General features: G+C 37.8%; 102 protein-coding genes and 1 pseudogene (1 of these 103 running past the window's edge). 59 read left to right on the forward strand and 44 right to left on the reverse strand.

From position 1 onward, the window contains the following. Positions 1–262: 262 nt before the first annotated feature. On the reverse strand, positions 263–1,408 hold the full coding sequence (locus E4T88_RS15165) for an acyltransferase family protein (RefSeq protein WP_135106913.1): 1,146 nt from the start codon (positions 1,406–1,408) through the stop codon (positions 263–265). Between the two features lie 209 nt (positions 1,409–1,617). On the opposite strand from E4T88_RS15165, the gene E4T88_RS15170 reads away from it, so the two are divergent. Both E4T88_RS15170 and E4T88_RS15175 read left to right on the forward strand, forming a co-directional pair. Continuing rightward, positions 1,618–3,675: an acetate--CoA ligase family protein gene (locus tag E4T88_RS15170; protein WP_135106915.1), complete on the forward strand. Its 2,058-nt coding sequence runs from the start codon at positions 1,618–1,620 to the stop codon at positions 3,673–3,675. A 245-nt stretch (positions 3,676–3,920) separates the two neighbouring features. Further along, positions 3,921–5,231 (forward strand): solute carrier family 23 protein, encoded by a 1,311-nt coding sequence (locus E4T88_RS15175; RefSeq protein ID WP_135106917.1) that lies wholly within the window; start codon positions 3,921–3,923, stop codon positions 5,229–5,231. Between the two features lie 73 nt (positions 5,232–5,304). Here the strand turns inward: E4T88_RS15175 and E4T88_RS15180 are convergent, their stop codons facing one another. The 10 genes from E4T88_RS15180 to fbp all read right to left on the reverse strand — a co-directional run bounded on the left by E4T88_RS15180 (position 5,305) and on the right by fbp (position 17,618). After that, on the reverse strand, positions 5,305–7,776 hold the full coding sequence (locus E4T88_RS15180) for a bifunctional UDP-N-acetylmuramoyl-tripeptide:D-alanyl-D-alanine ligase/alanine racemase (RefSeq protein ID WP_135106919.1): 2,472 nt from the start codon (positions 7,774–7,776) through the stop codon (positions 5,305–5,307). Positions 7,777–7,789: 13 nt separating this feature from the next. Then, positions 7,790–8,770, reverse strand: coding sequence for a GSCFA domain-containing protein (locus E4T88_RS15185; RefSeq protein ID WP_135106921.1), 981 nt, complete (start codon positions 8,768–8,770; stop codon positions 7,790–7,792). Between the two features lie 204 nt (positions 8,771–8,974). Continuing rightward, entirely contained in the window at positions 8,975–10,525 is a 1,551-nt protein-coding gene (gene ahpF / locus E4T88_RS15190; RefSeq protein WP_135106922.1) for an alkyl hydroperoxide reductase subunit F, read from the reverse strand. A gap of 66 nt (positions 10,526–10,591) precedes the next feature. Next, positions 10,592–11,158, reverse strand: a complete 567-nt coding sequence (ahpC, locus tag E4T88_RS15195; RefSeq protein WP_135106925.1) for an alkyl hydroperoxide reductase subunit C — start codon at positions 11,156–11,158, stop codon at positions 10,592–10,594. A gap of 547 nt (positions 11,159–11,705) precedes the next feature. Beyond that, the gene (locus tag E4T88_RS15200) at positions 11,706–12,143 is read right to left on the reverse strand and encodes a hypothetical protein (RefSeq protein ID WP_135106927.1); all 438 of its coding nucleotides are present in this window, start codon (positions 12,141–12,143) and stop codon (positions 11,706–11,708) included. 396 nt (positions 12,144–12,539) lie between these two features. After that, positions 12,540–13,739, reverse strand: a complete 1,200-nt coding sequence (locus E4T88_RS15205; RefSeq protein WP_135106929.1) for an acetate kinase — start codon at positions 13,737–13,739, stop codon at positions 12,540–12,542. 4 nt (positions 13,740–13,743) lie between these two features. Then, complete coding sequence (locus tag E4T88_RS15210) at positions 13,744–14,709, reverse strand: 3-hydroxyacyl-CoA dehydrogenase family protein (RefSeq protein WP_135106931.1); 966 nt, start codon at positions 14,707–14,709, stop codon at positions 13,744–13,746. A 109-nt stretch (positions 14,710–14,818) separates the two neighbouring features. Then, a complete protein-coding gene (gene pta / locus E4T88_RS15215; RefSeq protein ID WP_135106932.1) occupies positions 14,819–15,829 on the reverse strand; it encodes a phosphate acetyltransferase in 1,011 nt (336 codons plus the stop codon). Positions 15,830–15,973: 144 nt separating this feature from the next. Further along, positions 15,974–16,522: a YcxB family protein gene (locus E4T88_RS15220; protein ID WP_135106934.1), complete on the reverse strand. Its 549-nt coding sequence runs from the start codon at positions 16,520–16,522 to the stop codon at positions 15,974–15,976. A gap of 64 nt (positions 16,523–16,586) precedes the next feature. Then, a complete protein-coding gene (gene fbp / locus E4T88_RS15230) occupies positions 16,587–17,618 on the reverse strand; it encodes a class 1 fructose-bisphosphatase (RefSeq protein WP_135106936.1) in 1,032 nt (343 codons plus the stop codon). Positions 17,619–17,732: 114 nt separating this feature from the next. Between fbp and E4T88_RS15235 the strand changes: the two genes are divergently transcribed. From E4T88_RS15235 to E4T88_RS15245, 3 genes are all read left to right on the forward strand, one after another. Then, on the forward strand, positions 17,733–18,107 hold the full coding sequence (locus E4T88_RS15235; RefSeq protein WP_135106938.1) for a DMT family protein: 375 nt from the start codon (positions 17,733–17,735) through the stop codon (positions 18,105–18,107). A gap of 244 nt (positions 18,108–18,351) precedes the next feature. Continuing rightward, complete coding sequence (ndk, locus tag E4T88_RS15240) at positions 18,352–18,813, forward strand: nucleoside-diphosphate kinase (protein ID WP_135106940.1); 462 nt, start codon at positions 18,352–18,354, stop codon at positions 18,811–18,813. Positions 18,814–18,822: 9 nt separating this feature from the next. Then, positions 18,823–19,851, forward strand: coding sequence for a peptidoglycan DD-metalloendopeptidase family protein (locus E4T88_RS15245; protein ID WP_135106942.1), 1,029 nt, complete (start codon positions 18,823–18,825; stop codon positions 19,849–19,851). Positions 19,852–19,942: 91 nt separating this feature from the next. Here the strand turns inward: E4T88_RS15245 and ung are convergent, their stop codons facing one another. Beyond that, on the reverse strand, positions 19,943–20,605 hold the full coding sequence (ung, locus tag E4T88_RS15250) for a uracil-DNA glycosylase (protein ID WP_135106944.1): 663 nt from the start codon (positions 20,603–20,605) through the stop codon (positions 19,943–19,945). Between the two features lie 371 nt (positions 20,606–20,976). On the opposite strand from ung, the gene E4T88_RS15255 reads away from it, so the two are divergent. Together E4T88_RS15255 and E4T88_RS15260 are read left to right on the forward strand one after the other, a co-directional pair. Continuing rightward, a complete protein-coding gene (locus tag E4T88_RS15255; protein WP_135106946.1) occupies positions 20,977–22,272 on the forward strand; it encodes an MATE family efflux transporter in 1,296 nt (431 codons plus the stop codon). Between the two features lie 33 nt (positions 22,273–22,305). After that, on the forward strand, positions 22,306–22,800 hold the full coding sequence (locus E4T88_RS15260; protein ID WP_006842069.1) for a flavodoxin: 495 nt from the start codon (positions 22,306–22,308) through the stop codon (positions 22,798–22,800). Between the two features lie 69 nt (positions 22,801–22,869). Here the strand turns inward: E4T88_RS15260 and E4T88_RS15265 are convergent, their stop codons facing one another. Beyond that, the gene (locus E4T88_RS15265) at positions 22,870–23,568 is read right to left on the reverse strand and encodes a YjjG family noncanonical pyrimidine nucleotidase (RefSeq protein ID WP_135106948.1); all 699 of its coding nucleotides are present in this window, start codon (positions 23,566–23,568) and stop codon (positions 22,870–22,872) included. A gap of 99 nt (positions 23,569–23,667) precedes the next feature. Here E4T88_RS15265 and E4T88_RS15270 point away from each other — a divergent pair, with 99 nt between their 5' ends. The 3 genes from E4T88_RS15270 to proS all read left to right on the forward strand — a co-directional run bounded on the left by E4T88_RS15270 (position 23,668) and on the right by proS (position 26,266). After that, on the forward strand, positions 23,668–24,240 hold the full coding sequence (locus E4T88_RS15270; RefSeq protein WP_135106950.1) for a Crp/Fnr family transcriptional regulator: 573 nt from the start codon (positions 23,668–23,670) through the stop codon (positions 24,238–24,240). A 76-nt stretch (positions 24,241–24,316) separates the two neighbouring features. After that, positions 24,317–24,706, forward strand: a complete 390-nt coding sequence (locus E4T88_RS15275) for a pyridoxamine 5'-phosphate oxidase family protein (RefSeq protein ID WP_135106952.1) — start codon at positions 24,317–24,319, stop codon at positions 24,704–24,706. A gap of 78 nt (positions 24,707–24,784) precedes the next feature. After that, positions 24,785–26,266, forward strand: a complete 1,482-nt coding sequence (gene proS, locus E4T88_RS15280; RefSeq protein WP_135106954.1) for a proline--tRNA ligase — start codon at positions 24,785–24,787, stop codon at positions 26,264–26,266. 75 nt (positions 26,267–26,341) lie between these two features. On the opposite strand, the gene E4T88_RS15285 is transcribed toward proS, so the two are convergent. Continuing rightward, a complete protein-coding gene (locus E4T88_RS15285) occupies positions 26,342–26,830 on the reverse strand; it encodes a DinB family protein (RefSeq protein WP_135106956.1) in 489 nt (162 codons plus the stop codon). A gap of 349 nt (positions 26,831–27,179) precedes the next feature. On the opposite strand from E4T88_RS15285, the gene E4T88_RS15290 reads away from it, so the two are divergent. Both E4T88_RS15290 and E4T88_RS15295 read left to right on the forward strand, forming a co-directional pair. Beyond that, positions 27,180–27,629: a DUF3836 domain-containing protein gene (locus tag E4T88_RS15290; RefSeq protein WP_135106958.1), complete on the forward strand. Its 450-nt coding sequence runs from the start codon at positions 27,180–27,182 to the stop codon at positions 27,627–27,629. A gap of 113 nt (positions 27,630–27,742) precedes the next feature. Then, entirely contained in the window at positions 27,743–28,585 is an 843-nt protein-coding gene (locus E4T88_RS15295; RefSeq protein WP_135106960.1) for a patatin-like phospholipase family protein, read from the forward strand. Here E4T88_RS15295 and pepE read toward each other — a convergent pair whose 3' ends face one another. The 3 genes from pepE to eno form a co-directional block, all read right to left on the reverse strand. Beyond that, a complete protein-coding gene (gene pepE / locus E4T88_RS15300) occupies positions 28,586–29,296 on the reverse strand; it encodes a dipeptidase PepE (protein ID WP_135106962.1) in 711 nt (236 codons plus the stop codon). A 136-nt stretch (positions 29,297–29,432) separates the two neighbouring features. Next, positions 29,433–30,464, reverse strand: a complete 1,032-nt coding sequence (locus E4T88_RS15305) for an N-acetylmuramoyl-L-alanine amidase family protein (protein WP_135106964.1) — start codon at positions 30,462–30,464, stop codon at positions 29,433–29,435. A 212-nt stretch (positions 30,465–30,676) separates the two neighbouring features. Beyond that, on the reverse strand, positions 30,677–31,966 hold the full coding sequence (eno, locus tag E4T88_RS15310; protein WP_006842055.1) for a phosphopyruvate hydratase: 1,290 nt from the start codon (positions 31,964–31,966) through the stop codon (positions 30,677–30,679). Between the two features lie 341 nt (positions 31,967–32,307). Here eno and E4T88_RS15315 point away from each other — a divergent pair, with 341 nt between their 5' ends. From E4T88_RS15315 to E4T88_RS15325, 3 genes are all read left to right on the forward strand, one after another. Beyond that, positions 32,308–35,133 (forward strand): FAD-binding and (Fe-S)-binding domain-containing protein, encoded by a 2,826-nt coding sequence (locus E4T88_RS15315; protein WP_135106966.1) that lies wholly within the window; start codon positions 32,308–32,310, stop codon positions 35,131–35,133. A gap of 95 nt (positions 35,134–35,228) precedes the next feature. Then, the gene (locus tag E4T88_RS15320; protein WP_135106968.1) at positions 35,229–35,696 is read left to right on the forward strand and encodes a hypothetical protein; all 468 of its coding nucleotides are present in this window, start codon (positions 35,229–35,231) and stop codon (positions 35,694–35,696) included. A gap of 90 nt (positions 35,697–35,786) precedes the next feature. Further along, positions 35,787–37,997, forward strand: coding sequence for a TonB-dependent receptor (locus E4T88_RS15325; protein WP_135106970.1), 2,211 nt, complete (start codon positions 35,787–35,789; stop codon positions 37,995–37,997). Between the two features lie 47 nt (positions 37,998–38,044). Here the strand turns inward: E4T88_RS15325 and E4T88_RS15330 are convergent, their stop codons facing one another. From E4T88_RS15330 to E4T88_RS15350, 5 genes are all read right to left on the reverse strand, one after another. After that, positions 38,045–38,350, reverse strand: a complete 306-nt coding sequence (locus E4T88_RS15330; RefSeq protein WP_135106972.1) for a hypothetical protein — start codon at positions 38,348–38,350, stop codon at positions 38,045–38,047. Between the two features lie 5 nt (positions 38,351–38,355). Continuing rightward, entirely contained in the window at positions 38,356–39,021 is a 666-nt protein-coding gene (locus E4T88_RS15335; RefSeq protein ID WP_135106974.1) for a DNA alkylation repair protein, read from the reverse strand. Next, positions 39,022–39,321 carry a Dabb family protein gene (locus E4T88_RS15340; protein ID WP_135106976.1) on the reverse strand — a complete coding sequence of 100 codons (300 nt, stop codon included), beginning with the start codon at positions 39,319–39,321 and terminating at the stop codon, positions 39,022–39,024. It abuts the gene before it with no gap. A gap of 117 nt (positions 39,322–39,438) precedes the next feature. Beyond that, positions 39,439–39,897 carry a hypothetical protein gene (locus E4T88_RS15345; protein WP_135106978.1) on the reverse strand — a complete coding sequence of 153 codons (459 nt, stop codon included), beginning with the start codon at positions 39,895–39,897 and terminating at the stop codon, positions 39,439–39,441. 147 nt (positions 39,898–40,044) lie between these two features. Continuing rightward, positions 40,045–41,328 (reverse strand): Nramp family divalent metal transporter, encoded by a 1,284-nt coding sequence (locus E4T88_RS15350; RefSeq protein WP_135106980.1) that lies wholly within the window; start codon positions 41,326–41,328, stop codon positions 40,045–40,047. Positions 41,329–41,465: 137 nt separating this feature from the next. Between E4T88_RS15350 and E4T88_RS15355 the strand changes: the two genes are divergently transcribed. Genes E4T88_RS15355 through E4T88_RS15365 form a run of 3 tightly spaced genes read left to right on the forward strand, consistent with a single transcriptional unit; the run spans position 41,466 to position 44,983 of the window. Further along, the gene (locus E4T88_RS15355) at positions 41,466–43,127 is read left to right on the forward strand and encodes a DUF4836 family protein (RefSeq protein WP_135106982.1); all 1,662 of its coding nucleotides are present in this window, start codon (positions 41,466–41,468) and stop codon (positions 43,125–43,127) included. 39 nt (positions 43,128–43,166) lie between these two features. Further along, positions 43,167–43,811 carry an ATP-binding cassette domain-containing protein gene (locus tag E4T88_RS15360; protein WP_135106984.1) on the forward strand — a complete coding sequence of 215 codons (645 nt, stop codon included), beginning with the start codon at positions 43,167–43,169 and terminating at the stop codon, positions 43,809–43,811. After that, on the forward strand, positions 43,808–44,983 hold the full coding sequence (locus E4T88_RS15365; protein ID WP_135106985.1) for a transporter: 1,176 nt from the start codon (positions 43,808–43,810) through the stop codon (positions 44,981–44,983). Before E4T88_RS15360 ends, E4T88_RS15365 begins: the two co-directional genes overlap by 4 nt. Before the next feature lie 4 nt (positions 44,984–44,987). On the opposite strand, the gene E4T88_RS15370 is transcribed toward E4T88_RS15365, so the two are convergent. Together E4T88_RS15370 and E4T88_RS15375 are read right to left on the reverse strand one after the other, a co-directional pair. Continuing rightward, positions 44,988–46,376 carry an MFS transporter gene (locus E4T88_RS15370; RefSeq protein WP_135106987.1) on the reverse strand — a complete coding sequence of 463 codons (1,389 nt, stop codon included), beginning with the start codon at positions 46,374–46,376 and terminating at the stop codon, positions 44,988–44,990. Continuing rightward, the gene (locus E4T88_RS15375) at positions 46,373–47,071 is read right to left on the reverse strand and encodes a type 1 glutamine amidotransferase (protein ID WP_135106989.1); all 699 of its coding nucleotides are present in this window, start codon (positions 47,069–47,071) and stop codon (positions 46,373–46,375) included. The genes E4T88_RS15370 and E4T88_RS15375 overlap by 4 nt, the downstream gene beginning before the upstream one ends. Positions 47,072–47,200: 129 nt before the next feature. On the opposite strand from E4T88_RS15375, the gene zupT reads away from it, so the two are divergent. Then, positions 47,201–47,998 carry a zinc transporter ZupT gene (gene zupT / locus E4T88_RS15380; protein ID WP_135106991.1) on the forward strand — a complete coding sequence of 266 codons (798 nt, stop codon included), beginning with the start codon at positions 47,201–47,203 and terminating at the stop codon, positions 47,996–47,998. 58 nt (positions 47,999–48,056) lie between these two features. On the opposite strand, the gene E4T88_RS15385 is transcribed toward zupT, so the two are convergent. Beyond that, positions 48,057–48,503: a DUF3836 domain-containing protein gene (locus E4T88_RS15385; RefSeq protein WP_260393717.1), complete on the reverse strand. Its 447-nt coding sequence runs from the start codon at positions 48,501–48,503 to the stop codon at positions 48,057–48,059. Positions 48,504–48,743: 240 nt separating this feature from the next. Here E4T88_RS15385 and E4T88_RS15390 point away from each other — a divergent pair, with 240 nt between their 5' ends. The 3 genes from E4T88_RS15390 to E4T88_RS15400 all read left to right on the forward strand — a co-directional run bounded on the left by E4T88_RS15390 (position 48,744) and on the right by E4T88_RS15400 (position 56,131). Next, complete coding sequence (locus tag E4T88_RS15390) at positions 48,744–54,311, forward strand: alpha-2-macroglobulin family protein (protein WP_135106995.1); 5,568 nt, start codon at positions 48,744–48,746, stop codon at positions 54,309–54,311. 90 nt (positions 54,312–54,401) lie between these two features. Further along, positions 54,402–55,250: a hypothetical protein gene (locus tag E4T88_RS15395; protein ID WP_135106997.1), complete on the forward strand. Its 849-nt coding sequence runs from the start codon at positions 54,402–54,404 to the stop codon at positions 55,248–55,250. Between the two features lie 14 nt (positions 55,251–55,264). After that, positions 55,265–56,131 (forward strand): hypothetical protein, encoded by an 867-nt coding sequence (locus tag E4T88_RS15400; protein WP_135106999.1) that lies wholly within the window; start codon positions 55,265–55,267, stop codon positions 56,129–56,131. Positions 56,132–56,391: 260 nt separating this feature from the next. Here the strand turns inward: E4T88_RS15400 and E4T88_RS15405 are convergent. From E4T88_RS15405 to E4T88_RS15435, 7 genes and pseudogenes are all read right to left on the reverse strand, one after another. Beyond that, positions 56,392–58,251 (reverse strand): annotated as a pseudogene (locus E4T88_RS15405) (S9 family peptidase). A 198-nt stretch (positions 58,252–58,449) separates the two neighbouring features. Then, positions 58,450–61,041, reverse strand: coding sequence for an ATP-dependent chaperone ClpB (gene clpB / locus E4T88_RS15410; RefSeq protein WP_135107001.1), 2,592 nt, complete (start codon positions 61,039–61,041; stop codon positions 58,450–58,452). A 188-nt stretch (positions 61,042–61,229) separates the two neighbouring features. Then, the gene (locus E4T88_RS15415; RefSeq protein ID WP_135107003.1) at positions 61,230–61,877 is read right to left on the reverse strand and encodes a DUF1349 domain-containing protein; all 648 of its coding nucleotides are present in this window, start codon (positions 61,875–61,877) and stop codon (positions 61,230–61,232) included. Between the two features lie 4 nt (positions 61,878–61,881). Continuing rightward, positions 61,882–62,661 carry an IclR family transcriptional regulator gene (locus E4T88_RS15420; RefSeq protein WP_135107005.1) on the reverse strand — a complete coding sequence of 260 codons (780 nt, stop codon included), beginning with the start codon at positions 62,659–62,661 and terminating at the stop codon, positions 61,882–61,884. 165 nt (positions 62,662–62,826) lie between these two features. Further along, positions 62,827–63,636: a glucosamine-6-phosphate deaminase gene (gene nagB / locus E4T88_RS15425; protein ID WP_135107007.1), complete on the reverse strand. Its 810-nt coding sequence runs from the start codon at positions 63,634–63,636 to the stop codon at positions 62,827–62,829. Positions 63,637–63,724: 88 nt separating this feature from the next. Beyond that, positions 63,725–65,707: a glucosamine-6-phosphate deaminase gene (locus tag E4T88_RS15430; protein WP_135107009.1), complete on the reverse strand. Its 1,983-nt coding sequence runs from the start codon at positions 65,705–65,707 to the stop codon at positions 63,725–63,727. Between the two features lie 47 nt (positions 65,708–65,754). Next, positions 65,755–66,579, reverse strand: a complete 825-nt coding sequence (locus tag E4T88_RS15435; RefSeq protein ID WP_135107011.1) for an ROK family protein — start codon at positions 66,577–66,579, stop codon at positions 65,755–65,757. A gap of 444 nt (positions 66,580–67,023) precedes the next feature. Between E4T88_RS15435 and recG the strand changes: the two genes are divergently transcribed. Then, on the forward strand, positions 67,024–69,120 hold the full coding sequence (recG, locus tag E4T88_RS15440; protein ID WP_135107013.1) for an ATP-dependent DNA helicase RecG: 2,097 nt from the start codon (positions 67,024–67,026) through the stop codon (positions 69,118–69,120). Here recG and E4T88_RS15445 read toward each other — a convergent pair. The 5 genes from E4T88_RS15445 to tsaB form a co-directional block, all read right to left on the reverse strand. Next, complete coding sequence (locus E4T88_RS15445) at positions 69,117–70,415, reverse strand: tetratricopeptide repeat protein (RefSeq protein WP_135107015.1); 1,299 nt, start codon at positions 70,413–70,415, stop codon at positions 69,117–69,119. The two genes, recG and E4T88_RS15445, sit on opposite strands and share 4 nt — an antisense overlap. An 81-nt stretch (positions 70,416–70,496) precedes the next feature. Continuing rightward, positions 70,497–72,071 (reverse strand): M56 family metallopeptidase, encoded by a 1,575-nt coding sequence (locus tag E4T88_RS15450; protein WP_228093966.1) that lies wholly within the window; start codon positions 72,069–72,071, stop codon positions 70,497–70,499. Between the two features lie 179 nt (positions 72,072–72,250). Next, positions 72,251–72,613 carry a BlaI/MecI/CopY family transcriptional regulator gene (locus tag E4T88_RS15455; protein WP_135107019.1) on the reverse strand — a complete coding sequence of 121 codons (363 nt, stop codon included), beginning with the start codon at positions 72,611–72,613 and terminating at the stop codon, positions 72,251–72,253. 148 nt (positions 72,614–72,761) lie between these two features. Beyond that, positions 72,762–73,187: a hypothetical protein gene (locus E4T88_RS15460; protein WP_135107021.1), complete on the reverse strand. Its 426-nt coding sequence runs from the start codon at positions 73,185–73,187 to the stop codon at positions 72,762–72,764. A gap of 132 nt (positions 73,188–73,319) precedes the next feature. Further along, positions 73,320–74,021: a tRNA (adenosine(37)-N6)-threonylcarbamoyltransferase complex dimerization subunit type 1 TsaB gene (gene tsaB / locus E4T88_RS15465; protein WP_135107023.1), complete on the reverse strand. Its 702-nt coding sequence runs from the start codon at positions 74,019–74,021 to the stop codon at positions 73,320–73,322. A gap of 185 nt (positions 74,022–74,206) precedes the next feature. Here tsaB and rnr point away from each other — a divergent pair, with 185 nt between their 5' ends. The 11 genes from rnr to E4T88_RS15520 all read left to right on the forward strand — a co-directional run bounded on the left by rnr (position 74,207) and on the right by E4T88_RS15520 (position 85,149). Continuing rightward, on the forward strand, positions 74,207–76,363 hold the full coding sequence (gene rnr / locus E4T88_RS15470; protein ID WP_135107025.1) for a ribonuclease R: 2,157 nt from the start codon (positions 74,207–74,209) through the stop codon (positions 76,361–76,363). A gap of 220 nt (positions 76,364–76,583) precedes the next feature. After that, on the forward strand, positions 76,584–77,276 hold the full coding sequence (locus tag E4T88_RS15475; RefSeq protein WP_135107027.1) for an AIM24 family protein: 693 nt from the start codon (positions 76,584–76,586) through the stop codon (positions 77,274–77,276). Positions 77,277–77,442: 166 nt separating this feature from the next. Then, the gene (gene hpt / locus E4T88_RS15480) at positions 77,443–77,982 is read left to right on the forward strand and encodes a hypoxanthine phosphoribosyltransferase (RefSeq protein WP_006842019.1); all 540 of its coding nucleotides are present in this window, start codon (positions 77,443–77,445) and stop codon (positions 77,980–77,982) included. 67 nt (positions 77,983–78,049) lie between these two features. After that, a complete protein-coding gene (locus tag E4T88_RS15485) occupies positions 78,050–78,622 on the forward strand; it encodes an adenylate kinase (protein WP_006842018.1) in 573 nt (190 codons plus the stop codon). 85 nt (positions 78,623–78,707) lie between these two features. Then, the gene (gene obgE, locus E4T88_RS15490) at positions 78,708–79,886 is read left to right on the forward strand and encodes a GTPase ObgE (protein ID WP_135107029.1); all 1,179 of its coding nucleotides are present in this window, start codon (positions 78,708–78,710) and stop codon (positions 79,884–79,886) included. Positions 79,887–79,942: 56 nt separating this feature from the next. Beyond that, a complete protein-coding gene (gene pgeF, locus E4T88_RS15495) occupies positions 79,943–80,752 on the forward strand; it encodes a peptidoglycan editing factor PgeF (protein WP_135107031.1) in 810 nt (269 codons plus the stop codon). A gap of 49 nt (positions 80,753–80,801) precedes the next feature. Then, positions 80,802–81,836, forward strand: a complete 1,035-nt coding sequence (locus E4T88_RS15500; protein ID WP_135107033.1) for an agmatine deiminase family protein — start codon at positions 80,802–80,804, stop codon at positions 81,834–81,836. 13 nt (positions 81,837–81,849) lie between these two features. Next, entirely contained in the window at positions 81,850–82,074 is a 225-nt protein-coding gene (locus E4T88_RS15505; protein ID WP_006842014.1) for a hypothetical protein, read from the forward strand. Positions 82,075–82,080: 6 nt separating this feature from the next. Further along, entirely contained in the window at positions 82,081–82,956 is an 876-nt protein-coding gene (locus E4T88_RS15510; protein ID WP_135107035.1) for a carbon-nitrogen hydrolase, read from the forward strand. 502 nt (positions 82,957–83,458) lie between these two features. Then, positions 83,459–84,652 carry an MFS transporter gene (locus E4T88_RS15515; protein WP_135107037.1) on the forward strand — a complete coding sequence of 398 codons (1,194 nt, stop codon included), beginning with the start codon at positions 83,459–83,461 and terminating at the stop codon, positions 84,650–84,652. A gap of 32 nt (positions 84,653–84,684) precedes the next feature. Next, positions 84,685–85,149 carry a DUF3788 family protein gene (locus E4T88_RS15520; protein WP_167755471.1) on the forward strand — a complete coding sequence of 155 codons (465 nt, stop codon included), beginning with the start codon at positions 84,685–84,687 and terminating at the stop codon, positions 85,147–85,149. A gap of 60 nt (positions 85,150–85,209) precedes the next feature. Here the strand turns inward: E4T88_RS15520 and E4T88_RS18020 are convergent, their stop codons facing one another. Then, entirely contained in the window at positions 85,210–85,368 is a 159-nt protein-coding gene (locus tag E4T88_RS18020; RefSeq protein WP_006842008.1) for a hypothetical protein, read from the reverse strand. Positions 85,369–85,482: 114 nt separating this feature from the next. Beyond that, positions 85,483–86,709, reverse strand: a complete 1,227-nt coding sequence (locus E4T88_RS15525; RefSeq protein WP_135107041.1) for a peptidase associated/transthyretin-like domain-containing protein — start codon at positions 86,707–86,709, stop codon at positions 85,483–85,485. A 249-nt stretch (positions 86,710–86,958) separates the two neighbouring features. Here E4T88_RS15525 and ybeY point away from each other — a divergent pair, with 249 nt between their 5' ends. From ybeY to E4T88_RS15570, 9 genes are all read left to right on the forward strand, one after another. Then, a complete protein-coding gene (ybeY, locus tag E4T88_RS15530; protein ID WP_135107043.1) occupies positions 86,959–87,378 on the forward strand; it encodes an rRNA maturation RNase YbeY in 420 nt (139 codons plus the stop codon). Positions 87,379–87,384: 6 nt separating this feature from the next. Then, entirely contained in the window at positions 87,385–88,308 is a 924-nt protein-coding gene (locus E4T88_RS15535) for a YeiH family protein (protein WP_135107045.1), read from the forward strand. Next, positions 88,308–89,090: a sulfide/dihydroorotate dehydrogenase-like FAD/NAD-binding protein gene (locus tag E4T88_RS15540; RefSeq protein ID WP_135107047.1), complete on the forward strand. Its 783-nt coding sequence runs from the start codon at positions 88,308–88,310 to the stop codon at positions 89,088–89,090. Before E4T88_RS15535 ends, E4T88_RS15540 begins: the two co-directional genes overlap by 1 nt. 78 nt (positions 89,091–89,168) lie before the next feature. After that, positions 89,169–90,641: an NADPH-dependent glutamate synthase gene (gene gltA / locus E4T88_RS15545; RefSeq protein WP_135107049.1), complete on the forward strand. Its 1,473-nt coding sequence runs from the start codon at positions 89,169–89,171 to the stop codon at positions 90,639–90,641. A gap of 406 nt (positions 90,642–91,047) precedes the next feature. Then, complete coding sequence (locus tag E4T88_RS15550) at positions 91,048–92,829, forward strand: hydroxymethylglutaryl-CoA lyase-like TIM-barrel protein (RefSeq protein ID WP_006842002.1); 1,782 nt, start codon at positions 91,048–91,050, stop codon at positions 92,827–92,829. Between the two features lie 166 nt (positions 92,830–92,995). Continuing rightward, entirely contained in the window at positions 92,996–94,120 is a 1,125-nt protein-coding gene (rffA, locus tag E4T88_RS15555; RefSeq protein ID WP_135107051.1) for a dTDP-4-amino-4,6-dideoxygalactose transaminase, read from the forward strand. Next, on the forward strand, positions 94,117–95,229 hold the full coding sequence (locus tag E4T88_RS15560) for a TDP-N-acetylfucosamine:lipid II N-acetylfucosaminyltransferase family protein (protein WP_135107053.1): 1,113 nt from the start codon (positions 94,117–94,119) through the stop codon (positions 95,227–95,229). The genes rffA and E4T88_RS15560 overlap by 4 nt, the downstream gene beginning before the upstream one ends. An 8-nt stretch (positions 95,230–95,237) precedes the next feature. After that, positions 95,238–96,002 (forward strand): DUF5040 domain-containing protein, encoded by a 765-nt coding sequence (locus tag E4T88_RS15565; protein WP_135107055.1) that lies wholly within the window; start codon positions 95,238–95,240, stop codon positions 96,000–96,002. 4 nt (positions 96,003–96,006) lie between these two features. Next, the gene (locus E4T88_RS15570; protein WP_135107057.1) at positions 96,007–96,633 is read left to right on the forward strand and encodes a 4'-phosphopantetheinyl transferase family protein; all 627 of its coding nucleotides are present in this window, start codon (positions 96,007–96,009) and stop codon (positions 96,631–96,633) included. A 23-nt stretch (positions 96,634–96,656) separates the two neighbouring features. On the opposite strand, the gene E4T88_RS15575 is transcribed toward E4T88_RS15570, so the two are convergent. Next, positions 96,657–97,256 carry a DUF6146 family protein gene (locus E4T88_RS15575; protein WP_135107059.1) on the reverse strand — a complete coding sequence of 200 codons (600 nt, stop codon included), beginning with the start codon at positions 97,254–97,256 and terminating at the stop codon, positions 96,657–96,659. A 208-nt stretch (positions 97,257–97,464) separates the two neighbouring features. Continuing rightward, positions 97,465–99,675, reverse strand: a complete 2,211-nt coding sequence (locus tag E4T88_RS15580; RefSeq protein WP_135107061.1) for a RelA/SpoT family protein — start codon at positions 99,673–99,675, stop codon at positions 97,465–97,467. Between the two features lie 280 nt (positions 99,676–99,955). Between E4T88_RS15580 and E4T88_RS15585 the strand changes: the two genes are divergently transcribed. The 7 genes from E4T88_RS15585 to E4T88_RS15615 all read left to right on the forward strand — a co-directional run bounded on the left by E4T88_RS15585 (position 99,956) and on the right by E4T88_RS15615 (position 108,484). After that, the gene (locus tag E4T88_RS15585; RefSeq protein ID WP_135107063.1) at positions 99,956–100,570 is read left to right on the forward strand and encodes a hypothetical protein; all 615 of its coding nucleotides are present in this window, start codon (positions 99,956–99,958) and stop codon (positions 100,568–100,570) included. Between the two features lie 74 nt (positions 100,571–100,644). After that, positions 100,645–101,907, forward strand: coding sequence for a PLP-dependent transferase (locus tag E4T88_RS15590; RefSeq protein WP_135107065.1), 1,263 nt, complete (start codon positions 100,645–100,647; stop codon positions 101,905–101,907). A 105-nt stretch (positions 101,908–102,012) separates the two neighbouring features. Next, the gene (aroQ, locus tag E4T88_RS15595) at positions 102,013–102,441 is read left to right on the forward strand and encodes a type II 3-dehydroquinate dehydratase (protein ID WP_135107067.1); all 429 of its coding nucleotides are present in this window, start codon (positions 102,013–102,015) and stop codon (positions 102,439–102,441) included. A gap of 52 nt (positions 102,442–102,493) precedes the next feature. After that, on the forward strand, positions 102,494–103,960 hold the full coding sequence (gene pyk, locus E4T88_RS15600) for a pyruvate kinase (RefSeq protein ID WP_135107069.1): 1,467 nt from the start codon (positions 102,494–102,496) through the stop codon (positions 103,958–103,960). 181 nt (positions 103,961–104,141) lie between these two features. Beyond that, entirely contained in the window at positions 104,142–105,728 is a 1,587-nt protein-coding gene (locus E4T88_RS15605) for a SusR-related protein (RefSeq protein WP_135107071.1), read from the forward strand. 394 nt (positions 105,729–106,122) lie between these two features. Beyond that, a complete protein-coding gene (locus tag E4T88_RS15610; protein WP_135107072.1) occupies positions 106,123–106,869 on the forward strand; it encodes a phage tail-like protein in 747 nt (248 codons plus the stop codon). Positions 106,870–106,876: 7 nt separating this feature from the next. Then, positions 106,877–108,484 carry a hypothetical protein gene (locus tag E4T88_RS15615; RefSeq protein WP_135107074.1) on the forward strand — a complete coding sequence of 536 codons (1,608 nt, stop codon included), beginning with the start codon at positions 106,877–106,879 and terminating at the stop codon, positions 108,482–108,484. A gap of 47 nt (positions 108,485–108,531) precedes the next feature. Here E4T88_RS15615 and E4T88_RS15620 read toward each other — a convergent pair whose 3' ends face one another. Further along, entirely contained in the window at positions 108,532–108,885 is a 354-nt protein-coding gene (locus tag E4T88_RS15620; protein ID WP_006841992.1) for a cupin domain-containing protein, read from the reverse strand. Positions 108,886–109,010: 125 nt separating this feature from the next. Between E4T88_RS15620 and E4T88_RS15625 the strand changes: the two genes are divergently transcribed. From E4T88_RS15625 to E4T88_RS15640, 4 genes are all read left to right on the forward strand, one after another. Then, positions 109,011–109,211: a bacteriocin immunity protein gene (locus E4T88_RS15625; protein ID WP_135107076.1), complete on the forward strand. Its 201-nt coding sequence runs from the start codon at positions 109,011–109,013 to the stop codon at positions 109,209–109,211. Between the two features lie 3 nt (positions 109,212–109,214). Beyond that, complete coding sequence (locus E4T88_RS15630; protein WP_135107078.1) at positions 109,215–109,859, forward strand: O-methyltransferase; 645 nt, start codon at positions 109,215–109,217, stop codon at positions 109,857–109,859. Between the two features lie 117 nt (positions 109,860–109,976). Continuing rightward, positions 109,977–110,333: a 30S ribosome-binding factor RbfA gene (gene rbfA / locus E4T88_RS15635; protein WP_006841989.1), complete on the forward strand. Its 357-nt coding sequence runs from the start codon at positions 109,977–109,979 to the stop codon at positions 110,331–110,333. 2 nt (positions 110,334–110,335) lie between these two features. Beyond that, positions 110,336–111,556, forward strand: coding sequence for an FtsX-like permease family protein (locus E4T88_RS15640; protein WP_135107080.1), 1,221 nt, complete (start codon positions 110,336–110,338; stop codon positions 111,554–111,556). Here E4T88_RS15640 and E4T88_RS15645 read toward each other — a convergent pair. Continuing rightward, the gene (locus E4T88_RS15645) at positions 111,551–112,036 is read right to left on the reverse strand and encodes a GNAT family N-acetyltransferase (RefSeq protein ID WP_135107082.1); all 486 of its coding nucleotides are present in this window, start codon (positions 112,034–112,036) and stop codon (positions 111,551–111,553) included. The two genes, E4T88_RS15640 and E4T88_RS15645, sit on opposite strands and share 6 nt — an antisense overlap. Positions 112,037–112,057: 21 nt before the next feature. Next, positions 112,058–112,474, reverse strand: a complete 417-nt coding sequence (locus tag E4T88_RS15650) for a hypothetical protein (protein WP_135107084.1) — start codon at positions 112,472–112,474, stop codon at positions 112,058–112,060. Between the two features lie 125 nt (positions 112,475–112,599). Between E4T88_RS15650 and E4T88_RS15655 the strand changes: the two genes are divergently transcribed. The 5 genes from E4T88_RS15655 to E4T88_RS15675 all read left to right on the forward strand — a co-directional run. Further along, complete coding sequence (locus tag E4T88_RS15655; RefSeq protein ID WP_135107086.1) at positions 112,600–112,962, forward strand: MmcQ/YjbR family DNA-binding protein; 363 nt, start codon at positions 112,600–112,602, stop codon at positions 112,960–112,962. A 15-nt stretch (positions 112,963–112,977) separates the two neighbouring features. Continuing rightward, positions 112,978–113,583, forward strand: coding sequence for a ribosome biogenesis GTP-binding protein YihA/YsxC (yihA, locus tag E4T88_RS15660; RefSeq protein ID WP_135107088.1), 606 nt, complete (start codon positions 112,978–112,980; stop codon positions 113,581–113,583). Between the two features lie 75 nt (positions 113,584–113,658). Beyond that, on the forward strand, positions 113,659–114,300 hold the full coding sequence (locus tag E4T88_RS15665; RefSeq protein WP_135107089.1) for a carbohydrate-binding family 9-like protein: 642 nt from the start codon (positions 113,659–113,661) through the stop codon (positions 114,298–114,300). A gap of 158 nt (positions 114,301–114,458) precedes the next feature. Beyond that, complete coding sequence (locus E4T88_RS15670) at positions 114,459–115,106, forward strand: DUF47 domain-containing protein (RefSeq protein WP_135107091.1); 648 nt, start codon at positions 114,459–114,461, stop codon at positions 115,104–115,106. Positions 115,107–115,116: 10 nt separating this feature from the next. After that, positions 115,117–115,343, forward strand: partial view of an inorganic phosphate transporter gene (locus E4T88_RS15675; RefSeq protein WP_135107093.1) — the beginning only. 823 nt of this gene lie beyond the right edge of the window; only the first 227 of its 1,050 coding nucleotides appear in the window; its start codon is at positions 115,117–115,119; its stop codon lies off the right edge, out of view.

Consider the following 115,343-nt stretch of genomic DNA (forward strand, 5'->3'; position numbering starts at 1 on the left):
TTTTACCAATTAATTTTAAAATATTTTTCGGCAGAACTACAAAATTAATACCTATATCCCTTATATGCAAACTGTTGTTAAACATATTTTTTTTCAAACCTTTTTTTGAAAATTGAGGGGGTGATGACACAAGAACTCAATCTGAGTCGACCAATCAAGCAAATAGAAAAAAAGTGAAACGATCAGAAAAGTACCCGCTAAAGAAAAAACAAACTATAGAAATTCTACTTTGCAGATAGAGATAACAAGAACAAATAAAGAATTAGATATTGCTTTTTTGTTTTAGAAATCGATTTGCTAAATATTTCCGAACCGGCGTATCGTAAAACTTCAAACAGATATAAGCTAAAGTAATACTTCCGACAAGAACTCCGGCTGCACCTGGTAATGATTCCTGGAATGTGAGATTCTCATTCTTCACCCAAGCATAATATAAATATATAAAAGGGTAATGCACCATATATAAGGGATAAGAAATATCTCCTAAGAATCGGCATACGCAAATTGTGTATTTATCGGTCGTTTGCCCCGAAGCTCCTAAATAGACAAGTAGCGGAAAAAATACAACGCAACACATGGTATCATATATTCCATTCATCCATAAATGTTCGGCTCCACCAATACGTGGCACAGCTAAAAGGACAACGATAGCAAAACTACATATCCAAAAAGCACCTTTTATATTCTTGACTGGTTTAAAAATACGAGAAAGCAGCAAGCCTGCAGAGAAAGAGAATAACAACCTGAACGATCCTCCGGCAAACTCTGTTCCGGTTAATGAATATCCAACACATATATCCCCTAAAGGACCTAATATCGCAAATGCCGCCAAGCAACCCCCGGTAATAAAAACAAGTAGAGCAAGAACCTTAGTCGAAAACTTGCGAATAAATAAAACATAAAGAACATTACCTATATATTCAAAAAATAAAGACCAACTGGGCCCATTGAGAGGAAACATTTCTCCCAATCCTCGAACCTCGGTTGCTGTAGTAGCAGGAATCAATAGTGCATTAAATAATGTAGCGGTAAACAAAGCCACAACAGTCACTTTAGATACATCCCATACAGAACAGCCTTGAAAGTAAAACATGATCGCTCCAATAATAGCTCCCATCACAACCATTGGGTGCAATCGTATAATTCGGCGTTTAATAAAATCTTTTGCTTTCATTGTTTCCCAACGACCATCATAAGCGTAGCCTATAACAAATCCTGACAGTATAAAGAAAAAATCGACAGCTAAATATCCGTGATTGATACGTTGATCTAAATGACTGGTGGCAAAAGCTTCAAATATATGAAAACATACAACCATGATAGCGGCGACCCCGCGCAGCCCATCCAGTATATTGTAATGTGGTTTTGTGTCTGCAAATGCAGCCATAGAAATTTGCGTTTTCAGCATAACTTAAAATTCTTATATTTTGGTGTATTCTGGTATTTCAAAAAATAAAACTTATAAAGTAAGCACTTTTTACAGATACTTTAAAATCGACTTACTACCAGGAATAATATTTTCGGATAATAAAACATGTTTTATATTATAGAAATAGATTCCTCAGCTATCATATTATTTGATTATTTTTGTGCAAAATAACACTCAAAACCTGTTTTATGTCTTACAATCAATTAATAAACCCCAAAAGCATTGTCATAGTCGGCGCTTCTGATAACATTTTGAAACCGGGAGGGAGTGTTTTGCATAATATTATAAATGGGACATTCGAAAAAGAACTATATATTGTAAATTCGAAAGGAGGTATCATACAAGGTATTAAAGCCTATACCAAGGTTGAAGATATACCTCAAGCAGATCTTGCCATTATATCTATACCTGCCAACCAATGTATAGAGACTGTAGACTATCTGGCGAATAAAAAGGGAGTAAAAGCTTTTATTGTATTTTCTGCCGGATTTAGCGAAGAGTCTGAAGAGGGTGCTATCAGAGAAAAACAACTTGTAGAAATTGTAAATAAGGCCGGAGCAATTATGATCGGCCCTAATTGTTCTGGTTTCTTCAACACGAATCATCAAAGCATTTTCACTCGTCCTATACCCAGCCTTGATACGAATGGAGTAGATATAATTTCCAGTTCGGGAGGAACAATTACTTATATCATAGAGTCTGCTATGCGTATTGGACTGAGATTTAACTCAGCCTGGTCAATTGGAAATGCCGCTCAAATAGGAATTGAAGATATATTGGAATATTTAGATAAAGAATTTGATCCGGAAACCAGTCCGAAAATAAAACTTCTCTATTTAGAAAAAATTAGTAATCCCGACAGATTTCTTCTTCATTCATCTTCCCTCATCAATAAGGGGTGCAAAATAGCTGCCATAAAATCAGGCAGTTCCACATCCGGCAGTCGCGCAGCATCTTCTCATACGGGAGCAATAGCGAGTTCCGACTCAGCCGTTGAAGCCCTGTTCAGAAAAGCGGGAATTATACGTTGCTACTCACGCGAAGAACTTGCGAACGTTGCAGCAGTATTGACATTAAAGAAAATAAACGGACGGAACTTGGCTATAATTACCCAAGCAGGGGGGCCTGCCGTAATATTAACAGACGCTCTATCAAAAGGGAATATCGATGTTCCTGAATTGGATAAAGACTTGGCAGCCGAACTAAAGAAGCATCTTCTCCCGGGAGCCGCAGTATCTAATCCTATAGATATTATAGGAACAGGAACTGGTGAACACATGGCTACATGTATCGATTTTTGCGAAACATACTTTAAAGAAATAAATGGTATAGCCGTTATATACGGAAACCCCGGAGTAAGCAATGTAGCCGAAGCCTATAATATGCTGGATAAAAAAATAAAGACCAGCAAACTACCGATATACCCGATATTACCATCGGTGATAGCTGCGTCGGAAGAAATGGAAACCTTTGTAAAGAAAGGACATGTCAATTTTACAGATGAATATGCTTTAGCAAATGCTCTCTCTAAAGTTGTTTCCTGGACTCCTCCATCGGTAGGCAAAATAGAAGATATATCTGTTGATATACCCCGTATAAGAACGATTATCAGCAACTCTGCTGACGGATATATAGATAGTGAAACGGTTAGGCAATTGTTTGATGCCGCAGGTATTCCACAGGTGCAAGAATTGGTAACAGCCAATAGGGACGAAGCTATCGCTTTTGCCGACAAAATCGGATACCCAATTGTAGCAAAGTGTGTAGGCCCTATTCACAAATCAGATGTGGGAGGGGTTGTGTTAAATATACATTCGGCAAACCATTTATCAATCGAATTTGACCGCTTGATGAAAATAGCCGATGCCACAGCTGTCATGGTACAGCCGATGCTATCGGGGCAAGAACTATTTATCGGTGCAAAATATGAACCTACATACGGTCACATTGTTTTATGCGGGCTGGGTGGGATTTTTGTAGAAATACTGAAAGACGTAGCATCGGGACTTGCACCTTTGAGTTTTGACGAAGCTTCATCGATGGTACAATCACTAAAAGCATATAAAATAATAAAGGGTACACGTGGACAAAAAGGCTTAAACGAAAAGTTGTTTGTAGAAATCATTGTACGCTTATCGGTTATGCTCAGGTTTGCTCCGGAAATAAAAGAGATGGATATTAATCCGCTTTTGGCTAACGAAGAAAGAGTTATAGCCGTGGATGCAAGAATCAGAATAGAAAAATAGCATTGATTATATATAGCGAAGAAGCAGTATCGGCAAAAGTATATCTTGGCTGGTATTGCTTTTTTTGAAAAATCTTTTTATGAAGTACTTTATTATATTTCAGAAATATACTACCTTTATTGCCGACAAAATCTATAGGTATGAAAACGAAGAATTTTGAATAAACAGTAAATATAAAATATAAAGCCGGACATTTCGTTCTCGGCTTTTTTTATGTGCAACAGACAAATATCAAACGCTCAAAAATGAAAGAAGAAAAGAAAATTGTTTTAGGTATTTCAGAAAAGCCTAAACCCGCCCAATGGCTATTATTGAGTATTCAACATCTATTTGCCATGTTCGGAGCAACCGTACTTGTTCCTGCACTCACCGGAATGAGCCCTGCTGTGGCTCTTATCTCGAGTGGTATCGGGACATTGGTATTTATAGCCATCACAAAAGGCAAAGTCCCTTCTTATCTGGGATCATCATTTGCTTTTATCAATCCCATTATAGCTGTAAAAGCTTTGGAACTCGATCCTTCGTCGGGTGTAGGTATGGGAAGTTTCCTTGTAGGTAGTTTCCTTGTGGGGGTTACCTATTCAGTAGTTGCACTTATTATAAACAGAGCCGGAACAAAGTGGTTGATGAAGTTGCTTCCTCCGGTAGTAGTAGGACCTGTGATTATGGTTATCGGGCTTGGACTTGCCGCTACAGCCGTTAACATGGCTACTAACAATCCTGCAGGAGATTATGACCTTACGTATGTGCTCATCGGCTTAGTAACTCTTACCATAACAATTCTTACAGCCATTTTCACACGCGGATTTCTTAGTGTTATTCCTGTATTGGTAGGTATAATTGGCGGGTATGTATTTTCTATTATCTTAGGAGTTGTAGATGTGCAACACGTAGTTGAAGCGAACTGGATCGAAATACCTTCTTTCTCTATTCCATTTGTTCATTATACACCTTCTTTCACATGGAGAGTATTCTTAATGATGGTTCCTGTTGCTATCGTTCCTATCGCTGAGCATATCGGACATCAGCTTGTTTTGAGTAAAGTAGTTAGCAAAGACCTGATCAAAGACCCGGGGCTAGATCGCTCTATGCTGGGTGATGGGGTTGCCACTATGATAGCTGCTACATTGGGAGGACCACCGAATACTACTTATGGTGAAAATATCGGTGTATTAGCTATAACTCGCGCTTTCAGTATTTATTTGTTTGTGGGTGCTGCAATCTTTGCTATTATGTTTGGTTTTTGCGGTAAGATATCAGCTTTGTTATCTACTATCCCTACTCCGGTAATGGGTGGCGTTTCTATCCTCTTGTTTGGTATAATAGCCTCCAGCGGGCTACGCATGCTTGTGGAAAACAAAGTAGACTTTAGCCGTAAGCGCAATCTTATTATATCTTCTGTGATACTTGTTATTGGTATAGGGGGAGCAGCAATACATATCGGCAAAGTATTTTCTTTAGAAGGAATGGCACTGGCTTCTATAATCGGGGTTGTACTCAACCAAGTATTACCGGGCAAGCAGGTTGTAGATTTTGATGAGATGTTTAAAGATTAAATAATTACATGTATAAATAATAAAGGCTGCATTTTTGCAGCCTTTATTATTATATATATGCCTAAAACAAAACTTATTCTTTATAATAAATATGTTTTACCCTGCTAGAGATAGACGTTAGTATCTCATAAGGGATTGTATTTATTTCTTTAGCCAAATCTACGACAGATGGATTTTCTCCAAAGATGACTACGGAGTCTCCTTCTCTCACCTCTATTCCGGTAACATCGATCATTGATAAATCCATACAAATATTTCCAACAATAGGCACCATGTGTCCATTCACCAATACCTTACCAACTCCATTACCAAACTGACGACTAAGTCCGTCGGCATATCCGATACGGATAGTTGCTATTGTGGCATCTTTATCGAAATGACCTTTACGCCCATAACCAACAGTTTCTCCGGCCTTGATATATTTGATTTGTAGAATGGTGGTCTTCAAGGTACATACGTTACGAAGTCCGTTCAAACCACTTGCACTTACTCCATAAAGACTGATTCCCAGCCTCACCATATCCATTTGCTCGTTGGGGAAACGTTCTATCCCTGCCGAATTAAGGATATGTTTCATTACCTGATAATGGCAGTTCTTCTCTATTTCTTTTGTTATTTTCTTAAAGGTCTTGATCTGATCTACTGTAAAATTATCAAAGTTCCAACTCTCACTTGCCGCTAAATGAGAGAAGACAGATTGGATACGTACTCCTGTTTGCGACTTAATACGCTCCATCAATTCAGGAATATCTTCTTCTGTAAATCCCAACCGATGCATTCCTGTATCTATTTTTATATGTATCGGATAATTTGTAATTCCCTGCAATTTGGCTTCCTTTATAAAAGCATCCAATATTCTGAAATTATACACTTCGGGTTCGAGTGCATACATCGCCAACTCTTCAAATCCCCCTACTTCGGAGTTGAGAACAATGATAGGAACTTTTATCCCTTGTTTTCTCAAGAATACGCCTTCTTCTGCGACTGCAACAGCCAAATAATCGCACTTATGATACTGCAATGTTTTTGCTACCTCTGTCGCTCCTGTACCATAGCCATCGGCCTTAACCATACATACCATTTTGGTTTTAGGATTCAGCCTTGATCTATAAAAGTTATAATTGTGAACGATTGCATCTAAATCTATATCGAGCACTGTTTCGTGCGTTTTCACCTCCAGTAGTTTATTTATACTCTCGAATGAGAAACTACGTGCCCCTTTCAGCAAAATAAACATATCATGAAAATCACTCCATATATTCGAATGGATAAAATCATTGGTCGTATTGAAGAAATGCATTTCGCCATTCTTAAACAATTCCTTATATGTAGAAATTTCTTTACCGATACCGATAAGTACATCTATTTTTTTATTCAACACCAGATTCGATGCCAAATAATACAGTTCTTTAGGTAGTAACCCCGACTGTGGAATATCTGATATTATAAGCACCTTTCTCTTTTGGCTATCCGTTGCCCTTTGAGCCAGAAAGTCAAGAGCAATTCCCAAAGAGTTTATATCAGAATTATATGTATCATTTATCAGAATTGTATTATTTTTTCCTTGACGTACATCAAGACGCATTGCAACAGGCTCAAGACCGGCCATACGCTGATTTATATCGGGTAAAGACAAGTGCAAATAAATGGCAGTAGCCAATACATGGATAGCATTTTCGATAGCTGCATTATCAGCAAAAGGAATCGTAAACTGAGAGGCCATTCCCAGTATAGAATAATGAATGGTCGTACAATTTCCGAGCTTCTCAACTTTCATTATATGCAATGGGCTTTTGTTAGACCCCTTGCGAGACCATGTCAGGCGTTTGTGAGAAAGACAGGCTATCTCCATACATTCGTCTACGAGCTCATTCTCTTCTTCACAAATAATGACATCGCAGTTTATAAAAAGCTCCAGTTTCTCGAGACATTTTTGTTTCATAGATTTGAAACCTTCCTGATGAGCCTGTCCGATATTGGTAAATATACCAATAGTAGGATTTATAATCGCCTCGAGCTTTGCCATCTCCTCAGGTTGAGATACCCCTGCCTCGAATATGCCCAACTGTGTATGGCTATTCATCTGCCAAACAGAAAGAGGTACACCAATTTGAGAATTATAGCTCCGAGGAGAATGCGTAATATTAAAATCATGATGAAGTACTTGATAAAGCCACTCCTTCACCACTGTTTTACCGTTACTTCCAGTAATACCAATAACAGGCACATTAAACTGATTGCGATGATATGCAGCTAGACGTTGAAGAGCAAATAGCGTATTTACCACTACAAGAAAGTTTGCACCTTCATATTCTTCCCACTCGGGTTGTAAATCAGATACTACAAAGTTACGAACGCCCAGCTCATAAAGCTCGGAGATATACCGATGTCCATCATTATTCTTAGTCTTAAGGGCAAAGAATAATGTTTCGTCGGGAAAAAAGACTTGACGGCTGTCAGTAAGTAGAATACTAATGGCAGTTTCGTTCAGGTCGGTTGGCATAGCATCAATTATCTTAGCTACCTGATATATAGAATATTTCATTCTTCTTTTTTAATTAAGATCTGTTTTCCAAATCCACAATTTCTTGTTCGCAACAAATGTATGGATATTTCTTATTGAAGGCTTTCAACTTTAACAAAGTTTGCCTTAAAAAATGCTTATAATCATCACTTTGGTTATTTATAGCTCTATGATTCAGAGCCTGGTATATTTTCTGCCATTCTTTTATTATAGGGGGAGCTTCTTCATCAAAATATGTCTCTGACAATCGTTGCCAGATATATTTAATTGCTATCTGATTCGGATGGGTCATGTCTTCATCATAGAATCGATAATCACGCAATTCATCCAAAACAATTTCATAAGAAGGGAAATAATACAAACCTTCTACCATACTACATATTTGATCTAAAGCCAAAAGCAAAGTAGATTTGCTCAACTGGTTATCATGGGCTCCGTCTTTAAGGTGACGAACAGGACTTACAGTGAACACTATTCGCAACGATGGATTTACTTTTCTCAAATCCTTTACCAAACCTTCCCACTCTGCTATAATATCCGCGACAGAAAGACGAAAACGTTCGAATTCAGTAGCAGGCAGTTTATGGCAATTACCGACTACCATATTCTCTTTCAAAGAACGAAAGACATACACTGTTCCAAATGTAACAAAAAGGACATCAGCCTTGCGAATATCGTTTGATCCATTCTTCAACCTGTGGTTTATCCCCTGCAGACATTTATCCTTATCTACATCTGAAAAAGATCCATGATGCCAAAAACTTTGATAAAGTCCTTTGTATTCAAAAATTTCTTTTTCTGTAAATACCTTTTGATCGACAAGCAGCCTCAAAGCCTGACTAATGGATAAGGGATTGTAGAGAATCCCGAAAGGATTGAGATTTGTATTGAATTTATTTTCCAAAAACAACCGACCCATATTCTCAGCAAAACAAGAGCCAAATATCATGATATGACTCTTATGAGATATCTTAAAGTCTGACGTTGGAATTTCTATTTTTGTTCTGAAGTCCATATTTTACAAACACTACTAAACACAAGTAAAGGTAAAAAGATTGCATGGAATTATTCGAAACTTTATCTTAAAGTTTCATCGTATTTTTTAATTCATACATTTACAGACAAAAAAAATTACAAGCAACATATACCTGTAATTTTTCCTTCTTCAATCTCTCGTCATACAGACGATAAAATATGCTATTCTTATATCAGAGAACGATCAGATAACTCCCCGCATACGGTCTTCGAATGCCGAAAGGGAAGCCTTCGCTCCTTCGCCCATTGCTATTATAATTTGCTTAAATGGCACAGTTGTAACATCTCCTGCTGCATAAACGCCGGGTATACTCGTGCGGCAATGAGTATCGATGGCTATTTCTCCAAAACGATTCACGTCCACCAAGTCTCTAAAAACAGAACTATTAGGAGCCAATCCAATCTGCACAAATATGCCGTTCAGATTGACGATGCGTTCTTCACCGGTAGTACGGTCTTTGACTTTTATTCCGGTAACCTTCTCGTCACCGATTACCTCTGTTGTTTGGGTATTCAGTATGATCTCTACATTAGGGAGGCTTTTAGCTTTTTCTTGCAAAATCTTATCAGCCTTAAGTTCTTCTGCATATTCAAATAGAGTTACCTTAGTGCAAATACCCGCAAGATCTATTGCGGCCTCTACACCCGAATTTCCACCACCAACAACAGCCACTTCTTTACCTTTATAGAATGGTCCATCGCAATGAGGACAGAAAGCAACTCCTTTTCCTATATAATCCGATTCGCCGGGTACATTGAGTTTTCTCCAACTCGCCCCTGTAGCTATTATCACAGCGGGAGTAATTATCTTTTCTCCGCCTACAACGGATATTGTTTTTTTACCATCAATCAACTCCACTTTCTCTACCTTTCGATGCTCGAGTATATCCACAGGATAATCTTGCAAGTGTACTTTGAGGTTGTTCGACAGCACTTCACCTGTTGTCTTGGTAACAGAAATCAGATTTTCTATTCCTACTGTTTCCTTTACTTGTCCTCCTATGCGTTCAGCCAACAAGGCCACCTTTAAACCTTTACGAGCCGAGTAAATAGATGCTGCAACTCCTGCGGGGCCTCCACCTATTACCGCTACATCATACTCTCTGACTGTTTGATTATTATCTGCCACCTCTCTACTTCCATATCGGTCTTCCAGTTTGGATAACAATTCACCGAATTCACCACGGCCTACATGAATCAATTTACCATCAGCAAATACTGCGGGAACACCTTGCAGTTTAAGAGCATCAACCTCTTCCTGATTTATCGCCCCGTCTACCATCTCGTGATATATTTCAGCCTTGAGAGTAGCCATAACATTAAGTGCTTGAACAATATCTGGACAATTGGTACACGTCAGCGATACATAAGTAGTAAGATTTATAGGCCCCCGAAGAGCTTTAACTCTGTTTACAACAAATTCGTCAGGGATATTCTTCCCCTTGCCGTCACTGTTCAGTATAGCCAATAATAAAGAGGTAAACTCATGTCCGTTAGGTACTCCTCTGAATTTAATACGTGTATCTTCTCCATTTTTCAATAAAGAGAACTCGAGCCCTTCACCTTTATTAATCTGACAGGAAATATTATCGGAACAAGAAGCCACATCATCGAGAAGATCGACAAGTTCACGATAGGAGTCATGCTGGTCGAAAGCAGTAATATTTAATGTATACTGATTTTTCAGTTCAGAGAATATCGAGCGTATTTGTTCTTTAAAAGATGAATCTAGCATGTATTTTATTTTTAATTAGGTTGATTTAAAAACCGGCTTTATTAAGCCGGTCTGCAAATTTGAATATTAAATCTTACCAACCAGATCTATACTTGGCTTGAGTGTTTCTTCTCCTTTTTTCCATTTAGCAGGACAAACTTCACCATCGTGTGTTGCTACAAACTGAGCAGCTTCTACCTTGCGAAGCAATTCGTCTGCATTACGACCAATTCCATTGTCATGAATTTCGGCAATCTTAACTTGTCCCTCTGGATTTAGAAGGAAAGTTCCTCTATATGCCATTCCTTCCTCCTCGATCATCACGCCAAATGCACGGCTGAGTACTCCTACGGTATCAGCTAACATCGGATATTTGATCTTGCGAATACTTTCAGATGCATCATGCCACGCTTTATGCACAAAATGTGAGTCCGTACTTACAGAATAAACCTCTACTCCCATTGCTTGCAGTTGATCATATTTGTCAGCTACATCAACAAGTTCTGTTGGGCAAACAAATGTAAAATCGGCAGGATAAAAGAAGAAGATTGCCCACTTCCCTTTTACGTCTTCATGTGTTACTGTCTTAAAAGCTCCATTGTGATAAGCTTGTACTTTAAATTCCGGTAATTGTAAATTAATAATAGGCTTCATAATAAATTTTATTTATATTTAAATTATACTTATATTTTTTATCTATATATCGCAAAGATATATAGTTTTTATTTATACACAAATATATTTCAATAGAATTTATCTATAAACCTATTCCTATCCTTCCGATGATAGAATATTGGAATTGATTGTACAACAATGGATGTGGATTGAATATTTATAGTCTTAGCTTGGGTAATTAGGGAGCGAAAAAGGGTGCTTGTGGGGTAAAACAAAAAGAAAGACTGCTATAATTAAGCAGTAGAAGGGATGAAAGCCATTAAGGACAAACGTATGCTGTAAAACCAATAACAATTAAAATAAAGAATACAAAAGCAAGAATATACATAACTATTGCAAAAATCTTATATTCATTTTTCCAAGCTATATAGCCAATTATTATTAGAATAATTGCAATGGAGAATCCTGATTGCTGTAAAATCTTCATTACACTCATAAAATAAATATAATAAATCTAACGTATTAAGGAAATATCCGAATTACGAATCCGAAGAAACAAGAGTATCTTTATTTTACAAACAAGATATTATTCTTTTGACATTTCTTCTAAATAATAAGTTGAGTTAGGAATACTATCTGGAAATATGTTTTGTATATCATATTTTCCTCTTTCAGAGCCTAATTCTTTTGCTTTTAATAGATAATATAAAGCTAAACATCTAGTTTTATTCTCTAAACTGTCTATAGGTTTATTTTCTGTAAGGGTTAATGTTACAAAAACATCATAATACGCATCCGGATAATCATATTTATTAGCCATCTTTATTGCATAATAACAAAAATCCTGAAGTCTTTCTTCTGAAAAATAATGAGCTCTTACTTCACTGTATGCAAATTCATCATTTTCATTCAAGGCTTTATCTATTAAGCTGCGTAGTGTCTTGTCATCCTTAATTAAAGGTGATCGGCTATCACAATTACAAAATAGTAGGCAAAGGCAAAATATTATACTAATTTTTCTCATATCTACTTCCTTATCTCCATGTTATGAAATAAAGGTAATATAAATAATATAAGATGTATACGAAAAGAGAGAAAAATAGATTCTGTGGAGTGCCTTGCTTTAGGAAGTTTCAAGCTATTAGATTTCAAACCTATATAAAAAAGAAAAGGTTGTCGTCCCGACAACCAATCTTCATTGTTAACCTTAAATCTAATACTATGAAAAACACATTACAAAGGTAAATCCCCCTGAGGAATCTTCCAAATAATAGACTATGATTTTTCCCGTGTTTAATTTTGTTTAACTGTGAACTACAAATTGTTAATGAATTTGTTAAAGAATCTTGTGTATTATAAAGAAACGAAAAAGGGCACAATATTGTGCCGTTTTTCACATATCTAAATATACTATAGAAGCTTATTTATTAACGATCTCCATTGTATCGGAGGCGATCATATATTCTTCATCGGTAGGAACAACCATAACGATTACTTTAGAGTCGGGAGCACTAACAACAGCCTCTTCTCCTTGTATCTTGGCATTCTTCTCTACGTCAAGTTTTATTCCCATATATTCCATATCCTTACATACTTGCTCACGAACAGCAATAGCATTTTCGCCTATACCGCCCGTAAACATAAGAATATCTACACCACCCAGAACGGCTGCATAAGCACCCACATATTTCTTTATACGGTGTACAAACATATCGAAAGCCAATATCGCTCTTTCGTTACCCTCATCCATTGCGGCACGCAACTCACGCATATCAGACGATACACCCGATACACCTAACAGCCCACTGTGCTTATTTACGAGAGTAGAAATAGCTTGTGTGCCGATGTTCTCTTTCTCCATAATGAAAGATATAATACCGGCATCTACATCGCCCGAACGAGTACCCATCAACAGACCTTCAACAGGAGTCATACCCATTGATGTATCTACCGACTTTCCGCCATAGATAGCAGCCAAAGAGCCGCCATTACCTATATGAGCTGTGATAATGCGTTGTTTTTCGTACGGAACACCGAGCAAATCACACCCTTTACGTGAAACATATCTGTGACTTGTTCCGTGAAAACCATAACGTCTGATACCGTATTTCTCATATAATGAATATGGTAACCCATACATATATGATCTTGCCGGCATTGTCTGATGGTAAGCAGTATCAAAAACTCCCACCTGCGGGATATTTCCCATCAATTCTTTCACGGCATAAATACCTGCAAGATTAGGTGGATTGTGCAATGGAGCAAGCTCTATGCATTCTTCCATTTTCTTTATCACCTCATCGGTAATAAATACACTACTATTAAACTCTTCACCACCGTGAACCACACGATGACCAACAGCGTCTATCTCGTCCAAAGAGCCTAACACGCCATACTTAGAGCTTGTTAAAACACCCAATATATATTCTATCCCGGCCTGATGCTCTAGAATTTCACCTTCAAGAACTACTTTATCTCCATTAGGTAGCGGAAACTTAAGGAAAGAACCTTTCAAACCGATTTTTTCGACTCCTCCCTGTGCAATCACAGCCTTGCTTTCCATATCGAAAAGCTTATATTTTATAGAAGAACTTCCACAGTTCAATACTAATATCTTCATGTCTTTAAATTAAATCGTTTGGTCCTATTATTTTCCCTGCATCGTCGTAAATATAAAAACCTCGTTTGGTAGATACGCCAAGTTGTTTTGATCTGAACAACTTCCACAATACCGGACTAGCCTTATATTTCTTATCGCCATACTCATCGAACATATCCTCCATAAGCATTACCAGCTTTTCGATACCTAGTATGTCTGCCAGTTGGAAAATACCAAACCGTTGTCCGAATATGATTGTAAACTCTTTATCTATATCTTCTATAGAAGCTACATTCTCCATCCATATCTGACATGCTTCATTCAACATTGTTATCATCATACGAAAACTTACAAGCCCGCTACTTTCGTGCACCTGTATAGCTGTATGCTTGATCATGTGAGCAAAGTGATACACCTTGTGCACTGCTTCTTCGGACGTAAATGTTCCTCTTACGATCTCTAACAAACGAGCATCTGTATGTGAGACAGGAAAATGCAAACTGATACAACGAGCTTTATACTTCAGGTCAGCAGCCAGTTCACTGATGATAACTGTAGTTGCATTTGTAGCGATAATAGCATCCGGCGACAAAACTTGTTCCAGATTGCGGAAAACTTCTTTCCTCAAATCAGTGCTACGTCCACCATCTACATCGTAACGAATACATTCGATCACAAAATCGCAATCTTGCAGATCCTGATAATCAAGGGTTCCTTTGATACGTCCCATGGTAGAGCGTTTTTCGCCCTGAGTCAACCCCCAGTTTTCTATCTTTGTATCCAGTCCGTGCTCTATATCTTTCAAGGCCAGTTGTATCCTATCTTCCGATACTTCAACAAAAGTAACCTCAATACCCGATAGTGCTGTAAGGCTTACAATATGTCGTCCATCACGACCGCAGCCAACAACCCCGATCTTAGAGAAAAGAGACCTCTTCTTATTTTTTGAGCTTAACCCATACTCCTCAATAGGTTCTATGATTTCTGCCATAAATATTTTAATTATAAATTTAGAGTTATAAACTATGAGCAGGTCGGAAAAGCGAATCGAATGATTGTTCGTACCAACCGTCTATTTCTCAAAGCTATTTATAACTATTTTACTTTTTCTTTGCGGCAATAGCCTGATTAGCGGCAATAGCCACCATATTATATATATCACTTACCGAGCAACCTCGCGACAAATCATTTACCGGTGCAGCCATTCCTTGCAGGATAGGACCTACAGCCTCGGCATTCCCCAAACGTTGCACAAGTTTGTAAGCAATATTTCCAACTTCTAATGAAGGGAACACTAACACATTTGCTTGTCCTGCAACTGCACTTTCGGGAGCTTTTTGCTTACCTACTGCAGGCACAAGAGCTGCATCGGCTTGCAATTCGCCATCGATCTTCATTGTAGGATCTATTTTTTGAGCCAACTGTGTAGCTTCAATCACTTTATCTACTAACGGGCTTTTAGCACTTCCTTTTGTCGAAAAACTTAGAATTGCCACCTGTGGTTCTTCTCCAACCAAAGCACGTGCAGTTTGACCTGTAGCAACAGCTATTTCGGCCAACTGAGATGCTGTAGGATCGGGAGTAACGGCGCAATCTGCAAAAAGCAACAGTCCGTCTTTACCATATTGTTTCTGAGTAGTAAACATTAAAAAAGCACCTGATACCACACTGATTCCGGGTGCTGTTTTTATAATTTGCAATGCAGGGCGAAGCACATCTCCTGTTGTATTCTCGGCTCCGGCAATCTCGCCGTCGGCATCTTCGTTTTTGATCATAAGGCAACCAATATATAGCGGATTTTCAGCAAGTTTTGCTGCCTGTTCGATAGTCAAGCCTTTCGATTTTCTCAACTCAAAAAGAAGATTCGTATAAACCTCTTTCTTCTCATAATCCTTCGGATCAAGAATGGTTGCTTTATCTATATTTTTCAGATTAAGACCGGCTGCCAATTCTTTTACTTCTTTCACATTCCCTATAAGGATAATGTCGGCAACGCCATCACCAAGCAACTGATCTGCTGCTTTTATAGTCCTTTCTTCAGTTCCTTCCGGCAATACGATACGCTGTTTGTTCGCTTTTGCTCTTTCTACTATCTCTTTAATTAAATCCATAATATATAATGATTGTTTTTATCCAATACGAAGTCAGGACGAACCCTTTTTATAAAATCGAGCAAATATAATAAAATTTGCAATCTCTACTTTACACTTCAGGCAAGAAACATCTCGTCTAATGTGAAATAAGCTAAAAAATATTTACTTCCATTCCCACTCCAATTCGGCTATAAGTGGAATACCTTTAGTATTCCTATATCCTTCGAAAACTTCTGCCAGTTGTTCCTTGTTAACAATCTGATCTTTGGGAATAATGATATAAACATATTGATTCATCATCAGAAAAAAATATCGCTCCATTTCGATGATGGATTTTATATCATGCACATTAAAAAAATTATGACCTCGCTTACTGTCGACTTCTATAACATCATTCCCCAGCAAAAGTTTTATTTCGTAGAGAGATTCTCCTTTCATACTGTCTATTACCTTTCGCTTACTCATACGCTTATACATCCACGCCGACCAGCGTTGATAAAAGATAAAAAACAAAAGTGATGATGCGATAAAGACATAAGCCAAAATATCGTTCATCCCGTCAAACAACAGGATAGCACCAAACAAAAGAGATAACCCCGGCAATCGATAACGATCCCATTTCCGCTGCTTTTTATAACCGCTGTTGTGAGACAAATTATAAAGTTGCAACTCTAAATAGTCATTTGTAGACAATGTATAACTAAGCTCCATATTCGAGAGACAAAGTTAGTTAAAAACAAAGGCTCTCATAGCGTTAACCATGAGAGCTTTTATTTTATTTATCTTTTTTTTCTTTTTCTTCAGCTCTTTCTATAAAGTCTTTTAGTTTTTTTACCATATTCAAGCTTCCACAATAAAACGGTACTCGCTGGTGTAACTCCTGCGGCTGAATCTCCAATATCCGATTATGCCCATCTATAGCAGCACCGCCGGCTTGTTCTGTAATAAATGCCATCGGATTACATTCGTACAACAACCGTAGCTTGCCCTTAGGCGCTTTGTGTGTAGACGGATAGAAATAGATACCTCCGGTAATCAGGTTGCGATGGCAATCCGACACCAAGCTCCCTATATATCGGGCAGTATAAGGACGGTCTTCTTTTTCTTCCTGACAGTATTTTATATAATCTTTCACGCCTTGCGGAAAATGCACATAATTGCCTTCGTTGACAGAATATATATTCGCGTTTTTAGGACATCTCATATTCGGATGCGACAGATAAAAACTTCCGATCGCAGGATTTAGCGTAAAACCATTCACCCCTCTACCTGTCGTATAAACGATCATAGTCGATGTACCATATATAATATATCCTGCTGCCACCTGATTAACTCCCGGTTGTAAGAAATCCTCCATAGTAACGGGTGAACCTATCGGAGAAATGCGACGGTATATAGAGAAAATAGTTCCTACCGATACATTTACTTCAATATTGGACGATCCGTCAAGTGGGTCCATCAACACTACATATTTATTGTTATGCCCCTCGTCAAGCCCTTCAATTGTAATAAAGTTATCATTTTCTTCCGAAGCAATACCACATACAATTTCCCTGTTGATAAGTGTTTGTATAAAGACATCATTGGCATACACATCTAATTTTTTCTGATCCTCGCCTTGTACATTCGTAGTGCCTACTGCTCCCAAGATATCTACCAGACCGGCTTTATTTACTTTGTAACTAACGACTCTGGCGGCGAGAAGGATTGAGTTTAAGAGGCGGGAAAGCTCTCCTCTCGAATATTTGAAATCTTCTTGTCTCTCGATGATGAATTCATCAAGTGTTTTTCTTGCAATATTTTTCATAGTGCTAATTATTATTGTGTTGTTTTTTATGGATATTTCAAAGGTAAGAATTAAATCAAAACAAAAGTTCCAAAAAATAATTACTTTTGCTGCGAAATTTTTAATCTACAGAGAATGAACTTATCTGGTGTATATACAATAATATTATTGGTCTTTTCTAATATATTCATGACTTTTGCTTGGTATGGGCATCTAAAAATGAAAGAATATTCGTGGTTCGAATCACTTCCTTTATTTGGTGTTATACTTTTCAGCTGGGGTATTGCCTTTTTTGAATATTGCTTTCAAGTACCTGCAAACAGGATTGGATTTCAGGGTAATGGAGGACCTTTTACTCTGATGCAGCTAAAAATCATCCAAGAAGTTATCACCCTCACTGTCTTTGTATTGTTCAGTACACTGGCATTCAAGACCGAAACTTTCAAATGGAACCATTTATTGGCTTTTGTCTTTCTTATTGCTGCTGTATATCTGATATTTAAGAAATAGAGACAATACACCTCATTTGAGGAACACTTTACAAATTAGTTATATTTAGTTAAACGCACTACACCTCCCATAGGGCGTAACACCGCTTTTGTTTAGAGAGATTCCAAACAAAATATGTTCTTAAACATAGCGTAAATACTGTTAAAATCTACCTTTTCGCAGGTTACGGGGTTGTTACAAATTGAAATATGTTTTATATTTGGCCTCTATATCTTATAAATTCTATTTATTTTTAAGTACACACATGGAAAAAACCCTCGTTATTCTAAAGCCTTCTTGTGTTCAAAGAGCACTGATAGGAGAGGTTATCTCTCGTTTCGAAAAGAAGGGTTTACGTCTAGCAGGGATGAAAATGGTACAGTTGACTGATGCGATCCTCAGTGAGCATTATTCACACTTAAAAGACAGGCCATTTTTCCAACGTGTAAAAGATTCCATGCAGGTATGTCCGGTTATACTTCAATGTTGGGAAGGGAAGAATGCAACTAAAGTTGTACGCTCCCTGATTGGAGTAACCAATGGCAGGGAAGCTACTCCGGGAACTATTAGAGGAGATTTTTCGGTTAGTTCTCAGGAGAATATTGTGCATGCATCAGATTCGTCCGAATCTGCAAAAATTGAACTAAAACGCTTTTTTAACGACAACGAGATTTTTGATTATAAACAATCCACGCTAGCTAATTTATATGCGGGTGACGAGATTTAATTTATATTTATGACAGGAATAAGCAGTAACATTTTAACAAAAGGCTTCAAGCGAATCAGATTATTGCCTCTAGTGGCAGTATTTTTCATCCCAATGACCGGTTTCGCCCAGAAGAAAATAACAGAAGAAGCCTCACCCGACAGAGTAGAGCTAAAGTACAAGCAACGACACAGCAGACAGACCCCGAATTCCAATCTATATGCAGATGGAATTAAAATAAAAAGAGACCTTTCTATACTTAAAGAAATTCAAGAAGAGCGCATCCTTGGAGAGAATGAAATCCCAGCAGAAGATCTTTACGGAGGTATATGGAATAATCGTTATGTGAACGCATACCGTTCTATAGAGAATATTCCAGATACATTCAAAGTGAGCCTGGCCAATTTCACAATGCCGACCATGGGATATGTTACCTCTAATTTCGGCCCTCGCCGCCGCCGTATGCATTACGGAATAGACCTTAAAGTACAGGTGGGTGATACGATTTACGCAGCTTTCGACGGAAAAGTACGTGTAAAACAATACGAAAGACGTGGATATGGTTACTACTTAGCCTTGCGCCATCCAAATGGATTGGAAACAGTTTACGGACACTTGTCCAGATTCTTAGTAGAAGAAGACCAAGTTGTAAAATCGGGAGACCCGATCGCTTTAGGAGGAAACACAGGACGTTCGACAGGTTCTCACTTACATTTCGAAATCCGCTTTTTAGGCAATCCGATAAATCCTATATACATTGTTGATTTTGATAACAAGGTTTGCCACAAAGACACTTATACAGTAACACCAAACAGCTATAGAAAAAGCAGTAAAGGTGTAGATATAAGAAACCTTGCCTCATCCTCTACTACAAGATCAAGCAATGATGTAAAAAATAAATATGCGACGGGTTCTGTAAAATATCACCGAATATCAAAAGGTGACACACTCGGCAAAATCGCAAGGATGCATGGTACAACAATCAGCAAACTTTGTAAGTTGAACAATATCACATCAAGGGCTACGCTTAGAGCAGGAAAATCATTAAGAGTTTCATAAGCAAATAAATCAAGCATATATAAAAAATGGCGGCAATGTAATTATTGCCGCCATTTTTATTTGATCTTTTTATATCAATATCTGTTATACTCTACCATTCGATTGGTGCAATACCTTTTGATTGCAAATACTTATTCGCCGTGCTGAAATGACTATTGCCAAAAAATCCATTATAAGCCGAAAGAGGTGAAGGATGTACAGACCTTAGCACCAAGTGCTTGTTAGGATCTATAAATGAAGCCTTCTTTTGAGCGTATGCTCCCCAAAGGATAAAGACCAGATTCTCTCTTTTTTCGGCTAACTGATGTATGGCTGCATCGGTAAATGCTTCCCATCCTTTTTTCTGATGCGAGCCCGCCATATGCGCTTGAACAGTCAGTGTAGCGTTGAGCAGCAATACACCCTGATTTGCCCAACGGGTCAGATTACCCGATCGGGGTACAGGAATACCCAAGTCTCGGTTTATCTCCTTAAATATATTCACAAGCGAAGGCGGAGCCGGTATTCCATCTGGTACTGAAAAAGACAACCCATGAGCCTGACCATCGTTATGGTATGGATCTTGTCCCAAAATAACAACTTTTACTTTATCAAACGGAGTATGGTCAAAAGCATTAAAGATAAGTCTCGCCGGAGGAAAGATTTGTTTGGTTTTATATTCTACTCTTACAAAGTCGGTAAGCTTTACGAAATAATCTTTTTCAAACTCATTTTTCAACTGGTCTTTCCAACTTTGTTCTATTTTTACATCCATAGGTACTTAAAACGGTCTTTATAATTATAAATATTCAAGATTGGAGATGCATAAAGATACAACATTTTGAAGATACGAGATGTATTTATTTAACATTTGTACGTTCTTTATAAGAGCACTACCTTTGTACACCTTTAAAGTTCAATATGTTTTGCTCGCAGATTTATCTTATTATAGATGGTTTTGCCAGATTACCTGAAGACCATTGAATTCTCAAAAGCTAGAAAGAGTGACATGATAAAAACAGATGAAAAAGTGTCACTTTTGTCACCTTTTGCATTCTCGAAAAGATTATACAATACTATACTACAGGTAGATACATAGAAAAATAATTAAATAAAAAAAGTGACAAATATATTAGAAAAGTGACAATGAATAGAAGCATATTACAATTAGCGATACCCAACATTATTTCAAACATCACCGTTCCCTTGCTCGGATTGGTAGATATGTATATTGTGGGACATCTCGATTCGGAAGATTATATCGGAGCCATTGCTTTGGGTACAATGCTATTCAATTTTATTTATTGGAGCTTTTCATTTCTTCGCATGGGGACAAGCGGCTTCACAGCACAGGCCTATGGCGCAAAAGATTATAGAGAACAAGCCAATACTCTGCTGAGGTCTCTCTCGGTTGCGATGAGTGCTGGCATTGCAATCGTTCTGCTACAATACTTTATTGCTCTTGCCGGATTTTTTCTACTCAATGCTGACCCTACCGTTAAGGTTTTTGCTCACCAATATTTCTATATATACATCTGGGCTGCACCGGCTGTATTGGGCATGTACACATTCAATGGCTGGTTTATAGGCATGCAGGATGCCAAAACACCGATGTTTATAGCTATCACGGTAAACATTGTAAATATAGTTTTAAGCTTTGCCTTTGTATACGGATTGGGAATGAAGATAGAAGGCGTAGCCCTAGCCTCCGCATGTGCACAGTACACAGGGTTCTTATCATTTATACTCGTCTGGAATATGAAATACGGTTGGTTGAAAAAATACATCGACTTTTCTGTTCTCAAAAACTTACACGCATACGTTCCCTTCTTTAAAGTGAACAGTGATATCTTCATTCGCACAATGGCGCTGATTGCAGTAACAACATTTTTTATGTCTGCATCATCCAAATCGGGAAAAGACATCCTTGCTGTTAATGCCTTGTTGATGCAAATGTTTATCCTCTTCTCGTATATGATGGATGGTTTTGCGTATGCAGCCGAAGCCATGACGGGGAAGTATATCGGAGAAAACAATCGGTTTTTACTAAAACGCTTAGTCAAGCGTCTCTTCGTATGGGGTACTATTATAGCTTTACTGTTTACGCTCATTTATGCCACCGGCATGGATTATATATTGGCATTGATCACTGATAAAAAAAATATATTAGAGTTAAGTAAAAGCTATCAGTCTTGGGTTTTGCTGATCCCTATTGCAGGATTCTCTGCTTTTCTGTGGGATGGGGTCTTTGTTGGGGCTACAGCATCACACCAGATGAGAAATTCTATGCTGATAGCGGTAGGTGCTTTTTTCCTTATATATTTTATGTTTTCCGACGCTTCTGCGAACAATATCCTATGGCTGGCGTTTATAGTGTATCTGGGACTTAGGGGTATCATCCAAAGCTTTATGGCACCCTCTATTTTGAATGATTCCAGATAATTGATAATCAATTAATAAACATCTTAACTAGTTATGAGTAAAATTGCAATAGTTTATGGCTCGTCTACCGGAGCCACAGAAGCGGTAGCGGAAAAAATACAGGCAGCACTCGGCGATGCTACACTTTTTAATGCCGATGGTGTTAGTGTCGACGACTTGCAATCATATGATTTTTTTATTTTAGGTGCATCTACAACAGGTATTGGTGACTTACAGGATGACTGGGAAGCTTTTTTGCCGAAATTTGAGAAAATGGACTTTACAAATAAGAAAGTAGCCATCTTTGGATTAGGCGACAGCGCATCTTTCTCTACCAGCTTTGCCGGAGGTATGTATACGATGTACAAGGCTCTGAAAGGAAAAGTAGAAATCGTAGGCTTCGTTCCAACAGACGGATATACATTCGACGAGTCTGATGCTGTTGTAAACGGGCAATTCGTTGGTCTGGCTTTGGATGAAGATAATGAATACAATGAGACAGAGAAGCGTGTAGCAGACTGGCTAGAAGATTTAAAAAAGTATTTTTAATAAATATATCTTTATTTAGTGATGTATATAAAGAGCCGGTCAGTATCCCCAACCGGCTCTTTACTTTTCCTAAAGTATATTCTTTATTGCTGATAGCTTATCGACAATATAAGTGGGCTGAAAATCTCCGACAGGCTTACCTCCGGGATTATACCAAATCTGATCGATACCACTATTGTATGCGCCGCCGATATCTGTGGATAGATTATCCCCTATCATGATTGTTGTGTCTCTCTCAGCCCCTGCTTCTTTCAGAGCATAATCGAACAAATGCGGATGAGGCTTATTCACCCCTACAGCATCGGAAAGTATCACCTTGTCGAAATAGCCTGTTAGTCCGGCATTATCCATTTTGATATATTGCATCTCGGTAAAGCCATTGGATAGGATATGTATCTTGTATTTCGATTTCAGATAGTCGAGTAAATCGACAGCACCATCGATAAGGTTCTTTTTTTGCATGATCCGCTCTATATAATCATCATTAATAGCAAGAGCCTTTTCTTCCGATATATCTTCTACCAAAGAAAGAGGGGCAATAAAACGTTCTCTTTGCAAAGTGGCTTTCGATATTTTACCTTGCCCATACATCTCCCAGAGCTGACTGACATTGGCATAATATATTGTATAAAAATCATCGAAAGACGGAAAGTAGTTTCCAAAGTTATAATCATCATATAGCTCTACTAAAGTCTGCCGGGTATTCTCTATAGTATCTATAAGCGTATCATCCAAGTCGAGAAGAATATCTGTATATTTTGATTTCATAATTATCTTATATTAGTAGATGGCAAAGATACAAAATATCAATAAGGACAAACTCTGTCTTTTTTATATTACTTTAGAGCCTTTATTAAATAACAAGCGATGTATAGTAAACTGATCAGCCATATTCGCAATTATATTCATTTCGACGAATCTGATATTGAAATATTATCTCAATATATAACCCTCCTTGATCTAAAAAGCAAACAATTTGTATTGGAAGAAGGACAAGTCTGCAAAGCCTACTACTTCATTGAAACAGGCTGCATGCGCATGTTCTTCCACAACGACAAAGGAACGGAGCAAACAATTCAATTTGCGTTGGAGGGTTGGTGGATGACGGATTATATGAGCCTTTCTAACCAAAAAGCGTCCGACTATTATATACAAGCGATAGAAAATTCGAGAGTGCTGGCTATCGGTTTTCACGATTTTCAAAAAATGATTTTAGAGTTGCCCTCTTTAGAACGATATTTCAGGTTAGTCACAGAAAGAGCACTTGCTGCTTCACAGTTTAGAATGAAGCTGCTCTATGAACTTTCGAAAGAAGAAATATATAAACACTTTAAGACATCTTTCCCCGAGTTTGTTCAACGTGTTCCTCAATATATGCTTGCTTCGTTCCTAGGACTTACGCCGGAATACCTGAGTGAGATTAGGAAAAAGAACCCTTAAGGTATTTCTTAAACCAGCTTAAGATTTACCCATCCGATGAATTGTAATTTTATGCCTGAATAAAAAACAGAAAACAATGAATGAATCAAAGAAACTTACAGAGAAATTTCATAAAGTAATCGAAAATGAAGGGGTAGTATCAATCGTATCATGGGGAAAGGAAGAACCGCATATAGCAAACACATGGAACTCATATCTGGAAGTGACAGAAGATGAACGCATTCTCATCCCAGCCTATGGCTTGCGTAAAACACAAAAAAATGTAGAAGTAAACAACAAAGTAAAACTTACATTGGGCAGTAGAAATGTTTTAGGCTATAAAGATTATCAGGGAACAGGCTTTTATATAGAAGGAACGGCGAAATATATTACCTCGGGAAAAGAATATAACTACATGAAAGCAAAATACTCATTTCTGAGCAGGGTATTGGAAGTTACAGTGACTTCTATAAAACAAACCCTGTAAGAAATACAAATCAAATATCATTTAATTAAGGGCTTTTACTAACTTTGTAGCAATTTTGGAAAAACAGAATTCAATAATATGGCAAAAGAACTTAAAGAACTGACACCTCGAAGTCAAGATTACAGTCAGTGGTATCTCGATTTGGTATTAAAAGCAGATTTAGCAGAAAACTCTGCTGTACGCGGATGTATGGTGATAAAGCCATACGGCTATGCGATTTGGGAAAAAATGCAACGTCAATTAGACGATATGTTCAAAGAAACAGGACACATGAATGCTTATTTCCCGCTTTTCATCCCCAAGTCATTTTTGAGTAAAGAGGCTGACCATGTTGAAGGTTTTGCTAAAGAATGTGCTGTTGTAACTCACTACCGTCTAAAAAATGATCCCGACGGAAAAGGAGTAATAGTTGACCCTGATGCAAAATTGGAAGAAGAACTTATTGTTCGTCCAACTTCCGAAACGATTATCTGGAATACGTACCGTAATTGGATACAATCATATAGAGATCTGCCTATCTTGGTTAATCAATGGGCAAATGTTGTACGTTGGGAGATGCGTACCCGTTTATTCCTGCGTACCGCAGAATTCTTGTGGCAAGAAGGGCATACAGCTCATGCCACAAAAGAAGAAGCGGTAGAGGAAGCGGAAAAAATGTTGAACGTGTATGCTCAGTTTGCCGAGGAGTATATGGCTGTGCCTGTAATTAAAGGTGTGAAATCAGCATCTGAACGGTTTGCCGGTGCTGTAGACACATATACAATCGAAGCCATGATGCAGGATGGGAAAGCCCTTCAATCGGGAACATCTCACTTCCTTGGACAGAATTTCGCAAAAGCATTCGATGTGAAATTTGCGGATAAAGAAGGCAAGATGGATTACGTATGGGCTACTTCATGGGGAGTATCTACCCGCCTTATCGGAGCTCTGATAATGGCACACTCGGATGATAACGGACTTGTGCTTCCTCCAAAACTAGCTCCATTCCAAGTTGTTATTGTTCCTATATATAAAGGTGAAGAACAATTAGCCTTAATCAACCAAAAGGTGGATGGCATTGTAAAATCATTGAAAGCCCTTGGCATCAGTGTTAAATATGACAATGCAGACAACAAAAAACCGGGATGGAAATTCTCGGAGTATGAATTGAAAGGAGTTCCTGTACGTTTGGCTATGGGCGCGCGCGATATGGAAAATAACACAGTAGAAGTTGCTCGCCGCGACACGCTGACTAAAGAGACTGTATCATGTGACGGGCTGGATATGTATATCAAGAATCTATTGGATGATATTCAGGCTAACATCTACAAAAAAGCGTTCGATTTCAGAGCTAAGCAGACGATCACTGTAGAGACATACGAAGAGTTTAAAGAGAAGATAGAGGAAGGTGTATTTATTCTTGCTCACTGGGATGGTACGGCTGAAACTGAGGAAAAAGTGAAAGCTGAGACAAAAGCAACAATACGTTGTATCCCTCTTGAAGGAGATAAAACTCCGGGCAAATGTATGGTTACAGGAAAGCCATCTGCTCAACGAGTAATATTCGCGAGAGCTTATTAATTGAGGATAATAATAACTTATAATAGAAGAGGATTTGGGGTTTCCAAATCCTCTCTTTATTTTGAAGAGTATATCTTAAGCATTACTGGCATACAGCTCATGAATCTCATGTATATGCAAGTGCAAGTGAGGGAGATAATTTATAATCATCTCTTTTAGAGAGACTCTATCACCTAGCGCTGTAATCCATTCATTACCGAGCTTATCAGTGTCTACATGTTTGATAATATGCATTATGTGGAGGTTTGAATATTTCCACAATTGAACCAAGTCCTCCCAATTCTCTGTCTGATAATCCTGAATAGCGATCCATCTGTCATTATTTCCCAAGTTAGCATAATCAGGGAAAATCAATGGACTAGGCTGGTTTTGCAAATGAATAATACGATGTATATTATTAGATGCTGAATCTACTAAGTGTCCAAGTATCTGTTTTATATTTCTGTTCTGCTTATTTAGTTTCGTGGTTATCAGTCCTTCTGACAATGATAGTAGAAATTGCTCTTCGGTATTAACGACTTGCCTAACACCATCTATAACCTGATAAAAATCAATTTTTTCCATTTCTTTAATTCATTAAGGATAATAAATAATATTCTATATTATCTGTAAGCAGAAAACGATGTAAAGATAAGTTCTTTCACCTTACTGAAAAGTATTTTATTAATTATATCATAAAAAATATGGCTAAAAAAGAACAGTCTTTCAATCATTAACCTTAATTAACACCAGTAATAAACGACTAATTTACAAACATATATACACAAAACATACTTCTATGCATAACATAGTACTAAAAATAGACTAACTTTTTTGTAACTATTCGATAGTTGACAACGTCATATATATAGAAAGCGCTTTTAAAAACAAAATTTCGATCTATTAACAAGGTAACAATTTAAAAGATACCGACATGAAAGCAATATTTTTAACAACAGTTTTGGCAACGCTATTTTCATTCTCTAATATATATGCAGGAAATTCAAAAGACAAAGTATATAGCAATATTGAAACCACTAAATACGGTTGCACAAAAGAATATACAACAGTAGACGGAACTTCATTAGAAGCTTTGAAGAAAGCTGTATTTGTCTACGATACAAAAAACAATCTGAAGGAAAAAACATATTACAAATGGAGTTCTCAAGGATGGGTTGGAACTTATAAATATGTATATGAATACAATTCGGATGGAAGCAAAGTGGCCAATCTTATCTTCACCAAATGGGATAAAAATATGGCAACATGGTCTACCAAATCGCAGCATCTAATACACGTATATGATGATGCGAGCGGAAAACTATTAACAGTTAAGCAAGTTCAAGTAAACAATAATTCCAGTGGTCTTATTGCTAATAAATAAGCCACATACTTAGAATTACTACTTTTCGAGTTCTGTTCCTTGCGATAAAGAGCAGAACTTTTTTTATTGCAAAAATTGCTACCTTTAGCCCCCAATAAGTATAAAAAACGGAGATGATTAATACATCAGAGATAGGATTGGTACTTGAAGGAGGAGGCATGCGTGGAGTTTTCACCTGTGGAGTTTTGGATTATTTCATGAGTCGAAATATAGAATTTCCTTATGCAATTGGTGTATCTGCCGGAGCGTGTAATGGACTTTCTTTTATCTCTAAGCAACAAGGAAGAGCTAAATATAGCAATATAGACCTTCTGGCTAAGTATAAATATATAGGGCTTAAACACTATATAAAGAAACGCAATATCATGGACTTCGATTTACTGTTCCATGAGTTTCCTGAAAATATTATACCCTACGATTATCAGACTTACTTTTCCTCCCCATCACGGTTTGAAATGGTAACGTCCAATTGCCTTACAGGGCAAGCAGAGTACTTAGAAGAGAAATCGAATAAGGAAAGGGTTATAGATATTGTAAAAGCATCCAGCAGTTTACCTATTATGTGCCCTATAGCGTATGTAGATGATATCCCTATGCTTGATGGAGGCATCTGCGACTCAATCCCTGTTAACAGGGCAATAGATCAGGGTTATAAAAAAAACATAGTAATCCTTACACGCAACAAGGGATACAGAAAAGAAAGCAAGGATATAAAAATACCATCTTTCATTTACCGGAAATATCCGGCTATGCGTGAGGCTTTAAGTAACAGAAATAGTCTTTATAATTCTCAATTGGATTTGATAGAAAAGCTTGAGGAGGAAGGATCTGTATTTGTTATCAGACCACAAAAACCGATCATTGTAGATCGTATAGAAAAAGATATAAACAAACTCACAGCACTCTACGAAGAGGGCTATGAGTGTGGTATGTCTATTGAGAAGATGAACCTTTAATCACTTCTTTAGTAGAAAACTGAAATCATCACCTGTTTTCAATTCTCTTGGTTCTTCTCCATATTTGAATATACGTGCTGTCTTTTTTCCGATAAGTTTCAAGTCATCGCCTTCAAGGTTCAGCATAGAGCCTTCTCGCAGTCCGACAACATATATGTCCTGGTTTTCTGTAATAAATTCCCTGATACGATCTTCACGTGTTTCACCTCCATGATTTTCGGGATGTGTATCGAGATAATGTGGGTTTATTTGAAAAGGGACTAGGTTCGCCACATCAAATCCTTTTGGGTCGATGATCGGCATATCGTTTGTTGTTCGCAATGTAGGACAAGCCACATTTGAACCCGCACTCCACCCTATATATGGAACTCCTTGTTTTGCTCTTTTACGAATAAGCTCTATAATCTTATTATCACGCATCATGCGGACAAGCTTCCATGTATTACCGCCTCCTACTACAATAGCCTCTGCTTCTTCAACTGCCTTTACAGGATCGTCGTAGTGATGAATGCTAACAACACTATGCCCTATTTCTTTGAAACGATCGTTGACTTTCTTCTCATATTCATCGTAGGAAAAAGTAACCGCAGCATAAGGAATAAATAATGCTTTTACAGGTTTTTCACCTAAAAACTCTTTAATGTTATACTTCGGATAGTCTAAATACGCCTCTCCCGGATTTGTTGAATTGCTGATAAGTAATAATCTCATAATGCACTTTTTTGTATTTATACAAATATATTAGTTTTTATGATAACTGACAATGGAGGTTTTCTTCATCTGTTGTATCGTAGAGCTATCAATATTCAAAAGGATAAGAGCTAAAAAACATTAGAATATCTATTCTTTACTTTCCCTTTTTCCAGTTTTCATAGTCTTTGATGAAACCCCTACACATCCAATTAGCCAAAGCCTGCCTGTTATCTGATTGTAAAAAGCGACGCTGGTCGAAACTATTCTGAATATTGCCAAGCTCAGCATAAATACCCACAGGCAGAGTTTTATCAAGAACGTATAAGGTTCGTGTACTTACTGTTCCGGTAAAGCCTCTATCCGGCTGATGCTTGTCATAATGATCACTGAAAGTCTCACGCATTGTATTCGCAAGTTTTTTACCCGCAGTACTATTCTTTGAGTAATAGAAAAATACATCTAATTGCTGTTTCTGACTTCTGCTATCCAAATGGATAAAAACAGATCTTTTATATTTTGCTTTCGAACGCTTACTCAAGCTATTGATTTTATCTGTTCGTTGTTTCAACCGGGCAATCTGGTTCAAAGGGATAGTAGCCCCCATACATGTTTCACGCTTACTGTTCGATAAATAACGGTCATCCCTTATACCATCCTCTGCATCTTGAATAATCATATATACTGAAGCTCCTTCTTCCATCAAGTTGCGTGCAAGCCTAAGCGTTATATCATAAGCGTATTCATCTTCGCAAAGCTCATAACCGTCTACCTCTGCCATTGCTCCGGGGTCGGGTCCTCCGTGCCCACTGGATAAGAAGAAACAAGCACCTTTTAGCTTATCTGATTTAATCGTATATTCCGCATATTTTTCTCCAAAAAGCTTATTCTCCGTTTTTTTACCCATTTGACCAGAATCCGAAACTTCGTTCTCTGTTTTTTTCGTATTATTCTTATCCGTTTCAGGTAATAGATACGAAACATCCTTCAATAGAGAATTTTCTTTACCGAACTTTCCTTTATTCAACTCCAGAAACTTATTAAGATTATCTGTCCCTGTGCGTTTGTTTCTTCTCAGAAAAGCATGTATACCTTCACCATTACGAGGTGTATCTTTTTCACTTTGAGAATAAACGGAGACACTTGATATTATAAGTATTGAAAAGATTATAAGTCGAATATATTTCATATGTCACTAAACTTAGCCGGAACGGCAGTAAGAAATTTTGGAGTTGGTAAAGATACTAAGATTTCGCCAAAGATTCGGTCGAATGAGAATTTTGTTGTAGACGATAGTCTCTATCAAGGAGAGAAAACTAAAATATATAGATACAAAAGAAAGCAAACAAATAAAGGCTATCCCTATCGGAACAGCCTTTATAATATCAAGAAGTTTTCTTCTTATTTTTTACGTTGTACACGTTGCCATCCGTAAACAGCTTTGTCTCCAAGTTCTTCTTCGATACGAAGTAATTGGTTGTATTTAGCCATACGGTCTGAACGGCTCAATGAACCTGTTTTGATTTGTCCTGAGTTAGTTGCAACTGCAATGTCAGCAATTGTAGCATCTTCAGTTTCTCCCGAACGGTGAGAAGTTACACTAGTGTAACCTGCACGGTGAGCCATTTCGATAGCATCCAAAGTTTCAGTAAGTGAACCAATTTGGTTTACTTTGATAAGGATTGAGTTAGCACAACCTGTTTCTATACCTTTTTTCAAGAACTCAACGTTAGTTACAAACAAGTCATCACCTACCAACTGAACTTTATCTCCAAGTTTGTCTGTAAGCAATTTCCATCCGTCCCAGTCATTTTCGCCCATACCATCTTCGATAGAATCGATAGGGTATTTAGCTACTAGGCTTGCAAGGAATTCAACTTGTTCTGCTGATGTACGTTTAGCTCCGTTAGGACCTTCAAATTTAGAATAGTCATAAACACCACCTTTGAAGAATTCAGAAGCAGCACAGTCTAAAGCGATTGTAACATCTTTTCCCGGCTCATATCCTGCAGCTTTAATAGCTTTAAGGATTGATTCAAGAGCATCTTCTGTACCATTCAATGTTGGAGCAAAACCACCTTCGTCACCTACAGCTGTACTAAGACCTCTGTCGTGGAATTCTTTCTTCAAAGCGTGGAATACTTCAGCTCCACAGCGCAAACCTTCTTTGAAAGAAGGAGCACCTACCGGACGAATCATAAACTCTTGGAATGCGATAGGAGCATCAGAGTGAGATCCACCGTTGATGATGTTCATCATCGGTACAGGAAGAGTATAAGTGTTAGTACCGCCAATATAGCGATACAATGGAAGTTCAAGGTAGTTAGCAGCAGCTTTAGCTACAGCAAGCGAAACACCAAGAATAGCATTAGCTCCTAAATTAGATTTAGTCTTTGTTCCGTCAAGGGCAATCATTTTCAAATCGATACCTCTTTGATCAAGAGCAGATTCACCTAAAAGAGCCGGAGCGATAACTTTGTTTACGTTGTCAACAGCTTTCACTACACCTTTACCAAGGTAGCGTTTTTTGTCACCGTCGCGAAGTTCCAAAGCTTCGTTTTCACCAGTTGAAGCACCAGATGGTACTGCAGCACGACCAACCACGCCACATTCCAAAGTTACATCAACTTCAATTGTAGGATTACCTCTTGAATCCAAGATTTCACGTGCGAAAATTTTCTCGATTCTCATTGTTTTTATTTGTTTAAAAATGAATAATGTATTTCGTTTTTTGTTTGTTAAAATTTGAGTAGCAAAATTAGTCTTTTTTCTTGTATTTAATAAATTATAGCAGAGGAAAAATACATCAATTTATGCTTTTTAGCAACTCATATCTCCAAAACTAAAAAGAATAATAAATATACAAAATAAACCTCAGACCTCTAAATAATTCGTTGACCTTTTAGGTTTTTATCACATCTACCCACCATTGAAATAAGTCTAAAACGTACTCCTATTTCAAATATGTTTTATAAATTGCATTGGTTTTCCGAAACCGTTTACCTATACTGATCACTAAAAAGCTAAATACTATGTTACCTGATAATTATCAGCAACTGAAAAAAGAATTATCTAAAACAATTCCGTCGAAACGAATTATTACCAATCCTCTACAACTATTAGCATACGGTACTGATGCAAGTTTTTATCGTCTGATTCCTAAAATAGTAGTACAGGTACATACAGAAGAAGAGGCTGTAGAAGTAATACGTCAGACAGGAAAACTCAATATTCCGGTTACATATCGGGCAGCAGGCACAAGCCTTTCGGGGCAAGCGATAACCGACTCGGTGCTGATGGTAGCAACACACGAATGGCGAAAATATACGATTCTTGATGATGAAGCTTTAAAGATAAAACTACAGCCCGGAATAACAGGAGCAAGAGCAAATATTCACCTACAGCCATTTGGTCGTAAGATAGGTCCCGATCCGGCATCTATCAATGCCGCAATGATCGGGGGTATAGCCGCGAACAATGCGAGCGGAATGTGCTGTGGTACAGATCAGAACTCATACAAAACAATTGCAGATATCCGCATCGTCCTCTATGACGGTACTATCCTGGATACTTCGGATGAAAAAAGTAAATTGGATTTCACTGAAAAACATCCTGAAATTATCCGTGAAATAGAAAAACTTAGAGATAAAATAAAAGCTGACAATACGCTTACAGAGCGTATTAAACAAAAGTATAAAATAAAGAACACGACAGGATATAGCATAAATGCATTAGTAGATTATGAAGATCCTTTCGATATCATTAAGCACCTGATGATTGGTTCGGAGGGGACACTGGCTTTCACCTCCGATATAACCTACCATACGGTTGTTGATGAAAAACATAAAGCTTGTACTCTAATGATCTTTGAAACCATAGAGAAAGCCTGTGAAGTAGTTCCTATGCTCAAAAAGACACCTGTGTCTGCAGTAGAATTACTCGATAGAGACTCTATACGATCTATCGAAGACGATCCGGAAGCTCCTTCGTATTTTCGGACATTACCCGAAACAGCCTGTTTGCTGCTGGTAGAAATACAAGCCAACGAACAACTCGAAATGAATGAAAAAGAGGCTATCATCCGCAAGGCAATTGAACCATATCCCACAATACAACCATATAAATTTACATCTGATCGTAAAGAATATAATTTTAACTGGAAAGCTCGTAAAGGGCTTCTGTCCTCCATTGGAGGCCTACGAAAAACAGGAACAACATGTCTTATAGAAGACGTTGCGTTTCCAATAGATAGACTGGGAGATGCATGTGTGGCTTTAAAAGATTTATTCAAGCGTTTAGGATATACTGATGCCGTGTTATACGGACATGCCCTCGACGGCAACTTCCATATCGTATTCTCTCAGGACTTCAACAGTACAAGCGAGGTACAGAAGTATGCAGATATGATGGACGAACTGGCCGACATTGTTGTCAATAAGTTTGATGGTTCGTTAAAAGCTGAGCATGGGACAGGGCGTAACATGGCTCCTTTTGTAGAAAAAGAATGGGGAGAAGCGGCTTATAAGATCATGCTCAAGATTAAAGATATTTTTGATCCTCATAAACTTATAAATCCGGGTGTAATCATCAACGAGAATCCCAAGATACATCTTGAGAATCTGAAACCTCTTCCTGCAGCAAATGAGATAATAGATAAATGTATGGAATGTGGCTTTTGTGAACCAAACTGTGTTGCTGAAGGGCTAACCTTATCGCCACGCCAACGTATCGTGATTGCTCGAGAGATATCAAGACTAAAAGCATTCGGAGAAGATCCTTCACGATTGAAGCAAATGCTGAATGACGCGAAGTATTATTCAGACGAGACGTGTGCTACAGATGGATTATGTGGCTTGGTTTGTCCTGTAAAAATAGATACTGGCAAATTTATCAAGCATGTCCGACATGAAGAAGCATCGGACACTGCAAAAAAAGTAGCATCTTATATCGGCAACCGCATGGCCGGGACTACCTCGGCAGCAAGAGGAGGACTTAATTTTGTTCACTTCGTCCATTCTATATTAGGCGATACACTGATGGGTGGAATCGCTTCTACGATGAGAACCTTATCTCTAAAAACGATTCCGAAATGGAATAAGGATATGCCTAAGGGAGCGAACAAGATAAAGGATATGGTAATAAATGAAGGACAGGTAAATAAAGTTGTTTATTTCCCTTCGTGTATAAACCGTTCGATGGGCAAATCAAACGGCTATGAAAAGGGCGATGTCGAATTGACAAAAAAGACACAGGAACTTCTACAACGTGCAGGATTTACGATTATTTATCCCGAGGGTATCAATAGCCTTTGTTGTGGGATGGCGTTTAGCAGTAAAGGTCTGAAAGAAGAAGGTGCCCGCAAATCAAAAGAGCTGGAAAATGCATTATTGAAAACTTCTGAAAATGGGAAGTATCCTATTCTATTTGATATGAGTCCATGCTTCTATACTTTCCATGAGGCATACGAGAATAAAAATTTAAAGATATATGACCCAATAGAGTTTATGCTCGACTTTGTGATGCCTAAGCTGGAAATCAAACACCCTCGTAATATAGTGACTATTTTCCCTGTATGCTCAGTGAAAAAGATTGGCATGGAACAAAAGCTATTGCAATTGGCCAAGTTATGCTCCAAAGAGGTTGCCTTTGTGGATACGAATTGTTGCGGTTTTGCCGGCGACAGAGGATTCACATATCCAGAGTTGAATGCTCACGGGCAAAGACACCTCAACGAACAAATCCCTGCCGGATGTAAAGACGGCTACTCTACGAGCCGTACTTGCGAAATCGGGATGAGCGAATACAGCGATATAAACTTCAAGTCTATATTTTATCTGATTGATGAAGTAACGAAATAGAAAGAATAGAGAAAAAACTAAATAGAATCACTCTAAATTAAAAAAAACTTAAAACCTATATGTGTCTATAATTTTCTCATATCTTTGCATTTGATATGAAAAGATTTGCACAAAATTTCATTCTTATAATTGCTGCCGCAACGGTGTTTCTTACCGGTGCGGGGGTTACAATTATAAACTACTGCTGCAATTCATGTAGCGAGCAAACCCTTTTCATGACCGAGCAACATACATGTTGTTCTCTAGAACATCAGAAAGTAGAGCAGAAAGGTGATTGCTGTTCGATGCACAAAGATGTATTACACGATGAATCGTGCGGAGAGACTTCTTTCACTCAGGATATATCTTGCACCACCTCTCGTTTATCTATAGATATTGATGCCTCTTTATTCAGGCCGATAGTATCTGTGCCATTCGTTTGGATATCGGATGTTTCACCAACTATTCCATTGAGTATCCTTACAGATAATTCTTTATATACTCAGGATAATTCTATATTCGAATCTCCACCGGATATTCCACCTCGTGAATACCTGTCACTCATTCGCGTACTTATTATTTGATTTTTGTAATACACATCAGCTTATTGTGTACCGATCGGGTATGCAACAAAGTTTCTATTGTATTTTACAAATCAAATAATAAGAATCCAAATGAAAATATTTAAAATATTTATTCTACTTCTCCTCATCCCCATTTTCGCCTTTAGCAAAGACATCTTGAAAGGTTATGTATTCGACAACCAAAAACAGCCCTTAATCGGTGCATCTGTACGATGGGAGAATGCAAAGGCAGGAGTAATGACTGACGAACGCGGTTACTTTGAAATATCGGGTACGCCACACAAAGATCACATGCTCGCCATATCGTATGTCGGATTTGAAGATAAAGTTATCCACATACATGATTTTGCAGACACACAAAACGTTGTATTGGAAGAAAATGCCGAATTAGGCGAAGTCGTTGTAGAAAGGACAGTACCGGGAACAATCAAATCTCGTACAAGCCTATTGAATACGGAAAAAATAACAACCAAAGAATTGCACCGTGCGGCATGTTGCAACCTTTCCGAAAGCTTCGAAACAAATCCTTCGGTAGATGTATCTTTTAGCGATGCGGTAACAGGAGCTAAACAAATACAATTGCTCGGGCTAGCCGGAACTTACGTGCAAACATTGACAGAAAACTATCCTAACTTTAGAGGGGCAGCCTCAGTATACGGACTGGATTACATACCCGGCCCATGGATGGAAAGCATACAGATATCTAAAGGCGCAGCTTCGGTAAAGAACGGCTATGAGTCGATTACAGGACAAATGAATGTAGAATACAAAAAGCCAAATAGCGCAGATCCTCTCAGCTTGAATTTATTTTCGAGTGATGCCGGAAGATATGAAGGCAATGCCGATGCTGCATTTATCTTGAATGATAAGTTAAGCACGGGGGTATTCCTGCACTATTCGAATGAATCTGCATCACATGACGACAACGATGACAGTTTCTTAGACATGCCGAAGAAACACCAGTTTAATATGATGAACAGGTGGAATTATATGTCTGGCAGATATGCTTCACAATTCGGCGTTCGTTTCTTACAGGATTACCGTACCAGTGGGCAAACAATGCATACTTTAAATTCTGCTTCCATCAATACTGATCCATACGAAATATCTGTAAAGACAAACAGAGGGGAATTTTATACAAAGAACTCATACATTGTAGACGAAGAACGTAACGGAAATATTGCTCTGATATTCACAGGCTCATATCACGATCAGAAATCAAAGTATGCAGCAGACAAATACAATGTATATGAAAACAATCTATATGCGTCGCTGATGTATGAAACAGGGTTTGGCAAGATGCATCAACTAAGTACAGGTTTAAGTATGAACTGGGACAAATACAATCATTCAATTGATCTGACTCAGCCAATCACAAATCAGCCCAATGAAGAAACTGTGACAGGAGGATATCTTCAATATACCTTTAACAAGGATGATAAGTTCATTGCACTAGCCGGATTGCGGACAGACTACAGTACCCTTCACAAAAAAGCATTCATTACACCACGCCTGCACTTAAAGTATATGCCTGTAGAATGGCTAAACCTTAGAGCATCTGCGGGGAAAGGCTATCGTACAGTATTTGTTATGCCTGAAAACAGTTACTTCTTGGCAAGCAGCCGAAAGATAGAAATAGCAGACAACCTACGACAAGAATCGGCATGGAACTATGGTACAAGCATCTCTTTTCATATACCAATCAGAGGTGAAGAACTTACCATATCAGGAGAGTGGTACAGAACCGACTTTGACAATCAGGTGGTAACCGATGTAGATAGCGACCCTCATGCTGTAAAGTTCTATAACCTGTCAGGCAAATCGTATGCCGATAGTTATCAGATAGAAGCTTCATACCCCTTATTCAAAGGGTTTAATATATTGGGAGCGTATCGCTGGACAAATGCAAAAACAACTTACGGAGACAAACTAATGAAAAAACCTCTGGTAAGTGATTACAAAGCACTTCTAACAGGCTCTTACGAAACGCGCCTAAAGAAATGGGTGTTCGACCTTACCGCCCAATTTAACGGAGGCGGACGCATGCCAACCCCTGATGCGGTGAATCCTTTGTGGAAAACTACATTCGATTCGTTTACAATACTGAATGCACAGATCACTAAGAACTTCCGTAATTGGAGTATCTATGTGGGTGCAGAGAATATTACGGATTTCAAACAAAAGAATCCGATCGTCTCGGCAGAAAATCCATTTGGCGATGACTTTGATGCCACAATGGTGTGGGGACCAACTCAGGGTCGTAAATTCTACATGGGACTAAGATATGCTATTGGAAAATAGTTAAGGTATTTATAATCTAAAATATTAAGCGGGGTGAAGTATCTTAATTAATGAGATATTTCACCTCGTTTTTTATATTTATGTCTTACAAAAAGAATTAGCTTTATCAATAAGATGAGAGAGGAAAGGAAGACAGGTGAAAAGATCAAGACATTGACTAACAATGCCGTTGCTTGCATATCTATATCCAGAAAGTAAAGTACAACTCCTATCAGCAGCCAACAAAGAATAGAAAGGACAGACATTACCAATAATGCCAAAGGCTCTTTCCTACCCTTAAAGTGCTTTATCAACACATAAGCCGGTATAAGAATAACGAAGAATAATATGAGGGAGAAGTCTAATCCAAACATTACTCTTACCCCTCAAAGAAATAATCAAACTCGAAAGCCATACTATTAAACGCTTCTTGCTTTATCAGATCTTTATCTTCCTTATATATAGATAATTTTTGAAGAATGCGATCTGCAATATCTTTAGATTGGCGACCAATATGTTTTAGAGTTAACAATGCAGCATTCCGCAGAAAAATATTCTCGGATATCACATCATCCCAAATAGTTGACACTAATTCTACAGCTACCGGTTCAGTCTTCTTAGCAATAAACAAACGCGCCAACAACCAGTACCCTGTAGTCCTGATATCTGTAACAGTTGAATTTGCCCACTCCAATGCTATCTCTCTGGCAAATGCCACATTTTGAAGCAAGTTTGCACAAATCTGTTCTCTTATCTCCTGATTGGGAATAGATACACCCCACTCTCCCGCCTTTTCTTTTGTAAAAGAATCGGTTGGATAAAGTAGGGTTGCCAATATTTTCAGCTCGCGAGTATTGTCTGCCCAAAGCGTTTCCGCCAGTTTAGAATCAGGTTGATAACGCTTCGCTAAATCTTTGATCTGCTGAACAGACAAGCCAAAGTTTAGCTTGTAATCCAAACCACGCTGACGCATGTTTGTTGAAACGATACCGTTCATAGCCATACGGCATCTCTTACGAATGTCTTTTATTATATCTTCTTGCATTTATACCTCAAAGTCTACGGCTTTTCTATCTATTACAGCCTCTCTGATAAAAGGAAGAACAGCCTGATGTAACGGATGATTCTGATATATTTCTAAATCTTCTTTCTTACTCAATTCTGAATAAAGAGCAACATCAAAGTTGCCTCCTCCTAAGAAGTCGACACCTACTTCTATCTTGAGTAATCCATCAATTTTACCCGACAAAGCTTCTAGTTTTTCTTTTATCAGTTTTGCATTTGTAGCTTTATCATTTCCGTGAGCTTCATCCTTCAGCTTCCACATTACAATGTGTTTAATCATATTCAGTTATATTTTGGGTTTTATTAAAAGGTGACAAAAGTGACACTTTTTATTCGTATTTATATCGTCACCTTTTTCCTTTAAATCATTCTATTAATAGATAAAAACAAGCAGAAATTATTCTGCGTACTCATTTGGAGACACTTTTATCTCTGCAAAAAGCGTACCATCCAATTTATAATAAGCAAATATTACCGTCATTTTATCTTTACGAAACATATCGAGATCTTCGCCTTTATTCTCACGCATTCCCATAGTGATAGCAGGCTTTGCACTCCGAACAAATTCGTCAACAGATACGGTAGGCTCTTGAGTGAAAGTGTAGTAATACTTATATTCTGTAGCAGAAACAGCCTCAGCTCGATCCATGCGTATATTGCCGGGTAATACCATTGGCATCGAAGCATTCGCTTTTTCGGCCAGCTTAATATATTTCTTCTTCGGTGCTTCTCCTTTTACTTCTGTTTTTACAGTTTTTTCATCTGTTGTATTATCCGTTTTTGATTTTGAGTTACACCCAGTAAACGCAGCGAATGCAATCGAACAGATAAGAGCAAAAACAATATACTTTTTCATAACTATCCGGTTTTTATTAATAATCAAGTGATAAAGATACGTATTCAAAAAAGAATCTGATCCCTCTTATGTTATATTTTAGCTCGCAATGTGTTTATAAGAGAGAAAAACAGACCTAAAAACGGTTCTTTATTCGAGCAATATCGTTTATATCTTAACATCTACAAAGAAACTAACCAACAACAATATATTAAGAAGCGTAACAACTATGGCTATGCCATACAAAAGTATTTTCGTAAAAAGAGTATTAGCATACTTGCCCATTACCTCTTTAGATGAAGTAAGCCTTACCTGCAAAAACACAGTTATTGGAAGTTGCACACTCAAAATAGCTTGAGAAATAATCAACCCCTTAAAAGGGTCGCCTATCATAAATATGATTAGCAATGCTATCCCGAGTGAGATAATCACACCTGTACGCGAATGTATGTCTTTTATATTATAAGGTTCATCGTACATACCCGCAAATATAGAGCCTGCCGCAATACCCGAAGTCATAGAAGACGAAACGCCCGCCAACAGCAACGCCAATGCAAATATCACAACCGCATTACTCCCCAGTAATGGTTCGAGCAGGGAATGGGCTTGTTGAAGATCATTTACGACGATATTTTCTCTAAAGAAAGTTGAAGCAGCCAATAAGATCATCGCACTATTTATTGCCCACCCGATAAACATAGAGAAAAATGTATCGAAAAACTCGTATTTCAATTGCTTTTCAATCACAGCCTCATCTTGCAAATTCCATTGACGGCTTTGAATCACTTCCGAATGCAGAAAAAGATTGTGCGGCATGACCACTGCACCCAGCACACTCATTATAATCAACATACTCCCTTCAGGGATAGAAGGCACTACCCATGCTTGTGCCGCCTCTCCCCACTCTATATCAACAAGAAAAAGCTCGTAGATAAAGGATAGTCCTATAAGAGAGACAAAGGCAATAATATAACGCTCTATCTTTTTATACGAATTCGAAAACATCATCGCGAAAACGAAAACTGCAACTAATACGGCTCCCACTTTGATAGGAATATCAAAAAGCATATTCAATGCAATAGCTCCTCCCAATATTTCGGCCAAAGACGTGGATACAGAAGCTCCCATTGCCGACCACAATATAGTTCGCGAACCCATACGGGGTAAATATTTATTAGCGGCTTCGGAAAGACAGAGACCTGTCACAATACCCAAGTGGGCTACATTGTGTTGAAGGATAATCAACATAATGGTAGACAGTGTTACCACCCATAACAGGGCATATCCAAACTCCGATCCAGCTGCAAAATTCGAAGCCCAGTTACCGGGATCGATAAAGCCTACAGTTACCAATAGTCCGGGACCTATATATTTCAATAGTTCCAAAGCACCATACTTTGGTTTGGGGTGAATGCGTGTATATGCTTTCTTTAAATTTTCAAAAAGATTCATTACGTTCTATATTTGGATACAAAATTATCTTTTTCGCAAAACAATCTTCATAAAATGTGAAAAGAATTAATCATTCCAAAGCTCAACACCTTTCTTTTTCTTATATTCGCAGAATTAATATTTTTAAACACGAAATTATGAAACAAACGGGTATTACTCTCATAGTTGCATTATTTGTAGCTTTTTTTTACTCATGTAAAGATTCGGCAGACTTGACCAACTCGATACCGGCGAGTGCCGCTACTGTTATACATATCGATACAAAATCTCTATTGACAAAAGCCGACTATAAGCCACTGGAGAATAAAGTTATAAAAGAAGCCCTTGACAAGGCTAAATCCGGCGGCAATGCTACAAAAGCTATTGAACAGCTTGAGAGTTTCCTTAAAAACCCAAATTCGACAGGCATCGACTTTCTTAGCGATTGTTACATGTATATGGACAGTACGACAATGGGTATTGTTTTGAAAATAGACGATCAGAAGAAATTGAAGGAATTACTTATCAAGACCTTCGAACTACCGGAACAAATGTTGGAAGAAAAAGATGGAGTGACTACATTAAGTGCACAACAAAACTTTGTTATAGGCTGGACTAAGGATAAGCTTTTATTGCTTACATATATGGGAACTGTATATTATCGCGACCATAGTGCCTTGCCTGATCTGAAAACATTGGTTACAAAACAACTAACACAAACAGCCAAAGAGAGCATCAACTCTAAAAAATCATTCGCAGAATTTATTTCGAACAAAAAGGATATTTCGATCTTCTCTTCATACAGTAATATAAAAGGAATGTGGTCTTCTTTGTTACCTCCGGCATTGGCAATGCAAGGACATGACGGGAATGCTGTAAATAAAATGCTAACAGAATTATATGACCAATTAAAAGATATAAATACAGCTGCTTTTATTTCGTTCGAAAAAGGGGAAATAGCATTTAGCAATAAAATGTACTATGATACCCCGGAAGCAGAGAAGAAATTTAACGAACTGGCGTCGCAGATGACAGGTAAACTAAAAGGTGATCAGCTTAAATACTTTACAGATAAACCTATCTTTTCCATCTCGGCTAACATGAAAGGAGAAGGTATTTATAATTATCTGAACGAATTAGGCTTCATTTCTCTGATAGAAGAAAGTGCAGGTTCTAACTTATCGGAGTTAGGCATCGACCTGAAATCTTTTATATCGAATATGGATGGAGACATTACTTTTGCCGTAAATAATGTAAAAATTGTAACAAAAAAATCTGATTACTACGATTTTGAATATACAGACTCATCTCCTGAACTTTCATTTTTTGCAGACCTCAAAGACGCAAACTCTATATGGAATATTGCAAAAGGAAAAATAAAAGAACTTAATGGCGAAGCTGCCGTTTTCACTGAACTGAATCCAAATACATATTCGCTAAAAGTGGATGAGAATACGAATGCTTACTTTGGAATCAACAACAATATGTTCTTCTTTACAAATAGCGAAAGTGTATTCAAAAACATATCAGCAACAGGACTAAAGAGTGATCTGTCGGATCAGGCTAAAGATAAGACTACATTTATATGTGGAACCTTCAGTCCTCTAAAACCATTATTATTGTCAGAAATGGGAGGTAACGATAAGGCTAAGGAGCTTGCCACAAAAGGCTTTGACTTGCTTGGTGATTATAATTATATAACAACTCAGGACATGAGTGGTAATGGTAAAATCGTTATTAAAGATACAAGTGGCAATAGCCTTGCTGTAATTTGTAAATTTGTAGACAGTGTAGTTACACATATCGCTCAGGAATATTAAATAAAAAGCTGATAGCTAGAAGCTAACAGCTAAACATGGATGAATACGATACAATTAAGAAACGCCCTTCCTGATGTCTTCTCGGAGATAAAAGATATAAAATCAGATATCTGGAAACAAGACGTCACTTTTGAGAAGGGAAAAACATACCTGATAAAAGCAGAATCAGGCCTAGGAAAAAGTTCGCTCTGTAGCTATATCTATGGCTACAGAGCCGATTTTTCGGGAAACATCTTTTTTGACGAAGCAGAAGTCAAAAATATAAAGAGAAAAAAATGGGATAACATCAGATCAAAACATTTGAGCCTCCTATTTCAAGAACTGCGTCTTTTTCCCGAATTGACAGCACTGGAAAACATCCGGCTAAAAAACAATCTCACTCACCACAAAACAGAATCGGAAATCAATTCGATGTTCGACAGGTTGGGCATCAGTGACAAGAAAGACCAACCAATAGGAAAAATGTCTTGGGGACAGCAGCAACGTGTCGCAATTATCCGCTCGCTTTGCCAACCTTTCGACTTTCTTATCCTCGACGAACCCATCAGCCATCTTGATGACAACAATGCCAAAATCATTACTGAGCTTATCCTCGAAGAGGTAAGAGCACAGCATGCGGGATTGATAGTCACCTCGATAGGCAAAGATTTACCAATGGATTACTCTCAAATATTATCGCTATGAATCTGGTTTGGAAGCTCTTGAAACAAAATATAAGCAAAGGACAGTTTGCCGGATTCTTCATTGCCAATCTTATCGGATTAACAATTGTTCTGCTCGGCCTCCAGTTTTACGTGGATATCAATCCCTTATTTTCGGAAAAGGATACTATCATGAAGAGGGATTTTCTGGTACTAACAAAACAAGTCGGCATCTACAATACACTGAACCCTCAAGCATCAGGTTTTTCGGCCGAAGAAATTAAGAATATAGAAAACACCAGTTTTGCAACGCAGGTAGGAGCATTTATCGCTTCGAGATATAAGGTTTTTGGAGGAATAAATACCAATCAGGGAGGTTTCAACACCGAAATGTTTTTCGAATCGGTTCCTGATGATTTCATAGATGTGAAGACCGACAGATGGAAGTTTAGTCCCGATGATGAATTCGTTCCTATTATCCTTCCTAAAAACTACCTTGACCTTTACAATTTTGGTTTTGCTGAAGCTCGCTCTATGCCGAAACTTTCGCAGAGTGTAATCGGAATGGTGAATTTCAACATCACCATATCGGGTAAATGGCAACATAAGGAGTTTAAGGGGCAAATAGCCGGTTTTTCGAATCGGATAAACACAATCCTTGTTCCCGAATCTTTTATGAAATGGGCAAACGAAAACTACGGCGAACAAGCCGTCTCCAATCCCAGCCGACTAATGGTAGAAGTAAACAATCCTGCCGACCCAAATATTGCGACCTTTCTCAAAAAGAATAACTATGAAGTAGAAGGCGAAAACTCGGCAGTGAGTAAAATGTCGTACTTCCTCAAGATAATGGTAGGCATTGTTATTGCAATAGGAATAATAATCTGTGCACTAGCTTTTTTTGTGCTTACACTTAGCATCTATCTGTTATTAGAAAAGAATATGGAAAAACTACGGAATCTTCGTCTGATAGGTTATGCAAAAAGCGTGGTAGTGCGCCCTTACGAATTAATGGCTATCGGGATGAATCTTGCGATACTCACACTTGCAATTGCATCGGTCTTGGTGATACGCATCAAGTACAGCGATATTGTACGCAATGTATGGAGTGAGTTCGAAGGTTCGGATATTATGATCACTCTGATTGCCGGAGTATGTATATTCTTACTTTTATCCTCGCTGAATATTGTAATAATAAGAAGAAAAGTAAAATAGAAGTTTATTCTTTCGGTTTCTTCTTTTCCCTCACCGAAGAAGCATATACTCCAAAGAGACAAAGCACAAAGAAGGTGATGAATGTAATACGCATGCTCCCTATAAACTGAGGGTGCGGTGCTAAAGACAAATCGATATTACCTATCATTATCGACATTGCCATTATAGCTATCCCCATACTCAGAGACTGTCCTGTAAGCCTCATTGTACCCATCGTTGCTGATGCCAGTCCATAATGTTTTCTTTCTACCGAACTCATTATAATATTTGTATTTGGAGAAGAGAATATACCAAATCCTAACCCCAAAAGAACCATCATGATACCAATAAAGTAATAGCTTGTAGTCTCGGTAATAAAGCACAATCCACCCAACCCGACCGCAATGATAGACATACCTATAGTTGCCAGAAATGTAGGAGACATCTTGTCGGACAAGCTTCCTGACCTCAAAGCGGCGATAGCCTGTATAACAGATTGTATGATAAGTATTAGTCCCGCATCGCGAGGAGATAATCCCCGCACATATTGAAGATACAAGCTCAACATAAAGGAAATGGCAAATGTCGCCGAATAATTTATCAGAGCAGACAACGAAGACATCCGAAACATTTTGTTACCGATAAAAACACGAATGTTAAACACCGGAAACTCTTGTTTCTTTTCATACAAAGCAAATAAGAATAATACGATTACACCTATTACAATAAAAATGAAACCCTGAATGTGAGGTAATTCCGCAAAACCATAGATCAGAGCAAACAGCCCAATAGCAAACAAGATAGAGCCTATCGTATCAAATTTACTTTTAGCCTCTTCTTTCCAGTCTTCTTTTATGATATAATATCCACCTATGGCGACGATAAAGCAAATAGCCGCAGAAACAAAAAAGATACTATGCCAATTGAAATACTGAGTAAGCAAACCACCCACAAAAGGTCCGGCAGCCAATGATGAGTAAACAGTTGCAGCAACTACCCCCATAGCTTTCCCCCGTTTTTCGGCAGGGACAGAAGAGGTAAGAATAGCGGTACTGGTACCAAACATCATGGCACTACCGATTCCAGCAAGGAAACGATAAATGATAAGCATAACCCCTGTTGTTGCCAATCCACTCAATACCGAAAATATAGTCAGAATAACTACCCCCCATATAAACACCTTTTTGCGTCCTATCATGTCTGCCATACGGGCACAGGGTATTTGCAAAATGGCTGTAGACAGCATATAAGAAGTCGGCACCCATCCCGACATAACAGCGTTGAGCGACAAGTCTTTGTTGATATACGGCAGCGCAAGGTTTAGAGCCGAGCTTATAAAAGGCACAAGCGAAGAAGCCAGACACAGGATAAATAACAAAGCTCCTGTGTTTGCTTTTTTCTCAGGATGCGTCATAGTCTGATCAGTTTATTCAAGATTGTTTCTATCATCTTATTGCATGACGGAATATATTGAGTGTTTTTTCTTATATAATCTTCCGATTGAATATATTTTCCTCCAACAAGTTCTTCATCACTATTGTTGAGTATATCGGCACAGCTTTTTTCAGTTGCTTCAAAATGGAACTGTAAGCCGATAACCTTTTCTTTATACGAAAAAGCCTGATTAACACATGCCTCACTCGAAGCGAGCAGTTTGGTTCCTGCGGGCAAATCAAATGTATCGCCGTGCCATTGGAAAACAATAGGAGACACGGTTTCACTTCCGAATAAGTCCTGAGATTCTTTGTCAACAAACGATATGGGCAACCAGCCTATTTCTTTTTCCTTATTTGGATATACTGCGGCTCCCAATGCATTGGCTATTATCTGCGAACCCAAGCAAATACCTAGCACAGCTTTGTCTGATTCAATTGCTTTTCGTACAAAGAGCTTTTCATCTTTCAACCAAGGATAGCTGTCTTCTTCATAAGTCCCCATAGGGCCTCCCATAATTACGAGCATATCAAAGTCATCCTGATCAGGAAACTTATAATCCTCATAAATTTTGGTTACGGTTAAATTATAACCGTTATCCTTTACCCATTTTTCGATATATCCTAACCCTTCGTATGGGACATGTTGAATGTAATGAACCCTATATGTAGACATAATTATATTTTTGTGTGATTTAAACTTTAAATGTACCAAAAATGTTCATATCAAGAACAATCTATAAAAAATATAGTTTTCAAAATAAAAACTATATCATACCTTTACATTCATAACACGCTACTAAGGATGTCGGATTATAATATATTACTAGCTTTTATACTTACTGCTATAGCCGGGCTATCTACCGGAATAGGCAGCCTGATTGCGTTATTGGCAAGACATACAAATACGAATTTCCTTTGTGCTTCTCTCGGCTTTTCGGCAGGAATCATGCTATACGTTTCTTTTATGGAAATGATACCCGAAGGGAAAATAGAACTGATAGCTGCTTATGGAGAAAAACTGGGTACACTATATCTTATTCTGGCATTTTTTATAGGAATTGCATTTATCAATCTCATAGACTTTCTTATCCCCGAGTCTCTAAACCCTCATGAAATACAAGGAGTAGAAGATATGGGTATAAAAAAACGAGCATTGAAACGTACCGGTATCGTAGTGGCCATGTCTATAGCAATTCATAATTTCCCCGAAGGGATAGCCACGTTTACTTCTGCTCTTGGTTCTTTAGATGTTGCCATACCGATTACGATAGCGATAGCAATACATAATATCCCCGAAGGAATTGCTGTAGCTGTACCCATATATCATGCAACAGGCAGCCGACAAAAGGCTTTCTGGCTTTCGTTTGCATCCGGTCTGGCTGAGCCGTTCGGTGCTCTGATTGCCTATTTTTTCCTTTTACAGTTTTGGACTCCTGCTATAAATGGGCTTATACTGGCTGCGGTGTCGGGCATTATGGTGTTCATCTCGTTGGACGAACTTTTGCCTAGTGCCGAAAAATACGGAAAACATCATATTTCCATCATGGGACTCGTCGCCGGAATGCTGGTCATGGCATTCAGCTTATATCTGTTTATATAAAAAATCCTGCCTCTTTTCGGGAAGCAGGATCACAATACCGTGTTGATAAATATAAGTTCTATTTTATTGCTGTCAGATTATCTTTTGAATTCACCTGCACTACTGCCAACAATTCACCCTGTGCATCATATATGTGTTGCAAGTGTTGAGACTGTAACGACCATGTAGATATACCCTGATCCCATGTTGTGTAAGCAATATCTACCACTTGTCCTTTATTGTTATATTCATAACTGTACTTTTGAACTCCTACCCAACCTTCTTTATCTACCCATTTGTAAAGTATTCTTTCTTGTAAAGAACCATCAGTACTATATTTATATACTGTTTTGTCCAACGCCTTCGAGGTTTCTTTATCTACCGTTACGTACTCTTTCGTTTTGTCGTCATTATTGCTATAAACTCTGGTTTTAGGACTCCCTGCATATGCATTTGCTACAGATAATAATACGACTAAAAGTGATGTTAATATTGTTGTTCTCATGACTGTATTTACTTTAAATATTTCTTAATCTTTTTACAAATTATTTGAAAAGCGCTTCTATACATAAGACGATAATCTGGAGAATATAGTTACAACTTTTTTCTGTTTTTTTGAAACAAATACATAAAGCGCTAGAAAACAGAATCTTTACAGAGTAAACAATTTATATGTGTTTTATAAAAAGTAAATACAATCAATCTCTTTATCGAAAATATTCTCATATATTTGTACTTATACTAACTTGCATCAATAGCACAATTTATGAAAAAATACCTATTCACCCTTAGCCTGATCGTCATAGCATGTCTTTTTAGTCTAAATTCATGTAGAAAAAGTGGTAGTAAAGAGATCAACTCCGAGTTTGCAAAATATATTGCCGCATTTACCTATGGAAAAATATCTTCCTCTTCGGAGATCCAAATCGAACTTACACAAGATATTCCGACAGCCGAGCTCAATAAAGAAATCGAGCAGGAGCTATTTGAATTTTCTCCATCGATAAAAGGTAAAGCCTACTGGACCAGCACACGTACTATCAAATTTGTACCTGGGCCCGGAGAGTTGAAACAAGGGACAGAATATGATGCTTGGTTCAAACTCGACAAAGTTTTGAAAGTAGATAGCGACTTCAAAGAGTTCTACTTTTTTTTCCGTGTGCCTGAACAAAACTTCAATGTAAACCTACGCCCTTATACTCAAATGAAAGATAATGACCTTGTATGGAATACTGTACAAGGCGAAGTTCTTTTAGCGGATGAGGCCAACACAGACGATGTAAAAAGTATGTTCTCTTTATCGGGCGGAGATAAATCTAAAGATGCTAAAATAAAGATTACTCCAAGCGAAATAAAAGGTAGATACAATCTAACGATAGACAGCCTTTACAGAGGTACAAAAGAAATAGAATATACATTGAGCATAAAGGGGAGTGCCATAAATGCAAAAAGAGATGATGAGCAAAAAATCATTATCCCTGCAATCTCCGATTTTAAGGTATTGGACGTATCAATGGAATATTCTCCGCAAGAATGCGTTCGCATTACATTCAGTGATCCTCTATCTCTAAATCAGAATATACAGGGGCTGATAAAACCGGGTATTATAGAAAGTTTCTCTTTCGATATTCAGAAAAATATAATGAAACTCTATCTTGATAAAACGACAAGAGGTACAAGTACCGATCTGAAAATATTCAAAGAGCTGAGAAACTCACAAAACAAGACTCTTGAGAAAGACTATACGTTCAGTGTAAATTTTGAAAAGAACAAACCCGAAATAGAAGTACCTAATGCGGGTAATATACTACCCAATTCGGAGAATCTTATCATTCCATTCAAAGCTGTCAACCTATGGGCGGTAGATGTGAAAGTTATTAAGATATACGAAAACAATATATTGGGTTATCTACAGTCGAATGATTTTGGAGGAAGCAATGAGCTAAAACGTTTCGGCCGTCTGATTCTAAAAAAACGTATCCGACTGGATGAAGACCCTACGATGAAACTGGATGAATGGAATACATTCTCTCTGGATATGGCAAAATTGATAAAGCAAGATCCGGGAGCAGTATACAAGGTAGAATTCACCATGAAAAAAGAATACTCTCTTTATCCTTGCGACGGTATAATTCCTCAGATACCGAAAGATGCTGCATTACAGCGTTTCGACAATGAAATGGACGAAGAAGACGAAAAGCAATGGGATAATCCCGGATATTATTACTACTCCGACGAATGGGATTGGGATGAATATAACTGGCAAGAAAGAAATAATCCTTGCGACCCGACATATTACATGAACAAAACATCAGAGGTCGTTGTATTAGCATCCAACATTGGTATCACTGCAAAGATGGGCTCCGAAAAGAAAATGACAGTAGCCCTTACAGATATATTAACTACAAACCCTATTTCGGGTGCAACCGTTGATATTTACAACTATCAGATGCAGCGCATTGGCACAGGCAAAACAGATGGAGACGGGTTTACAGAAATAGAATACAAGGGAGGTGTTCCGTTTGCAGTTATTGCATCGCATGGTAAAGAAAAAGGATATCTGAAGGTTACTTCAAACCTTTCTTTATCGCTTAGCAACTTTGATGTTAGCGGACAAGAGATACAAAAAGGATTGAAAGGGTATATCTATGGAGAGCGAGGCGTGTGGCGTCCGGGCGATTCTATATTTGTCACCTTTATTCTCGAAGATAGACATCAGACATTACCAAAAGATCATCCTGTTTCGCTCGAACTATATACTCCACGCGGGCAAATGGCTCAACGTTATGTATCCACTACGGGTAAAGATGGATTCTATGCTTTCCGTATGGCTACCGACCCGAATGCTATCACAGGCAACTGGAGGGCACGTGTAAAGGTGGGAGGAGTAGCATTCTCAAAGACTTTGAAAATAGAAACCGTTAAGCCGAACCGTTTAAAAGTACGACTTGATGCAGGTGAAATGATAAACGCAGGCAGCGGCACATTTTCCGCTCCGTTGTCTTCGCAGTGGCTACATGGTGCTCCGGCAGCAAATCTGGCAGCAAAAGTAGAAATGACATTAAGTAAAGCATCCAATCCTTTCAAAGGATACGAAACTTATACTTTCAACAATCCAACGTCGAACTTTGCGTCCGATACCTATACAGTTTTTGAAGGGAAACTTGATGCACAAGGGAATGCAACGGTGAGAACAAGCCTGCCTCAGGCTTCTAGCGCACCGGGAATGTTGCGAGCGAATATCGTTTCCCGAGTATTTGAGTCGGGGGGAGATGCCAGTATATATACTCAAACTGCAGCTTACTCTCCATACTCGGCATATGTAGGAGTTAAAGTCCCAACAAGTAGCGATTACGGCTGGTTGGAGACAGACAAGGACAATATGTTTGATATTGTTACTCTCAGCCCCGAAGGAAAACCGATTAACCGCTCGAATGTAAATGTGAAAATTTATAAGTTAAAATGGTCTTGGTGGTGGAATACCAATGATAATTTGGCTTCTTATGTGAATAATACATCTACCGAAGTACTCTTAAATGAAAACATTTCAACTTCGGCAGGAAAAGCGAAAGCCAAGTTCCGTGTAAACTATCCGGATTGGGGACGTTATCTCATCATGGTAAAAGATGAACAGAGCGGACACATCACAGGGAGAGTATTCTATGTGGATTGGCCATCGTGGAGAGGACGCTCGGAGAAAGATGACCCAAGCGGATTAACAATGCTTTCGTTCTCTACAGATAAGCAGTCTTACAAAGTTGGAGAAACTGTTACCGTAATTTTGCCAAAAAGTTCAAAGGGTCGCACCTTGATTACCATAGAGGATGGCTCACGTATCATTTCGCGCGAATGGGTAAAGACAAGTGCGACAGAAGATAGCAAACACACCTTCAAGGTGACAGAAGAAATGACACCTAACTTCTACATTGCCGCCAGCCAGTTACAACCGCATGCGCAAACAGACAATGACCTGCCTATCCGTATGTATGGTATATTGAATATCAATGTGGAAAATAAGGAAACGGAACTGAATCCTGTCATCACGATGCCGGATGAACTCCGTCCGGAAAAAGAATTCAGTGTTTCCATATCCGAAAAGAACAAAAAAGAGATGACTTATACCCTCGCTATTGTAGATGAAGGGTTGTTAGACCTCACATCATTCAAAACACCAAATGCCTGGGCTGATTTTTATGCACGTCAGGCTCTGGGTGTACGCACATGGGATATGTTCGATATGGTAGTAGGTGCACAAACGGGCAAGCTTGGTCCTCTGTTGAGCATCGGTGGTGACGAAGCTTTGAAACCAGCCAACAATGTTATGAGCCGATTTAAACCTGTAGTAAAATATATGGGTCCATTTACAATAAGCGGAGGTAAAACGGATACGCACAAAATCAAACTTCCATCTTATTTCGGATCAGTACGTGTAATGGTTGTTGCCGGAAATAAAAAAGGTGCTTACGGAAGTGGTGAGAAAACTGTTCCTGTAAGAAATCCTCTAATGATATTATCGACATTACCACGTGTGGCAGGTCCTGACGAAGAGTTCTTGCTTCCTGTAAATGTATTTGCGATGGATAAGAAAGTGAAAACTGTAAATCTGACAGTAGAATCGAAGGGTATATTCCAGTTTACAGAAGGAACTTCTAAATCTGTATCATTTACGAATGTAGGCGATAAGATGGTTTACTTTAAAGTGAAAGTCGGCAAGAAAACAGGCTATGAAAAAGTTGTGATTAGAGCGACAGGAGGAGGAGAATCTGCAACAGAAACAATTGATATTGAGATTCGCAATCCGAATCCGAATGTCCTGTTAAGTTCTCACGCTCTTGTTTCGCCAAATGATACGGCACATCTAGCCATATCATTCGAAGACATCAAAGCTGAAGACTGGGCAAAACTCGAAGTATCACGTATGCCGGGAGTGAACCTGAATAACACATTAACTTATTTGCGCTACTATCCTCACGGATGTACCGAGCAAGTAACATCAAAAGGGTTCCCGCTACTATTCTTAGAGAAATTCAGACCTCTTACCGAAAAAGAAAAAGAAGTTATAGTAACAGATAACGTAAAAGGGGCTATTCAGACGATCGTTTCACGTCAACTTGGCGACGGTGGTATTGTTTACTGGCCGGGCAACCGTTATCCGGATGAATGGGTAAGCAGCTATGCCGGACACTTCTTGCTGGAAGCACAGAAAGCAGGATGGGAAGTTCCAACATCAGTAATCAACAAGTGGAAACAGTTCCAGAAAAAAGCTGCTCAAACATGGAATAAGGGTAACCTTTACAGTTCTTATTATACTTACTCGATGAGTGACTTACAGCAAGCATATCGCTTATATACTTTGGCGCTTGCCGGAGATCCTGAGTTGGGAGCGATGAACCGATTGAAAGAAATGCAAGGCTTATCAGTACAGGCTCGTTGGAGGTTGGCTGCTGCCTACGCCTTAGCAGGGAAGAAAGATGCAGCACTGCAACTGACAAACAATGCTAGCGATCAGGTAGAACATTATGCATTCAGTAACAACACATTTGGTAGTTCTCAGCGTGATATGGCTATGATAATGGAGACATACCTCTTGCTAGGACAGACACAAAAAGCGCTAAAACTCTCATTCAAGGTATCTGAATACCTGAGCGGAAGTTATATAACTACCCAAACTGCAGCTTATGGTTTGATCGCTATGTCTCGACTGGCTGAAAAAATGGGTAAAGGTGTTATCTCTTACGAATGGTCGTTGAATGGAGTTCCTCAAAAAGTAAATAACTCGGGAGATGTTTTCCAAGAAGTAAATATAAAACCTCACGATAAGGTAAACATATCGATTAAGAATAAGGGACAGGGTGATATATTTGTTCGTCTGTTAGGTAAAACACAACCTTTGACAGACAAGAATCCTGCCGAAGCGAATGGAGTAAAACTATATGTAAAATATATAGACGAAAACGGCAAAGAGCTGGATGTTTCTTCTCTACGACAAGGAACAGAATTCTATGCAAATGTGATTGTTCAAAACATTTCGGGACAATATCTTACAGATATGACACTCGATCAGATATTTGCCTCAGGATGGGAGATATTCAACAATCGCTTGTTCAACGAAGCCGATACAAGAACAGCCGGTGCGTATAACTATCAAGACATCAGAGATGACAGAGTATATACTTACTTCAATCTAGGTACGGGATATTCGATGTCATTCAAGGTCAGATTGCAGGCTGCGTATTGTGGCAAATTCTATCTTCCGGCTGTAGCAAGTTCTGCTATGTATAGCCCTGATATAAATGGACGTACTACCGGACAATGGGTAGAAGTAAAGCAATAAAGTAATGTAATTAACTAACAATCAAAATAAGATAGGGTGTTTTATTCGAAAAATGCCCTATTTTTGTATCAATTATTAACGCAAAACTTAATGAAAAAAGCAATCTGTACATTTGGTAGCTATTACTTAACAGAAGGCTTTCCCCGCTTCAGAAGCATGGCTGAAAGTATGGATATCTTTGATGATATATATACTGTCTGTGAAAAAGATTTAGATGCAAACTTTTACAAAAAATGGGGACGATACCTGATCCCATACTCCAGAGGTTTTGGATATTGGTGTTGGAAACCCTATTTCATACTCAAGATATTGGAGAAAATGGAGGAGGGGGATATACTTCTCTATTCAGACATTGGCTGTTATTTTAATCCCAAAGGCAAAGAACGACTCTTAGAGTATTATGATATTGTAGAAAAAACTCCAACAGGAATACTTGGAGTAAAGAGCCAAGAGGTCAGCTACAACGGCATGCCCGAAACTCTTTATTATGAATATGAATGGACAAAGGGCGATCTGTTTGAATATTATGGTGTATATAACGATAAGGCTTATACACATACACCTCAATTTGAATCTACTATTATTTTTTTCAAAAAGAGCCCTGTTGTGATGCAGTTTGTTAGAGACTGGTATCAGGCATATCTCGATGATTATAGTCTTGCTACAGATTCACCGTCACGAATCCCTAACTTACCCGGATTTAAAGAAAACAGGCACGATCAAAGTATTTATTCTATCCTTGCCAAAAAGTATGGGATAGCAGAAATTTCCACAAACGAAATATTTCAACGAGACTGGAATCTTCTCGAAAAATATCCCATACAAGCTCGCAGAGATAAATATTACCCAAGCAGATATCACTACAAACATCGCTTTAGGTTAAGAAAGCTTTATAGCAGATGGTGGAGAGTAAAATATTGGTTCAAAGATAGATTATAATTAGACATCCTTGCATGAAAAAAGTATTATGTACATTTGGTAATACATTATTAGCTCCGGGATTTCCTCAGTTTGTACAAAATGCCGAAGCGATGGGAGTATTCGACGAAATATATACATATACCGAAAAAGACCTAAGTAAAGATTTCAGGAAGAAATGGGGTCGATATATGTATCCTTATTCAAAAGGATATGGCTACTGGTGTTGGAAACCACCTTTGATAAAGAAGACTCTCGACATGATGAATGATGGTGACATTTTGCTCTATACAGATGTAGGATGCTACCTAAACCCGAATGGGAAAGAACGCCTGACGGAATATTATGACATAGTAGAAAAAAGCCCTTCAGGAATGTTAGGTTTCAGAAGTTTTGAGAAAAACTATAACGGTATGCCGGAAGGTCTACGATTTGAATCTGAATGGACTAAAGGTGACATTTTTGATTACTTTGGCGTCAGAGACAATACAGAAGTAACGCAAACAACCCAATATGAGGCAGGGATCATATTTATAAAAAAAGGACCTGTGTCAACTGCCTTTGTCAACGAATGGGTGAAAGTTATTGATGATGATTTCAGTCTTATTACAGATGCTCCTTCGAGAAGTCCTAACTTAAAAGGATTTCAAGAGAACCGTCACGACCAAAGCATATATTCAATGCTAGCAAAAAAATATAAAATAGAAGCAGTCTCAACAAACGAACTGATTCCTTTGGGAGAGGTAATGGATTGGTCTATCATAGATAAGTATCCGATACAAGCTCGCCGAAATGTTTACTACAAAAGTATGCGTCATTACAATCGCCGTTTTCAATTGCGAAAACTATACGGAATGTGGTGGAAGTTTAAATACTTTTTCAAGGATTTATTTAGATTCTAACCTTTATGGACAAAAGACTTTACCTACTTAAACAAAAGCAATCTACATTTTACATTATTATTAAGTTTTTATAGGAATATCCTCATTAGTCACAAAAAGAGTTTTATTGAGAAAATATAAAAGAACTGTTTGGAGTGTATTACCCTTGTCTCTTTATCATGTTGAACGAAGTGAAACATCTCGATTATAAAAAGAGATTCTTCGTTACACTCAGAATGACATAGCTATACAGTCCAAACAGTTCTATATATAATTAAATATTACTTACCAATATGCGCTGACAAGAAGCTTTCCATTGCACGGTAGAAATCGAAACGATTCTCTTCATTGTGGAAACCATGACCTTCATTGTCTTTTACCATATATTGGGTTTCAACACCTCTTTTCTTCAATGCCTCAACCATCTGATCCGATTCGTCTTTATTTACACGTGGGTCATTTGCACCTTGCGCTACAAACAACGGTGCTTTAATCTTATCTACGTGGAATACAGGTGAAGCACTTTCCAATAATTCTTTATCGGCAATAGGATCTCCCACCATTTCGTGCATCATATCCAACATTGGTTTCCAATATGGAGGAATCGTTTTCAGGAAAGTAAATAAATTAGATACACCCACATAGTCAATTCCACAAGCGTAAAGATCAGGAGTAAATGTTAGTCCGGCAAGTGTTGCATATCCACCATAACTACCTCCGTAGATGGCAATTTTAGCAGGATCTGCTATCCCTTTCTTTTTCAGCCATTCCACACCATCGGTGATATCATCCTGCATTGTTTTTCCCCACTGTTTGAACGATATTTCCCAGAACTTTTTACCAAATCCGGTAGATCCACGGAAATTCACTTGGAATACAGCATACCCTTTATTGGCTAAGAATTGTACCTCCGGATTAAAGCCCCAACTATCACGTGCCCACGGGCCACCATGCGGATTAACCACTACAGGCAGATTTTTTGCTGTCTCCAAAGTATATCCTTTCGGTAGAGTCAGGTAACCTTCTATCGTTAAACCATCACGTGTAGTATACTTCACACAATTCATTTCGGCCATATTGTTTTCATCGATTCAAGGATAAATATCTGCTATATGAGTCAGTTCATCTTTCTTTACATCATAGAGATAATATCCTCCGGGGGTTTTATCGTTATATGTACGAACAATCAGCATATCTTCATCTTTATTTTGGCTGCTAACGCTAATAGGTTTTCCTGATACTTTTGCTGTTACTTTATCGAAAATAGCTTTCAAATCATTATCGAAGAAATGACGCTTTGCTCCTTCATGAGCCTGATAAGATGCAGCCTGTAATTTCTTATATTTTCGAGAATATGAAATCCCTGACAGATCATAAGTATCATTTTCGTACAAAACTTCGACTTCTTTAGCCGTTTGCGGATCAAATATTACGACAGCTTCTTTATCTCTGCCAATGTTAGAAGTAGCATACAACTTCTGATTATCTGGAGTAAAGTAATAAGGGCTTATGCTTTCTTTAAAACTTGTAGTTATAAGTGTTCTGAATGGATCACTTTCTTTATCGCGATACAATAAACTTTGATTTACACCATCAAGTGCGATTGCTATACGCAATTTCCCATCGTGGTCTGTCATCCAGCCTTGAATATTTCCGGGATTCTCAGCTAACATTGTCAGCTCTCCGGTCTCGATATTTAGCCTGTACGGATCAAACACCTGTGGATTTCTTTTATTGAGACCAATAATAACTTCGCTCTCTATCTCAGGCAGATCGTCAATAATAGTAGTACGTACCTTCTCAAAAGCTGTAAGAGGAAGAAGGTTACTTCCATCAGCGTTTACCCCATATAGCTGAAAGTTTTCATCGCCTCCTGTATCTTTGAGGAACAAAATGCGATTATTATTTCCCCAAAAGTAACCGGCAATATCTCTTTCTGTTTCAGAAGTTAATCTTACAGGAGTATTGTCACCTACTTTTTGTACAAAAATATTCATACGTCCCTCATAAGGCGCTGTAAAAGAAAAATATTTTCCATCCGGCGATATCTGATAAGATGACTTTTCAGGGTTTCTGAAAAAATCTTCTAAAGGGATGTTGGGAGCTTGACTAAAAACGCTCATCGAAGCAAATAAAAACATCAACATAAGGATGTTTGAGATAAATGATTTCCTTTTCATAATCTATTAAATTTAAAACTCTATTTATATATTAGTCGTAATAAGGTGAAAATAATCACATAAAGTATCAAAGCATACGAATGAGCTCAAAAATATTTAAATAAAAAAGGGTAGCTGAATAAATCAAACTACCCCTCAAAAAATATGTATTCACTATACTTAATTCTTAAAATCTAACTCTCCATCTCTCATATCAATTATAATAGACTTCGATTTATCTATAGTACCGGCAAGCAACTGTCTCGACAGCGGGTCTAACACCATTCGCTGAATAACCCTTTTTACAGGACGTGCGCCAAACTCTGGGTCGAATCCCATTTGAGAAATCCAATTGACTGCTTCATCTTCGAATTTGAGATCAACACCATTTCCTTTCAGCATGCGGACAACGCCATCGAGCTGAATACGAACCACCTGCTCTATCTCTTTCAAAGTTAATGGCTCGAACATGATTATCTCGTCAATACGATTCAGAAATTCAGGACGAATATTAACTTTCAACATATTGAGAACTTCCTTCTTGGTTCTTTCTACTACCTCATCATGATTCTTTGGCGTAATACCTGCAAAGTTTTCACGAATCAGTGGAGATCCCATATTGGATGTCATAATGATAATCGTATTCTTAAAGTTTACCACTCGCCCTTTATTATCTGTCAACCGTCCATCATCAAGCACTTGCAACAGTATATTAAACACGTCGGGATGCGCTTTTTCTATCTCATCGAAAAGAACGACTGAATAGGGTTTACGGCGGATAGCCTCGGTAAGTTGACCTCCTTCGTCATAACCTACATATCCCGGAGGTGCTCCTATAAGACGAGTAGCACTGAATTTCTCCTGATATTCGCTCATGTCTATACGTGTCATCATATTCTCATCATCGAACAAGAACTCCGCTAAGGCTTTTGCCAGTTCAGTTTTACCGACACCTGTTGTACCCAAGAATATAAACGAACCTATCGGACGTTTCGGGTCTTGCAACCCTGCACGACTACGGCGAATAGCATTGGATACGGCAGAGATAGCCTCATCCTGACCAACAACCCTTCTGTGTAGCTCTTCTTCTAGGTTTAATAACTTATCCTTTTCACTCTGAAGCATCTTGTTCACAGGTATACCTGTCCAGCGAGAAACAACATCTGCAATATCAAAAGAATCGACCTCTTCCTTTACCATTGCCTGATTGCCTTGCATGTCATGCAATTGAGATTGGAGTTGAGCAATGCCTGTTTCCAGTTCTTTTATTTTGCCGTAACGTAATTCTGCGACTTTACCATAGTCACCCTCACGCTCTGCTTTTTCAGCCTCAAACTTAGCATTCTCAATATCTATTTTATTCTGCTGTATCTTGTTAATGACTTCTTTTTCTGATTGCCATTTTGCTTTAAGTTCTGTTTCCTCTTCTTTGAGTTTACTGATCTCTTTAGTCAGTTCAGCTTCTTTCTGATTGTCATTTTCTCGACGGATAGCTTCTCGTTCAATCTCTAGTTGCTTGATACGACGGCTCTTTTCGTCAAGCTCTTCGGGAACAGAATCCACTTCCATTCGCAATTTGGCAGCTGCTTCATCCATCAGGTCAATTGCCTTATCAGGTAAGAAACGATCTGTAATGTAACGACTCGAAAGCTGAACAGCTGCAACAATAGCCTCATCTTTGATACGTACCTTATGGTGATTTTCATATTTCTCTTTCAAGCCACGCAGGATAGATATTGCATCCACTTCGCTTGGTTCATCTACCATCACTATCTGGAAACGGCGTTCGAGTGCTTTATCTTTCTCAAAATATTTCTGATATTCGTCCAAAGTGGTAGCTCCTATCGAACGCAGTTCTCCACGGGCTAAGGCTGGCTTCAAAATATTGGCTGCGTCCATAGCACCTTCGCTCTTACCGGCTCCTACCAGAGTATGTATTTCGTCGATGAAAAGAATAATCTCCCCTTCCGATTTTGTCACTTCGTTTACTACCGATTTGAGACGCTCTTCGAATTCTCCTTTGTACTTAGCTCCTGCAATCAGAGCACCCATATCCAAAGAATAGATTTGTTTGCTTTTTAAATTTTCGGGCACATCACCACGAACAATACGATGAGCAAGACCTTCTGCAATAGCTGTTTTTCCTGTACCGGGTTCACCGATAAGTATTGGGTTATTCTTTGTCCTACGACTCAGAATCTGAAGTACCCGACGGATTTCTTCATCACGACCAATCACGGGATCAAGTTTCCCGTCTTTTGCTCTTTGAGTCAGATTGATAGCATATTTTTCCAAAGACTGATATGTATCTTCTGCACTTTGGCTATTTACGTTACTACCTTTACGCAATTCACTTATAGCTTGCTGCAATTCATTTTCCGAAACTCCCGCATCTTTCAAGATCTGCGATGCCGAACTTTTAGTAGCTAAAATGCCTAACAGCAAATGCTCGATAGATACATATTGATCTCCCATTTTCTTAGCATAATCCATTGCTTTGTCTAAAGCTGAATTACTTTCGCGGCTTAAGTATGCTTCGCCCCCACCCGATACTTTCGGAAAAGAGTCTATTTCTTTATTAAGCACAGAAGTAATATACGCCGGATTAGCTCCAAGCTTTTGAAAAAGAAAATTCACAACATTCTCACCACTCATAATCACTCCAAGTAGAATATGAGCAGGCTCGATAGCTTGCTGTCCTTTCTCTTTCGTTATCTCAATTGCTTTTTGAACAGCCTCTTGAGATTTGATTGTAAAATTGTTGAAATTCATATTTTTGGTTTCTTTATTTCGTTTATTATATATTGCATTTATATTCTATCGTTCAAATTACTTGCCAAACAACAATAATGACAAAATGGCAGCAATCAACTTTATGCCTGATAACGAACAGAATATAAAAAAAGAGACTATCCCTGAAGGATAGCCTCTCATATCATGTATTCTACTTTTACTGACGGTTATTTATTATTTTCTAGCCACTTCAGTCTCCTTTGATCAGGTAAATGAGTCACCTTAAAGTTTTCGAATTTAGCCTCAAAACCATTACCATCAGGACTGGCAGCCATCAAACCTACCATTACCGGAGTATTATCTTGCAGATAAGCATTACGCATCATAGTATATGTTTTATCATCGAAAGAATAAAAGACTTCAACTGCATCAATACGTCTTACAGCTTTAATCCATACATAAGATATTTTTTTATCCAATTCAATAACGCTCCAGTCGCTGGTCTTATGAGTTACCACAGTACTTAAATTATACTTTCCATCTACAAATTCGATCCCTGTCTTGATGTAGTTTTCGTGATCTATACGAAGCATCAAGCCCATTTGATCGAAACGAGCTTTGTAATCTCCCGTAATTTTTACTTTCACCTCAAACTCTCCTCCATATGTCGTATAATAAAAAGGAGCATCATCGACAGTAAACCCATAGTGAGATATACGCCAATAATCACTCTGAGGTGTTACAAACATACTTAATGTTTTATTTTTCACTTCCCATTTTTCAGGTTCATTGAACCATTGCATTTTTTCTAAACTCTGTGCTGAAGCAAATTGGGCTAATACTACAGCAAATAAACTAACTGCGACTTTTTTCATTTTTCTATCTTGTTTTTAATTTACGATTATATCCTATATTACGAGATATTTCCAATCCCGTATCCCTGATCTGGAGTCCTATATTTTTCACTTTTTCTTTGGGTAAGCGTCCTGCCGGACCCGAAGTCCATATACAGGCTATTGCATTTCCTTTTTCATCAAAGATGGGGGCTGCAATGCAATGCACACCTTCTACTGTTTCGTTCAGATCTATTGCATATCCCTCCTGAATTATCTTATTCAATTCTTTCTCCAATTGTTCTTTATCTGTTATCGTATATTCATTCAAAGCCTCAAAGCGTATCTCCGAAAGTTTTTCCTTTTGTTTCTTCCCCGACATAAAAGCCAGTAATACTTTCCCCGGAGCAGTAGAATGAAGATTGAAGCGCATCCCTTGCTGTAAAATGAACACAAAGTCAAGATTCCCCTGCACTTGCTTCAATAAAACCACTTCTGAATCAACAAGTGTTCCTATCATGACCGATTCTCCGACATTATCACGCAAACGCTTCATATATTCTTCCGACATCTCAATGATATCGTAGCTACTCACAGCTTTAAGTCCGAGCAAAAGTAATTTTCGGGAAAGGAAATAACGAAAGTTACCGGGTTCTCGCCCTATATAACCGATCTCGAGAAGATTTGTCGCTATTTTATAAATGGAGGATTTTGGATAATCGAGAAGCCCAACAATTTCTTGCAAAGTCAGTCCTTGAGGATGCTCCGACAAAAGCTCAAGCAACTCCATCGACTTGGTTATCATCGATACATTCCTATTTTCCATTCAATCTATATTTATACACAAAAACAACAAATAATACACATATATAGATTCAATCCATATATAAGGATAAATATATAAATTTTGAATAAATATCAAAAGCTTATTCAATAAAAAAAGCTGCATACAAAGATGTACACAGCTTACATATCGTTTATACTGTAAAAATTAAAGGAGGCTATCCGGATTTAAGTTTACAGCTTCAATATCTTTAAAGTAATTGTATGTTCCTACTTTTAGTTCATAAGTTGCCATCTCGTCGCAAACAATAATTCCTTTTGGATGCAATTGTAAAGCCGTGATAGTCCACATCTGGTTGATAGAACCTTCTACCACCTGAGCCAAAGCACGGGCTTTGTTATGACCATTCACCATGATTAGCACTTCTTTAGCATCAAGAATTGTTCCTACACCAACAGTGACTGATGTTTTTGGCACCTTGTTGACATCGTTATCAAAAAAGCGTGAGTTCGCAATAATTGTATCCTGTGTCAGCGTTTTAATACGAGTACGAGAAGACAAAGAAGATCCCGGCTCATTAAAAGCAATATGACCATCTGCACCAATCCCACCCAAGAACAAATCAACACCGCCTACTGCCTTCATTTTAGCTTCGTAAGCCGCACACTCAGCCTCTAGGTCTGATGCATTACCATTGAGCATATTTACATTTGCCGGATTGATATCTATATGGCTGAAAAAATTACTCCACATAAAAGTATGGTAACTCTGCGGGTGATCTTTCGGTAAACCCACATACTCATCCATGTTGAAAGTGACAATATGCTGAAAGGAAACTCTCTTTTCCTGATAATGCTTTATCAACGCTTTATACATACCCATAGGCGAAGAACCGGTAGGCAATCCTAACACAAAAGGTTTTTCAGCAGTTGGATTTGCAGCCTTAATCTTAGAAACTACATAGTTTGCCGCCCATTGCGAAAGTAAATCGTAATCTGGTTGAATAATTAATCTCATGATTATTAAATCTTAAATATGTTAGTTTATAAAAAACAAAGCAAACCCTTTAGTACAATATACTAAAAGGTTTGTCTTCGTAATGATATTATAAAGGATGATATTCTACAAAAGCTTCAATAGCTTCGTATGATGCCAATCCTAACTGTCGGTACAATTCGGCTGTAGCACGGTTTCTGTCTTCGGAACGTTGCCAGAAAAGACGCTCATCGTTGCCCAAGAACGGAGCACTCTCCATTTGCGACTGATGTTTCAATATTGCATTTCTTTTCTTACGAAGTTCTTCGGGTGAGATAGGCACAGCCATTTCAATATGGTCAATTTCCCACTCGGCCCAAGCACCACGATACATCCATATACGACATTCTTTGAGCCACTCTGCACCCTTTAGCTCGTCAATAGCAGCAAGTATAGCATCAAGACACACTTTGTGAGTTCCATGTGGGTCGGCCAAGTCACCTGCAACAAATATCTGATGAGGTTGTACGCTTACCAAATAGTTTTTCACAATTTCTACATCTGCTTCTGAAATCGGATTTTTCTTCACACGGCCGGTTTCATAAAATGGAAGATCTAAGAATGTAACGTTTTCAGGTTGCACTCCTACATAACGGCAAGCTGTTGTAGCTTCCTGACGGCGAATATGCCCTTTCATGAAAAGAATGTCTGCGGTATCAACATCACCTTCTTTTTTATCTTGCAACAAAAACTGCAAAACATCAGCATATTTTTTCTTCAATACCTCATTATTGGCATCGTATTTATTTCTCACATCTTCTAAGAAAGAAACATAACGAACTACTTCTTCATCGCCTACCGCAATATTACCCGATGTCTGGTATGCCACATGCACATCGTGCTTCTGGTCAACAAGACGTTTGAATGTTCCTCCCATAGAGATTACATCATCATCGGGATGCGGGCTGAAAACGATTACTTTTTTTGGATACGGAGTTGCTCGTTCAGGACGATTAGTATCGTCAGCATTTGGTTTACCTCCGGGCCAACCGGTAATTGTATGTTGAAGATCGTTAAATATCTTGATATTTACATTGTAAGCAGAACCGTATAGCGCTAACAACTCTTCGAGGCTATTATCTTGATAATCTTTATTGGTTAATTTCAAGATCGGTTTATTCACTTTGAAACAAAGCCAAACAATAGCTCTGCGAATCATTTTGCTAGTCCACTCGCAGCTTGTTACCAACCATGGTTGGTTTATACGAGTCAGACTAAATGCCGCATTCAGGTCGATATGCACAGTTGTATTTGGATGAGCTTGCAAACATGAAGCAGGAACGGACTCAGAAACCGGGCCCTCTACCACATCTTTTATACTTTTTGCTTTATCCTCACCCCAAGCGATAAGAGCTATCTCCCGAGCTCTCATAATAGTAGATATCCCCATCGTTACTGCACTAGGTGGAACCTGCTCTAATGATCCGAATGTGTTTATAGCTTCTTTTCTCGACTGCTGATCCAACAAGACTAAGCGAGTATTTGAATTCATACTCGATCCGGCAATGTTTATTCCGATATTACCGGCACGGCCTAATCCCAATAACAAATAATCAATTCCTCCAACGTTTTGTATAGTCTGTTCGTAGGCTTTACAATAGTTCAATATTTCTTCTTTGCGTACTTGTCCATCAGGAGAATATACATTGTTCAGATCAATATCTATATAATCCAAGAAAGACTCTTTCAGTAGTTTCAAATTACCACTAGACTGAGGTGCAAGGGGATAAAACTCGTAGATATTGAATATTACAACATCTTTGAAGCTTAGTCCGTCTTCTTTATGCAAACGTATCAGCTCTTGATAAATAGTTTGAGGTGAATGTCCTCCGGGAAGTGCCAAAACAAACTTTTGTCCGGCAATAGTTTTGTTTTTAATCTTATGCGCAATATCTCTAGCGATGCTTAGTGAAGCCTCTACTGAAGATTCATATATTTGGGTGGGTACTTTCTCGAAACGAGTTAAAGCAGAAAGCTCAAATTCATTTTCGGGACGATAATATCGTGGTGACACCCGATCTAATACGATTTGCGAACTTAAATCCAATCTCATGTTAAAAATTTATTAATGGTTCTATTGTAAATATTTATTATAAAAAATCAAACAACTAAAGCAGCTGCTCCAAGTAGGTATATATCTTCTTTACGAGATAGTAGTATCTTCATTCTCTTTATTGTCTCAGGATAAGGAAAGGTCGTAATCACATCAAACATCTTCTCGGAAAACAGCTGATATCCTGCCGAGAGCCCACCCCCTAGTATTATAGCTTGCGGATCGTAAGTAAACAAGATAGCATTTATCAGTTTGCCGATATGCTTACCAAATTCTTCCCACAGTAAAATCATCTGTGTATCTCCAACCAAAGCCATGTTTAAAGCATCACGACCGGAAATATTGTTACGATCAAAAAATTTGCGACTACAATAATATTCATAATCGGCATCGAGATAAGGAAGACTCCCTATTTCTCCTGCGCCGGTATTATTTCCGTTATACAATACGTCATTGATGATAATTCCGGCTCCTACCCCGGTACCGAGAGTTACACAAACAATATTCCGGTAAGCTGTGCCTTCTCCATAATAACGCTCGCCGAAAGCAAAACAGTTAGACTCGTTATTTACAAAAACAGGAATTCTGAATTCTTTTTCCAGAATATCTTTCAGGTAGACTCTTTTCCATGATGGAATATTTACAGCATTATACACAATTCCCTGTTCTGCATCAACAACGGAAGGCACTCCAATGCCAATCCCTCTAATATTTGAGTTCATTATCTTGCGGATCATATCACACAAGTTAGCAAGGATCGCTTCTTCTGACTCAGCAGCATTCGTAGGAGCTTCTATTTTTTTATATATCTGCCCGCCATCAACCACTGCCATACGGATTTTTGATCCACCTATATCTATTCCGATTCTCATAATAAACTACATGCGCCTGTTATGTTATTATAATGCAATTACACAATTAATGTTCATTCATGTGATCATCGCCAAAGCTGCCGGACATCCTTATTCTACTCATTTTTCATAATAAATCGTCAGGTAATACAAATATACAGAGCATTCTAAGAATATCTATTAGCACAAATGTTAATTAACATTTACTTTCGTTATTATTTAAATATGACATCATATGAGACTAAAAATAAACGAATAAGCTTTGCGATTTTAACTTTCACTCCTTTTAATTTAATTTTTTTAATAAAAATTTCATCCTTTATTAAAACAAGGCAAATTAAACATTATCCTCCCAACAGGCAATAACAACCTCCTCTTGATCGCAAAACATTTTTATTTATTATCTTCGTAGAACAAAAATAACAGAAAGCTAACTTTATTTGAATTTAGGCATTAAACCGAAAGATGACAGATTCTTTTCAGACGGACATAAAATATCTGGCAGGAGTAGGCCCCAAGAAGGCCGAAATACTCAACAAGGAAATAAATGTATTTTCGGTTGAAGACTTACTATATTATTTCCCCTACAAATATATAGACCGCAGCCGTATCTATTTTATACACGAGATAGACGGCAATATGCCATATATACAAATAAGAGGAAGAATTACAGCTTTTGAGACATTCGGTGAAGGCAGAAAAAAAAGACTCGTAGCACATTTTACGGATGGCACAGGATTTATTGATCTGGTATGGTTTCAAGGAGCAAAGTTCATTACGGATAAATATAAAGTGAACTTACCCTATATTGTTTTTGGGAAACCTACTCTTTTTGGAGACAAATTTAATATTCCACATCCCGATATTGACCCATATATCAGCGAAGAAGAACGCCCTACAGGCTTGATGCCTTATTATAACACAACAGAGAAAATGAAAAACCATTATCTGAACTCAAAAGCAATTCAGAAAATAATGGCAGCCGCATTTTCTTCAGTTGTAAGAAGCTTACCCGAAACGCTACCGGACAGCATCATCAACGAAGCACGCTTGATGGGGTTAAAAAGTGCTATGCGCAACATCCATTTTCCGGAAAGTACAACATTGTTACGAGAAGCACAATACAGATTAAAGTTTGAGGAATTATTCTATATTCAGCTAAATATTCTAAGATATACCGCCGATAGAAAGTCAAAGTTAAAAGGATTCGTTTTTTCTAAGGTAGGCGATTACCTCAATAGGTTTTATGATGAAAACCTCCCCTTTCCCTTGACCAATGCGCAAAAACGAATCATAAAAGAGATCAGGCAAGATATGGCTACCGGCGAACAAATGAATCGCTTACTGCAAGGAGATGTTGGTAGCGGAAAGACGCTTGTAGCACTTATGCTTATGTTAATTGCACTGGACAACAACTTCCAAGCAGCTCTGATGGCTCCAACGGAAATATTGGCAACCCAGCATTACCAAACAATCACAGAAGCATTAGCAGGGCTTGATGTAAATGTAGAATTACTAACAGGCTCAACAAAAAAATCGGATAGAGAACGCATACACAATGCTCTATTGACGGGAGACCTTCAAATATTAATTGGCACACATGCCCTTATAGAAGACACCGTACAATTTTCAAACTTAGGCTTAGTGGTTATTGACGAGCAACATCGCTTTGGTGTAGCACAACGAGCCAAGCTGTGGTCGAAAAATGTAAACCCGCCACATATCTTAGTAATGACTGCCACCCCTATTCCCCGCACGCTGGCAATGACCATATATGGCGATTTGGACGTATCGGTAATAGACGAGCTTCCACCGGGACGCAAGCCCATACAAACAATTCATCAGTATGACAAAAAGCGAGGGGCTTTATACGAGTCCATTCGCAGGCAACTGCAAGAGGGAAGACAGGTATACATAGTGTATCCACTGATAGAAGAAAGTGAAAAGCTCGACCTCAAAAATCTTGAAGAGGGATTTGAGCATATAAAAGAAATCTTCCCCGAGTATACGGTCTGCAAGGTTCATGGCAAAATGAAACCCAAAGAAAAAGATGCAGAAATGCAACGCTTTGTAACCAATGAGGCTCAGATAATGGTAGCAACTACCGTTATTGAAGTGGGTGTAAATGTACCAAACGCATCCGTTATGGTAATAGAATCGGCTCAACGCTTCGGGCTATCACAGCTGCACCAATTACGAGGACGTGTTGGTCGTGGAGCAGACCAATCATATTGTATTCTGGTGACGCCTTACGAGCTATCAGCCGACACGCGGAAGCGTATCGACATAATGGTAGAAAGCAATGACGGCTTTGAAATAGCCGAAGCCGACCTAAAGCTAAGAGGCCCGGGCGATCTGGAAGGAACTCAACAAAGCGGTATCCCTTTCAATCTGCGGATAGCAAACCTTGTACGAGACGGGGAGATACTGCAATATGCACGTGAAGTCGCCCAGAAAGTACTGGATGAAGATCCGCAAATGGAGAAACCTGACAGCTTATTACTAAAGAGACAATTACGCAAACTAGGTGGTAACAAGTACAACTGGGGCTTGATCAGCTAATTAACAGACATCGCTTTTGTTAATTCTTTGATATGTTCATCTAAATATTTCAGTCGCTTCTTCGTATCGTCAACATTTTCATTCGTTTCATTTTTTCTTATCAGACCTTCTAGGTATTCGTTCAAATCCTTTCTATAATTCTGATAGTATATAAGAGCGTTCGAACTATCTTTTACTTGATTTTCGTACAATTGACCTATCGCAAAATTTATTGTCATTTTCTGATTGGTTCCGGCATATATCAATGCCTTTTTATATGCTTCCACAGCATCTTCGAAAAGAGAGCCCTTATCATAAGCCGATGCCAATCCTTTATAATAAAGATATAAAGTCAGATCAGACGGAATTGTCCTATCCAACAACTTCCGAAACAAGGGAATTGCCTTTTTATGATCTGCTAATTCGTTCGAACTTACAGCAAGGCAATAGAGCACATTATTATTTGTAGTATCCTGGCGAAATGCTTTGTCTAAAAAAATCTCAGCTTCGTAATTCTCCCTCAATGAATAGTAAGAAATTCCAAGACTACGATTAACAATAAGCGAGGAATCACCGGCTTCATAACACTTCTTAAATCGGGAGATCGTTTCCTCATAATCATCCATCACATAATACGTCAACGCATTCAGCAAATTCATCTGCTGATCGGTGCTGTCTTTTTCAAGATATGCTGTAGAGTGAGCTAAAGCCTCTAGGCTACGACCAGCCTTTAAACATAGGTTAACAAGACTTGCCGCAGAATAACTATCAGAGGGATTAGTATCCCATGCCGCTTTGAAGTAAACCATAGCACTATCAGCTTGATTCATCTTCTCAAAACACTGAGCTATCTGAGTTAAAGTGTTGGGAGAATTATTCCGACCGTATATCTCTTTAAACAAGCACAACGCTTTTTCATACTTCGTCTGCTGGAATAGCAGCTCAGCCTTTTGTATCTTATAATATAAGTTCGTTGAATCCAAACGAATCAGATCATCATAACAATCTATCCCAGCCTGCCTCCGTCCTGTTATCGCAAAGCAATTTGCCAATTCAGATTTAACCCGAACATTTTCGGGATTATCGGTAGATAGTCTTTGTAAAATATCGATCGATTTCAAATAATTCCCCAAAGCTTTATGGCACATCGCTTCCTGAAACTGTAGATACGCCGAAGGTTCTTTATCGGAAATATACTCCAACGCTTTTTGGTATTGAAAATTTTGAATGTAAGCTTCCAGTTCATTCTCTACAGTTTGAGAAAACAAAACAGAATGTACAATTAAAAAAGAAAGGAGCATCAAGGTCTTTTTCATAAATTATCTTTTGCAATTCAAGATTAATAGAGGTAGGCTATTTATCACCCAGCCTCTATATAATCTTGAGAAAAAAATCTGCTATTTCTTTGTTGTATTTACTACAGTATCTTTTTTAAGTCTATATACAATCGGCAATGTGAAATACACAGGTACAGCTATTCCATTCTGCTTGCCAGGCGTCCAGTTTGGCATAGATTGTATCATTCTCACTGCCTCTGCATCACATTCAGGATCGATACCTCTAATAACTCTTACATCTGAGATCTCTCCTGTTTTACCCACTATGAAGCGAACAGTTACACGCCCCTGTACACCTGCTTTTTGTGCAGATTCAGGATATTTCAGATTATCTGCTACAAACTTCTGCATTGCCGACTCCCCTCCGGGAAACACCGGCATATCCTCCACGGTAATGAAAGGGTGATCTACTGATGGTTCAGCACCACCTTCTTTCAATGTAATTTCTTTCAATGTAACGCCTTCTTTTTTAGGAGTTCCATATCCGACGGCAACCATAACATCTTTATCTTTTTCTCCCTCCGAAAAAATTTTCTTACTGCCTGATATTTTGAATATCAAAGGTAATGTATAGTACACATCAACAGCTTTTCCATTTTGCTTTCCGGGAATCCATTTAGGCATAGCCTTCACTATACGGACTACTTCTTCATCCAAAGACGGATAAACACCTCTTATAACCTCTATATCTGTAATATCGCCTGTACTTCTTATAACATAACGCACAATGACACGTCCTTCCACACCTTTCTCCTGAGCTTCAACAGGATATTTCAAATTTTGCCCAATAAACCTTTGCTGAGCATTCAGTCCTCCCGGAAATTCAGGCATTTTGTCTACAGTCACATATACATCCCCTTTTTTCTGAGGCACTTGCTGTCCGTCATTAACAAAAGGTATCGTTATCATATCAGCTATATCCGGCGAAGCCTGCACAGCATTTCCTAATAGCAAAACAAAAACAACCGGAACAAGCAATAAATATTTAGTTGCTTTACCTAGCGATGTCCTATTTTTATTCATCATGGTAATTCGTTTTTTTAATTGTGACACATTAAAATTGTTTATAATTGGTATACCGGTATTTACGTTTGATACTTGCAATAATATATATTGATATTCTTTGGGACTGAATCCTTCCTTCAAGACCCCCTCATCCGCTAGATATTCAAGATTTATTTTTATTTCCTTTTTCAAAAGCCAGACAAAAGGATTCCACCAGAAGAATACACACAAGACTTCGGCTAGTAATACATCTACAGAGTGTGATTGCCTGACATGAACCATCTCATGGGCTATAATTTCTTTCAATTTTTCCTCTCCATCAATTTGGGAGCCGATAAAAATCCATCTGAAAAAGGAGAAAGGCGAAACGTTCCTGTCTTTTATTTTTACAATACAACATGTATCCAATTTTTCAGAGTCATGACTGACCTTCAACTTTAGTATACAAAATAATTGCATTATAAATCGTAGTGCATAAATCAGAGATACTGCTCCTATTGCAAATAAAGCAATCAGTTTCCAATCAATCACCGAAACCTGTTGTTCGGGCATTGCCGATACCTCTATTTGCGAAAGCCAATATGCCGGTATCTGAACAGGAACCTCTTCTTTAGCCGTCACTTCAATCATCAAAAAAGGAAATAGCAATGAAAAAGCGATTGAAAAAAGAAAATAAAACCTCCTCAGGCGGAAAAAAGTATCCTTTCTGAGCAACAAAATATATAAGCCATAAAATAAAGCCAATGATATAGAAGCTTTAATCAAATAAGGTATAATTGTGTGTTCCATGGCGTTAACAATTAAATGATTTACTCTTTTCCTTTTTCTATCATTTTCACTATTTCTTGCAACTCTTCAGGGGATATCTTTTCTTCTTTCACAAAGAACGAGACCAACTCTTTATACGAGTTTTCGAAATAACTCTTCACCACATTCGACATAAAAGCCTTCTTATAATCATCTTCGGCTACTTTCGGAGTATAAACCCACACATTTCCATATTTCTTAGAGTTCAAATAATCCTTTTGCTCCAGATTACGAACAATAGAAGCAACGGTAGTGTAAGGCGGCTTTGGGTCGTCCATTTCATTTAGAATGTCTTTTACTACACACTCTTTTAATTGCCAAATATGAAGCATTACCGCTTCCTCCTGATGGGTTAACTTTTCCATTATTATAAACTTTACGTAAATCTACTATTTTTTCGTAAATATAGATGTTATTTTTTACAATACAAATATTTAGAAAGATTTTTTATGAAATAAAGAGAGAAACGTGAGAATGTCGGATTTCTCTATCGATAAAAGCTAAATCTGCTTATTACTTTTTCAACCAAAGTTCAGTTACCTTTAAAAATCCTCCGCTGGGTATGTAATAATAAAAAGCAGACGTACTAGGCCCATAAGTTAATCCTGAGAAGATTATCATCTTACCTACATTATTCTTATTAAATTCTGTACTACAACTTGAATATTCTTTACCATCAATACCTTTTACAACAATAATATCCAAAACAGCAGTTCCACTTTTAATTTTTTTCAGGACAATCTGACCTTTCACTTGCGTTAACTCTCCCTGAAGAGCTTGCCCTGAAGAGATACAATCCTCACCAGAAATATCAGCAGATAATTGAACCTGCTCACAATCTGCTATTTCATAATTAAAATCAAGATCCGAATCATCACTACAAGCAGTTACTAGAATAAGCGACAATGCGCTAAAAAGAAATAATATAAGCTTTTTCATATTTTAAGAAGTAGGTTAATTATATAATATATGATGCAAAAAAGCTTCAGAATGTTGCTTGTATGCACAAAAAAAAGAATAGCTATCACAAAACTGATACCATACAAATAAGAAAACAACTCATATAAAGGATTATTTCCCCGACAAAACCTTGTTTTTAGGTGTAGTCGCTACAAATTCTTTGAGATAGAATGGCTCAAAATAAGCAACGTCTACAAATGATTTTTCTTCATAGGCTTTCTCTGCTAATGTCACCATATTTGCGGCCTTCGGATATACGTTATCTATAAATTGAGCATTCGCATGCGACAAGACGTTTTTACATTTGTCTGCGCCATTGCCGAAAAAGGCTATCTTATTTTCATTCAGAATGTCAGCAAAAGAATTTTCGTCTATAATATCAGCAGATATTTCTTTTTTCAAGTTTAAGTCAAAGTCAAACAAGGCATCATAAACCTCCATTCTACGGGCATCTATCATCGGACAAAGAAGAATTGACCGATCAATCACGTCTGATTTTACAACCCCATAAGCCATCAATTCTAATGTATTAATTGCAATCAGAGGAATATTCAATCCATAGCAAAGACCTTTTGCCTCAGACACTCCGATACGAAGCCCTGTATAAGAGCCCGGTCCGCAACTGACAGCAACGGCGTCTAACGACATATTCTCCAATCTCAAAAATTGGACTGCTTCATTTACATATTCTCCGAGGAGAACAGCGTGGGAAGGACCTTCTATATTTTCTTTTTCAAATATTATTTCACCTCGGTTAGAGACAGCTACTGAGCATACTTCTGTAGAAGTTTCTATACTTAAAATACAAGACATTATATTTTCATTTTTACAGGATGTAAAATTACACAAAATCTTGATAATTAAATTTTATTCATACTTTATCTAATATCTAATATCCATACTTTTTTGTACATTTGAGTAGTTTTAACAGATATACAGATAAAAATTAACAACAAACGGTTGTTATAGATATTAAGAAATAATTTAATAAGAGAAATATGAGTAAGAATAAAGCTCCTCATAAAAAAGACAAAAGGAAGACTAAAAGCGACATTACAAATTCCGTTGTAAACTTTTTCAACAAGAATTCTTCCGAATCATTTGGCATTAAACAGGTAGCCGAAAAGTTAGGATTCAAAAAACCTGCAGAGAAACAACTAATAAGCAATATACTATACGACCTCCAAGAAGATGATTTTATAATAGAAACCGGAAAGGGAAAATATAAGTCGAACAATAGAGGAATCTTTGTTGAAGGAGTATTCGAACGAAGAAGCAATGGCAAAAACTTTTTCGTACCGGATGGAGAAAGTGATTCGGCTCATATATTTATTGCCGAACGCAATTCGGCTCACGCAATGAATGGCGACCGTGTGAAAATACAAATGCTGGCAAAGCGAAAAGGGCGTGATCCGGAAGGAGAAGTATTAGAAATACTGGAACGGAAACAAACAACATTTGTTGGCACACTCGATGTCCAAAAGCAATTTGCTTTCTTGGTAATGGATAGCAAGATACTTGCGAATGACATATTCATCCCGAAAGACAACCTCAAAGGAGGAAATGACGGAGACAAAGCATTGGTAGAGGTAGTAGAATGGCCTCAGAAAGCGAAGAACCCGATAGGAAAAGTTATAGACATACTGGGAAAGGCAGGAGAAAACAACACCGAGATGAATGCGATCCTTGCCGAATTTGGATTACCATATAAATATCCTGAAAAGGTAGAAGCGGCAGCAAATAAAATACCGGATGACATCACCGCCGAAGAGATAGCCAAGCGCGAAGACATGCGTAGTACAACGACATTTACCATCGACCCACGAGATGCAAAAGACTTCGACGACGCATTATCTATCAAACAATTAAAAAACGGACGTTGGGAAGTAGGTGTGCACATAGCTGATGTAACGCACTATGTACAAGAGGGAGACACGATAGATAAAGAAGGTGAGAGTAGAGCTACATCCATCTATCTTGTAGACCGTACAATCCCGATGCTACCCGAAAGACTAAGCAATAACCTATGTTCACTACGCCCTCATGAAGATAAACTATGTTACTCTGTTATATTCGAACTAGATGATGAAGCAAATATAAAAAAGCATAGAATTGCCCGCACTGTTATCCATTCCGACAGACGATTTACGTACGAGGAAGCTCAAGATATAATAGAAGGGGCCGAGGGAGACTTTAAGGAAGAAATCTTACAACTTAATGATCTGGCAAAAAAATTGCGGGCTAAACGTTTCGACAACGGAGCTATCGCGTTCGATCGTCACGAAGTGAGATTCGAGATCGATGAGAAGGGAAAACCCCTGAGTGTATATTTTAAATACGCCAAAGATTCGAATAAACTGATAGAAGAGTTTATGCTTCTGGCAAACAAAACTGTAGCAGAGTTTGTAGGAAATGTTCCGAAAAATAAAAGTGCGAAAACATTTGTTTACCGTATCCACGATATACCAAATACCGAAAAGATGGAAAACCTCTCTGAGTTTATCCGTCGTTTTGGCTACAAAATCAAAGTAGATGGAACAAAGACAAATGTATCGAAAGCTATCAATCACCTACTGGACGAAGTGAGCGGAAAACCTGAAGAGAATCTTATTTCTACGATCGCTATACGTGCGATGGCAAAAGCAATATATTCCACAGTCAACATCGGTCACTACGGGCTGGCATTCGAATACTATACACATTTCACGTCCCCTATACGTCGCTATCCCGACATGATGGTGCACAGATTACTCACCAGGTATCTGGATGGAGGACGCAGTGTAAACAAGCATCTATACGAAGGTAAATGTGAACACAGCTCTGAAATGGAACAGCTAGCGGCTAATGCAGAAAGAGCATCTATCAAGTACAAACAAGTAGAATATATGTCTGATAAACTCGGACAGGTCTTCGATGCTGTAATCTCCGGTATAACAGAATGGGGTGTTTATGCAGAAATAAATGAAAACAAGTGTGAGGGTATGATTCCGATCCGAGATTTGGATGATGACTTCTACGAATTTGACGAAAAGAATTACTGTTTACGAGGTCGTCGCAAAAAACGCACTTACAGCCTTGGCGACCCGCTGAAAATTAAAGTTGCCCGAGCCAATCTGGAACGGAAACAACTCGATTTTGCGCTGGTTGAAGAATAAAATGAGGTTCTGCAACCAAACATAAAAAACGGTCAATACACACTTCGGTTTTTATGATATACAGAGTGAAACAAATAATCTCAATGAGATAAAATGTTTCACTCTGTTTAAATATTGGAATCAGGCTCTAAAAGCTGTTCTTTTTATTTATACCCTATTTTTATTACTTTTGTTGAATTATAGTCAATTTTTATTAATCATTATCAACAACTTTACGTGTATGAACAAATATTCTATTAGATCTTTCATCGAAGAAACTGCACAAGACGAGTCAAAAAACGACTTTTTCCAATTGGAGAGCACTCATATGCTTGAGCTTAACATCAACAACCAAACGGTCATGTTAAAAAAAGGAGCAATGGTCGCTTATACAGGAAACATAAAGTTTGAAAGAGAGGGTATGCTGAGCAAAGGCATCGGAAACCTACTAAAGAAAACAATGTCGGGAGAAGGAACCACAATGATGAGAACTTCCGGAACCGGACGTGTATATGCGGCTGATTTCGAAAAAAGAGTAAGAATCTTATATCTCGAAAACGAGGCTATCAATGTAAATGGGAATGACATCCTTGCTCATGAAAATTCGATACAATCAGATGTAAAAATGATGAAAAGCATTGCCGGCATTATGGGCGGCGGACTCTTTCAAGTACGTCTGGCAGGAACAGGACATGTTGCTATCACTACTCACGGTAAACCAATGACGTTATTGGTGAAGCCGGGACAACCGATATTTACCGACCCTAACGCCACTGTTGCATGGTCGGGCAATCTGACTCCAACTATAAAAACAGATATATCTCTGAAGACATTCATCGGACGTGGTAGCGGCGAAAGCTTCCAGATGATGTTTGAAGGTGAAGGTTGGGTAATTGTACAGCCGTGTGAAGAAGTGTACGGCACACCTCAATAATAAGTAAAGTTCTTTATATGATAAAAAGGTATTCATTCAGAATACCTTTTTTAATTTTCTCCGCAATTATTCATTTCTATTTATTAAAAAACATAATTCGTTATGTATTTTTAAGCTAAATGTACTACTTTTGCACTTTAATAAATATTTAAGGAGAAGAGCTTCTATGAAGACAGTAAAAATCAAAGATAAAGAATTCGAACTATTTCTGACACAGGAGGTAATTGAAAAAGCAATAGATGATATCGCAGAAAAACTGAACAAAGATTTAGCAGGTAAGGATCCTTTATTTATCTGTGTTCTGAACGGTTCTTTTATGTACGCTTCGGAACTGATGAAGCGTGTTACTGTTCCAAGCGAAGTATCTTTCGTGAAAATGTCATCTTATCAAGGTACGTCATCGTCAGGTAAATTGAAAGAAATATACGGACTTGAAGAAGATATCACAGATCGTACAATAGTTATTGTTGAAGATATAGTAGACACAGGCTATACGATGTCTTTGATGCTCGAACAGTTGGCATGCGATAGTCCGAAAGAAATACTTGTAACTACACTCCTTCTTAAACCTGATGCCTTAAAGCATAAAGTACAGCTAGACTATGTGGCATTAGAAATCCCTAGCGACTTTATTGTCGGATACGGACTCGATTATGATGGTTATGGCCGCAATCTTGCTGACATATACAAAATAAAAAACTCTTAACAATAATATTTACGATTTACGCCTTGCTGTTTGCAACCCGTAACTTGTAACTCGTAATTCTAACAGTATGCTGAATATTATAATTTTTGGAGCTCCGGGCTCAGGAAAAGGAACTCAAAGTGAAAATCTCATCACAAGATATAATCTCGCTCACATTTCGACAGGAGATGTGCTACGCGCTGAGATAAAAAACGGAACCGAACTAGGCAAATTGGCCGAAGAATATATCTCTAAAGGTCAGCTTGTACCGGACGATGTAGTTATCGGGATGCTGGCAAATGTTTTGGATAGTAAAAAAGATAAAGCAGGCGTTATATTCGATGGTTTTCCAAGAACAATCGCTCAAGGCGAGGCTCTTGAAAAAATATTAAAAGAACGCGGAGAAGAAATTTCTATCGTTATCAATCTCGATGTAGAAGAACCTGAACTGATAGACAGACTTATTAAACGCGGACAACAATCGGGACGCTCAGATGATAATCTGGAGACTATAAAATCCCGCCTTGATGTATATAAAAATCAAACTTCCCCACTGAAAGATCATTATATGAATTCGGGGAAATTGGCCACAATAAAAGGAGTTGGCACCATAGATCAGATATTTGATCTTATAGCCGAAGCCGTGGACAAAGTTAAATAATTGAATTATTTATATATACAGGGAAGTTATAAACCGTGAACGGTATTATAACTTCCTTTGTTATCTAAATAGAATAAATAAAAATATGGCAGAATCAAATTTCATAGATTACGTCAAGATATACTGCCGATCGGGTAAAGGTGGTAGAGGTTCAACCCATTTCCGCAGGGAAAAGTATATACCGAAAGGTGGCCCTGACGGAGGTGACGGAGGTGACGGAGGTGATATTATTCTCCGAGCCAACCGAAACATGTGGACACTGCTCCACCTGAAATACCAACGACATGTCCTTGCAGGACATGGAGAAAGCGGATCGGGCAGATTGAGTACAGGTAAAAGTGGTGATTCTAAAATCATAGATGTTCCTTGCGGAACAGTAGCCTATGATGCCGAAACAGGAGAATATCTTTGCGACGTTACTGAAGACGGAAAAGAGGTAGTTCTATTGAAAGGAGGAAGAGGGGGAAAAGGAAACAACCACTTCAAAACCTCAACAAATCAGGCTCCCCGCTATGCACAGCCCGGCGAACCATTTCAAGAGCGCAGGGTCATACTGGAACTAAAAGTTCTTGCCGATGTAGGGCTCGTAGGATTTCCGAATGCCGGAAAATCAACACTTCTATCAGTCGTTAGTGCAGCAAAACCCAAAATAGCAAATTATCCGTTTACTACCCTTGAACCTAAAATCGGCATTGTAAGTTATCGTGATTACAAATCATTTGTAATGGCTGACATACCGGGTATTATAGAAGGTGCAAGCGAAGGGAAAGGACTCGGATTGCGTTTCCTACGACATATTGAGCGTAACTCGCTTTTACTGTTTATGGTACCTGCCGATGCTGATGATATCCATCAAGAATACAGAGTTTTATTGAATGAATTGGCTCAGTACAATCCCGAATTGTTAGATAAGCGAAGAATATTAGCGATCTCGAAAGCCGATATGCTCGACGATGAACTAATGGAGGCTCTGGAAGCTGATCTACCCGAAATACCGCATATATTTATTTCATCCATTACAGGGTATAATATTACAGCCCTAAAAGATATGCTATGGCGTGAACTAAATGCAGACGGAGAATACAAAAAATCGTTTGAAAGCATCACCCATCGCAACCTCGACATAAAAGTTGTGGAATTCGATGATGATGACGAATCTATCCCTGAAGATGACTACGAGGAAGAAGACTGGGATGAGGAAGAAAATGAAGATTTCGATCCGGATTTTTATTACGGAGAAGATACTGAAGAAGAAAATAAATAAGACAAGCAAATGCCCTTTATCAACAGAGATCGAGGGCATTTCTTAAAATTAGGAATATGGATACAATTCGAAGCAACAGACTGAATCTACTTACATTTCCCTCTTTTCCAACAAAGAGCGTATCAGTTTTCACAACTACCATCCAAGGAGGAATTAGCACAGGAGCATACGCTTCTCTAAACCTTAGTCCTTATTCGGGAGATGATGCAGATTGTGTCAGTGAAAATCAGGAACTTCTTGCTGATGAAATAAATGTATCCATAGAAAACCTATACATTCCCTATCAGACTCATAACGATCAGATACGAATCATTGATAATGACTTTCTGAACAAAAGTGATTTGGAAAAAGCAAAATATCTGAATGGCATTGATGCTTTAATCACCAATCAGAAAGATATTTGCATAGGAGTTACGACTGCCGATTGTGTGCCCATTCTTATATTTGATCCTGCACAACATGTGCTTGCTGCAATACATGCCGGATGGAAAGGTACTGTAGCCCGAATCGCAGAGAAAACAATAGAAAAGATGACAGAGCATTTCGACAGCAAACCTCAAGATCTAGTGGCAGGAATAGGCCCTTGCATCTCACAGAAACACTTTGAAGTAGGAGATGAAGTTGTGGATGCTTTTATTCAGACAGGATTTTCCATCACTGATATAGCATATCGCAATACTGAGAGCGGAAAAATGCACATAAATCTTGAATTGGCAAATAAATTACTGTTAATTGAAGCCGGCATCGACAACAAGAATATAGAAGTTGCGAACTTATGTACTTATTCTCATCCCGAACTTTTCTTCTCTGCCCGAAGACAAACAATCAATTCGGGGCGGATATTAACAGGAGGTGTATTAAAGTAATAATTTTGTACTTTTGTGCAGCAAACAAACAATAAAAAGACCGTTGATAATGAATCATATATTTTTTCCACCCGAATGGTATCCGCAAAGTGCAATCCAATTAACATGGCCTCATCCTGATACCGATTGGGATTATATGCTCGAAGAAGTTACTGCATGCTATGTGAATATAGCAGTAGAAATACTGAAAAGGCAAAAATTAATTGTTGTTTGTCACAATGCAGAAACCGTGAAATATGAGTTGAAAGAGCATAAAGACTTATTCCCAAACCTCACATTGGTAGAATTGCCAACCAATGATACATGGGCACGTGATCACAGCGGGATATCTGTTATCAATAATGGGAAAAAACAAGTGTATGATTTCACATTCAATGGATGGGGATTAAAGTTTGCATCGAACTACGACAATCAAATAAGCAGAGGCTTGTTCAAAAACGGTATATTTAAAAGTGATGTAGAGTTAATCAACAAGAAGGATTTTGCCCTCGAAGGAGGCGCATTGGAATCGGACGGAAAAGGCACACTTTTGACTACATCCGAATGCTTGCTTTCTGCGAACAGAAATTCCTTCATGTCGAAAAATGAAATAGAAAAGTATCTAAAAGAAGTCTTCGGACTAAATAAAATATTATGGTTGAATCATGGTTACCTAAGTGGAGATGATACTGATAGCCATATAGACACATTGGCTCGTTATTGCGACGAGCACACAATTGTATATGTAAAATGTGAAAATAAAAAAGACGAACACTATGAGGCTCTGGCTAAAATGGAGGAACAATTAAAAACCTTCACCGATTATCAAGGCAATCCATATAAGTTAATCTCGCTGCCTATGGCAAAAGCCGTATACGACGAAGACAATGAAAGGCTTCCGGCGACTTACGCCAATTTCCTTATAATGAACGATGTTGTACTACTTCCATTCTACAACGACCAGGAAAGAGATACAGAGGCCAAAGAGAAATTAGAAATAGCTTTTCCTACAAGAGAAATCATAGGAATAGATTGTTCTTCCTTGATACGTCAACATGGTTCGTTGCACTGCATAACGATGCAATATCCCGATAATTTTGTATAATACCCAAGCGTTTATGAAAGATCAAAAAGCATTATTATTAAGGTGTATAAAAAATGATGTTCCGGCGATGGTATTTTCGGGAAACGACATATTATTTTTACCTTTACTTAAACAATATTATCTGGATGCCAAAAAGGGCGGGTGCACGCAAGAGTTTCTGGATGACATTCAGTTAAGGATTGATGAGTTTGAGAAACATATACAAATGTCTCCCAATACAATTAAATTACCAGATTAGAGGATTATGAAAATAGGAATCATACAACAGGCAAATACTCCTGATATACAGAAAAATATAGCAGGACTAAAAGATAAAATCCGTAAGGCAGCAAACGAAGGTGCACAACTTATTGTTTTGCAAGAGCTGCACAATTCGCTTTATTTCTGTCAAGTAGAGGATACAAATATTTTTGATCTGGCCGAGACAATACCGGGACCGTCTACCGACGACTTTGGGACTCTGGCTAAAGAGTTAGGAGTTGTCATTGTACTTTCCCTATTCGAACGTCGTGCTCCCGGACTGTATCACAATACAGCTGTGGTAATAGAAAAAGACGGAACTATTGCAGGTAAATACCGCAAGATGCATATTCCTGACGATCCGGCTTATTACGAAAAATTTTATTTCACTCCTGGAGATCTTGGCTTTAAGCCGATCGAAACATCATTAGGCAAACTTGGAGTTTTGGTATGTTGGGATCAGTGGTACCCCGAAGCTGCACGCCTGATGGCAATGGCTGGGGCAGACATTCTTATTTACCCTACAGCTATAGGCTGGGAATCGACCGATACAGAAGACGAAAAAAGCCGCCAGCTTGGAGCTTGGGTGACCGCTCAACGAGGACACGCTGTAGCTAACGGACTGCACGTTGTATCTGTAAACCGTACAGGATACGAACCCGACCCATCAGGACAAACCAATGGGATCACTTTTTGGGGAAACAGCTTCGTTGCAGGCCCTCAAGGCGAAATTCTATGGCAGGCATCCAACGACAAAGAAGAAGTACAAATAGTAGAAATAGACATGAAGCGTTCTGAACAAGTACGACGTTGGTGGCCATTCTTCCGAGACAGACGTATAGATGCATTCGGTGATATTACAAAGCGCTTTATCGATTAATGTAGGTATACATTTGTAGGCATCATATTATTCATTCATACATATAACTTGGATAGTTATATAATACAAAGATTCTTAGTAGAGATAATAGAATAATCTTGTAGACAAACTTCTCTTTGTAATCTCAAGATAAGAATATATCTTTTCTTATAAAAGATTTCACTTCATTGAGAAATGTTTTTTAGTTCTGCAGGTTCTCCAAAACCGGCGAAACCGAGCCCATAAAAAGAGTATCTTATAAGTATAAAATTATCTATTAAGTAGAAAGCAATAGCGAATATTATATATTGTTTTTAGTCTTTGACAAAACTAGAAACAGAAAAAAGGTAACAATTAAAAACAATAAATAAAGTGTCACCTTTGTCACCTTTTTGACAATAAGAATCTCTTTAGATGCAACTTAAGTATTTCACAATATTTTAAATAAATCACCGTAAAGTCTACGACTAAGGTGTAAAAACTATAAAAGGCTTTAAGCTGAATAAAAGTAAATTTGACAACAATGCCAGAAAAAGAAAACGAATTGTTTTTATCAAAAAGCATCCTTTGGCTGATGGCAATAGGTGCAGGCCTTGTAGTAGCCAACAATTACTACAATCAGCCCCTACTGGGCGTTATAGCCAAAGAATTGGGTGAATCTGAATCAGCAACAAGTAAGGTCGCAATGTTTACCCAGATGGGATATGCTGCTGGATTATTACTTATAATCCCACTTGGAGACATGTTTAGGCGAAAAAAGATTATCCTTATCGATTTCTTTTTCATAATCCTGTCATTAGTCGTTTTCGCTTTAAGTAAGTCCTTAATAGTCATGCTCGCAGCAAGCTTTTGTATCGGGCTTACATCTGTTGTTCCTCAGATATTTGTGCCCATAGCAGCCCAATTATCCCGTCCCGAAGAAAAGGGACGAAATGTAGGTATCGTTATGAGTGGATTGCTGATCGGTATTTTAGGGTCACGTGTTTTTAGCGGTGTTGTAGGAGAATATCTCGGCTGGAGAAATGTATTCCTCATTGCTGCAGGACTCATGATTATACTTGCCGTACTCATTGCATGGATGTTACCAAATATGCAACCAACCTTTAAGGGCACTTACGGACAACTGATGGGATCTGTTATACGATATGCAAGAAGCATTCCGAGCTTACAATTAGCTTCATTAAGGGGAGCTTTGGGATTTGCCTCTTTCTCTGCATTTTGGACTACCCTCACTTTCAGACTTCAGGAAGCTCCTTACTTTCAGGGAAGCGATGTGGCCGGATCTTTGGGCTTGTTCGGAATAGCAGGCGCGCTGGCGGCTACCCTTGTAGGACAAGCATCGGGCAAAGTAAACAAAAACAAGCTTATAGCCATAGCGACCTTCATTATGATCGTTTCGTGGGGAGTGTTTGGGGTGGCCGATAGCACTTATATAGGAATCATTGTGGGTATTATTCTTTTAGATATGGGGCTGCAAGCAATGCATGTCACCAATCAAACAATTGTACTATCATCCCAGCCAGAAGCTGCCAATCGTTTGAATACGGTATATATGGTCTCTTATTTCATAGGAGGTTCTATCGGTACATTCGTAGGAGGTAAGGCCTGGGGAGCTTATGGATGGAATGGCGTTGTATTTACAGGAGCCTTTTTTGTAAGCTTATGTCTTGTCGTACATTTAATTATAAGCAGAAAACCAAAATTCAACGAAAAATAGTTATCTTTACAACTATCAGAAATAAGATGTTTATGAATACACCATTACCTGAACGAATTTATAGGGAAGATCCATTGCCCAATATGGATGAGATAAGAGAGTTTATTGCACAGAAAGAAGCTGTGCAAGCCTTTGATTCGTTACTTGACTTTCTGAATGAAAACTATAACTTCGAACAAGAGATTTCTTTTGGAGGGAAAAATTATGGGGTAATTATTCGCTACCGCAAGAATGGTAAAACACTAGTATCCATACTTCCCGAAAAAGATGCATTCTCAGTAATCCTTATATATGGTAAGAAAGAAGTTATAACTTTTAATGCGTACAGGGAGTCCTTCAGCAATATCTTCACAACGATATTCGATCAAACACCTCAGCTACATGATGGTAAGTGGATGCTAATCAGAGTTGAGGACGGTTCTTTATTACAAGAGCTGGAACGCATGATAATGATAAAGAAAGCGATAAAGAGGGAAAAAAGAGAAGCGACAAACTAATTCGATAAACCTTTGTTTTTGCAAAAGGTGCATTTCTAGTTTAGTTCGATAATCAATCTATTATTTATGCGAACGTCCTAAATAATAAGATACGACAAGCGAACCAACCTGCAATCCCATTAAGAGCCAGAATGCATTTCTCCTCCTATTTTTGCGTTTAAGAGCTTTTAACTCCTGTATTTGCTTTTCATTCAATAAGTCACATTCATGATTTTCCATATTATCTATTTTTTGTGTATTAACTATTTATGTAACAAAGTAAGGCGTGATTTGATCACCTATTTTTGATAATTTATAAAATTCCAACCATTCTTTATCTTCAGGCTATTCATATCATTTTACCAAAAGAGCTATTGCCACGGCAGGAACAACAAACTTAACTACATTAAATATTTTTTTACTCATTGGCACCTGCTTTGTTGGAGCTATCCCCGATCCTTGATAATATGTCTCCAAATCCTGAGCAAAATTTTCATCCCAGAATTCACGGGCGGTAGAGTCGGGAAAATAAAACAGCTCTTGACAGAACCCTGACAAACGCCGATTTCGCATCTGCTTTTTTTCTATGACACCTTTAAACTCAACATCACAAAAGTAAGTGATCTCATCCTCCTTGCCAAATTCGTCTAGGGTCTGAAAACGATAGTAAGTATAGCAATCAGACATATAATACTTATCTCCTATCTTTTTGAAAGAGAAACGACCGACCTTTCTCTTTATTTTAACTCGGTTTCCCATATACCGCTTATACGGCTGACTAGCCAAAACAGAGTCGATAGACTCTATCTCCATAGAAGCAATAGTCATATCATCTTTATTAATGAATATCTCACCTCGTGCCCAACCATCCTTGCCTTGGAGAGGCTCTATCTGCAAAACGATATATGAACTATCAGATGTGAAAGAACGTGTAGTTTCGTTATTCTCACTTTTGCCAAAGGTAAATAGATGTGAAGCATGGTATTCTGCCCCGTATAATTCCGAAGTAGGAGTCACTGTTCGTTGCACACGCCTTATATCAATAATATTGAGCATATAAGGGACTCTCTCCCTTTTCATATTTTTCTTCAGATCCTTATCTTTCAGTGTTGTTGCATACTTCATATATATTTCATTCTGCAATGTATCCGACTTTTTTGTCTGCTGAAAGTGCAACAAGTATCCCAGATGAAGATCGAGCAGGAGCTTCTTCTTCGTGTTTTGCATTGCTTCATCCAACAGAGCATCTGCATCTCCCGGGCTAATAACAATGGGGTTAAGATATACAGGATTCAATTCCATCCGAACAACAGGGTTTATCAAAAGTGAACTTTTAGCAACAGATTTCACTTTGTAACCAATGCATTGGAAATGAATAACATCTTCACTTACAGTCGGAATAGCATATCTTCCTTTAGTATCTGTATTAACATAGTCTCTCGAAGTGGCTCCATACTGTACTATCACATCCGCTATAGGTTTGTTGCTATCCTTATCGATGACTGTTCCTTGAACTAAAGTTTGTGCAAAAAGATGACTACTGATAAAGGTCAATAAGACTAGAAAAAGACATTTTCTCATATAAAAGTTTTGAGTAAGTTATGCATAAATGGAACCCTATTTATAAAAACGCGATTTTCAATCGAATCATATATTTACACAGCAAACAGACAGTAAAAAACATTTAACGAAAACAAATTCATATATTTTAGTATGGAATACAGTAAATGTACATTGTATTTTTGTACCTTTATCGCGCAGTTATTAAAATTCTATTTTTAATAGCATTTTTTAATAAATCGCTATACATAAAACTATCATACAGTTACCATGTCTATACTCTATCAAGCAGAGGAAGTAAAACTTCCGTCTATAAAGAAACGTAAAACTACAGACTGGATAAAACTGGTTGCCACATCTTATGGTAAACAGATTGGAGATATTTCATTTATTTTTTGCTCCGACAAAAAAATACTTGAAGTAAATAACCAGTATTTGCAACACGACTATTATACTGATATTATTACATTCGACTATAGTGAAGATGATATAATATCGGGGGACATTTTTATCAGTGTAGATACAGTCAAAAGCAACTCTGAAACGTTCGGAACGAATTACGATGAAGAGCTTAACCGTATTATAATACACGGAATACTGCATCTGTGTGGGATCAATGACAAAGGGCCCGGAGAAAGAGAATATATGACTGAATGCGAAAACAAAGCATTAAAAATATTGGAGGCATAGACAATCGTGCAAAAACTTCTGAGCAAATTATATTATATTGTACCAATCTGCTGTTTCTTCCCGTTCTTCTCAGCACCGTTGGCTTTATTTCTCGGTATAATACTCGCTTTTTTTTATAAAGGGGAGGAAGTAGTTAAAACAGGCAAGCTAACAAAGTATCTACTGCAAGCATCTATTGTATGCATGGGTTTTTCGATGTCGATGCATGAGGTTATCCAAACAGGGAAAACAGGGTTTATGATCACTGTGGGTTCGGTTCTTATAACAGTTTTAGCGGGTATCGGACTCGGTTTGTTACTGAAAGTAGGAAAAAACACAACATTACTTATATCTAGCGGAACAGCTATTTGTGGAGGGAGTGCCATTGCCGCCGTAGCTCCGGTTTTGGGGGCAAAAAACAACGAGATAAGTTTTTCACTTGCTGTTGTTTTTGTATTAAATGCTGTAGGATTATTTATTTTCCCAGCTATCGGACATCTGCTTCAAATGGATCAGACCCATTTCGGATATTGGGCTGCCATAGCTATACACGACACCAGCTCGGTAGTAGGAGCATGTTCGGCATACGGAGAGCAGGCCCTGCAAGTGGGTACAACCGTAAAACTAACACGTACACTCTGGATTATACCGCTTGCATTATGCATCGCGTTCTTTAATAAAAATAAAACCTCGAAAATAACAATACCTTGGTTTATATTTCTGTTTGTTGTTGCTATCATTATAGGAAACTATATTCCGGGAATGACAGAAACAAACGAACATCTCAGCTGGCTTGGAAAAAAAGGAATGATGATTTCTTTATTCTTTATCGGAGCCTCTATTAATCTGGAAGAAGTAAAAAAAACAGGCGTAAACACCTTTCTTCTAGGTATTCTTCTTTGGTTTGTAATAGCTGTATTATCTTTATACTGGATTAAACTAATGTTTTAATGAACAAAATTGTAGACAAAGAGTATTTCTCTGAAAACGTAGTTAAGTTTGAGGTTGAAGCACCTCTTATCGCTAAAAGCCGTAAGGCCGGCCACTTTGTCATTGTACGTGTTGGCGAGAAAGGCGAGCGTATACCTTTAACCATTGCAGCATCTGACCTTAACAAAGGAACTATCACTATTGTTATTCAGGCTGTAGGAGCCTCTTCAAAAAAGATTTGCGAACTGAATGTGGGCGATTATATAACTGATATTGTTGGCCCGCTAGGACAAGCAACCCATATCGAAAACTACGGGACGGTTATCTGTGCCGGGGGTGGAGTAGGTATTGCGCCAATGCTTCCAATTATAGAAGCGATGAAAAGAGCCGGAAATAAAGTTATTTCTGTCTTGGCAGCACGCACCAAAGACCTTGTGATACTCGAAAAACAAGTAGCCGAATACTCGGACGAAGTAATAGTTATGACCGATGATGGTTCTTACGGACACAAAGGATTGATTACAAATGGTGTTGAGATGGTAATTAATCGTGAGAAAGTAGACTTATGTGTAACCATAGGCCCTGCTATTATGATGAAATTCGTTTCTTTACTGACCCAGAAATACAATATTCCTACAATGGCATCATTAAACACCATTATGGTAGACGGCACAGGCATGTGCGGTGCTTGTCGTGTATCGGTAGGAGGAAAAACTAAATTTGTATGTGTTGATGGTCCCGAGTTTAATGCTCACGAAGTAGATTTCGACGAAATGCTAATGAGGCTAAGAGCTTATAGTTAAATTAATTATTGAGTAAAATTAAAAATATCAGCTCAGTCTTATTACCTATAACTAATTACTTACAACTTACGACTAAAAATGACAGAACAAGAATATATACAAGCACGCCGAAGCGAACCATGGAGAGAGGAACTGCGTAAAACCATGAAGGCTAAAGAACGAGGAGAAAAATCTCGTGTACACATGCCCGAGTTGGATGCTGAATACAGAAGCCACTCCCTGAAAGAAGAAGTTAATTTAGGACTTACCGAAGAACAAGCTATGGCAGAAGCGGCACGATGCCTCGACTGCGCAAACCCTACTTGTATGGAAGGTTGTCCGGTGGGAATCCAAATACCAACCTTCATTAAAAACATAGAGCGTGGTGAATTTCTTGAAGCAGCTAAAGTGCTGAAAGAAACAAGCGCCTTGCCTGCTGTCTGCGGACGTGTATGCCCACAAGAAAAGCAGTGTGAAGCGAAATGTATCTATATACAAAAGATGAAAAAAGAGCCGGTGGCTATCGGATACTTAGAGCGCTTTGCGGCAGACTATGAGCGTGAAAGCGGACAAGTAGCTATACCCGAACTAGCTCCTGCCAATGGCATAAAAATAGCGGCCGTAGGTTCAGGCCCGGCAGGACTTTCTTTTGCCGGAGATATGGCAAAACGAGGATATGACGTAACTGTATTTGAGGCACTACATGAGATTGGGGGCGTTCTTAAATATGGTATACCAGAGTTCCGTCTTCCAAACGAAATAGTAGACGTTGAAATAAATGTACTTCGTGATATGGGGGTTAAGTTCGTCAAGAACTGTATTGTTGGAAAAACGATTACCCACGAAGACCTGAGAGAAAAAGGCTTCAAGGGAATTTTTGCTGCAAGCGGAGCAGGGCTTCCTAACTTCATGAATATTCCGGGAGAAAATCTGATTGGAGTGATGTCGTCTAATGAATATCTTACCCGTGTCAACCTGATGGATGCATCAAACCCGGAAAGTGACACCCCTGTGCAAATGGGTAAGAAAGTTGCTGTTATAGGTGCAGGTAACACTGCTATGGATGCGATACGTACAGCAAAACGTTTAGGTGCAGAAAAAGCATATATCATTTATCGCCGCTCGGAAGAAGAAATGCCAGCCCGTATAGAGGAAGTAAAACATGCCAAAGAAGAAGGTATTGAGTTCTATACGCTGCATAATCCAATTAAGTACGAAGGTGATGAAAAAGGTCATGTAAAACGAATGCTCCTACAGAAGATGGAGCTTGGTGAACCGGACGCATCTGGTCGTCGTAAGCCTATCGCAATCGAAGGAGCTACTGAATGGTTCGACATAGATGAAGTAATAGTCAGTGTTGGAGTATCTCCAAATCCATTAATTCCTTCAACGTTTAAAGGTCTTCAAGTTTCTAAGTGGGGAACAATCATTGTGAATCAGGAAACAATGCAATCTGACCTGCCGGATGTATATGCGGGGGGTGACATCGTTCGTGGAGGGGCAACAGTTATTCTGGCCATGGGTGATGGACGTAAAGCTGCTGCAGCAATGGACAAAGCATTAAAAGGATAAAAAAAGATCTATTTATATAAGTAAGCCCTCATTGATTCTTATCAATGAGGGTTTCGTTTTTTATCAAAAAATACAGATAAGATTTTCAATCCATTCGCAGCATAAGTACTATAAAATCACATTCTTTCTCTAGAAGGGTTAATTTCACATTCAGAATCAAAAAGATTGCGCACTTTTATCTTCTTTGTGCAGCCTATATAAGTAGTGAACAAAAAATAGAAAGATTACGTTTTTTTTATGACAAATTGACAATTTTAATATTGTTTTTGTTTATTTATTCGGATATAAAAAGCTAAATTTGTGAGGCTATTAAAGGATTGATATACAATTAATGAATTAATATATTTAGAGTGTACATAGCCTGCATTTTATGTTACTCTTATCAGTATAATACCTAAAAAAAGTTATGGGAAGAGAAATTAAATTCAGCCTCGTTTATCGTGACATGTGGCAGTCATCGGGAAAGTACCAGCCGCGTGTTGACCAATTGACACAAGTTGCACCGGTTATTATTGACATGGGATGTTTTGCTCGTGTTGAAACGAATGGTGGCGCTTTTGAACAAGTAAATTTGCTTTACGGAGAAAATCCAAACAAAGCAGTTCGTGAATGGACAGCTCCTTTCAACAAAGTTGGCATCCAAACACACATGCTTGAACGTGGATTAAATGCTCTACGCATGTACCCTGTTCCAAAAGATGTTCGTCAATTGATGTTTAAAGTAAAACATGCACAAGGGACTAATATCTCTCGTTCGTTTGATGGATTGAATGACCCCCGCAACCTTGAACTTTCTGTAAAATATGCAAAAGAAGCCGGCATGATTTCTCAGGCTGCTCTTTGTATTACTTCGTCCCCTATCCATACAGTAGAATACTATGTAAACTTTGCTGACAAACTAGTAGAGTTTGGAGCTGACGAATTATGCTTAAAAGACATGGCCGGTGTAGGACGTCCTGCTTTCCTAGGTAAATTAGTGAAAGCACTAAAAGACCGCCATCCAAATATTCCGATTCAGTATCATGGACACACAGGCCCGGGTTTCTCTGTAGCTTCTATGCTCGAAGTTGCACGTGCAGGTGCTGACTATGTAGATACAGCAATCGAACCTTTAGCATGGGGAATGGTGCACCCTGATATTATCACAATACAGGCAATGCTCAAAAATGCAGGATTCTCTGTACCTGATATCAATATGAGCGCTTATATGGAAGCTCGCGCATTGACGCAATCATTCATAGACGATTTCTTAGGATATTGGATCGACCCTTCAAACAAAATAATGACATCTCTACTTGTAGGCTGCGGTCTTCCGGGAGGTATGATGGGCTCTATGATGGCCGACCTTAGAGGTATGCATTCGGCTATCAATATGGCCCTTCGCAATAATGGTAAAGCTGAAGTTACGTTGAATGATCTTGTAGTACAATTATTCGAAGAAGTAGAATATATATGGCCTAAACTTGGTTATCCGCCACTCGTAACACCATTCAGCCAATATGTGAAAAATATTGCATTGATGAATATATTCTCGATGGCTCAGGGACAACCTCGTTTCTCTAACATCGACAAAGACAGCTGGAATATGATACTTGGTAAAACAGGTACGCTTCCTGGCAAGCTGGATGAAGAAATTGTTGAATTGGCTAAGGCAAAAGGACTTGAATTCTACACAGGCAATCCACAGGATGAATACCCTGACGCTCTTGATTCATATCGCAAAGAAATGGATGAAAACGGCTGGGATTACGGACAAGATGACGAAGAATTGTTTGAATTAGCAATGCACGACCGTCAATACCGTGACTACAAATCAGGATTGGCAAAAGAACGTTTCAATATAGACCTTGAAAAAGAAAAGGAAAAAGCCGGTGCTCCAATAATCGTAACACGTCAGGTAGTAGAAGTACCTGCATTTGATGCGGAAGCGATTAAAGCTAAATATCCGGAAGCAAAACCTCTTCAAGCTACAGTTAGCGGACAAGTTATTTGGCAAGTGGATGTAGACGATGTTTCTACCGCTCCTGTTGTTGGCACATCCGTAAAAGAAGGTGATGTTGTATGTTTTGTTCAAACTTATTATGGTATCGAAGAAGTAAAAGCTCTTACTTCAGGAAAGATTATCCAAATAGAAACAAAACAAGGCGCAAAAGTTCAAAAGAATCAGGTTTTAGCTTATATAGACTAAAAGTGCAGCCTAATAAAAGAAGAGGGAAGGTTGAATGTTCAACCTTCCCTCTTCTTTTTGAACCCACTTTCCTATTTTTTATATTTATAAGTTTAGATAAACTCCAATTGTATAAATTTTAATTACTTTTGCGCGATCATTTAACTACTGAACTGAACTTAGATTTATGATAAATTTTAATAAGCCTCACCTTACAGGGAAGGAATTAGACCACATCCAAACAAGCCTCAACAACCTGAAGCTCTGTGGAGATGGATATTTCACAAAGAAATGTGAATCTTATTTCGAGAAAATGCTCTCTGCAAAAAAATGTCTCCTCACAACATCTTGTTCCGATGCTCTGGAAATGTGTGCTATATTATGCAAGCTAAATCCGGAAGACGAGGTAATTGTTCCATCGTATACATTCGTTTCCTCTGCCTTAGCTTTTGTTAGAGAAAAAGCCAAAATTGTATTTGCTGATAGCAAAAAAGAAAACCCCTGTATAGATGAACGCAAATTGGAAAATCTAATAACATCTCGAACAAAAGCCATCGTTGTTGTTCACTATGCTGGCATAGCTTGTGATATGGATGTCATTATGGAGATAGCAGACAAGTATAATATATTAGTTATAGAAGACGCAGCACAAGGATTTGGCAGTTACTATAAAGGTAAACCTCTCGGATCGATAGGACACCTGGCGGCATTTTCTTTTCATGAAACCAAAAATATACAATGTGGAGAAGGTGGATTATTAGTAATTAATGATGACAGATTTATCAAAAGAGCAGAAATAGTTTGGGAAAAGGGCACTAATAGGGCGGAATTCTTCCGTGGGGAAATAAATAAATACGGATGGAAAGATTTAGGGTCTTCCTTTCTTCCGGCAGACTATGTAGCAGCCTTCCTTTGGGCTCAACTTGAATCAGCAGAAGAGATACAGCAAAAACGAAAAGCAATTTGGAAGAGATATTATGACAGGCTAAAGGATACACTCAAAGACAGAATACAAGACATTCCCGACTATGCAAGCAATAATGCACATATGTTTTATTTTGTATGCGATTCGTTTGCTGAACGTAGTAGCTTGATAAATCATCTTTCTCAAAACGATATAAAAGCGACATTTCATTATTTGTCTCTACACAAAAGTGATTATATGCAGGAAAAAGGATATCAAGCAGATTTGCCCTATGCAGACCTTTACTCCGATAATCTTATAAGGCTTCCTTTCTATTACGAATTAAGTAATGCAGAAATTGACTTTATAATAGATAAGATTAAAGAATTTTATACCCATAAGCTATGATCCTTCATCTGGTACATGATGAGAAAATAATTAATCGTACTATTGACGTTTTTGAAACTGTATTCCCGGGAGAAAATTTATTTGTTGTTTTTACCCGTAAAAAGTTCAAATTTGTACGAAATGGAGATAATGTAATATCGTTTCTTGATTTTGAAAGAGTAAGAAAAGATTGTGATATTACATCTATCATCATTCATTATATGAATAGTAGAAAGATAAAATTCATACAAACCTTCTATCCTTCAAAACCTACTGTGTACTGGATTATATGGGGTGCTGATTTATACAACAAACTTTTGGAGCCAAGGGGTTTTAAGATGATCGACAAACAAAGTAGCTATCATAAATCCCCAAAATTAAAAAACCTCTTATTAACCCCCTACAACAGGATAAAAGAGCAAATCAGAACCAAGCAGAACATTTACTTTATAGATAAAAGAGTTCAATATATTGTAACAGATACTACAGAAAACGACTACAATATATTATTAAAATACTATCCAAAACTAAAACATATTCCTTGGAAAGATTTCTTTTACTATCCTATTGATGTCATTTTAGGAGAAGAATTAATGGAAATGCATATTGAAGGCCAAAATATTCAGATTGGCAACTCAGCTTCAATGACTAATAATCATGAGTATGCGATGAGTATCTTATCCAAATTGCAAATAGGAGACAGAAAAATTGTCGTCCCTTTGAGCTATTCGGGAGATAAAGCATATAAGGAATCTGTTGTAAGATGTGGAAAAAAGCTATTGGGAGAAAATTTCACTCCTCTAATGAATTTCATGCCATTGGAAGATTACAACAAACTACTCATCAATATCAATGTAGCAATATATGGCAACTGGCGACAAGAAGCCATAGGAAACATTATTATATCTTTGTATCTGGGAGCTAAGGTATTCCTATCTTATCATAATCCAGTATTAGAATGGGCTCAAAATCATAATCTGATTGTATTTGAATTAGAAAAGATAACTCAGGCAGAGATCGACTCTCCTCTAAACGAAACAGACAAAAAGAGAAATAGAAAAATATTAATTCAATTATATAATAAAGAGAGGTTGTTTAAACTCATTAAAGAAAGTTTCGCGGAAAAATAAAGGGAAAAATGAAAAAGCTATTATTATTTACAATTTTGTTAGGAGCATTAAACATCTACGCCCAATCTCCAGAAAAAAACAAATACACTATCTTATTAACAGGCGCATCGTTTGCCTCATCAAACAACGGTTGGTTCGAATTAGCTTGCAGAACGCTCGATGCTACTCCCATAAACAAGGCTATAGGGGGAGAAGCTATTGCTGATGCGGCAAATAAGATCGCAGCTGATACGCTTTATACAAAACAGCAACTAGAAGATATAGATGCTTTCGTAATAATGCATGTACACGATGAAGATGTTGCCAGTGAAAACGGTCTTAAAGAAAACTATAAAGATTATAAGACACCCTTCGACAGGTCAAATTATGCCGCTGCATACGATTATGTCATCAAGCATTACATTACAGATTGTTACAATTTGAAATTTGATAAAAATTCAAAGTATTATAATACCCCGAGCGGAAAACCTGCAATCATAGTTTTATGTACACACTGGCATGACGCACGCATAATATACAATTCTGCAATACGCAAGTTGGCCGATAAGTGGGGCTTTCCGGTTGTAGAATTCGATAAATATATCGGTTTCTCTAAAAATCACCTACACCCCGTTACCGGAAAGCAATATAGCATTTTGTATGCTCATAATAACGAGAAGGTAAATGGTGTAGAGTATGGATGGCATCCGTATAACGGAGAAGACAAGTATATACAACAACGTATGGCTGCTATATTCACCGATTTGATGAAAAAAGTTCTACCTTTGAAGTAGAATTATGCTATATTACAAAGAATATATAACCGATTCAACCCTATTGGGAATATGGAAGATAGAGGAAACCAGCGAAGAGCTGTTTTCTCTACTTGCCCATTACGAATGGATTCAGAATATATATACAGTAAAGGCAGAATCGAGGGTACTAGAAATATTATCAACGAGGATATTAATAAAAGCACTTACTGGTGAAGAAAAAGAAGTGCGCTACAACACTACAGGGAGACCATTTCTCGCAGACGAATCTTATCACATGAGCGTGTCCCACACCAAAGGTTATGTAGCTGTAGCTATCAATAAAGAGAAACCCATAGGGCTGGATGTGGAGTATATATCAGAAAAGATAAGAAGAGTACAAAGTCGTCTTATTTCTGACAAGGAATATATTGACAAGGACAATGAACTCATCCACCTCCTACTCCACTGGTCGGCAAAAGAAGCTATGTTTAAGTACCTTGATACCGAAGGCGTTGATTTCCGAAAAAATTTATTTGTAAGTAAGTTTACTCCTGAAGGGAAAGGAACATTCAATGCAAAAGAGACTCGTTCGCCACAACACATCGAATTTAAAGCATATTACAAGATCGAAAAAGAGTTTGTGTTGGTATGTATTGAGGAGAAAAGCTAAAGAACGAAACCATTCAAAGATTATTATAAAAGGATAGTTTGCGAATCATTCAATATAGCAATCCGATGCTCTTTTTCCATAAACTTAAAAAACATATACAGACGATATTCAAATTCTAACCCATAATATCTATTTGCTTCATAATCAATTTTCACTTCATAGATATCAGGATTGTAGTGCAGCGGCTGACTATAACGATAATTCCATTCGCTTACCATCATTGCATTTTGTATCTTTAACGAAGAAGCAGAATAGAATTCTTTGGGCTTTTGCATAAGCAAGAAAGTTTCATAACCGGGATCAAGGACTGTTATTTCGTAAAGATCATCTAAATCAATCGGCTCATTACCTTTTGTCGTAATAAGAATAATACCATTAAAACGGTTAGAACATATCAGTGGAGGATTTTCTTTAAAAACTTCTATAGACTTTATGTCATCTAAACTAAGAGTACTTAAACTATCTGACTCCATAACTATTCCATCCACAATAAAAAGAGGTGGAACAGAGTTTTTAATAGTAGGCATATCTATTATAATCCGAAAGCCTCGCTCGAATGATGGACTTAAAATATCTAGTATAGCAGGGTAATTAAAAGACGATAAAATTGAAAGTGATTTCATTCTATTGTCTATTTTTATATCAGCCAAAAGCCCCCCTTGTCCCAAACACAAACAAGGAATAATAAATGATAAAACAACTATTATTTTTTTCATAGCCACTCCGATTCAGATTACCTTCCTCAAATATAACTAATTACAATAAATAAAAAACAAAAGTAGCATGAATAAAATCCATGCTACTCTATATTTTGAAATAAAGAATGTCAACTCACGCAAGGCGACTAACTTCCTTCACACCTTTCACTGTTTTCAATTTTTTTATCAGCCCGTTGAGCATATCTGTATTATTCAGCGTCACCGACATATTACCCTGAAACAGTCCATCATTCGAGTCGATGCTGATGGAGCGCATATTTATCCCTTGTTCTTTGGCTATAATAGAGGTCAAGTTGTTGATGATACCTATATCATCATTCCCTATTATCCGCAGTGTAACAGTATAGGTAGAGCCCGATTTACCCGACCACTTGGCAGGAATCACACGATAAGCAAAACGCGAAAACATATCATGGGCATTGGGACAATTTACTCGATGTATCTTTATTCCCTGTGAGGATACAAAGCCAAATATCTCGTCACCATATATTGGATTACAACATTTTGCCAACTTATAATCTACCCCTGTTAGATTTTGATCTATAATTAACTCCTCTTTGCTCGAAGAATCTTTCTTTGTTTCGGGAGTATATACAACGTAATTTTCGGCACTTATAGCCTCATGCTTATCATGCTGTTCTGTTTCTTTTTTCTCTAGGTCAAGATATTGATCTATAACAGAATTGACATCAAGACTTTCTTCTGCTATCTTAATATAGAAGTCGGTGATTGTCTTGAAACCAAGCTTTTTGATCAAACGCATCATTATCGACTCGTTGATCTCTATCTTCCTGTTCTTTACCCGGCGCTTGAGTTGCTCCTTGGCGATCTCTACCTGCTTATTCGCTTCTTCCTTGAGGCTTTGGCGTATTTTATTCTTCGCTTTCGAAGTAGTTACAAAATTGAGCCAGTCTTGCTTTGGCGACTGATTTGGCGAAGTGAGGATCTCTATTTGATCTCCGTTCGACAATTTATGGCGGATAGAAACATTACGTCCATTCACTTTACCCGAAACACAGGTAGAACCAATGCGAGAGTGTATCGAAAAAGCAAAGTCAAGCACTGTTGCCCCATTCGGCAGTTTATGCAAGTCTCCCTTTGGAGTAAATACATAGATCTCATCATCGTAGAGGTCGAGCTTAAAGTTCTCCAATTTCTCACCCGAATCAAGACTTTTATTTTCGAGCATTTCACGCAACCCGGTCAACCAGTCGTCCATCTTCGACTGACTTTTCACACCTTTATACTTCCAGTGTGCTGCCAATCCACGCTCAGCAATCTCATCCATACGACGGGTACGTATCTGTACCTCTACCCAACGGGATTCATGTCCCATAACCGTGGTATGCAACGACTCGTAACCATTGCTTTTGGGAATAGAAAGCCAATCTTTCAGCCTTTTGGGATTCGGTGTATAAAGATCGGTTACAATCGAATACGCCTGCCAACACTCAGGTTTTTCTTTATCTAAAGGGGAGTTTAAGACTATGCGAATAGCAAACAAGTCATAAATCGACTCAAAATCTATCTTTTGCTTTTTCAGCTTATTATTAATAGATGAGATAGACTTCACACGCCCCTTTATATCATACTTCAGCCCGGTCTCTTTCAGTCTGGCATCTATCGGTGCTATAAATTCGGCAATGTATTTATCACGTGAAGCTTTACTTTCACTTATTTTTTCTACAATATAGTCATAAGACTCTCTGTCGGTATATTTCAGATAAAGGTCTTCGAACTCCGTTTTTATATTATACAGCCCTAACTTGTGTGCCAATGGAGTATAAAGAAACGAAACTTCTACTGCCAATTGCAATCGATGCTGTTCGCTATACTTTTCGGCATTTCGGATACGATGGAGCCGGCTCGCTATTTTTATAAGAATTACCCGCATATCCTCGGCGAGCGTTATCAACAGCTTTATGTAATTGTCCGAAGCCATAGCCGACTCGTTCATTTCCAAAGCATTGATCTTCATCAACCCCGACACAATATTTGCTATATCTTTACCAAATATCGTAGATACTTCTTCCAGCGATATCGACTTGTGCATCACAGGACGATAGACTAATAAAGCCAGAATTGCAGCACTTTTCAGCCCAAGCTCTTCCATAAGAATAATAGATGAACTCACTGTAAGGTCTGTAATACTACCAATCTTCTGATCTTTAGCATAGACTCCATCAGCCAATGCCTTCTTTATGACTTTCCTTATTTTCTCAAATTCATCAGGAGTGAGATTAGAATCCAACCCCTTCATCAATCTTTTGAATTTGGAATAAGTCAGGCCTTTATCGTTATATGTGGGGAAATTGTCATTCATTTTCTCTACAAAATATGAGTATATATAATTAAATTGACAAAGACAGGAAAAGATAAATCATATTAATCTCGTATCCGTTTGTAAAATTAACGCTTTTTTGAAAGTGACACGTCTTTTTTATAACAGATGTTTTAATTTTTTCATATTTAGAAACTTTATGCTTTTAGCAGACGTTTTAATGATCAAAGCATTTTAACTTTGCTTATGTTAAATAAACAACCTTGTTTCTCTAGAATAGAAACGGTATAGATTTCAAAAAAACAATTTATATAAAGCTAAGATGAAGGCAAACGATTACGCTAAACTCGAGAAAGATTATGACTTCAAAAGGCATTACTTTAATAACACATTCTGGTGGAAAACACTACTGATGGTGCCACCTATATGTTTCTTGTTTGTCGGACTTGTAGGAATAATATACTTGTTCAATAGTGACATGCTCGTATCGTGGTATATTATCCCTTACCTTTTTTTGTTCACTGTTGGCACTATTTGGCTAAAAGCCCTGAAAAGGCACATATTGAAAGCTGCAATGACTACAGAAGGGGCTTTTCATATTTGTCTTGCCACACTATTGGGAGACAAAGGTGACTACACTTATGCCGCATTTGCAAACAATACACGCCGACATGATAAATACTATATCACAAATCTGGTAAAAGAAATATCTCTTCACGACCTCTTGGCCAAGCATGAAGTGTCTTTCAAAAAAGAAGCTATTCTTATACATGACGAAGAAAGTGACAGTGATATATATGTAAAAGCCTATCCTAAAAAAGAAATAAACAAACGGAATGCAGGATGGAGCTTAAGCGAGGGTTATTTTCCGGTGTTATATATAAACGACAAAAATGTTCCGATAATAAGAAGAAAAGATTTAGTGAGGAAATCATAATTCAATTTCATCTTAACAGGATTTTCACAAGTCTTTTATACCTTTGACACTCAAAATATCAAAGAACATAATTCATGGTTGAAAAAGACTCCAAAAACAAGAAATTTTCCACCCGCATTATCAGTGAAAAATTTTTCAAAAAAGATGTGCATGGTGCAATATCTATGCCTATTTATCGCAATGCTGCCTTCGAGTTTGCCGACTCTGAAAGTATAGCGGCTGCTTTTCAGTATAAAGAAGAGATCCCTTCACACACATATACACGCATAACGAACCCGTCTGTAGAAAATCTGGAACGAAAGATTAAAACAGCATCGGCAGCAGAAAACGTAATGATGGTAGCATCAGGAATGGCCTCAATCTCGAATACTTTCCTTACCATTGCTTATGCCGGAAGTAACATTGTAACATCACCTCACTTGTTTGGCAATACATTTTCACTATTTAAATTTACCCTTGCGGCATTCGGAGTTGAAGTGCGCTTTGTAAACACCGACAATCTGGAAGAGATAGCGTCAGCTATAGACGAAAATACATGTGCCTTCTTTTGCGAATTAATTACTAACCCGCATTTAGAGATCGCCAATCTCCCCGAAATATCAAAGATATTGAGAGCTAGAAATGTACCTATGATCGTTGATAGCACTATTATTCCTTGGTGTGGCTTCGATGCCAGAAAAGCAGGTGTAGATATTGAGGTCGTTTCTACTACAAAATATATATCAGGTGGAGCTACGAGTATTGGAGGAGCAATCCTCGATTACGGTACGTTCGACTGGACGCACAACAAGCGTTTAGCTAATGTAGCAAAAACAGAAGGTGTATCTCAGTTCTCATTTAAGTTGAAACGTGAGATAGCCCGCAACATAGGGGCTGCAATGGACCCAGATACGGCCTACCAACAATCGCTAGGTATGGAAACGCTGGAATTACGTTTCGAAAAAATGTCTGAAACGGCACATGAATTGGCGCAATTCCTCTCAGAACTGCCGGATGTTGTGAAAGTAGGTTATCCAAAATTAACCGGCTCTGCATATAAAAAGATATCGGATTCCCTGTTTGTTGGTAATCCGGGTGCTATGCTGACATTTAGCCTGAAAGACAAAAAAGCTTGTTACGACTTCATGGATAAACTTTGTATTATCCGCAGAGCAACAAACTTGTTCGATAATAAAACATTAATTATACACCCCGACTCAACCATCTATGGCACATTTACACCCGAGATGAAGGAGATAATGGGTATAGAAAGTAATCTTATGCGCCTCTCTGTAGGTCTCGAAGATCCGGATGACCTTAAAGCTGACATATTGCAAGCTTTAGGTAAACAAAACTAATCTTGATTTTTAATTGTTATAAGATTATATCATTCAAAGAAAAAGTAGTACTTTTGTGCTCTGATTATGCGAAACGCAAATAATTGGGGCTAAATAGCTGATATAATGAAGATATTGATACTAAATGGACCAAATTTGAACCTGTTGGGAAAACGTGAACCGGAAGTTTACGGGAACATTTCTTTCGAAAATTATTTTACCCAATTGCAACAAAACTATCCAGATTGCGAATTATCTTATTTTCAGTCCAATCACGAAGGAGCTATTATAGACAAAATACATGAAACCGGATTTACATACGATGGCATTGTGCTCAATGCGGGAGCATATACGCATACTTCCATTGCCATACATGATGCCATAAAGGCTGTAACAACTCCGGTAGTTGAGGTGCATATCTCAAACATTCATACCCGTGAGAATTTCCGACACAAATCAATGATCGCTGCAGCCTGCAAAGGTTCTGTCGTTGGGTTAGGTCTGTTATCATACGAATTTGCTATCGACTATTTTCTGAAAGCAAAGAAGATATAAGATTGCAAGTGCAAATCTTTTAAAGAACTATATATTAAATAAAATTCCATTTATGACTCAGAAAAAAACGAAAATTGTAGCTACAATTTCAGACATGCGTTGTGATGTTGATTTTATTCGTGCATTATATAACGAAGGGATCAATGTTGTAAGGATGAACTCTGCCCACATGACAGAAGAAGGGTTTATCAAAGTAATGACTAATGTACGTGCCGTATCTTCACACATTGGTATTATGATGGATACTAAAGGACCGGAAATACGTACAACAGCTACAGCTTCAGGAGAAAAAATAGTTGTTAAAACCGGAGACAAAATCAAAGTTATCGGTGATATCAATATCCTATCTACTCCCGAGCAAGTTTCACTTTCATATCCAAGCATTATAGAAGACGTGCCGGTAGGCAGCACACTATTGATTGACGACGGAGAAACTGCACTAAAAGTAATCGACAAAACTGCAGAATATCTACTTTGCGAAGTACAAAACGATGGTACAATCGGTAGCCGCAAGAGCGTTAATATCCCTGGAGTAAAAGTAAACCTTCCTTCAATTACAGCAAAAGACAGAAGAAGCATTGAAATCGCTATCAAAAACAAAGCTGACTTCATCGCTCACTCTTTTGTAAGACATAAACAAGACGTATTAGACGTACAAAAGATTTTGGACGAATACAACAGCCCAATCAAAATCATCGCTAAGATTGAAAACCAAGAAGGTGTTGACAATATCGACGAAATCTACGAAACAGCTTATGGCGTGATGGTAGCTCGTGGCGACCTTGGTATTGAAGTTCCACAAGAAAAAATACCTGGAATCCAACGTTTGCTTATCCGTAAAGCCGTAGAATATAAAAAACCGGTTATCGTAGCAACTCAAATGTTGCACACAATGATCGAAAATCCACGTCCTACTCGTGCAGAGGTTACAGATATTGCAAATGCAGTATATTATGGAACAGATGCAGTGATGCTTAGTGGAGAAACTGCTTATGGTAAATATCCGATCGAGGCTGTTCGCGCTATGGCTCAAATTGCTGCTGCTGCCGAACAATCTAAATTAGAAGAAAAAGCAATGCCGGTTCCTTTCAAAGATAGAGAATACGGAAGAACATCATTCCTAGCTAAGCAAGCTGTTAAATCTTGCAACCAACTAGGGGTGAAAGCTATTGTTACAGACAGTATGACCGGACGTACAGCACGTACTCTTGCCGCATTCCGCAGCAAATGTCCTGTATATGCATTCTGCAACAAAGAAGAAGTTGCTCGCTGGTTATCTTTGAGTTACGGTGTAGATCCTCACTTCCAAGAAGATGCTGGTCTTACTAAAAACCACAAAGAATATTTCGTTAGAGCATTAAACCAACTTCAATTAGACGGAGTATTAAGCTCAGGTGACTATGTTACTTATTTGAGTGGAACTTTCTCTGATGGTAAAGGTGGAACATCTTTCCTTGAAATCGAAAAAGTTGGTGCTGTAATGGAACAAGGTGAGAAATTTTTCGTTCCTGTAGACTAATCGAACTTAAAATTTATTTATATAAAAGGGTGCTTCCAAAAGCACCCTTTTTATTTTGCACCTGTTGACTCTTCCTAAAATAGCTTAATATAAAAACCATTAATCTCGAAAACAATGAGAAATCATGTATATTTGAAACCGGACAAACGCAATACTAACAAAATAGACAAAGGCCCACAAAATGAAAATCCATATTTTATTATTTATTCTCCTTCTTTCACCGATCGTTTATATCATTGGGCAAAATCATGATATTAATAAAATACTAAAAGAATTAGATGATGCTTTTGACAATCAAAACAAATATGACCAATTAAAAGAAGAACGTTTGAGCGAATTAAAAAAGAAAGTCAACCTAACCCAATCTCTAGAAAAACAATACGATATAAATAAGATTATAGTAAATGAATATAATACGTACATAAGTGATTCTGCAATTTTTTATGCTGCTAGAAATGTAGAGATATCTAAAGCGCTAAACAAAAAACGAGATGAAGATGAATCCCAGATATTACTTGCCAGAACATATGCCCGTGGGGGACTTTTTACTCAAGCAGAGGAAATATTAAAATCGATAAAAGTAAAAAAGTTACCTGATGATTTACGAGAAAAATATTATTCAGCCTATGCCCGTTCATATGAAGCATTGATAGATCATATAAATAATGAAAAGTACTCCGCTAGGTATGAAAAAAAGATGATCGCTTTTTTGGATTCTGCACGTCAAATATATTCAAAAGATAAAAATGACATCATTGATTATGTTTATATTGACTATTGGGAGAAGAAAACCGGACACCTTGAGCATCTATTAACTCTTCTACCAACATTAAATCCCGAGTCTCAAGATTATGCTATTATCTCTACTCTTATAGGAATAGAGTATTGGGAACGTGGTGATAATCTAGAACTGCCAATAATGTATTTAGCCCAAGCTTCTCTGGTGAATATCAAGTCTGCAATCAAAGATCCAATAATACTAATGAACCTAGCCCTCTTGCTTCATGAAACTAACGATTCGGAGAGAGCTTATAAAATCGCAAAAAAAGCACTTAACGATGCAAATTTTTACAATTCAAAACATCGTAACAAAATCATATTAGAAACCTTTCCGATAATAGAAGAAACGTATCAAAACAAAATAATAGAACAAAGACAACATTTAACAATGTACCTTATTATTATGATAGCATTTGCTATCGGACTTCTTTTTACATGCCTTTGCGTATACAGACAAATTCGTATTATTAAAAAGAATCGGAAGCAACTAAAACTACTTAATGATAGTTTGGATAAAGCGAACAATATCAAAGAAGAATATATTGGATACTTTTTGAAACAATACTCGATTTATATAGAAAAACTGGAAGAATTTAAACAATCTGTATACCGAAAGATCAAAGCAGGCCAAACAAATGACTTATTGGCAACAATGTCAGTATCAACAAATACAAAAAAAGAAATAGAAGAATTATATAGCAATTTTGATATGGCTTTCCTTAATATCTACCCAAGTTTTGTAAATGAAATTAATGCCCTGCTAAAAGAAGAAGAACGATATAAATTAAAGTCAAATGAATTAAATACAGAGTTACGAATATTTGCTCTTATACGCCTCGGAATAACAGATAATAAACATATCGCATCTTTTCTTCGCTATTCTATGCAAACGATATACAACTACAGGAGTAAAGTCAAAGCAAAAGCTTTGGCTGATAATGAAAATTTTGAAGAAAAAATAAAAAACATAGGTACTATCATAAAATAACTTTACTTTAAGCACAATTCTAAAAACACACTACACACTAATATACAAATAGTTGACATCAAATAAAGAGAAAAAACATTTACCAAAGAACTACTTAATATAAAAAAGAGCGCTTAGCGAGTATTGTAGAACTTACCTTTGCAGTCAAACAATTAAACTTACAAATACACTTTTTTACTACACTAAGAGAAATTGCTAAAATGTAATCTATCCGAGTAAAATTTATCTGGAATATAATTTTATATGTTCATTGCTTGTAGAAATTTTACTTGTAAGATTCTTTACAGATATTCTTCTTTACGAATAATCTTTACCAGAAAAGATATTCTTTCAGAAAATCGCAAACTACAAATGAATAAATGCAGTAAGAGTTCCTAAATTCATTTTTATCATTATGAAAATAATTAATCTAAAAAAAACAATTCTTTTGGTTTTACTAATAATAGTAACGACTGTAGCAAATGCTCAAGTAACAATTGGATCTAACGCAGAACCGTCCAGTGCAGCTATTCTAGAAATTAAAACAATGCACAATGCGTCGCACATAGTCTCTATTACCGACGATAGCAATATTACCTCAGACAAAGGAGGATTAGGTTTGCCTAGGGTAAAACTTGTAAATAGAAAAACATTGGAGCCATTCATTCAAGGATCAATAGACGATCAGACCAAAATGAAACATGTAGGGCTAACTGTATATAATATAAAACAACAAATTACCAACTCTATTGACGAGTCATTCGAACCAGGTACATACGTATGGGACGGGAAGCAATGGAACATGTCAGGTGGTAAAGGAAGTGAAGGTGCTCGCTGGTTCTACCTTCCACCATTTCATCTATCTATAACCTTAGGCAGTGTAAATTCCGGAGAAATCAAATTACATGATATATATAAAAACCAATTTACCCAAACCGGAAATGGAGCATTTATATCTAGCGACACTAGCATAAATACAATACCATCTCCACTGAATGGTAAACTATATGAAAATAGTGAATTATACTATGTAGTTACTTATTATGATACGAGTATAATGTCTATAGCAAAAATAGATCCGGATGGCACAATGCACTATACAACGAATGGTACAGCTCCAACCACGAAATCATATATTAATGTTATAGCTATCGTAAAGTAGAAATGTGATGAAAAAATATTTTATAATATGCATATTCCTCCTCTCCGCCATGTCAGCAAACGCACAAAGAGAGGGAACCTGGTGGCACTTTGGCTATAATGTAGGTTTCGATTTCACTGAGGTATTTAATGGCAATGCCACCTATCCAAAAGCTATATGCAATGCCCCCTTACGCCAGAACGAAGGGGTATTCTCTATCTCGGATAAAAATGGGAATTGGTTAATGAGCTCTGATGGAAAGTATGTCTACACTCCCGAAAGTATAAAAGGAGCCACTTTTCCTTTGCCAACGAATTCGGCAGATGGTGATTTTTCGATAAATAAAAACAATATATTATTTGGAAATTCCTCTGCTACCCAATCAGGCATCATGTGTCCAGTTCCGGGTGAAACGTCTTTGTACTACATTTTCACTATCGACGATAAGCAATCTAACCCCAGAAAAGGTATTAATTATTCTATTATCGACTTAGCTGCCAATAATGGAATTGGAGAACTTGTCACAGGCAAGATAAACAAATCAGTTACATATGGCTATCAAAAAAATAGTTTGACGGAAAGATACACGGCAGCAAACGTAATGGAGAATATTACATTAACACCCTCTAGTGATGGAAACTATTGGCTGGTAAGCATTTTCGGCAGTCATTTTCATGCATGGAAGGTCACGAAAGACGGAGTGTCGGATACCCCCGTATTATCTCTATCTTCATATGAGTTTGCCAGTACAACCTCTTCCAATTCTTATCGTGGAGGACTGGGACATATTCGAATATCTGCCGATGGAACCAGAATAGCATACGCTATAGACCAAGCAAGCAATACTACCCCTGTAGGGGTATTCGGTACAGCTTTTTTCAATAATTCTACAGGAGAGGTAACTTCGTCGAAACACGCCACTAAAAATATCGCCGCCTATGGTGTAGAGTTTTCGCCATCTAACGAGTGGTTATATCTGACAAATATGGGAAGTGCCGGCTTTATAAAGTTTAGTGACCTTGCCAATGGCTCTATGAACAACTATAGGAATATGATTACAACAGGCGAATTCAATGCAGTTATGGGACCCAAAGGTATTATGTACATGATCGTTAGAGGCAGCTCTACACTATATACAATAGATGACCCTAACAATCCAGACACAGCAGTACCGGCGAATACATACAAGGCACATCCTAATTTTTTTGCTTGTGGAGGAGCCAGCGTTTATCCCTTTAATGGATTGCCTAATTTTATGCCAAGCTTTTTCTTAGTTAAGGCTCTTACAGGACCAACAGAACTATGTACAGGAGCAGAAGGTGAATTTATATTGGAAGCTGAACAGGGAACAAGTGGATATGGAGCTGAGTATATAGAATGGGAGATGGGAGATAATACTAAATATTATACAGGAGACCACCCTTTAGCTGACCCATCAACCAAACCATGGCCAACAGACAATTTACATAAAATAAAACATACATATACATCTAGTGGAGTTAAAACGATAAGAACAAATCCTTATAACTCAAATGGACTAATGCCCGACAAAGAAGTTACATTAAATATTACAGTCAAGGATTGCATTACCTATATTTATATAAATCCACACTTAAGAGCAAAAATTATACAATAACAATCCGTGAATAAAAAAATAAAGGGTGCGATTACACCCTTTATTTTTTATTCACAATCTGTTCGGTCATTCGTTGAATCATTGTCAGGCTGAGAGACAAGAAGGAAATCGATAGGCTCTGAAGTCTCATTGGCAATATAATGCTTCACCATAGGTTCTATCAAGATACCTTGCTGCTCATTAACAACTTCACGCTCGCCTTCAACGTAAAATATTGCTGTTCCTTTTGTCACAAAGAAGAATTGCCTTGCAAGAGAGTGGTAATGTAAAGTTTCTCTTGTATTTGCCGGCATGGTTTCAATTTTTACAGATAAAGAATCCCTACTCATTAGGATCCAACTGCTACATTTGTCTCCCCAAAAATAATGGGGTGCTGAATTTTTATCGACTGCTCTTCCCATGATAATTAAATTTAGATGTAACAATATGCTAAATATAAAAAATAAATTACATAAGAATGCTTTTTTAAGCAACAATTTATAAATAAATATCTTAGTTTTGCAGAATACACCGATATCTGCAGGCTATGACCAGAAAAGAATTGATACAATTAGTAGAACAAATTCTGGATGTAGAGAAGTACACAGAAGATCAATTGAATGAGATGTTAGAGTTATTACACAGAAATGTGCCCCACCCTGCAATATCTGATTTGATCTACTATGAAAATTTATCTTCGGAAGAAATTGTAGACAAAGCGTTAAATTATAAACCGATTCAGTTATAAACCATGTCATTGGAAAAGGACGAAGCTATAGAAAGCTATATTCTTTCTCGTATCGATCAAGAAAGCGAGCTACTCAAACAATTAAACAGGGACGCTCACGTAAATTTATTAAAGCCAAGAATGCTATCGGGACATCTGCAAGGACGTATGCTCAAAATGTTTTGCAGAATGATGAATCCTAAGTATATTCTCGAAATAGGAACTTATACGGCATACGCAACCCTATGTTTGGCGGAAGGAGCCGACAACGATGCTGAAATACATACCATAGAAGTAAACGACGAACTCGAGGACTTCATCTTAAAACACCTGCACAAATCGAAACTTAAAGATAAGATACATCTTCATATAGGAGACGCAATGGAAATAATCCCTCAGATAGACCGCACGTTCGATCTCGTATTCATTGATGCAAACAAACGCCATTACATTGAATATTATAATCTCATATTCGACAAGGTACGTCCCGGTGGACTTATCATTGCCGATAACACACTGTGGGACGGACATGTACTGGAAACTCCGAAACCATCGGACAAACAAACCATCGGGATACAACAGTTCAATGACATGATAGCGAAGGATGACAGAGTAGAAAAAGTAATCTTGCCAATACGTGACGGGTTGACATTGATATGGAAAAAATAAGAGTCAAATCTCCACAGACTTGAATGTACAGATAGATATATTAAAGTTGCTAACGATTTAAATAGCTTGCTACTTGTAACTATTTTGTATTACCTTTGTAAGCTAAAATAATTAAGGATGGATACGACCAGACAACAAAAGATAAACAGGCTCATCCAGAAAGAGCTGAGTGAGATTTTCAGAAAACAAACCCAACAGATGAAAGGTGTACTTGTAACAGTGAGCACTGTGCGTGTAACACCCGATCTAGGACTAGCAAAAGTATACCTGAGTATTTTCCCTTCCGAGAAAGGAAAAGAATTGCTTGAGAATATAAGAACCAATGTAAAAAGTATTCGTTTCGACTTGGGACAAAAAGTAGGTAAACAACTACGTGTAATTCCCGAGCTGGCTTTTTATCTGGACGACTCGCTCGATTATCTGGAAAATATAGACAGGCTTCTCAACAAGGATAATAACGAAGTAAAAGAATAAGCTTGAATCTTGCGCTGCACATAGCCCGCCGTTATCTTTTCGCAAAGAAATCGCATAATGCTATCAACATCATATCGATGATCTCGGTATGTGGGATAACTGTTGCCACAATGGCGCTGGTATGTGCTTTATCGGTTTTTAATGGTTTTACAGACGTAGTAGCAAACACATTCAGCGCTTTCGACCCCGAACTACAAATTACTCCGGCCAAAGGGAAAGTATTTGACCCGACAAGTAAGAAGATAGAAGAAATCAAAGCTTTGCCCGAAATAGAATTCACATCCGAATCTCTGGAAGACAATGCTTTGATTAAATTCGCAGACCGACAAGAACCGATTATATTAAAAGGTGTATCAGCCAATTTCATCAATCTCGCCAACGTAAACAATCTGATTATAGATGGAAAGTTTTCGTTACGCGAAGGTGATATCGAAAATGGAGTTATAGGTGCAGGTATGGCCATGTTTCTTGGGGTAAGAGCCGGATTCCTCGACCCGGTAGAGCTATACGCTCCCAAACGAAACGAACGCATCAATCTGGCAAATCCGGCAACAGCATTTACTCAGTCAGAGGTATTCGTATCGGGTGTATTTGCACTCAATCAGCAAAAGTACGACGACCAGATGTTTATTGTTTCAATAGACTTGGCACGCGAACTCTTCCACTACGACAAAGAAATATCATCCCTTGACATAAAAGTAAAAGACGGCTATAATGTAGACAAGGTACACAATAAAATAAAGTCTATAATTGGGAAAGACGAACTATTGGTAAAGAACAGATTCGAACAACAGGCTGATCTTTATCGGATGGTAAACGTTGAAAAATGGGTTACATTTCTCATTTTATGCATCATTCTTATAATAGCAGTATTCAATGTTATAGGATCGCTTACGATGCTGATTATAGAGAAAGACGAGGATGTCAGGATATTAAAAAGCCTCGGAGCAAACAATACATTAATCACACGGATATTTCTCTTCGAGGGCTGGCTAATCACATTTGTAGGAGCCGTTGTAGGTGTAACTCTCGGACTCACGCTTTGTCTGTTACAACAATACTTCGGATTATTGAAATTAGGCAATACTCCCGGTGCCTTTGTTATAGATGCATACCCTGTATCGGTACAAGCTTTGGATATTGTACTGATATTTGTTACAGTGAGTATCATTGGATTCCTCGCTGTAATCTATCCTGTAAATAATCTAAGGAAAAGGCTATAAGATCAGTTGCCAGAATTCGACATCAATCAGTTTTCCGAATTTGACTCCCGACTCCCTGAAATTGCCGACCAACTCAAAGTTAAATTTTCGATGAAGCTTTCGGCTTGGATCATTGGGCAATGATATTACACCAATCAGTGAATGTATGTTTATATTTCGGGCTCTGTTTATCAGTTCCTGATATAAAATACTGCCCACTCCGCTTCCTATGGCATTGCGATCAAGATATACGCTTGTTTCTAGCGTTATATCGTAAGCTACACGCTCACGCCAATTGTTGAGATAAGCATAACCAATTATTTGCCCATCTTTCTCGTATACAAAATAAGGAAACCCCTTTGCCTGCACTTTGCCTATCCGCTTCCGGATATCTTCGGCAGTAACAAGATCATACTCAAAGGTCACGACTGTTTCCTCAATATAATAATTATAGATGGCTGCTATCTGCGCAGCATCAGCGGGCGTTACATCTCTTATCATTCGATATAAAATAAATAATCTTTACTCTCCGGTAGAAGGGGGAATTTCTTGTCCTTGACTTTGAACAGCAGGACTAGCAGCCACAATACTGTCTACAATAAACTTCGTATATCCCCGCCAAGGTAAAGCCCCGTAATATTCTTTGTAGTGCAGCTTCACATTCTGTCCACTAAGAGACATCAGTTTTATAGCCAACTCTTTATCTTCTATCGAAAATTGGAATTCATTGGATTGCAAACCTTGCTGTCCGGGACGAAATCCGGATTGAATCAACTCTCCTTCGTAGGTTTTGAATATAATCCCTTTATGCTTCACATTGTTGAGCATACCGGCTTTTACCCCCGAATCACTATAAGGTACATAATAGCGGATATACAGGAAGGTAAAAAGACCTGCTATAAGGACTGCTAAAATTATAAGAACAACTCTTTTTGCCATAATATTATAAAATGTAAGATGGAACAAAAATTGAAGATGTTTTATTCTGAAAACAAAGATATTCATATTTTTAAACTATTTTTGTTCTACAGTTTAAAAACATAACAGTAAAAATCGAATATTCTATGAATATAGAAGAACTCAGAGAATACTGTATATCTGTAAAGGGCGCATCGGAAAGCTTTCCTTTCGACGAATCTACTTTAGTCTTTAAAGTCATGGGAAAAATGTTCGCATACACAGGCTTAGACCCCAAAGATGGATTTTTCAAGGTAAATCTGAAATGTGACCCGGAAAAATCATCTGAACTACGTACAAGATATGAAGGAGTAACACACGGTAATCACACACGAGGACTCTTATGGAATGCCGTCTATCTTGCGAGTGATGTACCCGATAAGTTGATAAAAGAATTAATAGATCATTCTGTCGAAGAAGTAATAAAGAAGCTACCGAAAAATAAACAAGCAGAATATCGAAGTTTGTAAAAGAAATATAAAGCAATGATAATAAAAGACGCTCAATTTGTAATAAGCAATACCGATTATAGAAAATGTCCTCAAGACGGTAAGCCCGAATATGCATTTATAGGACGCTCCAATGTCGGCAAATCATCCCTGATAAACATGCTTACCAACCGCAAAGGATTGGCTATGACATCGTCCAAGCCGGGAAAAACTCAGCTCATCAACCACTTCATTATCAACGACGAATGGTATCTGGTCGATTTACCGGGATATGGATATGCGCAACGAGGAAAAGACGGTAGAGAACAGATACGTAAAATAATAGACAATTATATACTTAAGAGAACTGAGCTAACCTGTCTTTTTCTATTATTAGATTGCAGACACGAACCTCAGAAAATAGACCTTGACTTCATCAATTGGCTAGGCGAAGAAGGAGTACCCTTTGTGATTGTATTCACCAAAACAGACAAAATAAGCAAAGGACGACTAAAAGATAACTCCGAAATATATATAAACAAATTACATGAAACATGGGAGGAAATCCCGACAATATTTTATACTTCTTCCGAGCAGAGAGCAGGAGGCGATGAAATATTGGATTATATAGACAACATAAATAAAAGTTTGAAAGGGAAATAAAATTTGTCCTAAACCCTGAAAAGGGCAGAATACGAATCAACTCAATTCCATAAACTAATCATAAAAAGTCAAGATATGTTATCTGTACCTTTAATAAATATAGCAGATATTAGCAGAGCCGATCTGGTTCTGGAGAAGATGCAAAATATACAAAAGAATAACATCTCTACTGTCAATTGGCCGGAGCTATATCCTTCCAAGCCTGAAGTTGCATTCAAAATAGCACACGATGGCAGTAATATCTTCTTGCAATTCTTTGTTGAAGAAAATGAGATTCTTGCAAAAACAGCAGAAGATAATGGGCATGTATGGACGGATTCGTGCGTAGAATTTTTCATTTCTTTCGATGGTTTATATTATTACAATACAGAGTTTTCTTGCATCGGAAAAGCACTGATGGGCTATCGTAAAGAAAAAAAAGATTGCCGGCATGCAAGCCAACAGATATTGGACTCCATTAAGCGATACCCAAGTCTTGGAGTAGAGCCCTTTGATAAAAAACAAGGCGATTTCAAATGGAATTTGCTGCTTGTTATTCCCGTTACAGCATATTGGATGTCTGACCTAAAATCTCTGAATGGAATAAAAGCCCATGCAAATTTCTATAAATGTGGAGATAATCTGACTATTCCTCATTTTTTATCATGGAATCCTATCCATACAGAGAAGCCAAACTTCCATGTTCCACAATTTTTCGGAGAACTTAATTTCGAATAAAACTATAGGATAGTGCTATACTTAAAGAGCAAGAATAGAGGAGAATACTCGTTATTACTTTTTTGTTAAAAAAATGTTACGACCGATTTTTTTTTCTATCTTTGCGGGACAAAAGCAGTTGGTACTGTTTTTCTTGATGAATATATTTTTAATCTTTTATGAAAAATAACTTATTCGATAGGTTTAAACCTAAAGAAAACAAATTCTTCCCTCTTTTGAGCGGAATGGCAGAAGTAATAGTCACCGCATCGGATCTCATCATTGAATGTGTTCAAGTAACTAACCACAACGAAGCTGTAGAGTATTACAAAAAAATTAAAGACCAGGAAAGAAAAGCCGATACCATCCAAAATCAAATCTTCGAAGAGCTCAACCAAACATTTATTACCCCTTTTGACCGGGAAGATATAAACCATCTTTCGTCAACAATGGATGATGTTATTGATCTTATCAATAGTTGTGCTAAGCGTATCATGCTTTACAGCCCGAAAGTAATGCCCGAGAGCGCTGTACGACTCGCTATGTTTGTAAGAGAATCTTCCGGCTTCCTGATTCAGGCAATCGGAGAACTTGATGTATTGAAAAAAAGTACATCCCGAATAAAAGAATACTGCGAGCAACTGGGTGTGATTGAAAAAAAGGCCGACGATGTGTACGAACATTTTCTTATCGACCTGTTTGAGAATGAAAAAGATGCCATTGAGGTTATTAAACTAAAAGATATTCTTCACGAACTCGAACGTGCTACCGATGCAGCAGAATCAGTAGGAAAAATTATCAAAACAATGATCGTTAAGTATTCATAATAATAAAGAAATGACATTATTAATAATAATCATTATTTTAGCGATCATATTTGATTTCATAAATGGCTTTCACGACGCTGCCAACTCAATAGCAACCGTCGTATCTACGAAAGTTCTTACACCGACCCAAGCTGTAATTTGGGCTGCCTTTTTCAACTTCGTAGCTTATTTTATTGCAAAATATATTATCGGCGGATTTGGTATTGCAGACACTGTATCCAAAACCGTGGATATGGA

The organism is Dysgonomonas mossii (assembly GCF_004569505.1).
Taxonomy (GTDB): domain Bacteria; phylum Bacteroidota; class Bacteroidia; order Bacteroidales; family Dysgonomonadaceae; genus Dysgonomonas.

Bases quoted from the DNA above. Each gene is read 5' to 3' on its own strand.
- E4T88_RS15320 (WP_135106968.1), top strand. From the start codon at position 35,229: ATGAAAAGATTTGCACAAAATTTCATTCTTATAATTGCTGCCGCAACG.
- E4T88_RS15255 (WP_135106946.1), top strand. From the start codon at position 20,977: ATGAATAGAAGCATATTACAATTAGCGATACCCAACATTATTTCAAAC.
- E4T88_RS15260 (WP_006842069.1), top strand. From the start codon at position 22,306: ATGAGTAAAATTGCAATAGTTTATGGCTCGTCTACCGGAGCCACAGAA.
- eno (WP_006842055.1), bottom strand. From the start codon at position 31,966: ATGAGAATCGAGAAAATTTTCGCACGTGAAATCTTGGATTCAAGAGGT.
- rnr (WP_135107025.1), top strand. From the start codon at position 74,207: ATGAGTAAGAATAAAGCTCCTCATAAAAAAGACAAAAGGAAGACTAAA.
- pepE (WP_135106962.1), bottom strand. From the start codon at position 29,296: ATGAGATTATTACTTATCAGCAATTCAACAAATCCGGGAGAGGCGTAT.
- ybeY (WP_135107043.1), top strand. From the start codon at position 86,959: ATGTCTATACTCTATCAAGCAGAGGAAGTAAAACTTCCGTCTATAAAG.
- E4T88_RS15520 (WP_167755471.1), top strand. From the start codon at position 84,685: ATGAATACACCATTACCTGAACGAATTTATAGGGAAGATCCATTGCCC.
- E4T88_RS15505 (WP_006842014.1), top strand. From the start codon at position 81,850: ATGAAAGATCAAAAAGCATTATTATTAAGGTGTATAAAAAATGATGTT.
- E4T88_RS15200 (WP_135106927.1), bottom strand. From the start codon at position 12,143: ATGAGAAAAATTAGTATAATATTTTGCCTTTGCCTACTATTTTGTAAT.
- E4T88_RS15315 (WP_135106966.1), top strand. From the start codon at position 32,308: ATGTTACCTGATAATTATCAGCAACTGAAAAAAGAATTATCTAAAACA.
- E4T88_RS15575 (WP_135107059.1), bottom strand. From the start codon at position 97,256: ATGAAATCACTTTCAATTTTATCGTCTTTTAATTACCCTGCTATACTA.
- E4T88_RS15590 (WP_135107065.1), top strand. From the start codon at position 100,645: ATGGTTGAAAAAGACTCCAAAAACAAGAAATTTTCCACCCGCATTATC.
- zupT (WP_135106991.1), top strand. From the start codon at position 47,201: ATGTCGGATTATAATATATTACTAGCTTTTATACTTACTGCTATAGCC.
- E4T88_RS15370 (WP_135106987.1), bottom strand. From the start codon at position 46,376: ATGACGCATCCTGAGAAAAAAGCAAACACAGGAGCTTTGTTATTTATC.
- E4T88_RS15460 (WP_135107021.1), bottom strand. From the start codon at position 73,187: ATGAAAAAGCTTATATTATTTCTTTTTAGCGCATTGTCGCTTATTCTA.
- E4T88_RS15325 (WP_135106970.1), top strand. From the start codon at position 35,787: ATGAAAATATTTAAAATATTTATTCTACTTCTCCTCATCCCCATTTTC.
- E4T88_RS15340 (WP_135106976.1), bottom strand. From the start codon at position 39,321: ATGATTAAACACATTGTAATGTGGAAGCTGAAGGATGAAGCTCACGGA.
- E4T88_RS15355 (WP_135106982.1), top strand. From the start codon at position 41,466: ATGAAACAAACGGGTATTACTCTCATAGTTGCATTATTTGTAGCTTTT.
- E4T88_RS15360 (WP_135106984.1), top strand. From the start codon at position 43,167: ATGAATACGATACAATTAAGAAACGCCCTTCCTGATGTCTTCTCGGAG.
- E4T88_RS15665 (WP_135107089.1), top strand. From the start codon at position 113,659: ATGTTATCTGTACCTTTAATAAATATAGCAGATATTAGCAGAGCCGAT.
- E4T88_RS15365 (WP_135106985.1), top strand. From the start codon at position 43,808: ATGAATCTGGTTTGGAAGCTCTTGAAACAAAATATAAGCAAAGGACAG.
- E4T88_RS15295 (WP_135106960.1), top strand. From the start codon at position 27,743: ATGATTAATACATCAGAGATAGGATTGGTACTTGAAGGAGGAGGCATG.
- E4T88_RS15415 (WP_135107003.1), bottom strand. From the start codon at position 61,877: ATGAAAAAAGTCGCAGTTAGTTTATTTGCTGTAGTATTAGCCCAATTT.
- E4T88_RS18020 (WP_006842008.1), bottom strand. From the start codon at position 85,368: ATGGAAAATCATGAATGTGACTTATTGAATGAAAAGCAAATACAGGAG.
- E4T88_RS15430 (WP_135107009.1), bottom strand. From the start codon at position 65,707: ATGAGATTGGATTTAAGTTCGCAAATCGTATTAGATCGGGTGTCACCA.
- E4T88_RS15610 (WP_135107072.1), top strand. From the start codon at position 106,123: ATGAAAATAATTAATCTAAAAAAAACAATTCTTTTGGTTTTACTAATA.
- E4T88_RS15625 (WP_135107076.1), top strand. From the start codon at position 109,011: ATGACCAGAAAAGAATTGATACAATTAGTAGAACAAATTCTGGATGTA.
- E4T88_RS15655 (WP_135107086.1), top strand. From the start codon at position 112,600: ATGAATATAGAAGAACTCAGAGAATACTGTATATCTGTAAAGGGCGCA.
- rffA (WP_135107051.1), top strand. From the start codon at position 92,996: ATGATAAATTTTAATAAGCCTCACCTTACAGGGAAGGAATTAGACCAC.
- E4T88_RS15350 (WP_135106980.1), bottom strand. From the start codon at position 41,328: ATGAATCTTTTTGAAAATTTAAAGAAAGCATATACACGCATTCACCCC.
- pta (WP_135106932.1), bottom strand. From the start codon at position 15,829: ATGGATTTAATTAAAGAGATAGTAGAAAGAGCAAAAGCGAACAAACAG.
- E4T88_RS15510 (WP_135107035.1), top strand. From the start codon at position 82,081: ATGAAAATAGGAATCATACAACAGGCAAATACTCCTGATATACAGAAA.
- E4T88_RS15645 (WP_135107082.1), bottom strand. From the start codon at position 112,036: ATGATAAGAGATGTAACGCCCGCTGATGCTGCGCAGATAGCAGCCATC.
- E4T88_RS15670 (WP_135107091.1), top strand. From the start codon at position 114,459: ATGAAAAATAACTTATTCGATAGGTTTAAACCTAAAGAAAACAAATTC.
- E4T88_RS15305 (WP_135106964.1), bottom strand. From the start codon at position 30,464: ATGAAATATATTCGACTTATAATCTTTTCAATACTTATAATATCAAGT.
- E4T88_RS15245 (WP_135106942.1), top strand. From the start codon at position 18,823: ATGACAGGAATAAGCAGTAACATTTTAACAAAAGGCTTCAAGCGAATC.
- E4T88_RS15175 (WP_135106917.1), top strand. From the start codon at position 3,921: ATGAAAGAAGAAAAGAAAATTGTTTTAGGTATTTCAGAAAAGCCTAAA.
- gltA (WP_135107049.1), top strand. From the start codon at position 89,169: ATGACAGAACAAGAATATATACAAGCACGCCGAAGCGAACCATGGAGA.
- nagB (WP_135107007.1), bottom strand. From the start codon at position 63,636: ATGAGATTAATTATTCAACCAGATTACGATTTACTTTCGCAATGGGCG.
- E4T88_RS15435 (WP_135107011.1), bottom strand. From the start codon at position 66,579: ATGAGAATCGGAATAGATATAGGTGGATCAAAAATCCGTATGGCAGTG.
- E4T88_RS15605 (WP_135107071.1), top strand. From the start codon at position 104,142: ATGAAAATCCATATTTTATTATTTATTCTCCTTCTTTCACCGATCGTT.
- pyk (WP_135107069.1), top strand. From the start codon at position 102,494: ATGACTCAGAAAAAAACGAAAATTGTAGCTACAATTTCAGACATGCGT.
- tsaB (WP_135107023.1), bottom strand. From the start codon at position 74,021: ATGTCTTGTATTTTAAGTATAGAAACTTCTACAGAAGTATGCTCAGTA.
- E4T88_RS15455 (WP_135107019.1), bottom strand. From the start codon at position 72,613: ATGGAAAAGTTAACCCATCAGGAGGAAGCGGTAATGCTTCATATTTGG.
- E4T88_RS15330 (WP_135106972.1), bottom strand. From the start codon at position 38,350: ATGTTTGGATTAGACTTCTCCCTCATATTATTCTTCGTTATTCTTATA.
- E4T88_RS15210 (WP_135106931.1), bottom strand. From the start codon at position 14,709: ATGGCAGAAATCATAGAACCTATTGAGGAGTATGGGTTAAGCTCAAAA.
- E4T88_RS15445 (WP_135107015.1), bottom strand. From the start codon at position 70,415: ATGAAAAAGACCTTGATGCTCCTTTCTTTTTTAATTGTACATTCTGTT.
- E4T88_RS15525 (WP_135107041.1), bottom strand. From the start codon at position 86,709: ATGAGAAAATGTCTTTTTCTAGTCTTATTGACCTTTATCAGTAGTCAT.
- ndk (WP_135106940.1), top strand. From the start codon at position 18,352: ATGGAAAAAACCCTCGTTATTCTAAAGCCTTCTTGTGTTCAAAGAGCA.
- E4T88_RS15235 (WP_135106938.1), top strand. From the start codon at position 17,733: ATGAACTTATCTGGTGTATATACAATAATATTATTGGTCTTTTCTAAT.
- E4T88_RS15290 (WP_135106958.1), top strand. From the start codon at position 27,180: ATGAAAGCAATATTTTTAACAACAGTTTTGGCAACGCTATTTTCATTC.
- E4T88_RS15220 (WP_135106934.1), bottom strand. From the start codon at position 16,522: ATGGAGCTTAGTTATACATTGTCTACAAATGACTATTTAGAGTTGCAA.
- E4T88_RS15515 (WP_135107037.1), top strand. From the start codon at position 83,459: ATGCCAGAAAAAGAAAACGAATTGTTTTTATCAAAAAGCATCCTTTGG.
- E4T88_RS15630 (WP_135107078.1), top strand. From the start codon at position 109,215: ATGTCATTGGAAAAGGACGAAGCTATAGAAAGCTATATTCTTTCTCGT.
- E4T88_RS15275 (WP_135106952.1), top strand. From the start codon at position 24,317: ATGAATGAATCAAAGAAACTTACAGAGAAATTTCATAAAGTAATCGAA.
- E4T88_RS15400 (WP_135106999.1), top strand. From the start codon at position 55,265: ATGAAAAAAGTATTATGTACATTTGGTAATACATTATTAGCTCCGGGA.
- rbfA (WP_006841989.1), top strand. From the start codon at position 109,977: ATGGATACGACCAGACAACAAAAGATAAACAGGCTCATCCAGAAAGAG.
- hpt (WP_006842019.1), top strand. From the start codon at position 77,443: ATGAAGACAGTAAAAATCAAAGATAAAGAATTCGAACTATTTCTGACA.
- E4T88_RS15540 (WP_135107047.1), top strand. From the start codon at position 88,308: ATGAACAAAATTGTAGACAAAGAGTATTTCTCTGAAAACGTAGTTAAG.
- ung (WP_135106944.1), bottom strand. From the start codon at position 20,605: ATGGATGTAAAAATAGAACAAAGTTGGAAAGACCAGTTGAAAAATGAG.
- E4T88_RS15395 (WP_135106997.1), top strand. From the start codon at position 54,402: ATGAAAAAAGCAATCTGTACATTTGGTAGCTATTACTTAACAGAAGGC.
- aroQ (WP_135107067.1), top strand. From the start codon at position 102,013: ATGAAGATATTGATACTAAATGGACCAAATTTGAACCTGTTGGGAAAA.
- E4T88_RS15620 (WP_006841992.1), bottom strand. From the start codon at position 108,885: ATGGGAAGAGCAGTCGATAAAAATTCAGCACCCCATTATTTTTGGGGA.
- E4T88_RS15585 (WP_135107063.1), top strand. From the start codon at position 99,956: ATGAAGGCAAACGATTACGCTAAACTCGAGAAAGATTATGACTTCAAA.
- E4T88_RS15335 (WP_135106974.1), bottom strand. From the start codon at position 39,021: ATGCAAGAAGATATAATAAAAGACATTCGTAAGAGATGCCGTATGGCT.
- yihA (WP_135107088.1), top strand. From the start codon at position 112,978: ATGATAATAAAAGACGCTCAATTTGTAATAAGCAATACCGATTATAGA.
- pgeF (WP_135107031.1), top strand. From the start codon at position 79,943: ATGGATACAATTCGAAGCAACAGACTGAATCTACTTACATTTCCCTCT.
- E4T88_RS15185 (WP_135106921.1), bottom strand. From the start codon at position 8,770: ATGGACTTCAGAACAAAAATAGAAATTCCAACGTCAGACTTTAAGATA.
- E4T88_RS15565 (WP_135107055.1), top strand. From the start codon at position 95,238: ATGAAAAAGCTATTATTATTTACAATTTTGTTAGGAGCATTAAACATC.
- E4T88_RS15180 (WP_135106919.1), bottom strand. From the start codon at position 7,776: ATGAAATATTCTATATATCAGGTAGCTAAGATAATTGATGCTATGCCA.
- E4T88_RS15650 (WP_135107084.1), bottom strand. From the start codon at position 112,474: ATGGCAAAAAGAGTTGTTCTTATAATTTTAGCAGTCCTTATAGCAGGT.
- E4T88_RS15420 (WP_135107005.1), bottom strand. From the start codon at position 62,661: ATGGAAAATAGGAATGTATCGATGATAACCAAGTCGATGGAGTTGCTT.
- E4T88_RS15560 (WP_135107053.1), top strand. From the start codon at position 94,117: ATGATCCTTCATCTGGTACATGATGAGAAAATAATTAATCGTACTATT.
- ahpF (WP_135106922.1), bottom strand. From the start codon at position 10,525: ATGCTAGATTCATCTTTTAAAGAACAAATACGCTCGATATTCTCTGAA.
- E4T88_RS15580 (WP_135107061.1), bottom strand. From the start codon at position 99,675: ATGAATGACAATTTCCCCACATATAACGATAAAGGCCTGACTTATTCC.
- recG (WP_135107013.1), top strand. From the start codon at position 67,024: ATGACAGATTCTTTTCAGACGGACATAAAATATCTGGCAGGAGTAGGC.
- E4T88_RS15450 (WP_228093966.1), bottom strand. From the start codon at position 72,071: ATGATTGAAGTGACGGCTAAAGAAGAGGTTCCTGTTCAGATACCGGCA.
- E4T88_RS15270 (WP_135106950.1), top strand. From the start codon at position 23,668: ATGTATAGTAAACTGATCAGCCATATTCGCAATTATATTCATTTCGAC.
- proS (WP_135106954.1), top strand. From the start codon at position 24,785: ATGGCAAAAGAACTTAAAGAACTGACACCTCGAAGTCAAGATTACAGT.
- clpB (WP_135107001.1), bottom strand. From the start codon at position 61,041: ATGAATTTCAACAATTTTACAATCAAATCTCAAGAGGCTGTTCAAAAA.
- ahpC (WP_135106925.1), bottom strand. From the start codon at position 11,158: ATGAAGCCTATTATTAATTTACAATTACCGGAATTTAAAGTACAAGCT.
- E4T88_RS15475 (WP_135107027.1), top strand. From the start codon at position 76,584: ATGAACAAATATTCTATTAGATCTTTCATCGAAGAAACTGCACAAGAC.
- obgE (WP_135107029.1), top strand. From the start codon at position 78,708: ATGGCAGAATCAAATTTCATAGATTACGTCAAGATATACTGCCGATCG.
- E4T88_RS15390 (WP_135106995.1), top strand. From the start codon at position 48,744: ATGAAAAAATACCTATTCACCCTTAGCCTGATCGTCATAGCATGTCTT.
- E4T88_RS15375 (WP_135106989.1), bottom strand. From the start codon at position 47,071: ATGTCTACATATAGGGTTCATTACATTCAACATGTCCCATACGAAGGG.
- E4T88_RS15345 (WP_135106978.1), bottom strand. From the start codon at position 39,897: ATGAAAAAGTATATTGTTTTTGCTCTTATCTGTTCGATTGCATTCGCT.
- E4T88_RS15170 (WP_135106915.1), top strand. From the start codon at position 1,618: ATGTCTTACAATCAATTAATAAACCCCAAAAGCATTGTCATAGTCGGC.
- E4T88_RS15265 (WP_135106948.1), bottom strand. From the start codon at position 23,568: ATGAAATCAAAATATACAGATATTCTTCTCGACTTGGATGATACGCTT.
- E4T88_RS15165 (WP_135106913.1), bottom strand. From the start codon at position 1,408: ATGCTGAAAACGCAAATTTCTATGGCTGCATTTGCAGACACAAAACCA.
- fbp (WP_135106936.1), bottom strand. From the start codon at position 17,618: ATGAAAAATATTGCAAGAAAAACACTTGATGAATTCATCATCGAGAGA.
- E4T88_RS15550 (WP_006842002.1), top strand. From the start codon at position 91,048: ATGGGAAGAGAAATTAAATTCAGCCTCGTTTATCGTGACATGTGGCAG.
- E4T88_RS15615 (WP_135107074.1), top strand. From the start codon at position 106,877: ATGAAAAAATATTTTATAATATGCATATTCCTCCTCTCCGCCATGTCA.
- E4T88_RS15570 (WP_135107057.1), top strand. From the start codon at position 96,007: ATGCTATATTACAAAGAATATATAACCGATTCAACCCTATTGGGAATA.
- E4T88_RS15205 (WP_135106929.1), bottom strand. From the start codon at position 13,739: ATGAAGATATTAGTATTGAACTGTGGAAGTTCTTCTATAAAATATAAG.
- E4T88_RS15485 (WP_006842018.1), top strand. From the start codon at position 78,050: ATGCTGAATATTATAATTTTTGGAGCTCCGGGCTCAGGAAAAGGAACT.
- E4T88_RS15500 (WP_135107033.1), top strand. From the start codon at position 80,802: ATGAATCATATATTTTTTCCACCCGAATGGTATCCGCAAAGTGCAATC.
- E4T88_RS15285 (WP_135106956.1), bottom strand. From the start codon at position 26,830: ATGGAAAAAATTGATTTTTATCAGGTTATAGATGGTGTTAGGCAAGTC.